This window comes from Citrobacter sp. Cb023 (assembly GCF_030336805.1).
Classification (GTDB): Bacteria; Pseudomonadota; Gammaproteobacteria; order Enterobacterales; family Enterobacteriaceae; genus Citrobacter; species Citrobacter braakii.
In genome coordinates this window covers 103,759-197,102 of the sequence record NZ_JAOWCV010000041.1, presented here as the reverse complement: position 1 = coordinate 197,102, position 93,344 = coordinate 103,759, and the positions used below count along the sequence as shown (strand labels likewise).

Annotated in this window: 86 protein-coding genes and 2 tRNA genes; 25 read left to right on the top strand and 63 right to left on the bottom strand. The window is 53.3% G+C overall.

Annotation, left to right across the window (positions count from 1 at the left end):
• The 3 genes from OGW44_RS25615 to mgtL form a co-directional block, all read right to left on the bottom strand.
• The coding region (locus OGW44_RS25615; protein WP_502874012.1) for a beta strand repeat-containing protein at positions 1-1,421 on the bottom strand (1,421 nt) is incomplete at its 3' end.
• Between the two features lie 559 nt (positions 1,422-1,980).
• On the bottom strand, positions 1,981-4,689 hold the full coding sequence (gene mgtA / locus OGW44_RS25610) for a magnesium-translocating P-type ATPase (protein WP_185654784.1): 2,709 nt from the start codon (positions 4,687-4,689) through the stop codon (positions 1,981-1,983).
• A gap of 144 nt (positions 4,690-4,833) precedes the next feature.
• Entirely contained in the window at positions 4,834-4,887 is a 54-nt protein-coding gene (gene mgtL, locus OGW44_RS25705; protein WP_223870169.1) for a mgtA regulatory leader peptide MgtL, read from the bottom strand.
• Positions 4,888-5,078: 191 nt separating this feature from the next.
• Between mgtL and treR the strand changes: the two genes are divergently transcribed.
• The 5 genes from treR to nrdG all read left to right on the top strand — a co-directional run bounded on the left by treR (position 5,079) and on the right by nrdG (position 12,492).
• Complete coding sequence (gene treR / locus OGW44_RS25605; protein WP_016155565.1) at positions 5,079-6,026, top strand: trehalose operon repressor TreR; 948 nt, start codon at positions 5,079-5,081, stop codon at positions 6,024-6,026.
• 157 nt (positions 6,027-6,183) lie between these two features.
• Positions 6,184-7,602, top strand: a complete 1,419-nt coding sequence (treB, locus tag OGW44_RS25600; RefSeq protein WP_016155564.1) for a PTS trehalose transporter subunit IIBC — start codon at positions 6,184-6,186, stop codon at positions 7,600-7,602.
• 49 nt (positions 7,603-7,651) lie between these two features.
• The gene (gene treC, locus OGW44_RS25595; RefSeq protein WP_185654785.1) at positions 7,652-9,304 is read left to right on the top strand and encodes an alpha,alpha-phosphotrehalase; all 1,653 of its coding nucleotides are present in this window, start codon (positions 7,652-7,654) and stop codon (positions 9,302-9,304) included.
• 409 nt (positions 9,305-9,713) lie between these two features.
• On the top strand, positions 9,714-11,852 hold the full coding sequence (gene nrdD / locus OGW44_RS25590) for an anaerobic ribonucleoside-triphosphate reductase (RefSeq protein ID WP_016151477.1): 2,139 nt from the start codon (positions 9,714-9,716) through the stop codon (positions 11,850-11,852).
• 175 nt (positions 11,853-12,027) lie between these two features.
• Complete coding sequence (gene nrdG, locus OGW44_RS25585) at positions 12,028-12,492, top strand: anaerobic ribonucleoside-triphosphate reductase-activating protein (RefSeq protein ID WP_016151476.1); 465 nt, start codon at positions 12,028-12,030, stop codon at positions 12,490-12,492.
• Between the two features lie 32 nt (positions 12,493-12,524).
• On the opposite strand, the gene OGW44_RS25580 is transcribed toward nrdG, so the two are convergent.
• The 11 genes from OGW44_RS25580 to pmbA form a co-directional block, all read right to left on the bottom strand.
• Entirely contained in the window at positions 12,525-14,438 is a 1,914-nt protein-coding gene (locus OGW44_RS25580; protein ID WP_049043244.1) for a BglG family transcription antiterminator, read from the bottom strand.
• A 21-nt stretch (positions 14,439-14,459) separates the two neighbouring features.
• Positions 14,460-15,200: a 2-dehydro-3-deoxy-phosphogluconate aldolase gene (gene dagF / locus OGW44_RS25575; protein WP_115191062.1), complete on the bottom strand. Its 741-nt coding sequence runs from the start codon at positions 15,198-15,200 to the stop codon at positions 14,460-14,462.
• Entirely contained in the window at positions 15,197-16,315 is a 1,119-nt protein-coding gene (locus OGW44_RS25570; RefSeq protein WP_115191063.1) for a DgaE family pyridoxal phosphate-dependent ammonia lyase, read from the bottom strand. Before OGW44_RS25570 ends, dagF begins: the two co-directional genes overlap by 4 nt.
• Positions 16,299-17,432, bottom strand: coding sequence for an amidohydrolase/deacetylase family metallohydrolase (locus OGW44_RS25565; RefSeq protein ID WP_185654786.1), 1,134 nt, complete (start codon positions 17,430-17,432; stop codon positions 16,299-16,301). Before OGW44_RS25565 ends, OGW44_RS25570 begins: the two co-directional genes overlap by 17 nt.
• Before the next feature lie 58 nt (positions 17,433-17,490).
• A complete protein-coding gene (locus OGW44_RS25560; protein ID WP_003830379.1) occupies positions 17,491-18,135 on the bottom strand; it encodes a DUF4310 family protein in 645 nt (214 codons plus the stop codon).
• Between the two features lie 11 nt (positions 18,136-18,146).
• Positions 18,147-18,923 (bottom strand): DUF4311 domain-containing protein, encoded by a 777-nt coding sequence (locus OGW44_RS25555; RefSeq protein WP_005134210.1) that lies wholly within the window; start codon positions 18,921-18,923, stop codon positions 18,147-18,149.
• 22 nt (positions 18,924-18,945) lie between these two features.
• Complete coding sequence (locus OGW44_RS25550) at positions 18,946-19,245, bottom strand: DUF4312 family protein (protein ID WP_016151468.1); 300 nt, start codon at positions 19,243-19,245, stop codon at positions 18,946-18,948.
• 2 nt (positions 19,246-19,247) lie between these two features.
• Entirely contained in the window at positions 19,248-19,610 is a 363-nt protein-coding gene (locus OGW44_RS25545; RefSeq protein ID WP_003830384.1) for an SFCGS family glycine-rich protein, read from the bottom strand.
• Between the two features lie 10 nt (positions 19,611-19,620).
• Positions 19,621-19,929 (bottom strand): PRD domain-containing protein, encoded by a 309-nt coding sequence (locus tag OGW44_RS25540; protein WP_016151467.1) that lies wholly within the window; start codon positions 19,927-19,929, stop codon positions 19,621-19,623.
• Between the two features lie 330 nt (positions 19,930-20,259).
• Positions 20,260-20,646: a cytochrome b562 gene (gene cybC / locus OGW44_RS25535; RefSeq protein WP_016155540.1), complete on the bottom strand. Its 387-nt coding sequence runs from the start codon at positions 20,644-20,646 to the stop codon at positions 20,260-20,262.
• 47 nt (positions 20,647-20,693) lie between these two features.
• Positions 20,694-22,046, bottom strand: coding sequence for a metalloprotease PmbA (pmbA, locus tag OGW44_RS25530; protein WP_047358563.1), 1,353 nt, complete (start codon positions 22,044-22,046; stop codon positions 20,694-20,696).
• Positions 22,047-22,141: 95 nt separating this feature from the next.
• Between pmbA and yjgA the strand changes: the two genes are divergently transcribed.
• Entirely contained in the window at positions 22,142-22,693 is a 552-nt protein-coding gene (yjgA, locus tag OGW44_RS25525; protein ID WP_016151465.1) for a ribosome biogenesis factor YjgA, read from the top strand.
• A gap of 63 nt (positions 22,694-22,756) precedes the next feature.
• On the opposite strand, the gene OGW44_RS25520 is transcribed toward yjgA, so the two are convergent.
• The 5 genes from OGW44_RS25520 to mpl form a co-directional block, all read right to left on the bottom strand.
• Entirely contained in the window at positions 22,757-24,073 is a 1,317-nt protein-coding gene (locus OGW44_RS25520) for a PTS sugar transporter subunit IIC (RefSeq protein ID WP_077249809.1), read from the bottom strand.
• Positions 24,074-24,079: 6 nt separating this feature from the next.
• Positions 24,080-24,769, bottom strand: coding sequence for a 6-phosphogluconolactonase (locus OGW44_RS25515; protein WP_075849093.1), 690 nt, complete (start codon positions 24,767-24,769; stop codon positions 24,080-24,082).
• A 16-nt stretch (positions 24,770-24,785) separates the two neighbouring features.
• A complete protein-coding gene (locus tag OGW44_RS25510) occupies positions 24,786-26,108 on the bottom strand; it encodes a 6-phospho-beta-glucosidase (RefSeq protein ID WP_080859623.1) in 1,323 nt (440 codons plus the stop codon).
• Entirely contained in the window at positions 26,108-26,860 is a 753-nt protein-coding gene (locus tag OGW44_RS25505) for a MurR/RpiR family transcriptional regulator (protein WP_185654787.1), read from the bottom strand. Before OGW44_RS25505 ends, OGW44_RS25510 begins: the two co-directional genes overlap by 1 nt.
• Before the next feature lie 286 nt (positions 26,861-27,146).
• A complete protein-coding gene (mpl, locus tag OGW44_RS25500) occupies positions 27,147-28,523 on the bottom strand; it encodes a UDP-N-acetylmuramate:L-alanyl-gamma-D-glutamyl-meso-diaminopimelate ligase (protein WP_047414759.1) in 1,377 nt (458 codons plus the stop codon).
• Positions 28,524-28,698: 175 nt separating this feature from the next.
• Between mpl and fbp the strand changes: the two genes are divergently transcribed.
• A complete protein-coding gene (gene fbp, locus OGW44_RS25495) occupies positions 28,699-29,697 on the top strand; it encodes a class 1 fructose-bisphosphatase (protein WP_016155536.1) in 999 nt (332 codons plus the stop codon).
• Between the two features lie 52 nt (positions 29,698-29,749).
• On the opposite strand, the gene OGW44_RS25490 is transcribed toward fbp, so the two are convergent.
• The 5 genes from OGW44_RS25490 to ytfQ all read right to left on the bottom strand — a co-directional run bounded on the left by OGW44_RS25490 (position 29,750) and on the right by ytfQ (position 35,534).
• Positions 29,750-30,862: a methyl-accepting chemotaxis protein gene (locus OGW44_RS25490; protein ID WP_016155535.1), complete on the bottom strand. Its 1,113-nt coding sequence runs from the start codon at positions 30,860-30,862 to the stop codon at positions 29,750-29,752.
• 103 nt (positions 30,863-30,965) lie between these two features.
• Positions 30,966-31,967, bottom strand: coding sequence for a galactofuranose ABC transporter, permease protein YjfF (gene yjfF, locus OGW44_RS25485; protein WP_016151457.1), 1,002 nt, complete (start codon positions 31,965-31,967; stop codon positions 30,966-30,968).
• Positions 31,954-32,976 (bottom strand): galactofuranose ABC transporter, ATP-binding protein YtfT, encoded by a 1,023-nt coding sequence (ytfT, locus tag OGW44_RS25480; protein ID WP_185654788.1) that lies wholly within the window; start codon positions 32,974-32,976, stop codon positions 31,954-31,956. The genes yjfF and ytfT overlap by 14 nt, the downstream gene beginning before the upstream one ends.
• Positions 32,977-32,989: 13 nt before the next feature.
• Entirely contained in the window at positions 32,990-34,492 is a 1,503-nt protein-coding gene (gene ytfR, locus OGW44_RS25475) for a galactofuranose ABC transporter, ATP-binding protein YtfR (protein WP_016155533.1), read from the bottom strand.
• An 85-nt stretch (positions 34,493-34,577) separates the two neighbouring features.
• On the bottom strand, positions 34,578-35,534 hold the full coding sequence (gene ytfQ, locus OGW44_RS25470; RefSeq protein ID WP_016151454.1) for a galactofuranose ABC transporter substrate-binding protein YtfQ: 957 nt from the start codon (positions 35,532-35,534) through the stop codon (positions 34,578-34,580).
• 309 nt (positions 35,535-35,843) lie between these two features.
• Here ytfQ and ppa point away from each other — a divergent pair, with 309 nt between their 5' ends.
• The 3 genes from ppa (at position 35,844) to OGW44_RS25455 (ending at position 39,734) form a co-directional block, all read left to right on the top strand.
• A complete protein-coding gene (ppa, locus tag OGW44_RS25465) occupies positions 35,844-36,371 on the top strand; it encodes an inorganic diphosphatase (protein ID WP_003025726.1) in 528 nt (175 codons plus the stop codon).
• Positions 36,372-36,570: 199 nt separating this feature from the next.
• Positions 36,571-37,641, top strand: coding sequence for a 7-bladed beta-propeller protein YncE (gene yncE / locus OGW44_RS25460; RefSeq protein WP_185654789.1), 1,071 nt, complete (start codon positions 36,571-36,573; stop codon positions 37,639-37,641).
• A gap of 83 nt (positions 37,642-37,724) precedes the next feature.
• Positions 37,725-39,734: a TonB-dependent receptor domain-containing protein gene (locus tag OGW44_RS25455; RefSeq protein ID WP_101700311.1), complete on the top strand. Its 2,010-nt coding sequence runs from the start codon at positions 37,725-37,727 to the stop codon at positions 39,732-39,734.
• 42 nt (positions 39,735-39,776) lie between these two features.
• Here the strand turns inward: OGW44_RS25455 and OGW44_RS25450 are convergent, their stop codons facing one another.
• From OGW44_RS25450 to tamA, 3 genes are read right to left on the bottom strand one after another with little or no spacing between them, the layout of a single operon-like run.
• Positions 39,777-40,121, bottom strand: a complete 345-nt coding sequence (locus OGW44_RS25450; RefSeq protein WP_029139743.1) for a gamma-glutamylcyclotransferase family protein — start codon at positions 40,119-40,121, stop codon at positions 39,777-39,779.
• Positions 40,122-40,123: 2 nt separating this feature from the next.
• Entirely contained in the window at positions 40,124-43,900 is a 3,777-nt protein-coding gene (gene tamB, locus OGW44_RS25445) for an autotransporter assembly complex protein TamB (RefSeq protein WP_185654790.1), read from the bottom strand.
• The gene (tamA, locus tag OGW44_RS25440) at positions 43,897-45,630 is read right to left on the bottom strand and encodes an autotransporter assembly complex protein TamA (RefSeq protein WP_016155528.1); all 1,734 of its coding nucleotides are present in this window, start codon (positions 45,628-45,630) and stop codon (positions 43,897-43,899) included. The genes tamB and tamA overlap by 4 nt, the downstream gene beginning before the upstream one ends.
• Before the next feature lie 212 nt (positions 45,631-45,842).
• On the opposite strand from tamA, the gene msrA reads away from it, so the two are divergent.
• Both msrA and paeA read left to right on the top strand, forming a co-directional pair.
• On the top strand, positions 45,843-46,481 hold the full coding sequence (gene msrA / locus OGW44_RS25435; RefSeq protein ID WP_016155527.1) for a peptide-methionine (S)-S-oxide reductase MsrA: 639 nt from the start codon (positions 45,843-45,845) through the stop codon (positions 46,479-46,481).
• Between the two features lie 152 nt (positions 46,482-46,633).
• Positions 46,634-47,974, top strand: coding sequence for a polyamine export protein PaeA (gene paeA, locus OGW44_RS25430; protein ID WP_003830418.1), 1,341 nt, complete (start codon positions 46,634-46,636; stop codon positions 47,972-47,974).
• A 67-nt stretch (positions 47,975-48,041) separates the two neighbouring features.
• On the opposite strand, the gene OGW44_RS25425 is transcribed toward paeA, so the two are convergent.
• A complete protein-coding gene (locus tag OGW44_RS25425) occupies positions 48,042-48,248 on the bottom strand; it encodes a DUF1107 domain-containing protein (protein WP_003025710.1) in 207 nt (68 codons plus the stop codon).
• Positions 48,249-48,575: 327 nt separating this feature from the next.
• Here OGW44_RS25425 and OGW44_RS25420 point away from each other — a divergent pair, with 327 nt between their 5' ends.
• Positions 48,576-49,133 carry a YtfJ family protein gene (locus tag OGW44_RS25420; RefSeq protein ID WP_016151446.1) on the top strand — a complete coding sequence of 186 codons (558 nt, stop codon included), beginning with the start codon at positions 48,576-48,578 and terminating at the stop codon, positions 49,131-49,133.
• On the opposite strand, the gene cysQ is transcribed toward OGW44_RS25420, so the two are convergent.
• Entirely contained in the window at positions 49,123-49,863 is a 741-nt protein-coding gene (gene cysQ / locus OGW44_RS25415; protein ID WP_016151445.1) for a 3'(2'),5'-bisphosphate nucleotidase CysQ, read from the bottom strand. The two genes, OGW44_RS25420 and cysQ, sit on opposite strands and share 11 nt — an antisense overlap.
• Positions 49,864-50,050: 187 nt before the next feature.
• On the opposite strand from cysQ, the gene cpdB reads away from it, so the two are divergent.
• On the top strand, positions 50,051-51,994 hold the full coding sequence (gene cpdB, locus OGW44_RS25410; protein ID WP_016155525.1) for a 2',3'-cyclic-nucleotide 2'-phosphodiesterase: 1,944 nt from the start codon (positions 50,051-50,053) through the stop codon (positions 51,992-51,994).
• A 48-nt stretch (positions 51,995-52,042) separates the two neighbouring features.
• On the opposite strand, the gene OGW44_RS25405 is transcribed toward cpdB, so the two are convergent.
• Positions 52,043-52,447 (bottom strand): winged helix-turn-helix transcriptional regulator, encoded by a 405-nt coding sequence (locus tag OGW44_RS25405; protein ID WP_016151443.1) that lies wholly within the window; start codon positions 52,445-52,447, stop codon positions 52,043-52,045.
• An 85-nt stretch (positions 52,448-52,532) separates the two neighbouring features.
• Here OGW44_RS25405 and OGW44_RS25400 point away from each other — a divergent pair, with 85 nt between their 5' ends.
• From OGW44_RS25400 to OGW44_RS25390, 3 genes are all read left to right on the top strand, one after another.
• Positions 52,533-53,381 (top strand): SDR family oxidoreductase, encoded by an 849-nt coding sequence (locus OGW44_RS25400; RefSeq protein ID WP_016155524.1) that lies wholly within the window; start codon positions 52,533-52,535, stop codon positions 53,379-53,381.
• Between the two features lie 81 nt (positions 53,382-53,462).
• Complete coding sequence (locus tag OGW44_RS25395; protein WP_016155523.1) at positions 53,463-54,287, top strand: AraC family transcriptional regulator; 825 nt, start codon at positions 53,463-53,465, stop codon at positions 54,285-54,287.
• A 76-nt stretch (positions 54,288-54,363) separates the two neighbouring features.
• Positions 54,364-55,329, top strand: coding sequence for a DMT family transporter (locus OGW44_RS25390; RefSeq protein ID WP_047358572.1), 966 nt, complete (start codon positions 54,364-54,366; stop codon positions 55,327-55,329).
• Between the two features lie 63 nt (positions 55,330-55,392).
• On the opposite strand, the gene OGW44_RS25385 is transcribed toward OGW44_RS25390, so the two are convergent.
• Positions 55,393-56,946: a methyl-accepting chemotaxis protein gene (locus OGW44_RS25385; protein WP_046275835.1), complete on the bottom strand. Its 1,554-nt coding sequence runs from the start codon at positions 56,944-56,946 to the stop codon at positions 55,393-55,395.
• A 244-nt stretch (positions 56,947-57,190) separates the two neighbouring features.
• Between OGW44_RS25385 and ytfE the strand changes: the two genes are divergently transcribed.
• On the top strand, positions 57,191-57,853 hold the full coding sequence (gene ytfE, locus OGW44_RS25380; protein ID WP_003025690.1) for an iron-sulfur cluster repair protein YtfE: 663 nt from the start codon (positions 57,191-57,193) through the stop codon (positions 57,851-57,853).
• Between the two features lie 80 nt (positions 57,854-57,933).
• Here the strand turns inward: ytfE and cycA are convergent, their stop codons facing one another.
• Together cycA and bamJ are read right to left on the bottom strand one after the other, a co-directional pair.
• Positions 57,934-59,343 carry a D-serine/D-alanine/glycine transporter gene (gene cycA / locus OGW44_RS25375; RefSeq protein WP_016151437.1) on the bottom strand — a complete coding sequence of 470 codons (1,410 nt, stop codon included), beginning with the start codon at positions 59,341-59,343 and terminating at the stop codon, positions 57,934-57,936.
• A gap of 309 nt (positions 59,344-59,652) precedes the next feature.
• Complete coding sequence (gene bamJ / locus OGW44_RS25370) at positions 59,653-60,273, bottom strand: BamJ family beta-barrel-assembly machinery protein (protein WP_029139741.1); 621 nt, start codon at positions 60,271-60,273, stop codon at positions 59,653-59,655.
• Between the two features lie 219 nt (positions 60,274-60,492).
• Between bamJ and OGW44_RS25365 the strand changes: the two genes are divergently transcribed.
• Positions 60,493-61,143, top strand: coding sequence for a LysM-like peptidoglycan-binding domain-containing protein (locus OGW44_RS25365; RefSeq protein ID WP_016151435.1), 651 nt, complete (start codon positions 60,493-60,495; stop codon positions 61,141-61,143).
• A gap of 54 nt (positions 61,144-61,197) precedes the next feature.
• On the opposite strand, the gene OGW44_RS25360 is transcribed toward OGW44_RS25365, so the two are convergent.
• The 6 genes from OGW44_RS25360 to OGW44_RS25335 form a co-directional block, all read right to left on the bottom strand.
• Positions 61,198-62,121 carry a DMT family transporter gene (locus tag OGW44_RS25360; protein ID WP_016151434.1) on the bottom strand — a complete coding sequence of 308 codons (924 nt, stop codon included), beginning with the start codon at positions 62,119-62,121 and terminating at the stop codon, positions 61,198-61,200.
• Positions 62,122-62,264: 143 nt separating this feature from the next.
• Positions 62,265-62,714 (bottom strand): 50S ribosomal protein L9, encoded by a 450-nt coding sequence (gene rplI / locus OGW44_RS25355; RefSeq protein ID WP_003025676.1) that lies wholly within the window; start codon positions 62,712-62,714, stop codon positions 62,265-62,267.
• A 41-nt stretch (positions 62,715-62,755) separates the two neighbouring features.
• Complete coding sequence (gene rpsR, locus OGW44_RS25350; protein WP_000135199.1) at positions 62,756-62,983, bottom strand: 30S ribosomal protein S18; 228 nt, start codon at positions 62,981-62,983, stop codon at positions 62,756-62,758.
• Positions 62,984-62,987: 4 nt separating this feature from the next.
• The gene (gene priB / locus OGW44_RS25345; RefSeq protein WP_003025674.1) at positions 62,988-63,302 is read right to left on the bottom strand and encodes a primosomal replication protein N; all 315 of its coding nucleotides are present in this window, start codon (positions 63,300-63,302) and stop codon (positions 62,988-62,990) included.
• 6 nt (positions 63,303-63,308) lie between these two features.
• On the bottom strand, positions 63,309-63,704 hold the full coding sequence (gene rpsF, locus OGW44_RS25340; RefSeq protein WP_016151433.1) for a 30S ribosomal protein S6: 396 nt from the start codon (positions 63,702-63,704) through the stop codon (positions 63,309-63,311).
• Between the two features lie 159 nt (positions 63,705-63,863).
• Positions 63,864-64,628 (bottom strand): TSUP family transporter, encoded by a 765-nt coding sequence (locus tag OGW44_RS25335; RefSeq protein WP_016151432.1) that lies wholly within the window; start codon positions 64,626-64,628, stop codon positions 63,864-63,866.
• A gap of 298 nt (positions 64,629-64,926) precedes the next feature.
• Between OGW44_RS25335 and yjfY the strand changes: the two genes are divergently transcribed.
• On the top strand, positions 64,927-65,202 hold the full coding sequence (yjfY, locus tag OGW44_RS25330) for a DUF1471 family protein YjfY (protein WP_016155520.1): 276 nt from the start codon (positions 64,927-64,929) through the stop codon (positions 65,200-65,202).
• A 130-nt stretch (positions 65,203-65,332) separates the two neighbouring features.
• Here the strand turns inward: yjfY and OGW44_RS25325 are convergent, their stop codons facing one another.
• The 6 genes from OGW44_RS25325 to ulaA are packed head-to-tail and all read right to left on the bottom strand — an operon-like array spanning position 65,333 to position 69,743.
• Positions 65,333-66,019 carry an L-ribulose-5-phosphate 4-epimerase gene (locus OGW44_RS25325; RefSeq protein WP_185654791.1) on the bottom strand — a complete coding sequence of 229 codons (687 nt, stop codon included), beginning with the start codon at positions 66,017-66,019 and terminating at the stop codon, positions 65,333-65,335.
• Positions 66,019-66,873: an L-ribulose-5-phosphate 3-epimerase gene (locus OGW44_RS25320; protein WP_016151429.1), complete on the bottom strand. Its 855-nt coding sequence runs from the start codon at positions 66,871-66,873 to the stop codon at positions 66,019-66,021. The genes OGW44_RS25325 and OGW44_RS25320 overlap by 1 nt, the downstream gene beginning before the upstream one ends.
• A 9-nt stretch (positions 66,874-66,882) precedes the next feature.
• Positions 66,883-67,533, bottom strand: coding sequence for a 3-keto-L-gulonate-6-phosphate decarboxylase UlaD (locus OGW44_RS25315; protein ID WP_185654792.1), 651 nt, complete (start codon positions 67,531-67,533; stop codon positions 66,883-66,885).
• 12 nt (positions 67,534-67,545) lie between these two features.
• Positions 67,546-68,013: a PTS ascorbate transporter subunit IIA gene (gene ulaC, locus OGW44_RS25310; protein WP_185654793.1), complete on the bottom strand. Its 468-nt coding sequence runs from the start codon at positions 68,011-68,013 to the stop codon at positions 67,546-67,548.
• Positions 68,014-68,024: 11 nt separating this feature from the next.
• On the bottom strand, positions 68,025-68,330 hold the full coding sequence (gene ulaB / locus OGW44_RS25305; protein WP_016151426.1) for a PTS ascorbate transporter subunit IIB: 306 nt from the start codon (positions 68,328-68,330) through the stop codon (positions 68,025-68,027).
• A 15-nt stretch (positions 68,331-68,345) separates the two neighbouring features.
• On the bottom strand, positions 68,346-69,743 hold the full coding sequence (gene ulaA, locus OGW44_RS25300) for a PTS ascorbate transporter subunit IIC (RefSeq protein WP_047358895.1): 1,398 nt from the start codon (positions 69,741-69,743) through the stop codon (positions 68,346-68,348).
• Positions 69,744-70,110: 367 nt separating this feature from the next.
• Here ulaA and ulaG point away from each other — a divergent pair, with 367 nt between their 5' ends.
• Together ulaG and ulaR are read left to right on the top strand one after the other, a co-directional pair.
• On the top strand, positions 70,111-71,175 hold the full coding sequence (gene ulaG, locus OGW44_RS25295) for an L-ascorbate 6-phosphate lactonase (protein ID WP_016151424.1): 1,065 nt from the start codon (positions 70,111-70,113) through the stop codon (positions 71,173-71,175).
• Positions 71,176-71,281: 106 nt separating this feature from the next.
• Complete coding sequence (gene ulaR / locus OGW44_RS25290; RefSeq protein ID WP_047414946.1) at positions 71,282-72,037, top strand: HTH-type transcriptional regulator UlaR; 756 nt, start codon at positions 71,282-71,284, stop codon at positions 72,035-72,037.
• On the opposite strand, the gene yjfP is transcribed toward ulaR, so the two are convergent.
• Positions 72,034-72,783, bottom strand: coding sequence for an esterase (gene yjfP / locus OGW44_RS25285; protein WP_016155514.1), 750 nt, complete (start codon positions 72,781-72,783; stop codon positions 72,034-72,036). The two genes, ulaR and yjfP, sit on opposite strands and share 4 nt — an antisense overlap.
• A 181-nt stretch (positions 72,784-72,964) precedes the next feature.
• Between yjfP and bsmA the strand changes: the two genes are divergently transcribed.
• Entirely contained in the window at positions 72,965-73,294 is a 330-nt protein-coding gene (gene bsmA, locus OGW44_RS25280) for a biofilm peroxide resistance protein BsmA (protein WP_185654794.1), read from the top strand.
• A 147-nt stretch (positions 73,295-73,441) separates the two neighbouring features.
• Entirely contained in the window at positions 73,442-73,717 is a 276-nt protein-coding gene (gene yjfN, locus OGW44_RS25275) for a DUF1471 family protease activator YjfN (RefSeq protein ID WP_185654795.1), read from the top strand.
• A gap of 85 nt (positions 73,718-73,802) precedes the next feature.
• On the opposite strand, the gene OGW44_RS25270 is transcribed toward yjfN, so the two are convergent.
• The 15 genes from OGW44_RS25270 to nnr form a co-directional block, all read right to left on the bottom strand.
• Complete coding sequence (locus OGW44_RS25270) at positions 73,803-75,425, bottom strand: isovaleryl-CoA dehydrogenase (protein WP_185654796.1); 1,623 nt, start codon at positions 75,423-75,425, stop codon at positions 73,803-73,805.
• Between the two features lie 129 nt (positions 75,426-75,554).
• A complete protein-coding gene (gene rlmB / locus OGW44_RS25265) occupies positions 75,555-76,286 on the bottom strand; it encodes a 23S rRNA (guanosine(2251)-2'-O)-methyltransferase RlmB (RefSeq protein WP_003830482.1) in 732 nt (243 codons plus the stop codon).
• A 70-nt stretch (positions 76,287-76,356) separates the two neighbouring features.
• Complete coding sequence (gene rnr, locus OGW44_RS25260) at positions 76,357-78,819, bottom strand: ribonuclease R (protein WP_185654797.1); 2,463 nt, start codon at positions 78,817-78,819, stop codon at positions 76,357-76,359.
• A gap of 38 nt (positions 78,820-78,857) precedes the next feature.
• The gene (gene nsrR, locus OGW44_RS25255) at positions 78,858-79,283 is read right to left on the bottom strand and encodes a nitric oxide-sensing transcriptional repressor NsrR (protein WP_185654798.1); all 426 of its coding nucleotides are present in this window, start codon (positions 79,281-79,283) and stop codon (positions 78,858-78,860) included.
• Positions 79,284-79,499: 216 nt separating this feature from the next.
• Complete coding sequence (gene purA / locus OGW44_RS25250) at positions 79,500-80,798, bottom strand: adenylosuccinate synthase (RefSeq protein WP_003025606.1); 1,299 nt, start codon at positions 80,796-80,798, stop codon at positions 79,500-79,502.
• A gap of 102 nt (positions 80,799-80,900) precedes the next feature.
• Positions 80,901-81,098 (bottom strand): DUF2065 domain-containing protein, encoded by a 198-nt coding sequence (locus OGW44_RS25245; RefSeq protein ID WP_019078201.1) that lies wholly within the window; start codon positions 81,096-81,098, stop codon positions 80,901-80,903.
• A gap of 82 nt (positions 81,099-81,180) precedes the next feature.
• Entirely contained in the window at positions 81,181-82,185 is a 1,005-nt protein-coding gene (gene hflC / locus OGW44_RS25240; protein ID WP_016155510.1) for a protease modulator HflC, read from the bottom strand.
• 2 nt (positions 82,186-82,187) lie between these two features.
• Positions 82,188-83,441: an FtsH protease activity modulator HflK gene (hflK, locus tag OGW44_RS25235; RefSeq protein ID WP_016151416.1), complete on the bottom strand. Its 1,254-nt coding sequence runs from the start codon at positions 83,439-83,441 to the stop codon at positions 82,188-82,190.
• Positions 83,442-83,630: 189 nt separating this feature from the next.
• Positions 83,631-84,911, bottom strand: coding sequence for a ribosome rescue GTPase HflX (hflX, locus tag OGW44_RS25230; RefSeq protein ID WP_016151415.1), 1,281 nt, complete (start codon positions 84,909-84,911; stop codon positions 83,631-83,633).
• A 74-nt stretch (positions 84,912-84,985) separates the two neighbouring features.
• Positions 84,986-85,294 (bottom strand): RNA chaperone Hfq, encoded by a 309-nt coding sequence (gene hfq, locus OGW44_RS25225; protein WP_003025584.1) that lies wholly within the window; start codon positions 85,292-85,294, stop codon positions 84,986-84,988.
• 84 nt (positions 85,295-85,378) lie between these two features.
• On the bottom strand, positions 85,379-86,329 hold the full coding sequence (miaA, locus tag OGW44_RS25220) for a tRNA (adenosine(37)-N6)-dimethylallyltransferase MiaA (RefSeq protein WP_185654799.1): 951 nt from the start codon (positions 86,327-86,329) through the stop codon (positions 85,379-85,381).
• A complete protein-coding gene (mutL, locus tag OGW44_RS25215) occupies positions 86,322-88,184 on the bottom strand; it encodes a DNA mismatch repair endonuclease MutL (protein ID WP_185654800.1) in 1,863 nt (620 codons plus the stop codon). The genes miaA and mutL overlap by 8 nt, the downstream gene beginning before the upstream one ends.
• 9 nt (positions 88,185-88,193) lie before the next feature.
• A complete protein-coding gene (gene amiB, locus OGW44_RS25210; protein WP_019078199.1) occupies positions 88,194-89,525 on the bottom strand; it encodes an N-acetylmuramoyl-L-alanine amidase AmiB in 1,332 nt (443 codons plus the stop codon).
• A gap of 16 nt (positions 89,526-89,541) precedes the next feature.
• Positions 89,542-90,003, bottom strand: a complete 462-nt coding sequence (gene tsaE, locus OGW44_RS25205) for a tRNA (adenosine(37)-N6)-threonylcarbamoyltransferase complex ATPase subunit type 1 TsaE (RefSeq protein WP_016151410.1) — start codon at positions 90,001-90,003, stop codon at positions 89,542-89,544.
• The gene (gene nnr / locus OGW44_RS25200; RefSeq protein WP_094761028.1) at positions 89,975-91,522 is read right to left on the bottom strand and encodes a bifunctional ADP-dependent NAD(P)H-hydrate dehydratase/NAD(P)H-hydrate epimerase; all 1,548 of its coding nucleotides are present in this window, start codon (positions 91,520-91,522) and stop codon (positions 89,975-89,977) included. Before nnr ends, tsaE begins: the two co-directional genes overlap by 29 nt.
• On the opposite strand from nnr, the gene queG reads away from it, so the two are divergent.
• Positions 91,521-92,660 carry a tRNA epoxyqueuosine(34) reductase QueG gene (gene queG, locus OGW44_RS25195; RefSeq protein ID WP_185654801.1) on the top strand — a complete coding sequence of 380 codons (1,140 nt, stop codon included), beginning with the start codon at positions 91,521-91,523 and terminating at the stop codon, positions 92,658-92,660. The two genes, nnr and queG, sit on opposite strands and share 2 nt — an antisense overlap.
• A gap of 269 nt (positions 92,661-92,929) precedes the next feature.
• On the opposite strand, the gene OGW44_RS25190 is transcribed toward queG, so the two are convergent.
• Together OGW44_RS25190 and OGW44_RS25185 are read right to left on the bottom strand one after the other, a co-directional pair.
• Positions 92,930-93,005, bottom strand: a tRNA-Gly gene (locus tag OGW44_RS25190).
• Positions 93,006-93,048: 43 nt separating this feature from the next.
• A tRNA-Gly gene (locus tag OGW44_RS25185) sits at positions 93,049-93,124 on the bottom strand.
• Positions 93,125-93,344: the final 220 nt, after the last annotated feature.

Sequence of the window (93,344 nt, the reverse complement as noted above, 5' to 3'; positions counted from 1 at the left end):
ACCGTGTTGCCGTCTCCGTCCACGCTGGTGCCGGTGCCGCCGTTGGTGGCGCCGTTGTCGCCGGTGTTGTTGATGTCGTTACCGTCGCCGGTCACGTCAGTACCGGTGGAGCCTTCACCGTCTGCGGTGTTTTTGCCGCCGTTGTTGATGGTGTTGTCGTTGCCGTCCACGCCGGTGCCGGTACCGCCGTTGGTGCCGCTGTTATCACCGGTGTTGTTGATGTCGTTGCCGTCGCCAGTCACGTCTGTACCGGTGGAGCCTGCACCGTCGGCGGTGTTGTTGCCACCGTTATCAACTGTGTTGCCGTTGCCGTCCACGTCTGTGCCGGTGCCGCCGTTGGTGGCGCCGTTGTCGCCGGTGTTGTTGATGTCGTTGCCGTCGCCGGTCACGTCTGTACCGGTGGAGCCTTCACCGTCTGCGGTATTTTTGCCGCCGTTGTTGATGGTGTTGTCGTTACCGTCCACGCCGGTGCCAGTGCCGCCGTTGGTGCCGCTGTTATCACCGGTGTTGTTGATGTCGTTGCCGTCGCCGGTCACGTCTGTACCGGCGGAGCCTTCACCGTCTGCGGTATTTTTACCGCCGTTGTTGATGGTGTTGTCGTTGCCGTTCACGTCGGTGCCGGTGCCGCCGCCAGTAGCGCCGGTGTCACCATTCACATTAATATCGTTACCATCGCCGTTGATAATCGTCCCGGTATCGCCCGGGCCGCCTGCGGTGGAGCCACCATCAACTGTTTTCTGCTGCCCGTCGCCGTCAATAACCGTGGTGTCTGGCCCCGCAAGAGTAAGCTTTCCTGCGCGGTTGTACGACCAGAACAGGTTGTTACTGCCGTACGTTCCCTGCATCACCAGCGCATTGCCCATCACGTTCAGGCTGGTCACGGTCAGGGTTTTGCCGTCCGGCGCGGTCAGCAGGTAGCCGTCGCCCTGCTTGGTAATGGCGAAGGTGGTATTGGTATAAGTGACGCCGTTCACCACCAGCGAGGCAAAGGTCAGGGTTTTCGCGCCCCGGTCAAGGGTAACGCCATTGTCATAAACGGAGGGGGGGGTATCAGGTGTAACGGGGTCCACCGGATCGACAGGTGTTACCGGGTCCACAGGTGTTACCGGGTCCACAGGCGTTACTGGATCAACAGGCAACCCGGAGGACGAATGGCTGCTGCCGCCGCCGCCGCTCGCCGCGATACCCACCGTGGCGGCCACAGCAGCGATACCGCCCACCGCCCATGCCCAGCCCTGCTCTAAAACGCTTTCCGTGGCTTTCTGGCACTCCGGCGACAGTTTGGCCAGCTCAGCCTGAGAAAGGCTGCTGATATTTTCGGGACACTGCTTTTTTTTGTCTTCGTTGTTGTTAAGATCGGCGGCAAATGTATTACCGCTTAATGCCAGGGCAATACAAAATGAAATAGCTTTCCTTTGCATAATGTGAGTCTCTCTGATGTGAGCGAAATGATATAGATAAAACGACATAGCGACGAAACACGCCGCCGCAGATTCTCCGAATCTGTAATACAGCGGCACCATATAAATAAATTTATATAGAAGCGAGTATATCCAAAGACATATTTCATAACAACGAATCACCGCCATGAATATATATCTCAACGCATTGTTTTTATTGGGATTGATAAAAATAAGAATAAAGGAATCATTAAAAAAAAACATAAAATACAACATGTTGCAATCATAGATTTTTATGTAAATTTTTTAATTCTCGATATTTTGCGGAATGAATGGAGGGGGAGTGCTAAGGCATATCTTATAAATTATAATTTTTAATGTATGAATATTAAAAAACAATATTCTACGTGAATTTATTCACTTATCATTCACATTTATCGAATTAATTATCTTTTAACAGAAATAATAATACGCATGAATTTTCTGCGGCACGAATCATCGGGCGATACCGATATTCCTCCTGCGCCAGGTTACAGCTGCGTTGGCTTTTTAAGGGGCCAACGCAGCCGATATCTTGTGCTTACTGCCAGCCGTAGCGGCGGCTATAAAAACCTTTCACGAGCTGGGTTAATGTCATGTAGCCCGCCAGAATCGCAATCAGCCACGGGAAGTAGCTCAGCGGCAGCGCCTGCAATTGCAGATAGTTGGCCAGCGGGGAGAACGGTAATGCAATGCCTACCACCATGACCACCAGCGTCATCAGCATCAGCGGCCATGCGGCGCGGCTTTGGATGAACGGCACGCGGCGGGTACGGATCATATGCACAATCAGCGTTTGCGACAGCAGGCCTACCACGAACCAGCCAGACTGGAACAACGTCTGATGTTCTGGCGTATTCGCATGGAAGACGAACCACATCAGGCAAAATGTCAGAATGTCGAAGATCGAGCTGATTGGTCCAAAGAAGATCATAAAGCGCCCCAACTCGCTGGGATTCCAGCGCTGCGGCTTTTTGATCTGCTCTTCGTCGACGTTATCAAACGGAATCGCCACCTGGGATACATCGTACAGCAGGTTCTGAATCAGTAAGTGCAGCGGCAACATCGGCAGGAACGGTAAGAAGGCGCTCGCCACCAGCACGCTAAACACATTACCGAAGTTAGAACTGGCCGTCATTTTGATATACTTCAGCATGTTAGAAAAAGTACGGCGTCCTTCGATCACCCCTTCTTCCAGCACCATCAGACTCTTTTCCAGCAGGATGATATCAGCCGCTTCACGCGCAATATCAACCGCGCCGTCAACGGAGATACCAATGTCCGCCGCACGCAGCGCCGGGGCATCGTTAATGCCATCCCCCATAAAGCCAACCACATGACCTTCGCGCTTGAGCAGCGTGACAATGCGCTCTTTGTGCATCGGCGTCAGACGAGCAAACAGCGTGGTGCGCTGGGCCAGCGTTGCCAGCTCATCGTCGCTTAACCCTTCAATGCTGCTGCCGATAACCACATCGCCCGCATCCAGCCCTACTTCATGACACACTTTCGCCGCCACCAGCTCGCTATCGCCAGTCAGGATTTTCACCGTAATACCGCTGGCTTTCAGCGCTTTGAGCGCTGGCGCGGTGGTCTCTTTCGGCGGATCGAGGAACGCAATATAGCCTTCGAGGATCAGATCTGATTCATCAATACGCTGGTAATCGCCCTCACGCGCTGGCAGGTATTTCGTCGCCACTGCTACCACGCGCAGCCCCTGGCGATTCAGCGTATCCGTGACGCGCTTCACCCGACGCAGCATGTTGTCATCTAACGGGACAACCTCACCGCTGTAGCGCACCTGGGTGCAGACGCTGAGGATCTCCTGCAGCGCGCCTTTGCACACCAGCTGATGCACATCGGTTTCTTCAGCGACCACCACCGACATGCGGCGGCGTTCGAAGTCAAACGGGATCTCATCAATTTTCTGCCAGCGGGTAGAGAGCTGGCGGGCTGATTCTTCGTCCACACCTTCCAGCACTGCCGTATCCAGCAGATTCTTCAACCCGGTCTGGTAATGGCTGTTCAGCCACGCAGAATGCAGGACGTGCTCGCTGGGTTTACCAGATATATCTGTATGATTCTCAAGTACAATTTTGTCTTGTGTCAGGGTACCCGTTTTATCAGTACACAGGATATCCATCGCGCCAAAGTTCTGAATGGCGTCGAGGTGTTTGACGATGACCTTTTGTTTTGACAGCTTCACCGCCCCACGCGCCAGCGTCGAGGTGACGATCATCGGCAGCATTTCCGGGGTCAGCCCCACCGCGACAGACAGGGCAAACAGCGCCGCTTCCCACCAGTCGCCTTTGGTATAGCCGTTGATGATGAGCACAATCGGCGCCATCACCAGCATAAAACGGATCAGCAGCATGCTGACGCGACTGATCCCTTTCTGGAAAGCATTCTGCTCGCTTTCCTGCTCGCTGACGCGGCCCGCCAGTTGCCCGAACCAGGTATTGGCTCCGGTCGCAATCACGATGGCCTGCGCCGTGCCGCTCACCACGTTGGTGCCCATAAAGCACAGGGTATCGCATTCGAGCGGGTTGCTTTGCTGCGGGTCGCGGCTGGTTGCGACTTTCTCCACCGGCAGCGATTCACCGGTCAGCGAAGCCTGGGCCACGAACAGGTCACGAGCCTGCACCACACGCAGATCGGCCGGGATCATATCCCCTGCCGCCAGCTTAATGATATCGCCGGGAACTAACTGGTCGATCGGCAGTTCAACCCAGCCGTTCTCTCCTTTCTCGTTGATAACGCGCAGCACCGTAGCGGTGTTACTGACCATCGCTTTCAGCGCATCTGCCGCTTTGGTGGAACGCGCCTCCTGCACAAAATTCAGTAACGTAGAGATGACGACCATCAGAGCAATGACGCCAGCGGCAAACAGATCTTCGGTGGCATAGGAAATCGCACCGAGGATGGTCAACAAAATATTAAACGGGTTGCGGTAGCAGACCCACAGATGCACCCACCACGGCGACGGCTTCTGCGCCGGCAGTTGGTTCTCGCCATGTAATTCGCGAGCGTTTTCCACTTCTGCGGCGTTTAATCCTTCCGGGTGCGCGCCAAACGTTTTCCACAGCGCGGCTTCGTCAATCAGCGCCATTTTCAGACAATGTTCGCTCAGCGATGGCGGGATCGGCGTGCTGGCAACGGTCTGGGCATTAGGCAACGGATCGCGATGCACCAGACGGTGTGGTAAATGGCGGTTTAGCCGGGCAAATAGCTGGCGAGTGATATTTTTGAACATAGGCAGTCCCTCTGCGCCAGTCTCAACAGGCGCAGTAAATCCTTCAGGCGTGGCAAAGCCTTACCTGATGGCAATATTAAAATCACAACAGGGACGTCAGAACGTCACTGTCTTACTGCTCCGGTAAGACAGTGAAAGACAGGCTTACCGGAAAGGGGAGTTTCTCCATCTCGGGAGAGGGGTGGGATCGGGATCCATATAGCCTCCGGTAAGTGAATGATTTGCGCTGCGGATTATACGCAGAAAACCATAAGGTTTGTGGCAATTATGGCAGTATGATAAACCATGGAAACTAAACCAAACGTATACCAGACTTTGCCCATTGCGCTGCGCTTGAGTAAAGTTATTCTCTATTTGGCATAACTTCACACGCAACACGGGAAAACAGGATGCAAAACCGGCTGACAATTAAAGACATCGCCCGCTTAAGCGGTGTGGGAAAATCAACCGTTTCCCGTGTGCTTAACAATGAAAGCGGCGTGAGCGAACGCACCCGCGAACGCGTTGAAGCGGTGATGAATCAGCACGGTTTTTCCCCTTCCCGCTCCGCACGCGCCATGCGCGGACAAAGTGACAAGGTGGTGGCGATCATCGTCACGCGTCTGGACTCGCTTTCGGAAAATCTCGCCGTACAAACCATGCTGCCCGCCTTTTATGAGCAGGGTTACGACCCGATCATGATGGAAAGCCAGTTCTCGCCCGAGCTGGTTGAAGAGCATCTCGGCATGCTCAGACGCCGCAATATTGACGGCGTGGTGCTGTTTGGTTTTACCGGCATAAGTGAATCCATGCTCGCCTCCTGGCAGGATTCGCTGGTGCTGCTGGCAAGAGATGCCAAAGGCTTTGCCTCCGTCTGCTATGACGATGAAGGCGCCATTCGCACCCTGATGCAGCGTTTATACGATCGCGAGCATCGCCATATCAGCTTTCTTGGCGTTCCCCATAGCGACGTGACCACCGGTAAGCGCCGCCATGAAGCCTACCTGGCGTTCTGTAAGAAACACAAACTGCATCCTGTAGCCGCGCTACCGGGGCTTGCCATGAAGCAGGGTTATGAGCAGGCCGCCAACGTCATCACCCCGGAAACCACTGCCTTAGTCTGCGCGACGGACACCCTCGCCCTTGGTGTCAGCAAATATCTGCAAGAGCAGCGAATTGAGAATCTACAGCTGGCGAGCGTGGGCAGTACGCCGCTGATGAAATTCCTCCATCCGGAAATTATCACCGTCGATCCAGGATATGCCGAAGCCGGACGACAAGCGGCCTCGCAGCTGATCGAGCAGATCAACGGCCGTAGCGAACTACGACAAATCGTTATTCCTTCCACCCTCTCCTGATCGCTTTCTGAGCGTTAATTTGTGATCTTCGCTACGTTTCGGGAACGTTCCCATTTTTAAAAAATCATCGACGATATACTCTGGCCACAGCAACGAGAGAGTTGCCAGATGGCGATGCTAAAACGTCTTATCCGGCCTACGGGGAACACACATCATCATGAGCAAAATAAAACAAGCAGACATCGACCGGCTGATTGAGCTGGTAGGCGGGCGCGACAATATCGCCACGGTAAGTCACTGCATTACTCGCCTGCGTTTTGTGCTGAATCAGCCTGCGAATGCCAGGCCAAAAGAGATCGAACAGTTGCCGATGGTCAAAGGCTGCTTCACCAACGCCGGGCAGTTTCAGGTAGTGATTGGCACCGAAGTGGGCGATTACTACAAAGCGCTGCTGGCGACAACCGGTCAGGCCAGCGCCGACAAAGAGCAGGCGAAAAAAGCCGCGCGGCAGAATATGAAATGGCACGAACAGCTGATTTCTCATTTTGCGGAGATCTTCTTCCCGCTGCTGCCAGCGCTGATTAGCGGCGGCTTGATCTTGGGGTTCCGTAATGTGATTGGCGATCTGCCCATGAGCAACGGGCAGACGCTGGCGCAGATGCACCCTTCGCTGAAAACCCTTTACGACTTCCTGTGGCTAATTGGCGAAGCGATCTTCTTCTATCTGCCGGTCGGGATCTGCTGGTCAGCAGTGAAGAAAATGGGCGGAACGCCGATCCTCGGTATTGTGCTGGGTGTGACCCTGGTTTCACCGCAGCTAATGAACGCCTATCTACTCGGTCAACAGGTACCGGAAGTGTGGAACTTCGGCCTGTTCAGCATTGAGAAAGTGGGCTATCAGGCACAGGTTATTCCGGCACTGCTGGCCGGTCTGGCGCTCGGGTTTATTGAAACACGCATGAAACGCATCGTCCCGGATTATCTGTATCTGGTGATCGTCCCGGTGTGCTCGTTGATCCTTGCGGTGTTCCTCGCGCACGCCTTTATCGGTCCGTTTGGCCGCATGATCGGCGACGGTGTCGCGTTTGCGGTCCGTCACCTGCTGACCGGCAGCTTTGCCCCGATTGGCGCGGCGCTGTTCGGCTTCCTGTATGCCCCGCTGGTGATAACCGGCGTGCATCAGACCACGCTGGCTATCGACATGCAGATGATTCAGAGCATGGGCGGTACGCCGGTATGGCCGCTGATCGCACTGTCGAATATCGCTCAGGCCTCTGCGGTAGTCGGGATCATCATCTCCAGTCGCAAACACAATGAACGTGAAATCTCCGTTCCTGCCGCGATCTCCGCCTATCTCGGGGTCACTGAACCGGCCATGTACGGGATCAACCTGAAATACCGCTTCCCGATGCTGTGCGCGATGATCGGTTCCGGTCTCGCCGGACTGCTGTGCGGCCTGAACGGTGTGTTGGCGAACGGAATTGGCGTCGGCGGTTTGCCGGGCATCCTCTCCATCCAGCCGACTTACTGGCAGGTATTTGGCATGGCAATGGTCATTGCGATTGTTATCCCCATGGTACTGACCTCATTCGTTTATCAGCGTAAACACCGTATGGGCACACTACAAATTGTCTAACTTTTCTTCGGGGCGCAGTTGCGCCCCATCGTATTTCCAGGAAACAACCATGAATATTCCCCACTGGTGGCAAAACGGCGTCATCTATCAGGTTTACCCCAAGAGTTTTCAGGACACCACCGGCAGCGGCACCGGCGATTTACGCGGCGTGACGCAGCGCCTCGACTATCTGCAAACGCTGGGGGTTGATGCCATCTGGCTAACGCCGTTCTATATTTCGCCGCAGGTTGATAACGGCTACGACGTCGCGGATTACATGTCTGTCGATCCGGCCTACGGAACGCTTGCAGACTTTGACGAACTGGTGGCGCAGGCGAAAGCGCGCGGTATCCGTATTATTCTCGATATGGTGTTTAACCACACTTCAACCCAGCACCCCTGGTTTCGCGAGGCGCTGGATAAAGACAGCCCGTATCGTCAGTTTTACCTCTGGCGCGACGGTACGCCAGACAGTCTCCCGAATAACTGGCGCTCCAAATTTGGCGGCAGCGCCTGGGGCTGGCACGCCGAAAGCGAGCAGTACTATCTGCACCTCTTTGCTCCGGAGCAGGCAGACCTGAACTGGGAGAACCCGGCGGTCCGCGCCGAGCTAAAAAAAGTGTGCGAGTTCTGGGCCGATCGCGGCGTGGACGGACTGCGTCTCGACGTGGTGAATCTTATCTCTAAAGATCAGGACTTCCCGAGCGATCCCGACGGCGATGGGCGGCGTTTTTATACCGACGGCCCGCGCGCGCATGCGTTTTTACGTAAAATGAATCGCGACGTCTTCACGCCCCGCGGCCTGATGACGGTCGGAGAAATGTCCTCCACCACGCTGGAAAACTGCCAGCAGTACGCCGCACTCGATGGCAGCGAACTGTCGATGACCTTCAACTTCCACCACCTGAAAGTGGATTACCCCAACGGTGAGAAGTGGACGTTAGCCAAACCCGACTATGTGGCGCTCAAAACCCTGTTCCGCCACTGGCAGCAAGGCATGCACAATCAGGCCTGGAACGCGCTGTTCTGGTGTAACCACGACCAGCCACGCATCGTGTCGCGTTTTGGCGATGAAGGTAAATACCGCGTTCCGGCCGCAAAAATGCTGGCGATGGTGCTGCACGGTATGCAGGGCACGCCCTACATCTACCAGGGTGAAGAGATCGGCATGACCAATCCGCACTTCCGCCAGATTACCGATTATCGCGATGTGGAAAGCCATAACATGTTTGCCGCCCTGAACGGCCAGGGGCGCGATGCGCAAGAGCTGCTGGCGATCCTCGCCAGTAAATCGCGCGATAACAGCCGCACGCCGATGCAGTGGGATGCCAGCAAACACGCGGGCTTCACCCAGGGTGAGCCGTGGATCAATCTGTGCGACAACGCAGCGGATATCAACGTGGCGGCAGCGCTGCGCGATACCGACTCGGTGTTCTATACCTATCAGAAGCTGATCGCATTGCGTAAAGCAGAGCCGGTTATTACCTGGGGCGACTATCAGGATCTGCTACCGGAAAGCCCGCATCTGTGGTGCTATCAACGTAAATGGCAAGGACAGCGGTTGCTGGTCATTGCTAATCTGAGCGATACCTTCCAGAGCTGGCAGCCGACCCAGACCGACGGCAACTGGCAGGTGCTGATGCACAACTATGCCGAGGTCGCCAGCCAACCCGCAGACATGACGCTGCGTCCTTTTGAAGCCGTCTGGTGGTTGCAAAAATAGCTTGCAATTATGTTCAGGCCCGGTACGCATAACGCTGCCGGGCTTTGATGCATACGCTCAGCTTACCTTTCTGTTTTTGTTGAATAATTAATCAGAATTTTCTGCCCACAATTTACAATCGGCTGTAGTGCCCGTCATCTGTACGCTCCGATTTTTACTTTGCGCTACATCAAATAAATCGTAAACATCCTTGATGCAAATCACTACATATAGAACTTAAAATGCACGCCGACCCAATATGTTGTATTAATCGACTACAATTGCTACAACTACAGTGCACCGCTTCACGGTGGAATTGTGGATAAAGTGGGTCAGGATTGCGGGAAGTCATTGGCAATAGAGATGAATAAAGCCCTGATGGCTTCCCCAACCTCTGTGGATAACCTGTTCTTATAAATATGGAGTGATCATGACACCGCATGTGATGAAACGAGATGGCTGTAAAGTGCCGTTTAAATCAGAGCGCATCAAAGAAGCCATTCTGCGTGCAGCTAAAGCAGCGGGAGTCGATGACGCAGATTACTGTGCCACCGTCGCAGAAGTCGTTAGTAGCCAGATGAATGAGCGCAGCAAGGTCGATATCAACGAGATCCAGACAGCGGTAGAAAACCAGCTAATGTCTGGCCCGTACAAACAACTCGCCCGTGCGTACATCGAATATCGCCACGACCGTGATATCCAGCGTGAAAAACGTGGCCGTCTGAACCAGGAAATTCGTGGTCTGGTTGAGCAAACCAACTCTGCTCTGCTGAATGAAAATGCCAACAAAGACAGCAAAGTGATCCCGACCCAGCGCGACCTGCTGGCCGGTATCGTTGCCAAACACTATGCGCGTCAGCACCTGCTGCCGCGTGATGTCGTCCAGGCGCACGAGCGTGGTGATATTCACTATCACGATCTCGACTACTCTCCGTTCTTCCCAATGTTTAACTGCATGCTGATCGACCTGAAAGGCATGCTGACGCAGGGCTTTAAGATGGGTAACGCGGAGATTGAACCGCCAAAATCCATCTCTACCGCGACCGCCGTCACCGCGCAAATTATCGCGCAGGTCGCCAGCCATATTTATGGCGGCACCACCATTAACCGTATTGATGAAGTTCTCGCGCCGTTCGTCACCGAGAGCTTTAATAAACATCGTAAAACCGCTGAAGAGTGGCAAATCCCGGACGCCGACGGTTATGCCCATTCCCGTACCGAGAAAGAGTGCTACGACGCATTCCAGTCTCTCGAGTATGAAGTGAACACCCTGCATACCGCCAACGGTCAGACGCCGTTCGTGACCTTTGGTTTTGGCCTGGGAACCAGCTGGGAATCGCGTTTGATCCAGCAGTCCATTCTGCGTAACCGTATTGCCGGCTTGGGTAAAAACCGTAAAACCGCAGTGTTCCCGAAACTGGTGTTCGCGATTCGTGACGGTCTGAACCACAAGTTTGGCGATCCGAACTACGACATCAAACAGCTGGCACTGGAGTGCGCGAGCAAGCGTATGTATCCGGACATCCTGAACTACGATCAGGTGGTCAAAGTGACCGGCTCGTTCAAAACGCCAATGGGCTGTCGCAGCTTCCTCGGCGTGTGGGAAAACGAGAACGGCGAACAGATTCACGACGGGCGTAACAACCTCGGCGTTATCAGCCTCAACCTGCCGCGTATCGCGCTGGAAGCGCATGGCGATGAAGCCACCTTCTGGAAGCTTCTCGACGATCGTCTGGTGCTGGCGCGTAAAGCGCTGATGACCCGCATTGCGCGCCTGGAAGGCGTGAAGGCCCGCGTGGCGCCAATTCTGTATATGGAAGGGGCCTGCGGCGTGCGTCTGAAAGCGGACGATGATGTGTCAGAAATCTTTAAAAATGGTCGTGCATCCATCTCTCTGGGCTACATCGGTATTCACGAAACCATCAATGCGCTGTTTGGCGACAAGCATGTGTATGACAGCGAGCAGCTGCGCGCCAAAGGTATCGCCATTGTGGAACGCCTGCGCCAAGCGGTCGATCAGTGGAAAGACGAGACTGGCTACGGCTTTAGCCTGTACAGCACGCCAAGTGAAAACCTGTGCGACCGTTTCTGCCGTCTGGATACCGCCGAATTTGGCGTGGTCCCGGGCGTGACCGACAAAGGCTACTACACCAACAGCTTCCACCTCGACGTGGAGAAGAAGGTTAACCCGTACGACAAGATCGATTTCGAAGCGCCGTACCCGCCGCTGGCAAGCGGGGGCTTCATTTGCTACGGCGAATACCCGAATATTCAGCACAACCTGAAAGCGCTGGAAGACGTCTGGGATTACAGCTATCAGCACGTGCCCTATTACGGGACCAACACGCCAATCGATGAATGCTACGAGTGCGGCTTTACCGGTGAGTTTGAGTGCACCAGCAAAGGCTTTACCTGCCCGAAATGTGGTAACCACGACGCCGCGCGCGTATCGGTCACCCGCCGCGTCTGCGGTTACTTAGGCAGCCCGGACGCTCGTCCGTTTAACGCCGGTAAGCAGGAAGAAGTGAAGCGCCGCGTTAAGCATTTAGGGAACGGGCAGATCGGTTAATTTAGACGATTTTATTGCCCGGCGATGCGACGCTTTTCGGGCCATTATTTCCGCAACGCAATTCACGTCATAGCAAGGCAGCAAATGAGTAAGTCCCGGGGAGCTTACATAAGTAAGTGACTCGGGCGCACGAACGCAGCTATGGCGCGAATTGATAAACGGATGAGAAGCGCAAATGAATTACCATCAGTATTACCCTGTCGACATCGTTAACGGTCCCGGCACTCGCTGTACCCTGTTTGTTTCAGGATGCGTGCATGAATGCCCCGGTTGCTATAACAAAAGCACCTGGCGGCTGAACTCCGGCCAGCCGTTTAGCAAAGAGATGGAAGACAAGATCATTGCCGATCTGAACGACACGCGTATTCACCGTCAGGGGATCTCGCTCTCCGGCGGCGATCCGCTGCATCCACAAAACGTGCCGGATATTCTGCAACTGGTGCAGCGCATTCGCGCTGAGTGTCCGGGAAAAGACATCTGGGTGTGGACCGGCTACAAGCTCGATGAACTCGATGCCGCGCAAATGCAGGTTGTCGATCTCATCAACGTGCTGGTCGATGGCAAATACGTGCAGGATCTTAAAGACCCGGCGCTAATCTGGCGCGGCAGCAGTAATCAGGTTGTACATCACTTGCGTTAATTTCCAGCAGTAGAGGTTCTGTTTTCCGCCCCTCAAAAACGGCTCACACACTCCATTGCAACCGTTTTGAACTCGCTGAAATTCCGGCATGCGCAGAGTCGCGTCATCGCGCGCTCGCGCAGGAAGGTGACGAAAATATCGTAGATCGCCATCGCTTCTTCGTATTCGCTTTTGCTGATGGCGAGCAGGAAGATCACATGCGCCGTTTCATCCCCCCAGGCGATACCCTGCGGGGCGAGGATGGTGTAGACCACCGTTTTCTTTGCCAGCAGACCGAGGGCGTGCGGCAGGGCAATGCTGTCACCCAGCATGGTGCTGACGATGGCCTCACGTTCAACCACCGAATCAAGAAACTCCGCATCGACAAAGCCTTCATCCTGCAACTGGCGACATAAAACGTTGAACAACGTTTGTTGATCCATTGGCTCGTCGATCACACGAAAATGGGCGGCATCGAAGAATTTGTTCAACATCCACGGACGGGTTCTGTCGACCAGCACCAGTTTGCCAATTTGCTCCAGTTGATAATCGGTAGGGAACGGTGCAATCATCACCACAGGCTTATCTTTTTCACCAACCCGCGCGGTAGAGATGACGAAATCTTCGCTGATGCTTTCCCGCTGTTCGTAGTCGCGTAGCGTCACGGTATCAACGATTTCTATCTGCGGATACTTACGCGCCAGCACCGCCTCAATCATCCGCAGCATCGCATTTCCAGCATCGCATACCAGCAGAACTTTCGGCTGCCTCTGGTAACCGATGTTGTAACTACGCTCCAGCCCGACGCCAATATGCAGCACAAGGAAGCCAATCTCATTTTCACTGATGGTGTACGGCGTATATTTTCCCCATCCCGAGACGGCGGCCAGCGTCATGTCCCAGGCCATCGGGTAGTGCTGTTTAATATTTTCCAGTAGCGGATTGGGGATCATTATCTGGTAACGCACCCGGGTGATCATCGTCTTAATATGCGTCAGCAGATCAGCATGTAACTGTTTGTCATTCAACAGGTTGTAGTTGTACTGGCTGTTGATAAAACGCAGGATGTAATTGACCAGCGCTTCGTCATCATCCGCATTGATGGCGCTGGGGGCGATCTCTTGTACCTGGCGGGCGGCGATATGCACCTGCAGCCAGTTCTCTTCGGAAACGGTAAGCGGTTTATCCGCCAGTCGGTGCAATACCGCTGCGATTTCCCGCGTGGCCAGGCACACTGATTGCTCGGCTTCTTCTGCGGCAAATTCCGGGAGGGGATACCCTTCGCTAATCCGCCGTACCGCCACCGCGCAGTACAACCGCAAAAACAGCTCACCCTCATCGGTCAGGCGAATGTGAAAACGGGCAAAAATATCCTGCAAAACAGGTTGTAGCTGTTCAGGGATCCCGGCATTTAGTGCCTCTTGCGTCACTAGCGGGTGCTGTGGATCCTGCTGCGCCAGCGTCCATAGCAGATCGGTCAAACAGGCGCGGATCGCCATCTCGCTGCCAAACAGCTTCATACCGTGACGGGGGCGCGTTTCCAGCGTCAGATGATAACGTTGCAGATGCTCGCGCACCTCAGCCATATCGTTTTGCAGCGTCGCGCGGCTGATAAACCATTCATCAGCCAAATCCTCCAGCTTCAGCGAAAAGGCCGACGTCAGAAAACGAACCACCAGCCAGTGCACCCGCTCCTGGCTGGTGCGAGGGATGCGCAGCAACGCGTCTGGTCGCTGCGTTTGCAGGGCATGATAACGTGCCGGGTCGTCAATTTTGAGTTGATAACCGTTACCCCGGCTGAGGACAAACTGCGCGCCGTACTGGGTGAGCAGCGCGTTTAGCGCAGTGATATCCGCCCGTACGGTGCGTGTGGAAACCGACAACCGCTGCGCCAGCTCGTCCTGTGGAAGCGCTTCGTTTTGCAGCATGCCAAACAGCTGCGCTAAACGTTGGTTGGGGAATCGCACGTCAGTTTCCTCATCAGTCAGTTAGCCTACGCAGGCCCGGGTCATCGCCATCAGTTGGCGCACGTCGTCCGGTCGGGTGTTACCACTCACCTTATCAATAATCGAACTATAGATGTGAGGAATGATTTTGCTCACTCCGGCATCCAGGGCGATCTGCAAAATTTCAGTGAAATTATCCAGATCGATACCGCCAGTTGGCTCCAGCCAGAAGTCATGACGGGCGCAGGCCTGGGCGACTGCAATGTACTCTTCACGGCACTTCAGGCCACCCATTGGGAAGTATTTAATCGAGCTCCCCCCCATGTCTTTGAGCAACGCAATCGCGGTTTCTACCGGCACAATGCCGTCCGGCGTCTGGCTGCTCAGCGGACCGGTGGAGATTTTCACCCTGCCCGGAGTGCCGGTTGGCGAGACCAGACCGTTGACCACCGTATCCTGCTGACCCAGCAGCGCGCGACTGGTCGCCACGCCGGTAAAGACCTGATTAACATGCTGTGGCTGCACCTGACGGGAGATTTCACTGACCATCGCCGACTGGTTTGGATCGCCCGCCCCCAGCCCCACGGAGAGGGCATTGTCGATAAGCGCTGCGTATTCACGCATATCCGCGACCGCGCTTGCGACATCCGGGTAATTTTTTGACAACACACCGACCAGCACGTGTCCTTCCGCCGCCGCGTAAATATCCCGGGCATTTTCTTTGGAGCCCGCCAGCACGTTCAGGCAGACGCGGTCGCGATAAAAGTTAGGGGTCAGTTTCATGCTTTTTTCTCCTGCGAAATCACTTCACCAATTCGACGGGCCACAATCTCCAGTTGCGCGCGATCCACGCTGCGCACATCGGCTTCGATAATGCCTTCGTTAGCTTTGTAACCACGGAAGTAAATCGCGTACTCTCCCTGCTTGAGCGCGTCGACCAGTTCACCTGTGGCGATCCCGGTTACCGCTTCGTCAAACTTAATTTCCGTGCGCGCGATGTCGCGCCCTGCGCTGTCCCACACCACGCGGGCACTTACGCCGTGAAGCTGGTTTAACGCATTAATGAACGGCGTCATTTTCTCGACCATCTCCGCGCCGCTCTCTTTCTGCGCGTTCAGATACAGTTCGATGGCGCAGGTCAGGCCAAGAATCCCCTCTTTACCCACCTTCATCGCCCGGCCAATCCCCGCGGTCTGGCGCTTCACCCACTCAACGTATTGGGTTTTGCCAATCACCAGGCCGCTGGTTGGCCCTTCAATCGCTTTCGCACCGCTATAAATCACCAGATCCGCACCAACCCGGTAGTAGCACTGCAAATCCTCTTCCGCCGCCGCATCCACGATTAGCGGCAGATTATGCGTACGCGCCACCACCGCAGCCTGTTCCACGCTGAGCATACTTTTCTGGACGCAGTGGTGAGATTTGATATACAGAATGGCCGCCGTGCGTGGCGTAATGGCCGCCGCCAGCTGAGCGGCGGAACATTCGTTGGCATAACCCGCTTCCACTAGCTTGCCGCCGCCGAGCGCCACCATGGTGCCAACCGGAGCGCCAAAGTTGACGTTGTGGCCTTTGGGCAGCACGATTTCGTTGTTCTCGATCGGCGCGGCGTGCAGGTTCTCCAGCAGCCAGTCGCTGTCCTTAACCAGCACTCCAGCCACTGACAGGGCGATTCCGGCCGAAGCGCAGGAGACGACGGTAGCCCCTTCCACCTCCAGCAATTTCGCAATGTAGTCACCGGTCTTATTGACCAGGTCTTTCATCTCAAAATATTGATTCATCCCCGCCATTGCGGCCTCAACCACTTCTGGTCGTGGCGTAGAAACGCCGAGCGCCGTCATGCGGCCTGAGGTGTTAATCACCTGTTTTAAATTGTATTTCTCAAAAATCGAAGGCATGTTCCGCGCTCCCTTGTTCGGTCATATAGCCCTTGCCCGCACGTATTGCGGCAAGCGGCACCAGCAGTTGTTCAGCCTGCAGGCTGTCGTTTTCTGCATCTACCAGCACGGTTGGCTGGCGCTTAAGCGTAAAGAGGGTTAAATCGGCATCCAGACCAACCTGCAGTCGCCCTTTCTGTTTCAGGCGCAGACCATCGGCGGCATTGGCAGTAACGCACTCAATGACCTGCGGTAGCGACATCCCAATGGCGAGAAATTTCGACATCACATTCGCCAGGGAATACACCGGGCCGCTGATACGGTTGCGACAATAAATATCGGAGCTGATGGTGTGCGGCAAAATGCCCAGACCAATAGCGCGTTTTGCCACCGCAAAGCTCAGGCTAGCGGTGCCATGCCCAACGTCCAGACGCACACCGCGTGAAATCGCCCGCGTCACTGACGCTCGCAGCTCGCCTTGCGGCGTCAGAATACGATTCGGCTTACCGTTGTAGCAGTGGGTAATGATGTCGCCCGCGGTCAGGCATTCGACGATCTCATCCAGATCCGGCGGATTGTTGCCGATGTGCACCATCAGCGGCAGGTCACCGTTCTGCGCTTGCATCGCTTTGGCGCGCTCCAGCGGCGTAATGCCGTTTTCACCGACCACGCTGCTGCTCATGCGCGCCTTCAGGCCGACGATAAAATCAGGATGGCGCTTCACCGCCTGTCGCACCGCATCGGCGTCAATGTTGGCCATATTAGCCAGCTCGTTCTGGGCGATAAGCCCAACGCGGGAAATATTCAGCAGCGCATACACTTCGGTGGTCGCTTCCCGGGTCAGGGTATAAAAATCATCGATATCATCCGCCCCGGTACTACCCGCATCCACCACCGTGGTAACGCCGGTAGCTATACCGACGCTGTCCGGCTGGTCGTGATAAATCGGGGATTTCGGATAGCAGTGAACATGGGAATCAATCCAACCTGCGCTGACGTAGTACTCGCCGCCCAGTTCGATGGTTTTCAGCGCCGGGCCATCAACGTCGCCCAACGCCGCAATTTTGCCGTCTTTGAGCGCAATATCGCTCACCGTATCGTCAACGAGGCGCGCACGGCGCAGGAGTAAATCAAACATCGCACTCTCCTTTGCCGGATGGCGGCGCAACCGCCTCATCCGGCCTACAAATCAACAGTTAGCTAATGGCAATCGGGAAGATGGACCCGAGGATCATCGCCCCAAGGATCGCCCCGCCGGTGATCGGTTTCTGCCACAGGTAAAACAGCAGCGCGCCCGCCAGTGAACCGATGCCGATAGGGATAGACGCCGTCATCGCGCTGAGGATAATCAATGGCCCGAGGAAGCGGCCGGAGGCATTACCGGCCCCCATCATGACATCCGCGCCGTAGGTCGAGTCGCTCTGATTGATGGTGAACTTACGCGCCAGAATAATGATGTAGCCAATCGCCAGACCAATCACCAGACCGGTAACCAGCGACGCTGCGAAGTTGGCAACCGGGAAGATAATACCTGCGCCCAGCAGCAGCGCCGGAACACCTAACCCGACCCCGGTCTGAATAGCCCCGCCAATATCCAGAATCCCCACCAGCGAACCTTCAATGATGCGGGCAAACAGGAAGCTTGCACCAAATGCCGCCACCGCCCCGTAGGAGCCGGTGTCCATTCCCGCCTTCAGCATCGCCACAAAAGCGACTTCGTTAAATGCGCCAATACCGTACAGGTAGTACATGTGCGTTCCGGCAAATACGCCAGAGGAGAGCAGGCCAACGAAGATCGGGAACGACCAGTCAGCGAACCAAAAACCTTTATTCTGTTCCATGATGGCCTCCGTTATTTACCGCTGAGCGAGTTGTGGATCAGTTCGAGCCAGTTAGGCACGGTCAGATGGAAGGATTCGATCATCTTCATGTCGAAGCCGCGGAAGAAGCCGCTCAGGACAAACAGCGCGACGATAGCCACCATCATCACTTTAGTGACGTGGTTCCAGCCGCTCTCTTCCACGCCTTTACCGATCAGAATGCCAAGGACCAGACCCGGAACGGCGTTGCCCATAATCAACTGCGCCGCGCCGCCAAAGACGGTGGCCCAGAAGCCTGATTTTTTACCGGCATCGATCGCCGCCAGCCAGAAGATCACTGGCATCACGGTGTTAACCAGCAGGTTAGCCGCAGGCACCAGCACCTTGACGGCAGTCACCTGCAACGCTTCCGGTACGGATGACGCCGTGAGGTTCAGGAAGGTCACGACGATCATCCCGATAACGCCGCAGGCAATCGCCATGCGCTTGGGATCGTGCAGCGTTTCACCGACGTTGCGGTTTTTAACCATCAGCGCAGCAGCGCCCCAGTTGGGGATGATGCGATGGTCGACGTCCTGAGTGAACGCCCCCGCCGCAACGGAGGAAGCCCAGGCGTTAAAGAAGAAGCCCAGGCCGAACGAGAAGTGAGAAGCCGGATCCCCTTCGCAGGAATTCAGTTCTCCCAGAGTACGAAACGCGCCCATCCCTTGAGTGGTAGGCGCATGAAACATGCGTGCAGCCCCAGCGCCGACACCGACGCCAACCAGGCCGCCGATGATGAGCGATTTTATTAATATTATCAGGAACATAATTATGCCTTTTAATAAAGAATCAGCGTTGCGTAACGAAATCCACCTTGTCGAGATTGATGGCAGTTACGTTGACGGTCACGTCCAGCTCCACGCTGAAGGTGCGTCTTTCCCGGCGCAAAAAGAGGAATAAAAATGCCTCTTTGCGCACCGATTCACGCGCTTGAACAACCTGCACATCCTGTGGCTCAATACGCAGTAAGATATGCGGCGACGCTTTCATCACCGCAGCCTGAACGTGGTTCAGGGCATCGGCAAAGGCGCGCGCTTTGGCCTCGCCCTTGCCAGTGACTCTCACCGTGGTGGTGAATTGTTCTTTCATGCTTAAGCGCCGTGTTTCTTTTGCCACGCCTGTACCAGGCGCTCACCGAGTTCTTCTTTGTCCATAAAACCGAACCCCAGCACGTTGCAACCTTCGTTGATGGCAGTGACCCCTTCATCAACCGAGCGCATGCCGTATTTCGCCTTGTAGCCGTATTTGGTCTGCGCGGTAATCGCACCCGCGCCGCCACTGCCGCAAAACGAGATGCCAAAGGTGGCGTTTTCCGCTTTCATCACGTCACCCAGCTTCATATCAGCCGCAACGCCCGGCACCACAACCGCACGGCCGCCCGCTTTCTCAACGCCTGCCGCCACTTTCTGGCCTTTACCCAGACGATCGCCAATCACTACGGTAATCTGTTCCATCTTTTGCTCCTTAAAGGTTGTCTTTCGCGACTTCGAAGTGCACCGACAGCAGCCAGGCCTCTTCCTCAGGAAGATTGCCAAACTCAGCGACCACGTCACGGGCAAGCGCCATTGATTCGGCAGAAATTTCATCAAACAAGCTGGCATCGACTTCTGGTAAGGGTTCACCCGTTACCGAGCGGTGCGCCATGGCGCGAACATGCGACGTCAGCATCTGTTCCTGTACAGCGTTGGGAATAATGTGGCGTTCACGCAGCAAGGCATACACCTGCGCCAGCATGCGGTCGGCCAGTTCCACCGATTCCCCCATGTCATTCATTACAGCTCCGTTATTCACTCGTCTTACCCCACTAGTGGCTCTGAGGGTAACTTAGCGGTGGGGGTTAAAAGTTTGTAGCGAGTTGTTTTCCACTTCGAAGTGGAAAGGGGCGCAGCGATAGTGATCTGTGCCGCAAAAAGGGCCGGGACCACGATTAATCACTGGAAGAATGTGATTGAGATCGCAAGAGTGAGCAGCAAAATGGAAGGAAATGCGAACAATGAATGGACGATAAAAATGAAAAAATGTGATGGGGATATCGTTTACTTATGGGATGCAGGGGGGCAGCGTCTTATCCGGCCTACGGTTATGCAGGCCGGATAGAGTAGATTAGCGGAACTTCTTGTGGTTTTCGTTGCGCGTTTTTTTCAGGTCTTCCGCAACGGCTTTCGCCTCTTTGACTTTACCTTCGTTCGCCAGTTTAAGCGCGCCGTCAATCTGACCGATCAGCGTGTCAAAGCCGTGGCGGAAATCTTTCATCTCCGCACTGTCCGGGGATTTGCTCTCCAGCTTCGGTGGCGTTCCCTTTTGAGCATCCAGCGCGGCTGCACGCATTTTGGTCAACGCGTCTTTCAGTTCAGTCGCATTGTCCGTTTTTTCGACGATCTTCAGGTTGTCGTTGAGGATCCCCATGTCATCTTCGAGATCGGCTGCAAACGCAGAAGAACCAAGAACCAGCGTTGAAGCCGCGACGATCGCTAACAGGTGTTTACGCATTGCTCACTTCCTTTTTTATTATTAAAAAATTAACGCCTTAACGAGTATCATTGCCCGGCGATTTTCATCTCCGGTAACAATACCGAACCACACTGTATATTACTGCGTGTTTCAATATCGTTGCCTACGGTCACAATATTGCGCCACATCTCTTTTAAGTTACCGGCGATGGTAATTTCACTCACCGGATACTGAATTTCGCCGTTTTCGACCCAAAAACCCGCCGCGCCGCGCGAGTAATCGCCGGTAATGCCGCTTACGCCCTGCCCCATCAGCTCGGTAACCACAAGACCTGTGCCCATCTCTTTGAGCAACTGCTCGAAGCTTAGACCCTGTCCTGGAATTCGCCAGTTGTGGATCCCGCCCGCATGACCGGTGCTCTTCAGTCCCAGCTTACGTGCGGAATAGTTGGTCAGCAGCCATTGGGTCAGCACACCGTCTTTAACAATGTCACGGCGTTCGGTCCGTACGCCTTCGCTGTCGAACGGCGACGACGCCAGCCCTTTCAGCAGGTGCGGATGTTCTTCAATAGTCAGCCATTCCGGCAGAATTTGTTTGCCCAGCGAGTCGAGCAGGAAGGTGGATTTACGGTACACCGAACCACCGGCAATCGCGCCGACCAGATGTCCGAACAGCCCAGTCGCCACTTCGTTGGCAAAAATCACCGGCGCTTTCATGGTGGAAAGTTTACGCGGAGAGAGGCGAGATAAGGTGCGGCGAGCACAGTCTGCCCCCACCCATTCCGGCGTTTGCAGATCGCCCATCGCCCGGCCAATGGTGTAGGCGTAATCACGCTCCATATCGCCATTTTCTTCCGCGATGACGCAGCTGGAAAGAGAGTGACGCGTGGAGCAGTAGCCCTGCAGCATCCCGTGACTGTTACCAAACACTTTGATGCCGTAGTGGCTGTTAAAACTGCCACCCTCGGTATTGGTGATACGCTTATCGGCCTGTAGCGCCGCCTGTTCAGCGCGGGCTGCCAGTTCGATAGCTTCGTCAGGGGAAACTTCCGCCGGGTGGAACAGATCCAAATCTGGCGCATCAAAGGCCAGCAGTTCTTTATCTGCCACGCCCGCGCACGGGTCCGGTGAGGTGTAACGTGCAATATCCAGCGCGGCCTGCACGGTACGTGCAATCGCCTGCGGGCTTAAATCGGTGGACGATGCGCTGCCCTTACGGTTTTGGTGATAAACCGTAATCCCCAGCGCGCCATCGCTATTGAATTCTACGTTCTCCACTTCACCATAACGGGTGCTGACGCTAATACCCGTGGTCTTGCTCACAGCGACTTCCGCGCCATCCGACTTACCTGACGCTAATTCCAGTGCCGTCGAGACCGCTTCTTCCAGAATCTTACGCTGCGCTTCAACTTGTGAGATTACTTTCATCGCAAATGCCATAATGTAGAGAGAGTTTCTCTGAAGTCTAACAGAGAACCGTTTTTCAGTGCGCATCTTAACTGGTAACATTAGCCTCTTTTTTTAAGGAGCCTGACATGACTAAGCAGCCCGAAGACTGGCTCGACGACGTTCCCGGTGATGACATCGAAGACGAAGACGATGAAATTATCTGGGTTAGTAAAAGTGAAATAAAACGTGACGCCGAGGAGTTAAAACACCTGGGTGTGGAACTGGTGAAACTGGGGAAAAACGCGCTGGATAAAATCCCGCTCGACGCGGATTTACGTGCCGCGATTGAGTTGGCCCAGCGTATTAAGATGGAAGGTCGCCGCCGCCAGCTGCAGCTGATTGGCAAAATGTTGCGCCAGCGCGATGTTGATCCTATCCGTCAGGCACTGGACAAGCTGAAAAACCGTCACAACCAACAGGTTGTACTGTTTCACAAGCTTGAGCAACTGCGCGATCGCCTGATCGCCGAAGGTGATGATGCGGTAGCGGAAGTGCTGAACCTGTGGCCAAACGCCGATCGCCAGCAGCTTCGTTCTCTGGTTCGCAATGCGAAGAAAGAGCAAGAAGGCAACAAGCCGCCGAAATCAGCACGTCAGATTTTCCAGTATCTGCGTGAACTGGCGGAAAACGAAATCTAATCTCTTCGTCTGCAGAAAGTGCCGGATGATGTAAATACTTCATCCGGCCTGGATTCTGTGCTCTTACTGCTGGGGCTGCATTTCGCCCATAGCGTTCTCTGACTGACTCTCTTCATGCAGATACTGCTTATCTAAAATCTTCACGAACGGTGTATAAATCGCGGTGGCGATAACCAGATTCGCGGCCTGTAAAACAATGCCTGAAATCCCGGTGGTGAGGAAACCAGAAATAAAGATCGGCGTTGTCCAAGGAATGGAGATACCAGAGGTGGGGGGAACCCAGCCGAATGCGATAACCACATAAGTAACCGTACACAGCACCATTGGGGTAATGATAAACGGGATAAGCATCAGCGGATTAAGCACGATTGGCAAACCAAAAATAACCGGCTCATTAATGTTAAAAATTGCCGCCGGTGCCGCCAGCCGTGAGAGCTGCTTTAATCGCGTACTTTTGGCAACCATAAAGATGCTAATCAACAGTGCCCCGGTAAAACCCGTACCGCCGGCAATCAAATAGACATCCCTGAACTGCTGAGTAATGATGTTGGTCGCTACCAGCCCGGCCTGAGTTTGCGCCAGGTTCTGCGCACTGAGCGTTTGCCAGATAGGCCCCATTACGGATGTCATGATAGAGTCGCCATGGATCCCAAAGAACCAGAAGAAACTGATCATCATCTCAGCAATCAGTTGCGATAAGAGGGAATTCCCCAGATACAGCAACGGCTGTTGCAGCATGACGCTGATAAATTTCCCCGGTGTACCAAAAGGCGTGTTCTCAAACAGCACCTTGACGATAATCCAGAACAGTAGCACCAAGAAGATAGGTACCAGCGATTTAAACGACCTGGCAATCTCTGGCGGGACACTCGCAGGCATCTTGATGGTAAAAGCCCTGTTTTCCAGAAACTGAACCACCTTGATGGTGACCACAGTGACGATAATCCCTAAGAACATCGATTCAGAGCTAAAGTCGAGCAACGCGTAAGCATCGGCGACGATTTCTCCCGATCCTGTCGTAATATGACCAGGCGACATTAAGAAAAAGATCGCCACCGGTAAAATAGCGGAACTTTGGCTGAGATTAAGCTTTTCAACTAACTCCTTTGAGAAGGTGATAATCACCAGCAGCGTCATTAATCCGTAGCTGGCGTTAATCCCGTAATTGAGCTTATCCAGCACGCCTTCCCCTAACAGCGAACTCATAAACTCGTGATAGCCGTTAACAGGAAAGTTGGTTAACAATACGAAAAATGAACCGACAATCAAAAAGGGAATCAGGGCAATAAACGCATTTTTTAGTGCGGTCAGGTAGATGTTTGACGAGATTTTCTCGGCCAGTGGCAACATCTTTTGTTCGAGTAGAGAGGTTATGCTCATGCCCGCTTACCCTATAAGGTTTTTTGTCACGTAATAATTAACCTGCGGGAACTGCTTGATATAGATGGCAGGAACCTGAGTGTGGTGCGCATCGCCGTTAACAATCTCCTGATAAATATCCTTTTTCGTATCGTGGTTGATGATGACAATCACTTTTCCAGCCTTGATGATTTTATTCAGCCCGACGGTAATACCTTCGGTGAGGGTGACATCTCCGGAGAAGTATTTATGGCTGGCGACGTTAATTGTTACGTCATCCAGTTCAGTTTGTAGATAATCCTCATCAAACGGCACGCCCGGCTCGTTTAAGCCGATATGGCCGTTCATTCCCACGCCCAGAATTACATAGTCAAACTCTTCACCGTTGAGCACGGTTTGGTAATGGGCAATATTTTGTGCCGTAGAGGCAAACGGATTGAAATGGACTAACCGCACCGGATAGGCACATTTGTGCACAAAGTCCTGATTAATCATGTTCAGGCAGCTGCCATCTGATTCGCTGGGCACGTTGACCCACTCATCCAGCGCAAAGAAGGTAAGGCGTTCGGCAAACGGTGTCGCTGCCAGTGCTTCGTAAATCCAGTGAGGCGTGCTACCGGAGGGGATCAGCACGCGAGAATGTGGTTTGAGCGCGGATAGCTCACTAACGACCTGTTCAGCCAGCGCGGCATTGGTATCAAACGTTGTACATTTCATCCGTTTCTTCTCGCTATTAAAGTGATTCAATCTTTTTGGCGAATAAAGGAAGATACTTTTTATTGGCCAGCAGCATCTCTTTGACTAACGCCACCCCCGAAGTGTCGCTTGAGCATAATGGGTTGAAAATAAAGCCTGAAATAAGCGCTTGATAATCGCCGGTGGCGGCGGCTTTGACGATCTGCGCTTCATAGTCTTTCATCATGGAAACAATCCCTTTCGCAGGAGATGGGATCTCGCCAGTACAAATTGGAATCGGACCATTACGGGTAAGCACACAGTTCACTTCAACTACCGCCTCTTCCGGTAAATTAGTGATAGCACCGCCGTTACGAACGTTGACGGTTTGAATGCTCTTATCGTCGAGGTAAATAGCGCGAATAACGTTCAGCGCGGCGGTGGAATAAAGCGCACCGCCGCGGGCTTCCAGCTCTTTAGGCTTATCCTGAAGCGTAACGTCGCTGTATTTTTTAAACAGTTCGGCTTCGATATTTTTGACGATCTCACCTCGTGATTGCTCGGCTGCTTCCTGCTCGGCCAGCATTTCAGTCGTCTTGAGGTAGTATTTTAAATAGGAAGAGGGGATCAGATTGGTGGCGGCCAGCAGCTCTTTATTAAACTGCTCATTGCTGATGTTTTTAAAGCTCAGTGCATCGACGTCGGCGGCGTTGATTATCTCGATGGTTTCGCGGGTACGGTCGACGCCGTTATGCAAAATTTTGGTAATAAAGTTCATATGATTGGAGCCTTTGAACTCGACGTATAAATCCTCTACGTTGGCATTCAGCAGCCCGGCCACCTGATGGGTCATATTGACAGGACCATTGCACAGGCCGATGACCCGATTGTTGTGGCTGTATTTGAGTACCGCTTCTGTCACCATGGAAGCTGGATTGGTGAAGTTAATCAGCCAGGCGTTTGGACAAATCGCCTTCATTTCATTCGCTATTTCAATGATGACCGGAATGGTGCGCAGAGCTTTGAACATCCCGCCCGCACCGTTGGTTTCCTGGCCAATAAAACCGTATGACTTCGGCAGTTTTTCATCAACGATTCGGGCATCAATACCACCGACGCGCAGTTGAGTCACCACGAAGTCGGCACCTAGCAGCGCTGTTTTGCGGTCAAAAGTTTGGATGACATCAATTGGTAAATTTGCTTTGGCAAGCATTCTTTTGGTGAGATCGAAAATGATGTTCATTTTCTCTTTACCCATTTCAACGTCGACAAAAGCGATGTGAGAGATGGGAAGCTGGTGGTAGTTTTTAATTACACCTTCAATCAGTTCTGGCGTATAGCTGCTACCCGCACCAATCACCACGAGTTTTAGTTTTTTCATTAGTCTTCTACTTTTGAATTAAATTTCAACGACACTTTTCTGACATTGGATAAATGGAAAAGCATAATATCTACGATGGCTATCTGGATCGGATAGCTTATATTTTCGAAAGCAGTATCTTTAATAATGGCGTTTTTGTAGATCAAGACCGCATCGGCCTTAAGCGCCAGCGTAGAGTTTTCCCGGCTGGTAATCGCGGCCACCTTGATGCCGTTTTTTCTGGCATTAAAAATTATCTCTTCCAGCATTTCTGACTCACCGCTGTTGGAAACAATCAGCATACAATCGTTAGCGGTCAGAAAGCGGCTGCGGACATTACAGTTGGTGTAGTCTGTTTCATTGAGGATATTAAAGCCCAGCACCATCAGATTATAGCTAACATAGTTCGCCACGCTATCTGATGTACCGTATCCCCAGGTGATAATCGTATTGCAGTCGGACAAAAAATCACAAAAGACTTTGACTTTATTCTCAGACACTCTGGTTAAAGCATCCTGCATTTCTTGTATATATTCGCTAACAAACACGTTATGGTGCTGCGAGTTTTGCGATCTGGAGAATACGTCCCGAATGTTGACCTTAAACTCCTGGAAATTATTAAAGCCTAATTTCTTTACCAACTTAGAAATAGATGGCGCGGTAGTATAAACGCGATCTGCCAGTTCATGAATTTTCATTTTATAAACATCAGCAGGATTCTCCTGACAGAATTTATAAACTCGCAGTTCATTATTGGTTAAATTTTTTCGCATGGAGCGCACCTTTTATTATGTGGCACTTACGCCACATTGGCTCTCGAGGGGATATTAGCAAGGGAAAAGCGGAAATAGATTTTATGATTTAGAAATTAATTTCTGCGATCTGAGTTATAAATTTCCATATGGAGGCTTCCCATTCCGTTGAGAAGTATGGCGTAACCAGAAGGCCGGATGGCAACGGAGATCGTGCTCCTGAGAAAGTGCCGGATAACGGTGTAAACACCTTATCCGGCCCACAACGGATCGTAAGCCCGGTAAGCGTAGCGCCACCGGGCATTTTTTACTCTTCTTCTGCCTGGGCTTTCTTCGCCAGGCCATCCAGCAGTTTTTGATGGATGCCACCAAACCCGCCGTTACTCATCACCAGGATGTGATCGCCAGGCTGTGCGGTTTTCACCACCATATCTGCCAGTGCATCCACATCGCCGCTCCAGTGCGCAGGCTGAATGCAGGCTTCAGCGACTTCTGCTACCTGCCACGGAATATGCGGGGGTTGCAGCAGGAACACTTCGTCCGCACGCCCTAACGACGGCGCCAGGTCATCTTTGCACAGGCCCATTTTCATGGTGTTCGAGCGTGGTTCCAGCACCGCGATGATGCGCGCCGTGCCACCCACTTTACCGCGCAGCGCCGCAAGCGTTGCCAGAATGGCCGTTGGGTGATGGGCGAAATCGTCATACACCGTCACGCCATTGGCTTCGCCGCGCAGCTCAAGACGACGACGGGCGTTGATGAACGAGCCCAGCGCATTGGCTGCATCCGCAGGCACGACGCCAACATGGCGCGCGGCAGCAATCGCCATCAGACCGTTGTGCATGTTGTGCTCGCCTACCAGGCCCCACTTCACCACGCCAACATTTTCACCGTCCAGCCACACTTCCCATTCGGATGCATCAGTGGTCAGCTTTTTCGCCTGCCAGTGACCTTGTTCACCAACCAGCTCTTGTTCGCTCCAGCAGCCCATCGCCATCGTCTGTTTCAGATTGATGTCGTTTTCCGGGTAGATAATGCGTCCCTGGCCCGGCACGATACGCACCAGGTGGTGGAACTGTTTCTGGATCGCTTTCAGATCGTCAAAGATATCAGCGTGATCGAACTCAAGGTTGTTGAGGATCAGCGTACGCGGGCAGTAATGTACGAATTTAGAACGCTTATCGAAGAAGGCGCAATCGTACTCATCCGCTTCAATCACGAAGAAGTCGCTCTCACCCAGGCGCGCGGAAACTTCAAAGTTCCCCGGTACGCCGCCGATCACAAAGCCAGGCTTATAGCCGCAGGCTTCAAGGATCCAGGTCGCCATTCCGGCGGTGGTGGTTTTGCCGTGCGTCCCCGCAACCGCCAGTACCCAACGATCGCGCAGCACAAAGTCATGCAGCCACTGCGGGCCGGACATGTACGGAATATTCTTTTCCAGCACTGCTTCCACACACGGATTACCGCGGGTCATGGCATTGCCAATGATCACCAGGTCCGGCTGCGGATCGAGCTGGCTGGCATCGTAACCCTGAATCAGATCAATGCCTTGCTTCTCAAGTAAGGTACTCATCGGCGGATACACATTGGCGTCCGAACCGGTTACTTCATGACCGAGCGAGCGCGCCAGCATCGCCAGACCGCCCATGAAAGTGCCACAAATTCCCAAAATATGAATGCGCATACGTCACTATCCTTTTTTAATCTGGGGGCCATTTTACGCACATGTCCGGCAAGTGAGAAACGCATTTCAGGATATTCCGTAGTTTGCTGGCGCGATTCACCTAAGCGCGACAATGGAAATATTTGTTAATATTGTTGCGGTCGCTTTACTCCACATAAATTGCAGGGAAAGTGTTATGAAAACGTTAGGTGAATTTATTGTCGAAAAGCAGCACGAGTTTTCTCATGCTACCGGTGAACTCACTGCTTTGTTGTCGGCAATAAAGCTGGGCGCCAAGATCATCCACCGCGATATCAACAAGGCCGGTCTGGTCGATATCCTGGGTGCCAGCGGTGCTGAGAACGTGCAGGGAGAGGTTCAGCAAAAACTCGATCTGTTCGCGAACGAAAAACTGAAAGCTGCACTGAAGGCGCGCGACATTGTGGCGGGCATTGCCTCGGAAGAAGAAGATGAAATCGTCGTCTTTGAAGGCTGTGAACACGCAAAATATGTTGTGCTGATGGATCCTCTGGATGGCTCATCCAACATCGATGTTAACGTCTCTGTCGGTACTATTTTCTCTATTTATCGCCGCGTAACCCCAGTCGGCACGCCGGTCACGGAAGAGGATTTCCTGCAACCAGGCAACAAGCAGGTTGCTGCGGGCTACGTTGTTTATGGTTCTTCCACCATGCTGGTGTATACCACCGGCTGTGGCGTACACGCCTTCACCTACGATCCATCTCTGGGCGTATTCTGCCTCAGCCAGGAACGTATGCGCTTCCCGGCGAAAGGCAGCACGTACTCCATTAACGAAGGCAACTACATTAAATTCCCGAACGGCGTGAAGAAGTACATTAAATTCTGCCAGGAAGAAGATAAGTCAACTCAGCGCCCGTACACCTCGCGCTACATTGGCTCTCTGGTTGCGGATTTCCATCGTAATCTGCTCAAAGGCGGGATCTACCTGTACCCAAGCACCGCCAGCCACCCGCAAGGGAAGCTGCGTCTGCTGTACGAATGCAATCCGATGGCCTTCCTGGCCGAGCAGGCGGGCGGCAAAGCGAGCGATGGTAAAGAACGCATTCTGGATATCACCCCGGAAAGCCTGCACCAGCGTCGCTCCTTCTTCGTAGGTAACGACCATATGGTTGAAGATGTAGAACGCTTTATCCGCGAATTCCCGGACGCGTAATACGCTTTGCCGGATGAGACGTGTTAACGCCATCATCCGGCAAATTTATCCCCTACGCCGTTTGTACTTTAAACGCCGCCATTGCTTCGAGCAGCGCATGTGACTGCTCTTCCAGTGAGCGGGTAGCCGCTGAAGATTGCTGTACCAGCGCCGCATTTTGCTGCGCCGTTTCATCCATCTGAATCACAGCGATATTCACCTGCTCGATGCCGCGACTCTGTTCCTGCGACGCGCTGGCAATTTCACGCATCAGTTTGGTCATGCGCATCACTTCATTGGCAATCTCATCCATGGTTTCGCCCGCCTGCTGCGCCAGCTCGCTGCCTTCTCCCACGTGGGTGTGTGAATCGCTGATTAACGTGCGGATCTCTTTTGCCGCCTCGGCGCTGCGGCTGGCCAGATTACGCACTTCACCTGCAACGACCGCAAAGCCCCGCCCTTGCTCACCGGCACGTGCCGCTTCAACAGAAGCATTGAGCGCCAGGATATTGGTCTGGAAAGCAATACCGTCGATTACGCTGAGGATGTCGGCGATTCGGCTGGAACTGCCGGAAATATCGCGCATTTTCTCAATCACATAGCACACCATCTCACTGCCGCGATCGGCGGTATCCGACACCGATTTTGCCAACTGGTGTGCCTGTTCCGCGTTCTGCGCATTCTGTTTCACGGTCGCCGTGAGTTCTTCCATACTGGCGGCGGTCTGCTCCAGCGAAGTGGCTGTCGATTCAGTACGTTGCGCCAGATGCTGGTTCCCGGCCGTCAGCTCACGGCTACCAATATCAATTTGCAAACTGGCATCACGGACACGCTGTACCGAGTCGCCCAACGCATGGCGCATTTCATCCATTGCCGCGTTCAGACGGTTGAATTCGGCGCTGGCCGACAGCGCGGTAACCGGCGACAAATCCCCCGTCGCCAGGCGTTCCAGTTGCTCAACCATATTATCCAGCGGCTTGAGAAACTTATTTCGCAGCATGAACCAAATCACCGCCAGCAATGCGAGGGCAGCCAACATCGAGGCACTCATAATACCGTGGTAAATCAACGAAGTAATGATACGGGTAGAGGCATATAGCCCCATACCGCCGGTCAGCAACAGAAGGAACGTCAGCAGAGACAATAACACCAACAAACTTGATCGAATTGAAAGGGATTTTGGCATCGTTATATTTCCGGTTGTAGGGTTAAAACAGACCTGTACAGAACCTATCGACTACAACCGGAAAAAGTTTAGGTATTTAAATGTTTAGTGAAAAATCAGGATGTTACTTTGGTGTTGCCGCCGTCCCCACTCTGGTTACTGGCGAGCTTTGACGATTTTCCCAAAGTACCGTCAGGCCGCGCTGTAAGGCAATAAAAATAAACAATAAAATGCCAATCGCGATCTTCGTCCACCAGGAACTTAATGTGCCATCAAAATTAATGTAGGTCTGGATCAACCCCTGAATGGCGACACCAAACAACGTTCCTAACACCGTACCGACCCCGCCGCTCAACAGGGTTCCGCCAATCACGACTGAGGCAATCGCATCCAGCTCAACGCCGACGCCCGCCAGCGCATAACCCGCCTGGGTGTAAATTGAAAAGACAATGCCAGCAAGCGTCGCAAGCCCGGTCGACAGCATATAGATACGGATGGTCGTGCTGCGGGTTGAGATCCCCATCAGGTTGGCAGAGGTGGCGTTGCCGCCAATCGCGTAAACCTGATTACCAAAGCGCGTACGGTGCGCCAGGAATATGCCAATGACGACTACCGCCAGCATCAGCAATCCCATTGCACTCAGGCGACCGCCGCCGGGAATTTTCCATGCCAGGCTTGAGAGCATGTCATAAACCGGATGGTTAATTGGGATCGACTCTTCAGACACCAGATAGCTGACGCCGCGCAGGAAGAACATTCCCGCCAGGGTAATAATGAATGCCGGGATCTTCAGCGCATCAATCAGTAACCCCATAAACGCGCCAAACGCGCAGCCCATCAGCAGAATCAGGGGAAACGCCAGCAGCGGAGATATACCCCAGTAGCCAATGGCCTTCGCCAGAAATACGCCGGTAAACGCGATCACCGAGCCAACGGACAGGTCGATCCCGCCAGAGAGAATCACGAAAGTCATGCCCACGGCGATGATGCCCAGAAAAGCGTTATCGGTCAGGATATTGCAGATAACTCTGGTTGAAGCAAAGGCCGGAAACTGTGTCAGGCAGTAGAGGTAACCCAGTACAAATACGCCGAGGGTGATCATCAGCGGTAAATTACGTTTTATCATGACCACGCACTCCTTTTATCAGGCTGATAAAGCGTTGTGATTGCACGACCAGCACACACAACACCACCACGGCTTTGACCACTTGATTTAGTTCTGGCGGGAAGCCCGACAGTAAAATCCCGGTGTTCATGCCCTGAATAATCAATGCCCCGACCACCGACAGCAGCAGATTAAAGCGCCCGCCCATCAGCGAGCCGCCGCCGATAACTACCGCCAGGATGGCATCCAGTTCCAGCCACAATCCGGCGTTATTGGCATCTGCCCCGCAGATATCCGCCGTGACGATAATGCCGGCGATAGCCGCACACAGACCGCTCAGCACATAGGTGAGCATCACGATAATGCGCGTGTTCACCCCGGCGTTTTTTGCCGCACGAATGTTGATGCCTACCGCTTCAATAAACATCCCCAGCGCCGTTTTACGCGTCAGTAGCCAGAACACCACCAGCGTTAGCAGGGCAATGATCACTGGCGTGGGGAACAGTAAGAGCGAGCCGCTGCCAAACCACGACAGTTCGGGCGAATTGAAGGTGACGATCTGCCCGGAGGTGATAAGCTGCGCCACTCCGCGTCCGGCCACCATCAGGATTAGCGTGGCAACGAACGGTTGGATCTTGAGGATTGCCACCAGAATCCCGTTCCATAACCCTGCCAGAATGCCGGAGCCTAAGGCGGCAAGCAGCACCACCGGCAAACTGTGCCCGGCCACCGTCATCGCCGCGGTGGTGGCACCGGCAATGGCCATGACGGCGCCTACGGAAAGGTCGATGCCGCCGGTGGCAATCACCAGCGTCATGCCAATCGCTAACAGCGCCACGGGGGCGGCACGGTTGAGAATATCAATCGGGCTACCGAACAGCCGACCATCTTGCAAAATCACCTGATAAAAGTGCGGTGCGACCAGGCTATCCACCAGCAGCACCAGCAGTAGCGCCACCAGTTGTGGCATGCCTTTTGGCCAGCGGAATCGCCGTTGCGGCGGAGTGGATTGAGGGAGAGATTGAGGCATCACCATAGTCTCCTTAGGCCGCAATGGCGTTCATGATCGCCGGTACGGACAGTTCAGCCAGCGGGATCTCGGCCACCTGTTTGCGATCGCGCATAATAATGACCCGATCGGCATAGCCCACTAACTCTTCCAGTTCGGATGAAATCACCAGCAGCGCCAGACCATCCGCGCACAGCGTTTCGATCAGGCGGATGATCTCGGCATGCGCGCCGACGTCGATCCCACGCGTAGGTTCATCGAGGATCAGGAACTGCGGTTTGGTCAGTAACCAGCGCGAGAGCAATACTTTTTGCTGATTGCCGCCGGAGAGGAATTCGATCGGCTGTTCAGCGTTGGGGGTGCGAATTCCGAGCTGGCGGATAAAACGCTCGGCAATCTCATTTTGTTCTTTCCGCGGAATAGGCCGCAGCCAGCCACGCTGCGCCTGTAATGCCAGAATGATGTTTTCCCGCACCGAGGCGGCGGCGATAATGCCATCCGTTTTGCGATCCTCCGGACAGAAGCCGATCCCCAGACACGAAGCCTGATGCGGCGATCGCAAGGTCTGCGCTTTGCCTTTGATCAGCGCACTGCCGCTGTCGGCGGGTTTAATACCGAAGATCACCTCCGCCGTTTCCGTTCGCCCGGATCCCAGCAGTCCTGCGAGACCGACGATCTCACCAGGGCGCACCTGTAGATCAAACGGCGCAATGGTGCCTTTCTTGCCAAAGTCGCTAAAGGCCGCCACTGGTTTATCACTCAGCAACGTACGGCCCGCACGCTGTAGCGCATGGGTATCCAGTTCGCGACCCAGCATCATTTTGACCAGTTCGATCTGTGGCAGGTCGCGGGTTTCACGGCAGCCAACGAAGCCGCCGTTACGCAGGACGGTAATGCGATCGCTGACCTGATAGACCTGATCGAGGAAATGGGTAACGAAGATCAGACTGACGCCCCGATCGCGCAAATGCCGCATCAGGCCGAACAGCATTTCTACTTCCTGGGTATCAAGACTGGCGGTGGGCTCATCGAGGATCAGCACTTTCGCGGAGAGATCGATCGCCCGACAGATGGCGACGATCTGCTGCATCGCCACGGAAAAGCGGTTCAGCGGCTCGCGCACGTCGAGGGAAAAACCGTATGACGCCATCAACTCCGTCGCGCGTTTTTCCATCTGCTTGCGCAGCAGCAGGCCAAAACGCCGCGGTTCACGGCCAATAAACAAGTTATCCGCTACCGACATATTGGGCAGCAGATTCACTTCCTGATACACGGTACCGATCCCCAACTGCTGGGCATGGGCGGTATTTTTGGGGGAGATAGGCTGGCCTTCGAGCCAGATCGTGCCGCGATCGGCATGGTAAACGCCGGTCAGCGCTTTGATCAGCGTCGATTTACCGGCTCCGTTTTCTCCCAGCAGCGCCATAATCTCACCGCGACGCAAGCTGAAATCCACGTTATCCAGCGCTTTGACGCCGGGAAAGAATTTGCTCAATCCTTCGGTGCGGAGGATTTCCTGATGGGGGTCGGTGGTCATGGCATTCCTCCGGTACGAAATCACGGCCTTTTCGTAGGCCTGATAAGCGCAACGCCATCAGGCCTACGGAAGACCGGCAGCAAAACTAGTAGCCCATGTTTTTCTTCTTCTCTAACTCTTCTTTCGCGGTATCCGGCAGATAGAGGATCGACTTGGTAATGGTCAGCTTTTCAGGCATCGTGCCGTCTTTTTTGAATTTCTCCAGCGCGTCGAATGCCGGGCCTGCCATATTCGGCGTCAGCTCGACGCTGGCGTTGGCTTCACCGTCAATCATTGCTTTGTAGATATCCGGTACACCGTCGATGGAACCGGTCAGAATATCTTTGCCGGGTTTCAGGCCTGCTTCTTTAATCGCCTGGATTGCCCCGATCACCATGTCATCGTTGTGGGCGTAAACCATGCAGATGTTCTTGCCATTGTTTTCCGCTTTGATAAAGCTCTCCATCACTTCTTTCCCTTTACTGCGGGTGAAGTCGCCGGACTGTGAGCGGATAATCTTAATGTTTGGCGCGTTGGCGATGGCTTCAGCAAACCCTTTTTTACGATCGATGGCCACGCTGGCCCCGACGGTCCCTTGCAGCTCAACGACGTTACACGGCTTGCCGTTCACCTGTTTAATCAACCAGTCGCCGATCAATTTACCTTCCAGCACGTTGTCGGCGGTGACCGTGGTCATATAGAGAGATTTGTCTTTTACATCGATGGAACGATCGAGCAAAAAGACCGGAATGTCGGCATCTTTAGCTTCTTTTAAAACCGGTTCCCAACCCGTTGCCACGACCGGCGCAATAAAGATGGCGTCAACGCCCTGCGCAACAAATGAGCGAACTGCTTTAATCTGGTTTTCCTGCTTTTGCTGGCCGTCAGCGATTTTCAGCGTAATACCACGCTTTTCAGCCTCGCTTTTCGCAACGTTGGTTTCTGCGGCGCGCCAGCCGGATTCAGAGCCAACTTGCGAAAATCCTACGGTTAAAGGGGCTGCCATTGCCATAGACGACATGGCTGCCGAAACTGCTGTGACTAAAAGTAAGCGCTTCCACATAAGTGCGTCCTCGTAGGGTGATTATTGTTGGTTAATAAACCGTCGCGAAAAAACTATAGACAATTGAGCATGTAACGAATTGCGTTACATCACACTTCAAAAAAGTAAATAAAACGTTAATCACAACTTTGTAATCGCTTTCATCCCGCTATGAAAAATGCGGCTGAAGATATGGATTTTTCTGTCACGATAGAGGGGTAAAAAGAAGAAAATGAGCGCAGAGAAAGCGAAAACAAGCGGAGACATTCAGCGCGAGTTGGCTATAATACCCGCCACTTGTTTGCCATAGCTTATTTAAAGGAAACAGACATGAGCTTACTCAACGTCCCTGCCGGTAAAGACCTGCCGGAAGATATCTACGTTGTTATCGAGATCCCTGCCAACGCAGATCCGATCAAATACGAAGTTGACAAAGAGAGCGGCGCCCTGTTCGTTGACCGCTTCATGTCCACCGCGATGTTCTATCCGTGCAACTACGGTTACATCAACCACACCCTGTCTCTGGACGGTGACCCGGTAGACGTTCTTGTCCCGACTCCGTACCCGCTGGAGCCAGGTTCAGTGATCCGCTGCCGTCCGGTTGGCGTACTGAAAATGACTGACGAATCCGGTGAAGATGCGAAACTGGTTGCGGTTCCGCACACTAAGCTGAGCAAAGAATACGATCACATCAAAGATGTGACCGACCTGCCGGAACTGCTGAAAGCACAGATCACCCACTTCTTCGAACACTACAAAGATCTCGAAGCGGGCAAATGGGTGAAAGTTGACGGTTGGGACAACGCTGAAGCCGCTAAAGCTGAAATCGTTGCTTCTTTCGAGCGCGCGAAGAAGTAAGTTCGCGTTAGCTTAAAACCCTGAACGCCAGTCTCTGGTTAGTAAGGGTTTTTAAATTTCTACGTTCTACCACCTCTCCCCTTCGCTGTTTTCTTTTTGACCTACCAGAATGGGTAGTCACATTTCATTTATCTTAATTGCGAATGAGATTAGATCTCATTATCATTCTCGGCATGTAAATAAATGTGAATAAAAGTCAATGAACCTCCACAATGTGAAGTCCCTGAAACGCTATTCCTGCGTGGCACTCGCCACAGCGCTGTTATTTACCAGCCTGTCCAGCGTGGCGCAGACGCTACCTGAGAAAGATTTTCTGACCCGCGATGTCGGTAACGGCGTGTATGAACTGGCGGTAGATAGCCAGCAGAATGCACTTTTTGTCGCCTCGTCGCCGTCGTTTGATAAAGATAAAACCAGCGGGCTTATCTATAAACTCGATCTAGAGAAACTCACGACGACTGAAGTCATCGACACCAGCCGTCGTGCCTTTGCCACCGTGCTGGATGAAGAAAACCAGGTGCTGTATGTCGGCAACACGCTGGAAGGTTCAGTAACGCTAGTCGATACCCGCAGCGGTAAAGAGCTGGCGATACTGCAACTGAGCGAAGCCAAAAACCCGAAAGATATTGTTCATACGCGTGAAATGGTGCTCGATAAACAGCACCACCGTCTGTACGTTTCCGGCGTGGCTGAAAAGGGCATAGTCTGGGTGGTGGACACACAAAAGCGCGAGAAAATCGCCACCCTCGAGAACATGGGCCAGTACCCGACCGGCATGGCCGTGGATGCAAATAAGAACCGCCTGTATGTTGTGAATGGCCGAAACGAGCTTATTACGCTGGATACCACCAACCATCAAATTATTAATCGCTTTACCATTGAGCCAGATAAAAAACATTTTTTCCTGAATATTGCCCTGGATGCAAAAAATAACCGCGCATTCCTGACCGATCCGGATTTAGCGGACGTACTGGTTGTTGATCTTAATACCGGTAAGGTTATTGCACCAATTAAGGTTATTAACTCGCTGGCAGTGATATATAACGAAAAACGCCAGGAAGTTTATATCACCCACCGTAATGCTAAACGCATTAGCATTGTGAACAGCAAGACCTACCAGGTAAAACAACGCATTGAAACCAATGCATTACCTAACAGTCTGGCGCTCTCGGCAGATGCTAACACCCTGTACGTCAGCGTCAAACAGTCGGAAAAAATGACAGGTGTGAAGCCCGACTACGTGCTGAAAATCGATCTCTCTAAATATTAATAATTAAAAAACTATCTGCACCTTGCAGCTTTTTTGAGCTGCAAGGTGATGTTTTTATTTTTTACTTTTCAGGTATCTATATTATGAAAACGCGTCAACTTATTACGCTGACAGGGATCGTTGCATTCTCAGGCGGTGTTATTTTCCCCACCCAGGCAGAAGAACTCACCGAGACCTCACGCACTAGCGAAGATGAAATGGTGATCACCGCATCCGGATTCTCGCAGCAAAAACGCGAAGCGCCGGCCACTATTTCAGTTATCGATCGTAACACGCTGGATATTCAGCCGGACCGTAGCATCGGTGAAGCCATTAAAAACCTTCCCGGCGTCTCGGTCACCAACAGCAGCGGTATGAACGCCGGCAGCATTATGATCCGCGGCATGGACCCGTCCTATACCGCTTTTATGGTCAACAGCGTCAAACAAAATACCGGTGAATCTCGCCCTTACGGACATGATATTGGTACTGAAGCCAACTTCTTACCGCCAATGGAGGCCATTGAGCGTATTGAAGTTATCCGTGGGCCGATGTCCTCGCTGTACGGTTCAGACGCCATCGGCGGTGTGGTTAACGTCATTACCAAAAAACCGTACGGCGCAAAAGAGTGGACCACGGCAATTGCTGCCAATACCTGGCTGCAGGAACACCAGTATTTAGGTAATACCAGCCAGATGAATTTGTTTACCATGGGGCCGATTGTGCCCGATGTTCTCGGCCTTAGCGTGGCGGCCGACTGGCTTGACCGTCGCGATGACGATCGCAATAACTATTTTGGCAAACACAATCGTAAATCCGTTGATATGACATTGGGCCTGGCCGCCAGCGAGAATAACCTGTTCGATCTCAACGTGGTCACCGGTGAGCAGGAAAAAAACCGTACCCAGAAACGCGGTGCGCCGTGGTCATGGCTGTTCGATCGTAACGCCGCCACCCTGACGCATACCGGCTGGTATGCAGACGACACCATCGCGACGACCAACTACATAAACTATGAAAAAGGCCGTTCGAAGTACGTTTATGACGGACAGTCCCCGCAGTATGTGCAGATGGAGAACTACGTCGCCAATTCGCAAACCACTTTCACGCTCGACACCCATAAACTGACCGTTGGGGCGAATTTCACGCGCGAAGAGCTGAATGACCGCTTTGATGTGGCCAACAAAACGCTGCCCGGATCTGACCCGGTGACCAAAATCAGCCGTAACGGTTGGGCATTGTTTGCTGAAGACGGTTGGAGCATTGGCGATTTCATCCTGACCACGTCAGCGAGGATGGACCAGGATGACAATTTTGGCACACATATTACGCCGAAAATGTACGGTAACTGGGCCTTTAGCAATGACTGGGCGCTGAAAGGCGGCGTTTCCGCAGGCTATAAAAAACCGGAGCTGCGTGCGACGTCCAGCAACTTCGTAACCCCTTACGGCTCAACCGTTCCTTATCCCTTCCTCACCGTTGGTAACGACGACCTGAAACCTGAACAAAGCGTTAACTCTGAACTGGGCCTCTACTGGACGGGAGATGCGCTATCGGTCGACAGCACCGTCTTCTATACGCAGTTCAAAGACAAAATTGCTGAACAAACTATTTGTGAAACCACGTCGACGAACCAGTGCTCCGTCAACGGCTACAACGCGGATTCCGTCAGTAAATACTTCAACGTCAGCGAGGCGGATGTATACGGTATAGAACTGAATGCCGACTGGCAGATTACCGCCGATGTAAAAGCCAACGCTAACTACACCTGGAACCACAGCGAACAAAAAAGCGGCGTTAACAAAGGCTACGCGCTAAACGATTATCCGCGCCATATGGCGAATCTGTCGCTGAACTGGGCGGCAACGCAAAGCCTGGACGTATGGAGTACGGTGAATTATCGCAGCAGTAACCGCAACAGCGGCAATAACTATAAATACGATGACTACACGATGGTGGACGTAGGCGTACGTTATCAGCTCAATAAGCACACGCAACTGATGGCTGGGGTCTACAACGTGTTGGATGAAGATCCGAAACTGACAACCGCGTGGAACGAATCCGCACAGGTGGAAGGACGCCGCTATAACCTCGGCGCGCGCGTGGAGTTTTAAATCCAGAATAAAACAACGCCACCCGAGGGTGGCGTGTTCATATCAGTACTGGTCTCGGTCTAACCAGTTACCGCTTTCAATCAGCGTTAAGCCATCAACCGGACGTTGGTACACGTACATCCATGCACTTCCGTACGGCGTTTGAATTAACTGGCGTGCGTATTCACCGCCGCGGGTACGCAGAGCATCAAGCTCTGCCAGCGTGGCGTTATCAATACGATAAACTTCCCCGTGTACTGTTCCTTTTCCCGGAACGGCGCCTGGATAGTGGCCCAGGCTATACAACTGGTAGTTGTCGATACTGAAATTTCCCAGCAACAGGGCATTGGTCATCCAGTGGCTGTTGCCTTGTTTGGTTCGTAAACTGCCGTAGACAAATATTCGCATTGCTAAAACTCGAACTGATAGAGCAAATCAAGTGCCTGATCTACGCCAGACACTGCTTCCAGATATAGCTTAGGCATCAGACGATAACGTAGCGTGAGTGTCGCTAAGGAGTCAAATATACCCACACCATATTTCACCTGCAGACCTGGCAGTACGTATCCGCTGACAACCACCTGAGATGAATCACCCACCCCTTGTGTGTCCAGTGCCAGATTGCTTACGCCAAATGTCTCCCCGATTTTACCCACAACCTGACCACTTTGTGCAACCCCCAGACCAATAAGCATTGAAGTCATTGCCGCACTGTCGCTCTGTTCGCTATCCAGCCCTTGTCCGCGTAGCAGGTAGGAAAGCGCCATTTGCTGCGACATCGCCGGGTCGGAGAAGATCTCCGCCTTCGGTTCATCGGCGGTGCCCGTGACGCGAACCCCGGCGATCACGTCGTCTTCGGTGGCTTCCGGGTTACGAATTGCTTCGATGTTGAGTAACGGCTGATCAGGCGGACCGGAGAACAACAGCTCGCCCTTACGCACAATCAGATCCTGACCATAGGCATGGAAACGCCCACTCGGAATATTAATTTGTCCGTTCAGCCCCAGCCCCTGCTTATCCTGCACCACTTTCAGATCGCCCGTCAGACGCGCTTTCAGACCAAAGGCGTCAATACGCACGTTGTTACCGACGTGGATGTTCAGATTGCTGTTGATCGGAATACCTGCTGTTTGCGGTTTCTCCGGTTGCAGATTGTTGTTAAGCATGACCATATCGCTGGAAACCCCTACCGCGCTCTCCGGCAGGTCGTGTACCACGATACGCGCCCACGGCACATCCACGTTGCCATCAAGGGTAAACAGGCTCGGCGTGGCTTCAAAGACCACGTCCGGCGATACGTCCAGGCGGACCATCGGCGGCACGGTAATACGAACCCTGCTGCCTTTAGCCGCAACGCGCGCCCGCCAGTTGTCTATCTGACTCCAGTCGGCATCGCCGCTCAGGTTAATTTCGCCCTGCTGCGTACGCACCACGCCCGCCAGCGTTGAGCGTGTTCCGGTGAAGTTAACGGCTAACTGGCTTGGCTGCATGTCAAACGGCATAAAGTTACCGTCGATATCCAGACCGCTCAGCTGCAGCTGTCCGAGCAGTTGCGGGCTTTGCACATCACCGCCCAGGCGTAGGTTGGCGTTGATCACCCCAGCCGCTTTTTCACCGCGCGAGAAAATGGGGTTCACCATCGCCAGATTGAAGTTGCGGATGTTGACGTTGCCGCCGAGACTGCGGCGTCCTTGCGGATCCGTTACCTGCACCTGGCCGTCAAACTGCCCGTTGTTGGTCAGGCGAATCAGCCAGCCCAGCTCGGCACGGTTATTGTGCAGGTCGGCGGTCAGATTCAGCGTTTCAAACGCCACAGGGAGCGGCGCATCGTTCACGCTTTGCGTGACCTTCACATTACGTCCGCTCAGCGTAACCTGCCCCTGCGGCAGCCCCTCTTTGGTGGTGTCCCAGCTCACATCTGCTTTGCCAGTGAAAACACCGCTGGCCTGGGTTGTATCCGGCATAAACGGTTTTAGCATCGCCAGGTCAAAGCGGTTAAGGTTCACCACCGCGCGTCCTTGTGCACCGGCATCAATGGTTTGCGGTACGCACAGTTCCGCATTCGGGTTGTTCCAGCAGTGCGGCCCAATGCTGATTTTCTGTTCCTGATTGCGATAATCCAGCGCGACAGGGCGGTTAAGGGACCACGGACCGACCGGCGTCTGGAAGCGGGTATCGCTTAACGCACCTTTCCAGCGCTGCTCTTTGCGATCAAAGCTACCTGCCAGGGAGAGCTGCCCGGAGACCGGTTCCCCCTGAATGCGCAGCTGCAGCTCATGCTGCTTTTCGCTACCTTTGGCATTGAGCGTCACCAGGCCAATATTCACGTCAGGCTGTACAATCCGCTCTACGCGAACGTTGAGATTACCAGCGATTTGCTCTGCCGATTTCACGTCGCCTTCGACGCGCACCTGAGCGACGGACAGCTCCTGCCAGCGCAGACCCCGGGCGGTGATATCCGCCAGCAGCTGTGGCGCTTCAACCGTACCGCGAACTTTTACCAGCCCTTTCGCCGTACCGCCCAGTCCCGGCAGCGCGTTATCCAGGCTCGGGGCATCAATCGTCGCGTCGAGATTGAGGTCTTTGACCCCCAGTTCCCCTTTCACATCCGCGCTGTTGCGTCCCAGTTCCAGATGCAGGCCCGGGATCGTCCACTGCAGGTAGCTGTTACCCTTCAGCGAACCGTGCACATTAACCTTGTTCTGCTTCACGTTGCCGGTCAGCTTCAGCTCGGGCACCTCCATCTGCCAGCTTCCGCCGTACAGACTGCCGCGAGTTTTCACCAGGCCATTCAGTTTTGATGGCCACTCCGGGATCGCTTTCGCCGTGTTGATGCCATCCAGCGTTAGCTCCCCGCGCCAGCTGATCGCCTGCTGCCAGTCCACCAGCGCTTTCAGCTCAGTTTTCCCTTCCAGCGCCGCAACGCTGAGTTTGTCGAGATTGATCTGCTGTTCGTTGCCTTTGGCGTCCAGCGTGATGGTAGCCGGAGGAATATCCTGCCCTTTCACAGCGGTACGCATCGACAGCGTATAGTCGGTCATCTTACCGGTCAGTTTGAGCTTGATGTCATCAGCCTGGAACTGCTTGTCGCCAGTAAACGGCCAGTAAACCTGCTTACTCACCACCTCAAGGTTGAGCGGCAATCCGGCTTCCGCCAGACGCGCCTGCGCCCGCAGGTCCATATCCACCGGACCAGACAGATTTACGCCGACTTCCAGCTGTTCACGCAGCGCGCCGCCGACCTTCAGCTTCACCTTTTCGCCTTTTAACGGGTCGACGTTGAGCGTGCTGTTTAACGTAATATCGACCGGCCACGTGTCGGTCAGTTGCGCCGTGCCGCTGGCTTTTACCGTCCCCTGATTCGAGTCGATATCCAGTGCATCGAGTTTCATGTTGCCGTCAATGCTGCTCACTTTCAGCAGCATGTTATGTACCGTTAAATCCGTATCCCCGGTCACGCGCAACTGCTCGCCGCGAAACGCTTCAATGTTGAGATTGAGCGGCAGATGGACATCGGTCATTTCCGGCAGCACCGGCTTTGAGAACAGATCTTTTAGCGTTTCGCCGAGCGGTTTTTCATCCGGTTGCGGATTTTGAATCTTTGGTTCGACAACCTCTTCCTGCGCCACTTCCGCCACTTTAGGCAGGGCAATCAGCAGCCCCTGTAATGACGTTGGCTTCAGGGTTAGCGTTTTTTCTTGCCAGTTCAGGCCGGAGGTAAATTCCAGCACCGAAACCGTGGTGTCATCGATTTTGATATTGATGTTGTTCAGCGCCACGCGCGAAAGCGTGATTGGGTAAGGTGTGGAAAGGTTAAGCGGACCGCTCTCTTCCTCTTCAACCGGCGCTGATGGCGGCATCTTTATGCTGTCGATCGCCACGTTGATATTTTTCAGCGACAGATCGTTGACGCACAGGCTGCTGTCCCACAGGCAGTTAAGCCCCACGGCCAGATGCACTTCGCCAGCATTCACCGCCACGCCAGGTTGGTCATAACGAATATTTTTGAGCGATAAATCCCGCCAGCCGCCGGTGACCTGACCAATCTCCAGCCCCGGAACCCAACGATTCGCCGCTTTGAAGATCAGATGCAGGCCCGAAGTGGTGCCGACGAGGAACGCCACCGTGCCTAACAACAGCAGGATAAAAATCAGCACGCCGAGGCTTATCTTCTTCCATAAACTCATAATTCAGGCCCCAGACCGATGTAAAACTGTAAACCATGTTCATCTTTGTCGCCCACAGGGACAGCAAAGTCGAGCTTGATGGGTCCCACTGGCGATTGCCAGCGTACGCCGACCCCGGCACCGGTTTTGAAATCGCTTCTGCGGATATCGCTGACCGCTTCGCCGCTATCGACAAACATCGCGCCCCACCATTTTCCGGTCACGTTGTACTGATATTCCAGCGAGCCGGTCGCCAGCTTCGAGGCCCCTTTCAGCTTGCCGTCGCTGCCTTCAGGCGAAATAGATTTGTATTTGTAGCCGCGAATGCTGCGATCGCCCCCGGCGAAGAAACGCAGATCCGGCGGTACTTTGTCGAAGTCCCCGGTTTCGATCCAGCCGAGGTTGCCGCGCATCACAAAGCGATGACGATCGTACAGCGTGCGGATCCAGACGTTTTGCGCCTGGAAGACGGAGAAATCAACGTCTGAACCCCAGGCCGTGTTGGAGTAATCGATAGAATAACGTTGGGAGTCGCCCCAGACTGGCATCAGACCGCCGCGCGAGCGCGTCCGGCTGATCATCACGCCCGGATAGAGCAGCATGGTGGTGTTAGTGACGTTACCCTGGGTAAAGTGGTCGAGGCTCCAGCGCAGGTTAATCGCGCGCTGCCAGCCGCTGGAGAGATCCCAGTAGCGGGAAACCGCAAGCGTAGTGGAGTCCTGCTCGGTATCGTTTAAATCGGTACGCTTAAAGCCCCCCTGCACCAGGTAATACTGCTCCAGCGGGTTCTTTAATAGCGGCATTTTATAACTGAAATCAAGAACCTGCTCTGGCGCAGAGATGCTGGCGCTGGTGGTCAGGCTGTGGCCATAGGAGTTCATCCACGGCTTTTTCCACGAGGTCTTCACCCGTGGACCGACGTCAGTTGAGTAACCGACCCCGGTTTCGATGGTATTTTCAGTTCGCGGCGACACCACGCCTTTCAGCGGCAGCACTTTGGTTTCACGGGCTTTATCAAATTCCGGTGCGACGACCACGGAATTAAACCATCCGGTCGCCGACAGACGACGGTTCAGTTCGCCCAGATCTTTCGACTCGTACTCTTCACCCTCTTTAAAGGGCACCAGATTTTGCAGGTACTCATCGCGAATTTGCGAGCCTTCAAAAGTGACATGGCCAAAGCGATAGCGTTCACCGCTGTTGTAATCGATATCCCAGAATGCCTGGCGGCGTTCGAGCGCTATCCCAAGCTGGCTTTTATTAAATTCACTGTCGAAATAGCCTTTGCGCAGCGCCACGCTGGTGAGTGACTTTTTGAAGTTATCATAGTCCCCCTGATTCAGCACGGTGCCGATTGCCGGTCGCGTTTTCAGCAGATCCAGGTAATCTTTATCCGTACGTGCGCCACCGCGCAGAATCACTTCGGTGCCGCCAATCAGCACCGGCTCACCAGGGGTCACTTTGGCAATCAACACCTGGCGTCCTTTCGCCGGCGGCGGACGCAGCTCAAAATCAATGGTGGGCTCAAAGTAGCCCAGCGCTTTTAGCCCTTCGCGGATGGCATCATCAACGCGCGCACGAAAGCGTCGGTCTGGAGTGACTTCATCACTTTGAATCGTGGATAGCTGCGCACGGACGTTTTTCTCCAGCGGTCCTGATAATCCCTCGACCTGTAAGCGAACATTCGCTGCGGCGGCGGAGCCACTTAAGCACAGTAATCCCACCCAACATAACTGACGGATATGTGGCACATTTTCTCCTGAATATCCTTTTTTCCCACCCCTGGAAAAAAATACTATGCCGTTCCTCGGCTTAACAAAAAATCAACAATAAGAGTTGAAAAACAGACGACAACCCAAATATTTCTTATGTTTAACTCTAGACGTATTCACGCCGTTTATTGTGGGCAAAGACGCGTCTCGTTACAACCTTAACCCAAATGACTGATTTCGGGAGAACGGCCATGAGTTTATTTGATAGAAAGCATCTTGTTACTCAAGCAGATGCCCTACCTGGACGCAACACCCCGATGCCAGTGGCAACGCTGCATGCGGTTAACCAACATTCGATGACCAACGTGCCCGACGGTATGGAGATAGCCTTTTTCGCCATGGGATGTTTCTGGGGCGTTGAACGTTTATTCTGGTCATTACCCGGGGTATACAGCACGGCGGCTGGATATACCGGCGGCTACACCCCTAACCCAACCTATCGGGAAGTGTGTTCCGGCGATACCGGACACGCCGAAGCGGTACGCGTCGTCTATGACCCGCATGTTATCAGCTACGAGCAACTGCTGCAGGTGTTCTGGGAAAATCACGACCCGGCGCAGGGCATGCGTCAGGGGAACGACCAGGGGACGCAGTATCGCTCCGCCATTTACCCGTTAACGCCGGAGCAAACCGTCGCGGCACGGGCAAGCCTTGAGCGTTTTCAGGCAGCAATGACCGCCGCTGGCGACGAGCGCACCATTACAACGGAAATCACTACCGCAACCCCGTTTTACTATGCCGAGGACGACCACCAGCAGTATCTGCATAAAAATCCTTATGGGTACTGTGGCATTGGCGGGATTGGCGTTTGTCTGCCGCCACAAGGATAATCGCCACCCTCTGGCGGCTTTACAGTACCTTACGCTATACTAGCTCCTGAAATTGCCGGTCCACTCCCTTCGGACCGGTTTTCAATGTGTATTTCACACGGATTTATCAATTTATCCCTTCCGAGGATCTGGCCTTAACGGTCGGATAAGATATGTTAAACAGTATTTTAGTCATTCTCTGCCTGATCGCCGTGAGTGCGTTTTTCTCGATATCCGAGATCTCGCTTGCTGCATCACGCAAAATAAAACTTAAACTGCTTGCCGATGAAGGCAACGTAAACGCACAACGTGTTTTGAAGATGCAGGAAAACCCCGGCATGTTTTTTACCGTCGTGCAAATTGGCCTTAACGCGGTCGCTATTCTCGGTGGTATTGTCGGTGATGCGGCATTCTCCCCGGCGTTTTACAGCCTTTTCTCGAAGTACTTCACTCCAGAGCTGTCCGAACAGTTAAGCTTTATTCTGTCGTTCTCGCTGGTTACTGGCCTGTTCATCCTGTTCGCGGATTTAACTCCGAAACGCATCGGTATGATTGCGCCAGAAGCTGTGGCTTTGCGTATCATCAACCCGATGCGCTTCTGCCTGCTCGTCTTCCGCCCACTGGTGTGGTTCTTTAACGGTCTGGCAAATAACATCTTCCGTCTGTTTAAGATCCCGATGGTGCGTAAAGACGACATCACCTCGGACGATATTTACGCCGTGGTCGAAGCGGGTGCGTTGGCAGGGGTTCTGCGTAAGCAGGAACATGAGCTGATTGAAAATGTGTTCGAACTGGAATCCCGTACCGTACCGTCTTCCATGACCTCGCGCGAGAATATTATCTGGTTCGATCTCCACGAAGATGAGCAAAGCCTGAAGAACAAGGTGGCGGAACATCCACACTCCAAATTCCTGGTGTGTAACGAAGATATCGACCACATCATTGGCTATGTCGATTCAAAGGATCTCCTCAACCGCGTACTGGCGAACCAAAGCATGGCGCTGAACAGTGGCGTACAGATCCGCAATACGCTGATTGTGCCGGATACGCTGACGCTCTCTGAAGCGCTGGAAAGCTTCAAAACCGCAGGCGAAGACTTTGCCGTCATCATGAACGAGTACGCGCTGGTGGTGGGGATTATCACGCTCAACGACGTTATGACTACGCTGATGGGCGATTTAGTCGGTCAGGGTCTGGAAGAGCAGATCGTGGCGCGCGATGAAAACTCATGGTTAGTCGATGGCGGTACGCCGATTGATGACGTTATGCGCGTCCTGGATATCGATGAGTTCCCGCAGTCCGGCAACTATGAAACCATCGGCGGCTTTATGATGTTCATGCTGCGTAAAATCCCGAAACGCACCGACTCGGTGAAGTATTCAGGCTACAAATTTGAAGTGGTGGATATCGATAACTACAAGATCGATCAGCTGCTGGTGACGCGTCTGGACAGTAAACCTACCGTACTGGTACCGAAACTGCCGGATGCAAAAGAAGAGGCAAAGGCGTCTTAACGTCCTGCAGAAACATCAACGGCTCCCATCCAGGAGCCGTTTTTTTAACTACCGCATAGCACTTTGATCAAGCCATCTCAGTTTGCAGACGCAAGACCTGACGGTTAACTTCGGACATCACGGAAAAATGCAGTTTGTCCTTCACTTTTGGGATAAGAATCTTACCCTTATCAAATTCAAAAGCGCCTACATCCTTGATATATAACCGTCCACGAAACAGGATCTTCACGTACTTCGCCACCTGCAGCGGGTTGTATCGTTGGAAAATTTTCATTGTTGTCTCCTGCTGAGCATTACGCCTTTGCGGTACCACAATCGGTCCGACAATCCTCAGGCGCAAATTTTAATGCCCTATGACTATAGACTATCTCGCTCATGTTTCCAGCGTGTATAAGTTTATTTACCTTCAGGTTACAAATATTCAGAATTATCTTTTCAACGCTTCGCTGTCTTCAGTATAAGCCTTCATTTTTCGCAGGATTTGTGCGCCCGTCCGCAAACTGGCATCGCGCTTGCGGGAAAAAGCATCAATCGCACATATGATTAAATTCCAGACCCAAGTGGTCGGATCACCTGCAAAATAAAGAAAGAAGGAAAACCTATGACCTTACAAAAACTGCTGGCGCTGTCGTGCCTGCTGCTGCCGATGATTGCCTGTGCGCATTCGTTTGAGACTAACCAGCGCGTACCGCCGGTGGGGATCGCCGATCGCGGCGAACTGATTCTCGATAACGATAAGTTTAGCTACAAAAGCTGGAATAGCGCGCAGCTGCCAGGGAAAGTGCGAATTGTGCAACACATTGCCGGACGCACCTCCGCCAAAGAGAAAAATGCTACGCTGATCGAGGCAATCAAGGCGGCCAACCTGCCGCACGACAAATACCAGACCACCACGATCGTCAACACCGATGACGCCATTCCTGGCTCCGGTATGTTTGTGCGCAGCAGTCTGGAGAGCAATAAGAAGCTCTACCCGTGGTCACAATTTATTGTCGACAGCAATGGCATTGCGCGTAAAGCCTGGCAACTGGATGAAGAGAGCTCCGCTATCGCCGTACTTGATAAGGACGGACGCGTTCAGTGGGCAAAAGATGGTGCGTTGACGCAGGAAGAGGTGCAGCAGGTTATTGCCCTGCTGCACAAATTACTCAGTAAATAGCAACGCGGAAGCCGGGGTTGAGGAATGATTCACGTGGGGTGTAATCCAGAGATTTCCCCTGCCAGTCGTGAACGTGCGCCCCGGCTGCGGCGGCAACGGCGTGGCCAGCGGCGGTGTCCCATACGTTAGTTGGCCCAAAACGTGGGTACAGTTGTGCCTGCCCTTCCGCCACCAGGCAGAACTTCAGCGATGAGCCAATCGACGTGGTCTGGTGCTCACCCAACTGTTGCAGATACTCTTTTAACTCATTGTCAGCATGCGAGCGGCTAATCACCACCAACGGCGGACGCGCGTCACGAACATGGATTTGTTTGCGCACGCCGCACTCTTCTTTCCACGCTTTACCTTCTGCCGCGCTGTACATCACTTTCATCACCGGCGCGTAAACCACGCCCAGTACCGGCTTTCCTTGCTCGATAAGCGCAATATTGACGGTGAATTCACCGTTACGCTTAATGAACTCTTTGGTACCGTCCAGCGGGTCTACCAGCCAGTAGCGCTGCCAGTGCTGGCGAACATCCCAGCCAGGAGGCGCTTCTTCAGACAGGACCGGAATATCCGGCGTCAGCGCCAGTAATCCTTCGAGGATCACCGTATGCGCGGCGATATCCGCCGCCGTGACCGGAGAATCGTCCTGCTTGCTGGTAATCTCCATCGGTTTGATTCCATCGTAGACCTGCATAATGGCATCGCCCGCATTCCGTGCAAGCTGGCATACATGTTCTAACATTCTCCACCTCGTTTCTGTCGTGGTGTTAACTCGTTGTTTTACTTATACCCGATCGCCAAAGGATCCGCCAACTGTGATAGCGTCTGCGGTTTTAAACGCTATATTCATGTCATGATTCACAGTTCTGTAAGCAAGAAGATTTATATACATTTTCTTTTGTGGCTTAGATCTTAAAAGGATGCCCCTGATGATTAAGTTTAGTGCAACGTTTCTGGCCACGCTGATTGCAGCCAGCGTCAATGCCGCGACCGTCGATCTGCGTATAATGGAAACCACTGATTTGCATAGCAATATGATGGATTTCGATTATTACAAAGATACGCCGACTGAAAAATTTGGCCTGGTTCGTACGGCAAGCCTGATCAACGCAGCACGTGGTGAAGTCAAAAACAGCGTGCTGGTTGATAACGGTGATCTGATTCAGGGCAGCCCGCTCGGGGATTATATGGCGGCCAAGGGGCTGAAAGCGGGCGAAACGCATCCGGTATATAAGGCACTGAATACGCTGGATTACGCCGTGGGTAACCTTGGCAACCATGAATTTAACTACGGTCTTGAGTATCTGCACAACGCGCTAGCCGGGGCGAAGTTCCCATACGTTAACGCCAATATCATCGACGTTAAGACCAAAAAGCCGCTGTTTACTCCTTATCTGATCAAAGAGACTGAGGTTGTCGATCAGGAAGGAAACAAGCAGACGCTGAAAATTGGCTATATTGGGTTTGTGCCGCCACAGATCATGACCTGGGATAAAGCCAACCTCAGCGGCAAAGTGACGGTGAATGACATTACGGAAACCGCACGTAAATACGTGCCGGAAATGCGAGCCAAAGGTGCCGATGTCGTGGTGGTGGTTGCTCACTCCGGGCTTTCTGCCGACCCATACCAGGCGATGGCGGAAAACTCCGTTTACTACCTCAGTGAAGTTCCGGGCGTGGATGCCATTATGTTTGGTCACGCTCACGCCGTTTTCCCGGGGAAAGACTTTGCCAACATCAAAGGCGCAGATATCACAACAGGCACGCTCAATGGCGTTCCTGCGGTGATGCCGGGCATGTGGGGCGATCACCTGGGGGTGGTGGATTTAGTGCTGAATAACGACAGCGGTAAATGGCAGGTTACGCAGGGGAAAGCGCAGGCGCGCCCGATTTATGACGCCGCGGCCAAAAAATCACTGGCTGGCGAAGACCAAAAAATCGTTGAGATCCTAAAAGCCGATCACGATGCCACGCGTGAATTTGTCAGCAAGCCAATCGGTAAATCTGCCGACAACATGTACAGCTATCTGGCGCTGGTTCAGGACGACCCGACCGTGCAGGTGGTGAATAATGCGCAGAAAGCCTATGTGGAACATTTTATCCAGGGCGATCCGGACCTGGCGAAACTACCGGTACTTTCCGCCGCTGCACCGTTTAAAGTCGGTGGACGCAAGAACGATCCGGCCAGCTTTGTCGAAGTCGAAAAAGGTCAGCTTACCTTCCGTAACGCCGCTGATTTGTATCTCTATCCCAATACCCTGGTCGTGGTGAAAGCCAGCGGTAAAGAGGTGAAAGAGTGGCTGGAATGTTCTGCCGGGCAGTTTAATCAGATTGATATCCACAGCAGCAAACCACAGTCGTTAATTAACTGGGATGGCTTCCGTACCTATAACTTCGACGTGATTGACGGCGTGAATTATCAGATTGATGTTTCACAACCCGCTCGCTATGACGGTGAATGCCAGACGATTAACCCGCAAGCGGAGCGTATTAAAAATCTGACCTTTAACGGCAAACCGATCGATCCGAACGCAACCTTCCTCGTCGCGACCAACAACTACCGCGCCTACGGCGGTAAGTTTGCCGGGACCGGCGACAGCCACATCGCGTTTGCATCACCAGATGAAAACCGCTCGGTGCTGGCAGCATGGATAGGTTCCCAGACAAAGAGCGCAGGCGAAATTCATCCAGCGGCAGATAACAACTGGCGTCTGGCGCCGATTCACAGCGAGACACAACTGGATATTCGCTTTGAAACATCACCGTCTGATAAAGCCGCTGCGTTTATCAAAGAGAAAGGCCAGTATCCACTGAAGAAAGTCGCTACCGATGACATCGGCTTCGCCATTTATCAGTTGGATTTGAGTAAGTAAGACCACGCCGGGTGGCGCTGCGCCATCCGGCAAGCCCGACCAGGTCGTTTACGCTGATGCCGGGACGTCTTCGTTCTTAACGGTATGATTTGCCAAAACCTGCGGCAAATTCACCTCTATCCAGTCCGCCAGCGCTGCGACTTTTTCGCTCACCTGCTCACCCAACGGTGTCAGGCTATACTCCACATGCGGCGGTACCACCGGATATGACACCCGATTGATAAACCCGTCCTGTTCTAACGCCTGCAGGGATTGCGCCAGCATTTTTTCACTGACGCCGCCCATCTTACGGCGCAAATCGCTGAAACGGTGCGTACCGTCGCGCAGCGCCACCAGAATCAATACACCCCAGCGGCTGGTGACGTGTTTTAACACCTCGCGGGAGGGACACTGCTCGGCAAACAAGTTGCCATCACGTAATTGCTGGGAGAGCGTCAAAGCTGTCATTTTCATACTAACCTTTTTGTACGTACTTACTAAAAGTAAGTTTAGGTGTTAATGTGATTAAACACAAGACCAATACCAAAGGAGTTATCCTATGATCGCGATTACTGGTGCCACTGGCCAACTGGGCCAACACGTTATTGAAACGCTACTGAAAACCGTTCCTGCCAGCCAGATTGTGGCTATTGTGCGTAATCCTGCTAAAGCGACGGCGCTTAGCCAGCAGGGCATTACCGTTCGGCAGGCGGATTACAGCGATGAAGCTGCCTTTACCACGGCCTTACAGGGGATAGACAAGTTACTGCTAATCTCCTCCAGCGAAGTGGGACAACGTGCCCCGCAGCATCGCAACGTGATTAACGCGGCGAAAGCGGCCCACGTGAAATTTATCGCCTACACCAGCCTGCTGCACGCCGATCGCTCCCCGCTGGGGCTGGCTGATGAGCATGTCGCAACCGAGAAGATGCTGGCTGAATCCGGTATCGCGTACGCGCTGCTGCGTAACGGTTGGTACACCGAAAACTATCTCGCCAGCGCACCAGCCGCGCTGGAACACGGCGTGTTTATTGGGGCGGCGGGAGAAGGCAAAATCGCCTCGGCGACCCGTGCCGACTATGCCGCTGCCGCTGCGCGCGTCATCAGTGAAGACGGTCATGCCGGTAAAATCTATGAACTGGCGGGCGACGCAGGCTGGACCCTGAGCCAGCTGGCGGCCGAACTGGCAAAACAGAGCGGTAAAAAAGTGGTGTATCAAAACCTGAGCGAAGCTGATTTTGCCGCCGCGCTGAAAAGTGTAGGTCTACCTGCCGGACTGGCGGACATGCTGGCTGACTCAGACGTTGGTGCCTCTAAAGGTGGCCTCTTCGACGACAGCCATACGCTGAGCAAACTGATTGGTCGCCCAACCACGTCGCTGGCAGACAGCGTCAAAGGCATCGTGTAAGTGTTAAAAATTAGTTAATTGTGGTGGCATCCCCGCGCATCCTCTCTGATAATGACATGATGATGCGTGGGGAGAGAAGACGTGCAAGGTGTACCTGAGCAGTTTATTGATGAGAAAGACAGCGCCCGCTTTCGCCATCTGGCACAGGTGCCGGGCGTTGAGCTGTATCATGCGCATATCTCGCGTTACGCCTTTGAACCCCACACCCATGAAGCGTTTGGTATTGGCGCGATAGAAGCCGGAGCCGAGCGTTTTCGCTATCGCGGCACGCAGTACGTGGCCCCCGCCCATTCTGTCGTCACCATGAATCCCGATGAGCTACATACCGGCGAAGCGGAAACCGCCGACGGCTGGCGCTATCGGATGATCTATCTTGAGCCCGATCTTCTGGAAGAAGTCACCGGGATCCGCCACTGGTGGTTTCATGACGTAACGCGTCACGATCCGCTACGCTCGCGCCAGATCTGCTCGCTGATCCATGGCCTGTGGAACACTGAGGATCCGCTGGCGCAAAAAGGGCTATTACTCGATCTGATCGACACGTTCCAGCCGCTGGCCCGCCATGCGCCGGTATTACCGGAGGGAGCGCATCGCTTTGAGCGGGTACGCGAGTATTTGCACGATAATTATATGCACCCGGTCACGCTCGACGAACTGGCGCGGGTTGCAGCGCTGAGTCCCTGGCATTTTCAGCGCCAGTTTAAATCTCATTTCCACGTCACGCCGCACCAGATGCTGATGGCGATCCGCCTGTGGCGAGCCAAAGGTTTTCTCACTCACGGAATGCCCGCCGCGGAGGTCGCTGCCGCAACCGGCCTCACCGACCAGTCGCATCTCACCCGCGCGTTTACCCATCGCTACGGTATTACGCCGGTACGTTATCAGAAACAAGTCGTCCGGCGTTGAACAGCAATCTCATACAATACGGCTGCATTTTTCCTGCCTACACTCGACTTATTGTTAAGCGATGTGGATGTCAAAAATGATTAGCGGCGTGTTGTATGCCCTGCTGGCTGGGCTGATGTGGGGATTAATTTTTGTTGGGCCGCTGATCGTACCGGAATATCCGGCGGTATTGCAGTCGATGGGGCGCTATCTGGCGCTGGGGCTAATAGCGTTGCCGATTGCCTGGCTGGGGCGTGTGCGCTTGCGTCAGTTGACGCGCAAAGACTGGGTCACTGCGCTGGCGCTAACGATGATGGGTAATCTGATTTATTACGTTTGCCTGGCAAGCGCCATCCAGCGCACTGGCGCGCCGGTTTCAACGATGATTATTGGTACATTGCCGGTTGTGATCCCGGTCTTCGCTAACCTGCTCTACAGCCAGCGCGACGGCAAATTATCATGGTGGCGTCTGTCGCCTGCGCTGGTGCTGATTGGTATCGGTCTGCTGTGCGTGAATATCTCGGAGCTGAATCAAGGCTTACCCGACTTTAGCGGCTGGCGTTATGGTTCTGGAATCGCGCTGGCGCTGATCTCGGTAGTGTGTTGGGCGTGGTATGCGCTGCGTAATGCCCGCTGGCTGCGCGAGAATCCAGATAAGCACCCGATGATGTGGGCGACGGCCCAGGCACTGGTAACGTTGCCTGTTTCTCTGCTCGGTTATATTGCAGCCTGCCTGTGGCTGAACGGGCAAACGCCGGACTTTGCCCTGCCCTTCGGCCCACGTCCGGGCGTGTTTATCGGCCTGATGATAGCGATTGCGGTATTGTGTTCGTGGGTTGGCGCACTGTGCTGGAACGTCGCCAGCCAAAAATTGCCGACGGTGATCCTCGGCCCGCTGATTGTCTTCGAAACGCTGGCTGGCCTGGTGTACACCTTTATCCTGCGCAAGGAATTTCCACCGCTGCTGACGGTAAGCGGCATTGCGCTGCTGATTGTTGGGGTGGTGATAGCCGTCAGAGCCAAACCACAGAAACCAAGCGTCGTCGTGGTTCCACAATCATAATGGCCCAGACGGCGCTGCGCTAATCCGACCTACAAGATATTATTTTGTAGGCCGGAGTAGACGTTAAACTTTAAACACCGCTACGGTCTGATTCAGTCGTGCTGCCTGCTCTTCGAGCGCGGCGGCGGCGGAAGCTGACTCCTCCACCAGCGAGGCGTTTTGCTGCGTCACGCGATCCATCTCGGCAACCGCCTGACCTACCTGATCGATACCCCGGCTCTGTTCATCAGAAGCCGAGGCTATCTCGCCCATGATGTCGGTCACACGGGTCACGGCGCTCACAATTTCCGCCATCGTTTCACCCGCTTCATGCACCAGCGCCGTACCGGCATTTACCCGATTCCCCGAGTCATCAATCAGCGCCTTAATCTCTTTCGCCGCCTGAGCGCTACGCTGTGCCAGTGTACGGACCTCGCCAGCGACCACGGCAAACCCACGCCCCTGCTCGCCCGCACGTGCCGCTTCTACTGCCGCGTTCAGCGCCAGAATATTAGTCTGGAAGGCAATGCCGTCGATAACATTGGTAATTTGCGCGATTTTGCTGGAACTGGTGGCAATTTCATCCATCGTACGCACTACGCCATCAACCACGGTTCCGCCTTTCTGCGCCGTCTGTGAGGCATTTTTTGCCAGACTGGTCGCCTGACGCGCGTTATCCGCGTTCTGCTTCACGGTAGCGGTGAGTTGTTCCATGCTGGCAGCAGTCTCTTCCAGAGAGGCGGCCTGCTGCTCGGTACGTGAAGAGAGATCGTTACTGCCGGCGGCAATTTCACCTGCGCCGGTATAGATGGTGTCAGCCCCGTCACGCACCACGCTGACTGTGTTCGCCAGCGCCTGCTGCATGTCGCGAACGTTGACTGCCAGCAGCGCCATCTCATTGCTGCCATCGGCGTTGATGCTGTGCGTCAAATCACCCGCAGCAATGTGGCGAATATGCCCCATCACTTCGTGGAGAGGCTTGAGCAGCACTCGCTGCATTGCCAGCCAGCTGGCGATAATCACGGTGACGACAATCAGCATCACGGCGGATAACAGCCAGATTATCTTCTGGTAATCACTCTCATTGTCCTGCACTCCGGCAGTGGCCAGCGCCGTTTGCGCGCTACGCCATTCCCGATAGACTTCCTGCATGGCCGTTTGCTTTTGCTCGGCATTCTGCTTGAACATCTCTTCCAGCTTACCTTCAGCCAGCAGCGCGTTCATTTTAGCCAGCGTCGCAGAATAGATGCCGTACTGCTCTTCCAGTCGATCGGCCAGATGTTCATCAAGCCCCGGCGTTTCCGGCAGGGCGTAGTATTTATCGTAATGCTCTTTCGATTCGGCCAACAGGCGATTTGCCGTGTTCACCAGTTCCTTCAACTGACCGCCGTTAATCTCGCTAGCCATCGTTCCCTGTAAACGCAACATGCCCCGGTTGAGCGTGACGCGAGCCTGGTTCAGGCTAATCCACGCATCGGTAAACTCGGCCACGTTCTGGCTGGAAAGCTGAGAGACGTTAAAGTTTTGCTTATCGTTATTGAGCGCGCCAATAAAGACGCCCGCGGAGATGAGCTGCATCGCGCCCAGGGCGAGTAACACGGTGATAAGTAAGGTTATCACTTTGATTCGTTTAAACATCTGTAGCCTTTTATTATGCAGGTATTGTCTGAGGTCTAACTATCGGCAGCGGCGTGCGCTTATTTAATCCTGTCGCGCGGCTTTTTTCGCCGCCCCTCTCCTTTCTAATAAGATTCAGCACCTTAACGAAACAAGAAATTTTCGTGACATTCCTTACAAAACACCCCACCCCGAAAGGGTTATATCCTTCGCTATAAGTTGCATTTAATATACATCTTATATTATTGAGAATGAGGTAACGGCAATGTCTTATCGCGATCAACCTTTAGGTGAACTGGCGCTCTCTATTCCTCGCGCTTCGGCCCTGTTTCGTAAATACGATATGGATTACTGCTGCGGCGGTAAGCAAACGCTGGCACGCGCTGCTGCGCGTAAAGAGCTGGATTTAGACGTTATTGAGGCACAGCTCGCGCAGTTGGCTGAACAGCCGCTGGAGAAAGACTGGCGTACCGTGGCACTGGCTGAAATCATCGATCATATCATCGTGCGTTATCACGACAGACACCGCGAACAGCTGCCGGAACTGATTCTGCAGGCCACGAAAGTTGAACGCGTTCACGCAGATAAACCGAACGTACCACGCGGTCTGGCGAAAAACCTGACCATGCTGCATGAAGAGCTGTCCAGCCACATGATGAAAGAAGAGCAGATCCTGTTCCCGATGATCAAACAGGGCATGGGTAGCCAGGCGATGGGACCAATCAGCGTGATGGAAAGCGAACATGACGATGCCGGTGAACTGGTCGAAGTGATCAAACACATCACCCATAACGTGACGCCGCCGCCAGAAGCCTGCACCACCTGGAAAGCCATGTATAACGGCATTAACGAGATGATCGACGACTTGATGGAACACATCAGTCTGGAAAATAATGTGTTGTTCCCGCGAGCTCTCGCCGGGGAGTAAAGATATCGCCGGATAGCGCTAACGCGAATCCGGCCTACGGAATTCAGGCCCGGTAAGCATCGCGCTACCGGGCACTAAAATTAACGCATACCAGCCATACGTTTCTTACCGATAAACAACCAACCCAGCCCCAGCGCGATGAACCACAGCGGCGTCACGATCAGCGCCTGGCGGGTATCATCTTCCAGCGTCAGCAATACCAGTACGAAGACGAAGAACGCCATACATACCCAGCACATCAGCTTGCCTAGCGGCATCTTGTAGATTGATTTTTCATGCAGGTGCGGACGCTGCTTGCGGTACACCAGGTACGAGCAAAGAATGATGGTCCAGACGAACATGAACAGAATCGCCGACACGGTGGTGATCATGGTGAACGCGCCAATCACGCTCGGGTTCACGTAAAGCATCACCACGCCGCCCAGCAGACAGATACAGGAGAAGGTTAAACCTTTCGCCGGAACTGCGCGTTTAGACAGTTTGGCAAATGCTTTAGGCGCTACGCCTTCCTGTGCCAGGCCGAACAGCATACGGCTGGTAGAGAACACGCCACTGTTTGCGGAAGAAGCAGCTGAAGTCAGCACCACAAAGTTGATCAGGCTCGCCGCGGCAGGCAGCCCGACCAGCACAAACAGTTCAACGAATGGGCTCTTGGTTGGCACTACCGAGCTCCACGGTGTTACAGACATAATCACGATCAGCGCAAAAACGTAGAACATGATGATACGGATCGGAATCGAGTTAATGGCGCGCGGCAGAGATTTCTCCGGGTCCTTGGTTTCCGCTGCGGTCGTTCCCACCAGCTCAATACCCACAAACGCGAACACGGCTATCTGGAAGCCAGCAAAGAAGCCGCTCAGACCTTTCGGGAACCAGCCACCGTCATTCCACAGATGCGTGAACGATGCCTGAACGCCGGTTGGCGACTGGAAGTGCGTCAACACCATCACCAGACCAACGACAATCAGGCCGATGATGGCGACGATTTTGATCATCGCAAACCAGAACTCCATCTCACCGAACATTTTTACAGTGGCAAGGTTGAGGCTCAGCAGCAGCACGATCACCGCCAGCGAGGCGACCCAGTCTGAAAGTTCGGGGAACCAGAATTGCGCATACGCCGTAATGGCGACAACGTCTGCCATCCCGGTAACAACCCAGCAGAACCAGTAAGTCCAGCCGGTAAAATACCCGGCCCATGGCCCGAGCAGATCAGAGGCGAAATCACTAAAAGATTTGTACTCCAGATTCGAGAGCAGCAATTCACCCATTGCACGCATCACGAAAAACAGCATAAAACCGATAATCATATACACAAAGATGATCGACGGTCCGGCGAGGCTGATGGTTTTACCAGAGCCCATAAACAGGCCGGTACCAATAGCACCACCAATGGCAATAAGTTGAATATGACGGTTTGTGAGATTGCGCCGTAGCGACTGTTCAGACGAAGCCTCTTCAGCGGCGTCGACTTTTACCTGATCTACCATGTTTTTTCTTCCTGTACCTGTCTGTGTTGTTCAGGCTCTACGGCCTTTAGTGTGTCTATGATACGACGTTCCTGATTATCAGGACTCATCGATATTAGGTAAGAATTGGCGGGATGAATACTAAGATTTAGATATAATGTTAATTTAATGTTTAAAGTGAGTGTCATATCACTCTGATAGCGCGAATCAGCTCACAAAAATACACGCTAACGAGGCATTTGCAAAATAAAATATCGACAACCACGTAACTATAGCTTTTCACGCTATTTTTTTGTTCCCCCCGGCCTCGGAGGGAACAGAAGTCACTGCTTACAGGATCTCAAGCAGCTCAACGTCGAACACCAGTGTGCTGAACGGAGGAATGGACGCGCCAGCGCCACGCTCGCCGTAAGCCAGTTCCTGAGGAATAGTCAGTTCCCATTTGGAACCTACCGGCATCAGGGTCAGCGCTTCAATCCAGCCAGGGATCACGCCGTTAACCGGGAATTCAGCCGGTTCGCCGCGTGCGACAGAGCTGTCAAACACGGTACCGTCGATCAGTTTACCGGTGTAGTGCACGCGAACGCGGTCAGTACGCGCTGGAATAGCACCTTCCCCCTGAGTCAGAACACGGAACTGCAAACCGGATTCAGTGCTGTTCACACCGTCTTTCTCACGGTTTTCTTCCAGATATTTGACGCCATCAGCCGCCATAGCCTGGAAACGCTCGCGACGTACTGCATCAGCGCGTTCGTGGATTTCACGCAGTGCGCGATGCACAACATCAACCGGCACTGCCGGGTGCTTACCTTCCAGCGCGTCAGCGATACCCGCTACCAGCGCTTCAGGCAACAGTCCTTCCAGTCCGGATTCACTCAGCTGTTGTCCTACCTGCAAACCAATGCCGTAGCTTGCTTGCGCTTCGATAGTGTCAAAAGTCGGGTTAGCCATCATATTTCCTTTCATCGGATGTAAAGTAGCGGGCAGCATATCAGCCATGCCGCATCCGGTAAAACTTTGTCTCGGGAACAGATGACAAATCGCGAGGAAACATAAACAATAGGAATACCCCGCGTTGACGTCACGAAAGCGGGTAATATGACGAACATCATAGCATTAGCCATCTATACTCTATGATCGAGGAACGAGACGCGGAGCAGGAGGAAAGCCATGCCCGGGCGCTTTGAATTAAAACCAACCCTGGCGAAAATCTGGCATGCACCGGACAATTTTCGCATTATGGATCCGCTACCGCCTATGCACCGACGCGGCATTATAATTGCTGCTATCGTGCTGGTGATAGGCTTCCTGCTGCCCTCCAGTGACACCAGCGATGCCCCTGTGGTTACGCGTACTGCCCAGCTGGATTTACAGTCACAGTCGCAGCCGCCGACCGAAGCTCAACTGCAGGCACAGTTGGTCGCCCCGCAAAACGATCCGGGCCAGGTCGCTCCGCTTGCGCCTGAGCCAATCCAGGAAGGAGAACCAGACGCGCAGCCGCAGGCTCAGCAATCTCAGCCGCAGACGCAACCTTTCCAACAGGATAGTGGAATTGAGCAGCAGTGGCGCTCCTATCGCGTAGACTCGGGCAAAACGCTGGCGCAGGTATTCCGTGACCATAACCTCCCGCCAACCGATGTATACGCAATGGCGCAGGTTGAAGGTGCCGGAAAACCGCTGAGCAACCTGAAAGACGGCCAGATGGTACAAATCAGGCAGAATGCCAACGGCGTGGTAACGGGATTAACCATTGATACCGGTAATGGTCAGCAGGTACTGTTTACTCGGCAACCTAACGGCAGTTTTATTCGCGCCCGTTAACCGGCACACCTGTAGGCCTGATAAACACAGCGCATCAGACATTAAGGTGAAGCGTCAGCGCTTCACCTTGTTCACCCACCAGATCCCGGAACAGACCAGCACCAGCGCCAGCGCATATTTCCATTCGAGAATGTTTTCGCCGAGGAATATCGCCGACAGAACCGCCCCCGAAACCGGGATCAGGAAGTTAAACGGCGCAATCATCCCCACGCGGTTATGCTTGAGCAGAATACTCCACAACGCAAAAGCGACCGAAGAGAGTAACGTCAGGTAGCCCAGAATCGCCACTGAAGACGCGCCGTGTACGGTCAGCGTGCCACCAAAAGCGTAGCCGCCGATAACCAGCGCCAGACCGCCGACACCCAACTGATATCCTGTCATTACCGTCGGGTCTACCGTCTGAGAAATGCGTTTACCGTATAACGTGGCGGCAGAAAGAATAAAGGCCGCCATCACCACTGAACCGTCCCCTAACAGGCTGAAGTTAAAATCCAGTCCGCTGCTAAAGTTCACCACCATTACGCCGGTAAAACCCAGGATACAGCCCAGCACTTTGTTGTAGCTCAGCTTGTCGTTCTGATAGATAAAATGGGCCAGCAGCACGCTGAAGAAGGTGCCGGTCGCGTTCATGATCGACCCTTTCACCCCCGTCGTGAACGCCAGGCCAATATAGAAGAAGATGTATTGCAGCGAGGTTTGCGTCAGTCCCAACAGCGTGAGCTGACCGTACTGACGCGGGCTTAACCGGCCAATCGGTTTACGCTGCGCCACCGCCAGCAATAGCAGCAATAATCCAGCAAACAGGAAGCGATAACCGGCAAAGACAATTTTTGAAGGAATGTCATCCGTGGCAATCTGGAAGATCTCATATCCGCTTTTGATCGCCGGATAGGCGCTCCCCCACAGCAGACAGCAGAACGCTGCGCTCAGGTAGACAACATTTTTACGCGCAAACAGAGGTTGGTGCGTTGGTTCCATTCCATCACCATTTTAAAATAATGTTTTATTTTTATGATTATCCCGAAAAGGATAAAGAATAGCCAGAGCGAAAAGCGGAGGGAACAGAAAAGCAAAACGCCGACACAAGGCCGGCGCTTTTACGCGGTAATCAGAATAAAAACTTATTCTGCAACTACGTTTACAGTCAGCTTAGCAAACACTTCGCTGTGAACCTGGAAGCTCACTTCGTGCTCACCAGTGGTACGCAGAACGCCGTTCGGCAGACGAACTTCGCTCTTAGCTACTTCAACGCCAGCTGCAGTTACAGCGTCAGCGATGTCGCGAGTACCGATGGAACCGAACAGTTTACCTTCGTCGCCAGCTTTAGACGCGATGGTTACGGTTTCCAGTGCGTTGATTTTCTCAGCACGAGCTTCAGCAGCGGACAGAACGTCAGCCAGTTTAGCTTCCAGCTCAGCGCGACGCGCTTCGAAAAATTCAACGTTTTTCTTGGTAGCAGGAACAGCTTTACCCTGTGGTACCAGGAAGTTACGAGCATAGCCCGCTTTAACGTTAACCTGATCACCCAGGCTACCCAGGTTTGCTACTTTATCAAGCAGAATAACTTGCATTACCTTATCCTCTCAAAGTCGTATTAATGGACCGTGACCGATTACTGATGACGATCAGTGTACGGCAGCAGGGACAGGTAGCGAGCGCGTTTGATAGCGCGAGCCAGCTGACGCTGGTATTTTGCACGGGTACCGGTGATACGGCTTGGGACAATCTTACCGCTTTCGGTGATGTAGTTTTTCAGCGTAGCGATATCTTTATAGTCGATCTCTTGAACGCCTTCCGCGGTGAAACGGCAGAACTTGCGACGACGGAAATAACGTGCCATATGGCTAGTCTCCAGAATCTATCAATTCAATCTGCTCGGCATGCAGAACCATTTTGCTCAGGCCGTTCTTTGCCTTGTGGCAAGAGATGAACCCCTGAACGGTCACTGCGCTACCGACCGTTATACTGTGAGTAATGGCCTGGTTTTCGTGTCCGCTAATAATAACGGGCATTTGGCACCACGCCTGCCGGTGAAACCCGGCTTCCTCCTGCACAGAACGATGCTCAAGCACGAACTGGCAATGAGGAATTCCTGATGGACTGACCTTTCGAAGGGGAGCCCTGCACACGGTGCCGGACAACGCCAGACGGTTGGTCATCAGAAATTACTCTTCAGAATCCCCAGCTTCAGCATCATCTGCGGTTTCGTTAGCGAAATCATCGCGACGTTCACGACGCTCGTCTTTCGCTTTAACCATCGGAGATGCTTCGGTAACAGCGTGTTTAGTACGCATAACCATGCTGCGGATAACGGCATCGTTGAAGCGGAAGGTAGTTTCCAGCTCATCGATCACTTCCTGCGGCGCTTCAACGTTCAGCAGAACGTAGTGAGCTTTGTGCAGTTTGTTGATCGGGTAAGCCAGCTGACGGCGGCCCCAGTCTTCCAGACGGTGGATCGTGCCTTCTGCACCAGTGATGGCAGCAGTGTAGCGTTCGATCATACCCGGAACCTGTTCGCTCTGGTCAGGATGGACCATAAAAACGATTTCGTAATGACGCATCGAATTGCTCCTTACGGATTATTCAGCCTCCTGTCTGGGTCAGCCGAGGCCCGGGGAGGCAAGGAACGTGTTAAAGGTCGGCTGAAAAATTGACGCGTCATAATACTGGCGCCTGCCACTAAACTCAAGGTAATTGTACGATTATTTATCATGTCGCCATTAATACATATCCAGCAGCATTTTGACGCTGATGCAAATGGAGACAATGACAATCATGGGTCGGATAACTTTCTTGCCGCGCGTTAGTACGACCGTCGCGCCAAGACGTGCGCCGAGGGACTGCCCGGCAAACATCACCAGCCCCAGTGACCAGATCATTTTACCGCCAAAAATGAAGAACAATATCGAGGCGATGTTGGATGCCAGGTTAATAAAATTCGAGTGAATTTGCGCCTTATCGATGCTGTATCCCCACAGCAGGATATAGCTGAGGGTATAAAAGGAGCCAGCCCCGGCACCGAGAAAGCCGTCATAAAAGCCAATGCATCCCCCGCCGATCAACGAGAAGAGAAACAGGGATACTTGCTGCTTTCTTTTCGGTTCGCTGAGATTTGGCGCAAAAATAAAGTAGATAGCGACCGCGATAATCAGGATCGGGAGCAGTTTCTTCAGCAGTTCCGGTTCAATGAACTGGATAAGCGTCGTTCCCATCGCAGAACCGATAAAGGCAGATAAAAACACATACTTGTGCTCCTGCACGTTGATATGCCCCCGGCGTAAAAAATAAATCCCGGAGGTCAGCGAGCTGCCCAGCGCCTGAATTTTATTGGTTGCCAGCGCATTCGCCGGGGGTAAACCAGAAATTAACAGTGCGCCAATCGAGAGAAAACCACCGCCTCCCGACACCACGTTAATAAAGCCTGCCACCAGCGCGACCATAAACATAATCACAAAGTAGCTGAAATCCATGAATGAAGTATCCATAAGTTTTTGCCTTATTATCATAAAGTTATATTAATTATCCGGCTCACTATAAACGGCGTACTCACCCGATTAAATTGACTATTTGGTAAGTGCTTATGCGCGAAAGACAGGTATTTTTCACCGCAGCGGTACACACCAGCGGCCTGTTAATAAAAGAAAAGATGGCTATGCGGTAATTTTTTGAACAACTGCATCAGAAATGGTCGCTATCGACTGCGCCGGTAGCGGTTAAAATTACATCAGAAGCTAATCACTCACAGGAGAGAGGCAACCAAAGACCGCAGTCGAGGAGGTACATATGCGAGCCCGTGTTTTGACCCTTCTGGCTATGCTTTTGCTTAGTGCAAATGCAACGGCAGCCATCAAAATTGACAATCATCAGGCCAGAAATATGGATGATGTGCAGAGCTTAGGCGTCATTTACATAAATCATAACTTCGCCACTGAAAGTGAAGCCACTCAGGCCCTGAATGAAGAGACCGATGCGCAAGGCGCAACCTACTACCACGTGATCCTCACCAGGGAACCCGGTAGTAACGGAAATATGCACGCCAGTGCAGATATTTACCGCTAGCACCAGAAATAACCAACGAGAACATTGCCGCAGTTTAATTTGCCCCCTTCACAGGGGGCTTTTTTTGCAAAAAAGTCCCGAAACCAGATCGATAACATCCCCTGAATGATTGGGCTCCAGGACTTAGTCGTTACTTCTGTCCGTAATAGGCGTTTGGGCCGTGCTTACGCATGAAATGCTTATTCATCAGATAGCTGTCGATGGGGCTAAGAGCCGGATTAATACCACGCGCAATCCATGCCATTTTTGCCACTTCCTCCATCACCACGGCGTTATGTACCGCATCGTGAGCATCCTTGCCCCAGGCAAACGGGCCATGCTGGTACACCACTACGCCAGGCGTATGCAAAGGTTCCACCTCCCCCAGCGTTTCGACAATCACCTTACCGGTATTTAGCTCATACTCGCCCTGAACTTCAGCTTCAGTTAACGCCCTGGTGCAGGGAATATCGCCAAAGAAGTAATCCGCATGCGTCGTGCCAAGCGAGGGAATTGCCAGACCCGCCTGCGCCCATGCCGTCGCGTGGGTTGAGTGGGTGTGCACCACGCCGCCGAGAGAAGAATAGCGGCGATACAGCTCCAGATGGGTGGCGGTATCAGAAGAAGGACGATAGCGCCCTTCCACTACGTTGCCGGCCAGATCCACAACCACCATGTCATCTACCTGCATCGTTTGATAGTCGACGCCGCTAGGCTTAATCACCACCAGACCGCGCTCGCGGTCAATGGCGCTGACGTTCCCCCAGGTGAACGTCACCAGCCCGTAGCGCGGCAAATCCATATTGGCCTCAAAAACCTGCTGTTTAAGTTTTTGCATTACACCGCCTCCACCAGACCTGCGCTGGCCATTCGCGCCTTCACCCAGTCGCGCGCCTTCGCGACTTCACGTGCCGGGTCGTCCGACGTTTCACTCCACATCTCAATCAGGTATGGTCCGCAGTACCCACTCTGTTTGAGCGTCGCAAAACAACGTTCGAACTCAACAACCCCTTCACCAAACGGCACATTTTTGAATACACCAGGTTTGGTATCCTTCACGTGTACGGCAACGATATGACCCATCCCAGCCTGCAGCTCCATCTGCACGTCGTTATCCCACGCCGACAAATTGCCAATATCGGGATACAACTGGAACCACGGATTGTTGAGATAGTGGGCATAACCCAGTGCCTTGCTGATCGAATTCATCAGCGGATAATCCATGATTTCCATCGCCAGCGTCACCTGCGCGCGGCTCGCCATCTCCACGCTCTCTTTCAGCCCATCGCGAAACCGACGACGCGTTTCGTTATTGGCCTGCTGGTAATAGACGTCGTAACCCGCCAGTTGAATAACGCGAATACCGATATCCTGCGCAAACTGAATGGCTTTACGCATGATCTCCAGCCCCTGTTCGCGCACCGCATCATCTTCACTGCCAAGCGGGAAACGACGATGAGCGCTCAGGCACATGGACGGTACGCGTATCCCTGTCTCAGCGATAGCGGCCACCAGCGCCAGTCGCTGCTCGCGGCGCCAGTCAAGACGCGCCAGGCGATCGTCGGTTTCATCAACCGATATTTCGACAAAATCAAAGCCCAGTTCCTTCGCCAGTTGCAAGCGTTCCAGCCAGCACTCCCCGCCGGGGAGCGCTTTTTCATAGATACCGAGCGGGACCTGTTTCGACAGCATAGTCGCTCCTTATCCCCACAGTTGGGCGATGGAACGTTTGAACTGACGCGCAGCGTCTACCGGAGAGGCGGCATCGCGAATACTACGTCCGGCAATAAAGACGTGGATAGGGATCCCCTGGAACAGCGGCAGATCCTCCAGCGCCAGGCCGCCGGTGACGGTGACCTTAAAGCCCATATCAGACAAGCGTTTGATGGCGCTGATATCTGCCTTTCCCCATGCCACACCCGCCGCCTGCGCGTCACGGCTGCGGTGATATACCACTTGCCCAATGCCCGCGTCACGCCACTCCTGCGCCTGCTCCCAGGTCCAGTAACCAGTCAGTTCAATCTGCACGTCGCCGTTAAATTCTTTCGCCACCTCCAGCGCCCCCCTGGTGGTGTTGATATCCGCACAGCAGATGACGGTAACCCAGTCAGCGTTGGCTTCGAAACACATGCGCGAGAGGATTTTACCCGCGTCGGCGATTTTGGCATCCGCCAGCACAATTTTATGCGGATAAAGCGCCTTCAGATCGCGTACGGCGCGCACCCCCTCTGCCACGCAAAGAATCGTGCCCACCTCAATGATATCGACCTCTTCGGCAATCAGACGCGTCGTTTCATAGGCGGAAGACATTGATTGGTTATCCAGCGCAACCTGCAACATAGGTAATGACATTTTGGTATCCTTTTAAACAGCCGCCGCAGTGGCGTTATCAATTAAATCCAGCACTTCCTGCGCGGTACGGCAGGCACGTAAACGGTCGAAATTGGCTTCGTCGTCAAAGAGATTCACGATCTGCATGATGCCGACTTCCTGATGTGTATTGGCGTCTACTGCCGCCATGGTGATCAGGATGTCGACCGGGTCGTTATCTTCGTGGTTAAACACCAGCGGTGTTTTCAGCGTCACCAGCGCAAAACCGGTTTTCTTGACCCCTTCCTCCGGACGGCCGTGCGGCATCGCCAGGCCGGGCGCAATCACAAAATACGGGCCGAACTGTTCGACTCCGTCGAGGATGGCCTGGTAGTAGCGTGGTTCAACCACATCAGCCTTAACCAGCAGATCCACGCTCAGCTTTACCGCTTCCTGCCAGGGGCTGGCCTCGGCCTGTAAAAGGATGGCGTTATTGTCTGCCAGCGAATCACGTAATTTCATAGGCCGCCTCCTTACTTCACGTCCTGAGGGAAATGCGCGTTGATCACTTCCAGCAGTTTTGGTCCAAAATCGGCGGGAGACAGCATGTTGCGTACGCCAACAACATATTTATTGCCCGATACGGTAATCTCACCGGCGATATGGGTAGAAGCGATGATGATATCCGCGCCGCTCAGTTCACTTTTGTATTCGCCTACTGCGCAACTGTTTACCGTATGGTCAATATTTGACTGGGTTAAAAACTGATCCACCTTCATCTTCATGATCATGGAACTCCCCTGCCCATTGCCACATACAGCCAAAATACGTACGGTCATAATCGGAACTCCTTATTAAGCAGAGTGTTCTGCCAGTTGTTTTTCTGCGTCTTCCTCAGCGCGCAAGGTGCGTCCTGCGAAAAACATATAAGCCAGTGCAATCAGAATAATGACGGCCATAAACACGATGCCGATGGAGGCAAAGCCCTGCATCATCGGCGGCGCCAGAATTGACCAGTCCGCCATGCCCATCCAGGCGCTCATCCCGGTGAGCTTCACCGCCCAGACGCAGCCGAAGATTTCGATCATCCCCATCACCAGGCAAATCTTGAGCGCCGCGCGCCAGCCGCCAAAGTGGTTAGCAAACACGCCGATAGTCGCGTTCGAGAAGAACATCGGAATAAAACCAGGGATAATCAGAATAGAAGAGCCGCAACCCACCAGGATGCCCACCGCAATCAGTTGGCCGATGGTGCCCCACATAAAGCCCCAGACCACCGCGTTGGGCGCAAAGCTATAAATCGCCGCGCAGTCGATAGCCAGCACTGCACCCGGGATCAGACGTTGAGAGATACCGTTGAACGCTTCTGAAAGCTCAGCAACGAACATACGTACGCCCTGAGTGATAATGAAAATAGCGACGGCAAACGAAAAACCGGTCTGCAGAATATAGACCGTCCAGTGGGTTTTACCCGCCATCGCCTGAACCACATCAATACCGAAAGAGAGCAGGATCGCGCCGAAGAAGAGGGTCATAACAATCGCGGTAGAAACGATGTTGTCATGGAAGATATTCAGCCAGCCCGGCAGCTTCAGATCTTCAACACTCTCCTCTTTCTTACCCAGATAAGGCGCGACTTTGTAGGCAATCCATGAAGCGAACTGCTGCTGGTGACCGATGGAGAAACCGCAGCCGTCGGTCACTTCCTGCGTCGGCTTGTACATCATATTGGAGGTAATGCCCCAGTAGAGGGACACCAGCACAGCGGTGCAGATGATGGTGGTCCACATCGGGTAACCGAAGATGAAGAGAGAGACGGCAATCAAGCCCGCCTGCTGGAACATAATGTGGCCGGTCAGCATGATGGTGCGAATGCCGGTAATACGCCGTAGCAGTACGTAACAAATATTCAGCGCCAGCGCCAACAGCACAGCATAACCCACCCAACTATAGGCATCGCCCATACGTTCGATGGTTGCCATCATGGAGGCATAGGTATCGGAAATCGCACCATTGATACCGTAAACTTCGGACATCTTCGCCACCACCGGTTTAAACGTGCTGGTCAGAATGCCCGATCCCGCTTGCAGCAACATAAAACCGATAATCGTTTTGATCGTGCCTTTGATAATAACGCTGACGCTTTTACGCAGCAGGATGTAACCAAGACAGGTCACAATACCCAACAGCAAGGGCGCGTTGGTCATAACCTGATTAAAAAAGACGGTAAAGATGTTGTAGAGGATCTCCATAACGATCTCCAGTAGACGAAGTTGCTGAACATTCATTACAGATGCCCAGGATGTTGTGCCCTCACTCTAATTTTCAAAAGTAATCACAACAAGATTGAATTTGATTAAATGTGATGCAGTACGCAAATAATTCACACACTTGCAGAGTGGCTTTACTTCTAATTCATCGCTTCCAAAATAAACTCTATTAAAACAATAAAATACAAAACCAACATTCAAGTAGACCATCCTGTCACGCTGTGATTTGATCACATTTCCCCGTTGAACAGCGAAAATCAACGCATTGCCTTCTTGAAAAAATGATGTCAATATCAATCAAAACAAATCATAAATTGACTTAATCTGAATAAATATGAAGGTAAATGCGATGAGTAAAGTAAAAAGCATCACGCGTGAATCATGGATCCTGAGTACATTCCCGGAGTGGGGAAGTTGGCTGAATGAAGAGATCGAACAGGAGCAGGTCGCCCCGGGCACATTCGCTATGTGGTGGCTTGGCTGTACCGGCATCTGGCTGAAGTCGGAAGGCGGGACGAACATCTGCGTCGATTTCTGGTGCGGAACGGGTAAACAGAGTCACGGTAACCCGCTAATGAAAACCGGCCACCAGATGCAACGCATGGCTGGGGTGAAGAAACTGCAGCCAAACCTGCGCACCACGCCGTTTGTTCTTGATCCGTTTGCAATTCGACAGATCGATGCGGTGCTGGCGACACACGATCATAACGATCACATCGACGTGAATGTCGCGGCCGCCGTCATGCAAAACTGCGCCGATGACGTGCCATTTATCGGGCCGCAAACCTGTGTGGATCTGTGGATCGGTTGGGGTGTGCCAAAAGAGCGCTGCATCGTGGTAAAACCAGGCGATGTGGTGAAAGTGAAAGATATTGAAATTCATGCGCTTGACGCGTTTGATCGTACGGCATTAATCACGCTACCTGCCGATCAAAAAGCGGCAGGTGTGCTGCCGGATGGTATGGATGCACGTGCGGTAAACTACCTGTTCAAAACACCGGGTGGAACGCTGTACCACAGCGGAGACTCGCACTACTCTAACTACTACGCAAAGCATGGCAACGAGCACCAGATCGACGTTGCGCTCGGCTCCTACGGTGAGAATCCGCGCGGGATTACGGACAAAATGACCAGCTCCGACATGCTGCGCATGGCGGAAGCGTTGAATACGAAAGTGGTGATCCCTTTCCATCATGACATCTGGTCAAACTTCCAGGCCGACCCTCAGGAGATCCGCGTACTGTGGGAGATGAAAAAAGATCGACTGAAGTATGGCTTTAAGCCGTTTATCTGGCAGGTGGGCGGTAAGTTCACCTGGCCGCTGGACAAAGACAACTTTGAATATCACTACCCGCGCGGCTTTGATGACTGCTTCACGATTGAACCGGATCTGCCGTTTAAATCCTTCTTGTGACCCCTACAAAATGCCGGGCTATTCCGGCATTTTTTCCCATTTACTTTAGTATTTCCAGGCTATTTCAAATATCATCTTTTCAAATCAATTTGTATCGGAATAGCTCATGACTGAAGCACAAAGACATCAAATATTGCTGGATATGCTGGCGCAGTTGGGCTTTGTTACCGTTGAGAACGTGATTGAGCGTCTGGGGATTTCACCAGCCACAGCACGCCGGGACATCAATAAACTCGACGAAAGCGGCAAACTCAAGAAAGTCCGCAATGGCGCAGAAGCCATCACCCAGCAACGTCCGCGCTGGACACCTATGAATCTGCATCAGGCGCAGAACCACGATGAAAAAGTTCGCATTGCCAAGGCCGCATCCCAACTTGTAAATGCGGGTGAAAGCGTGGTGATCAACTGTGGATCAACCGCCTTCCTGCTTGGTCGTGAAATGTGCGGCAAGCCGGTGCAGATCATCACCAATTATCTGCCGCTGGCGAACTATCTGATCGACCAGGAGCATGACAGCGTGATCATCATGGGAGGGCAATACAACAAAAGCCAGTCCATCACGCTTAGTCCGCAAGGCAGCGAAAATAGCCTGTATGCCGGACACTGGATGTTTACCAGCGGTAAAGGGTTGACCGCGGACGGACTGTATAAAACCGATATGCTAACCGCGATGGCTGAGCAGAAGATGCTTAACGTAGTGGGTAAACTGGTGGTGCTGGTCGATAGCAGTAAGGTCGGTGAACGCGCGGGGATGCTGTTCAGTCGCGCCGATCAAATCGATATGCTCATTACCGGCAAAAACGCTAACCCTGAGATTCTGCAACAACTTGAAGCTCAGGGCGTAAACATCGTGCGCGTTTAAAGGTGCTGGCGAAAAAACGTTACCGTCGCTGCCAGCGCCTCTGGCGTGATGCGGTGGCGTACGCCCGCTTCCCACAGGCAGGTTAAATTGTTATCCAGCCCTGCCTGAATCAGCGCCTGCTGTAAGCGGAAGGTTTCAACCGCGGGCACCACATCGTCCTCCTGTCCATGCCACAACAGCAACGGTCTGTCGGCCAGGCGTTGTAGCTGATGCGTAACGTCCCATTCGGCGAGCGGTGCGATAACGGCATCGAACTCTGCCTGCTGCTCTGGCGTCTGGACTCGTAAAGGGGGAAAAAGCGTCTGTGCAAGACGGGTAAAATAGCCCGAACCCATCAGGCTGGCTACACATTTAACCTCGGGATGGCGGGCCATAATGCCCAACGCCGTCATGCCTCCCATCGACGCCCCCGCAACAGCAAGTCTTTCATCTGATAGCCAATTTTCCGCCACCAGCGCCGCACGTAACGTCGTAAACTCCTGCATGTTTTGCTGCAATATATGCCAGAAGCGAAACATTCGCTCCTGAGCATCACCGTTGAAGCGGGCACCATGGTCGGGCGCATCTGGCATGACAACCCGGAATCCGGCCTGAGCCAGAGCAACGGCAAAATAGCTATAGACCAGGCTTGAAGATGTAAACCCGTGATAGAAAATAATGCAAGGGAGTGAACACTCGCGTTTGCCAGCCGGAACGGCGTGCAAGACAGGGATACCAGCCAACTGTCGTGTTTCAATTTCGATCATTTGTCGCCTCTTTTTTTCTGGTATGCCATGCAGCAATACTTAACGCAAGCGAATGTGTTCGGCAATGATTCATAATGTTGAGAACTGGGTTACGCTTTCGCAACATTTTCATTCGAAAATCGCGTGAGAGATAACACTTCGGGAACATTCCCCTAAAGGGAAATTGATAAGGCACTACACTATGGCTATCAGGAAACGAGATAGAGTTATGCGTCGGTTTGCCTCTTTATTGCTGGTGATGCTTTTAAGCGCCTGTAGCGTGCTACAGGGAACGCCCCAACCCGCACCGCCCGTTGCCGACTACCCGCAGGAGATCCGCCGTGACCAGAGTAATGGGTTACAGCGAATAGGAACGGTCAGCGCGCTGGTAAGAGGCTCTCCGGATGATGCGCTGGCAGAGATCCGTGACAAAGCCGTCGCGGCTAAAGCTGATTACTACGTGGTTTTATTAGTGGATGAAACCATCGTGACAGGCCAATGGTATTCACAAGCTATTTTGTATCGTAAATAACATTGGGTTGGAATTTAGTCAGCTTTACATTGCTTTGCGCCGCTATGCGTTTACCTGTGCACAATAAACCAACAGCAGGAAGCTTGAGGTTTATGATCGCGATGGAATGCCCTGCCGTGTGTAGGGGTACGAATAATGGAGCTGACGATGAAACAATCACTTTCCTTATCCTCACTGCTGCTTTCTGCCGGACTGGTAGGTACTACGGCGCAGTCTGCCGAGTTCGCCAGTGCTGACTGCGTTACAGGCCTGAACGAAATTGGCCTGATATCTGTCAGTAACATTGCAGGGAATCCGCAGGATGTAGAACGAGTAGTCGCGTTAAAAGCGGATGAACAGGGTGCCTCATGGTATCGGATCATTCAGATGTACGAAGACCAGCAGCCCGACAACTGGCGCGTACAGGCCATTCTCTATGCTTAACAGATTGCCGGATGGCGTAAACTTATCCGGCCTACATTGAATGTAGGCATGATAAGGCGCGCCAGCGTCGCCATCAGGCATATTATTACCGTAATCCCCCCGTTGCCCGCAGGAGCAAGTCGTTCAGCACCTGTTCGGACAATCGTAGTCCACCACGCGTATCGAGCATCATTTGACACCAGGCCTGCGCCACTGGCGGAGAGGCATAGCGCAACATCTGCGCCCCGCAACCGAGCAGGAAAAGCTGCTGTGTAATCTCCCGTCCCAACTCCTCGCTGGGTTTACGTAAACGCTGCTGTAGTTGACGTACCATTCGATCGTAATGTCGGTCTTGCCCTTTTACCTCAGCAAAGGCTTCGCTGAGCATATCGTATATGCCGGGTTGTTTTGTCAGCACCCGCAATACATCGAGGCACATAATGTTGCCAGAGCCCTCCCAGATACTGTTTACCGGCATCTCACGATACAGGCGCGGCAACTCACTCTCCTCGCAGTAGCCAATCCCGCCGAGCACTTCCATCGCCTCTGCAACAAACGGCATACCGGCCTTGCAAACAGAGAATTTCGCTGCTGGCGTGAACAACCTGGCCCACAGAGATTCTTTGGTATCAGCGCGACGGTCCCAGGCCCGCGCCAGTCGGAACAGTAACGCCGTCTGACCTTCCAGGTGGAGCGCCATCCGACCTAATACCTGGCGCATCATCGGCTGTTCGATCAATGGTTTGCCAAAAACCTGTCGCTGGTGCGCATGGTAAATCGCGACAGAAAAAGCACGTCGCATCATGCCATGACTGCCGAGCGCACAGTCAAAACGCGTCATCCCACCCATTTTCAGGATATGACGTATACCTTCCCCTTCTTCACCCAATAGCCAGCCAATCGCATCGTGGAATTCAACCTCGCAGCTGGCGTTGGAGCGATTGCCTAACTTATCTTTCAGCCGCTCCAGACGGATAGCATTACGCTGCCCGTCGGGTAAAAATCGCGGTACAAAAAAGCAGGATAAGCCTCCCTTTGCCTGGGCCAGCACCAGATGGGCATCGCTTTGCGGCACGGAGAAAAACCACTTATGTCCCACCAGCCGATACGAGCCGTCTGTAAGACGTTCTGCCTGAGTGGTATTGCTTAGCACATCTGACCCCCCCTGCTTCTCGGTCATTCCCATGCCGATCAATAACCCACGCTTTTGCCCTCCGGGCAGTAAATGCGAGTCATAACGGTCGCTTAGCAGCGGCGTAAACCAGTCGTGAAAGGGAGCAGGTAACATCTGAAGTAACAACGGCGTGGCGGCAAAAGTCATGGTAACCGGACACAACGTGCCCGCTTCCACCTGCGCATGCAGCATGAAACGGGCCGCCCGGGCAACAAATGTTCCCTGCCTCGCGTCTTCTTCCCAGGCCAGATTATGTACGCGATTGGCGCACAATCCCTGCATCAGTAAATGCCAGGCAGGATGAAAACGCACATCATCCAGCCGCTGCCCCTGCGAGTCGTAGCGCAACAACTCGGGTGGAAAAGCATTGGCCAGACGGCCAAGCTCGAGCGACTCGGCAGTCCCTAGCTGCTGACCAATACTGGCGAGAAGATCGCTATCCCAGCCAGCGCCTTCACGGATAACCGCTTCACATAGCGCGCCATCGGACAGATATAAGTTGCTGTTATTGAGCGGTACAGGTTGGTTAAAAACGGTATGCGTTTGCCAGTGCATTGTGTCTCCCTCCGTCAATGGCCGTCACCTTAAGTATGGTCAGGCAGAAGGCAGCACGCATGGGACAACGGTCACAAAAAAGCCATCCCGAGGGATGGCTTGAGAGAAGAGAGAAATGAGGGAGATAGTTTAGCCGCGCTGGCGTACAGCCTCAAACAGGCAGATGCCCGTCGCAACTGAAACATTCAGCGACGAAACGCTCCCAGCCATCGGGATGCTGATCAGTTCGTCACAGTGTTCGCGGGTCAAACGACGCATACCTTCACCCTCTGCGCCCATCACCAGCGCCAGACGTCCGGTCATTTTGCTCTGGTAGAGAGTATGGTCAGCTTCACCTGCGGTTCCGACGATCCAGATATTCTCTTCCTGCAGCATACGCATAGTGCGCGCCAGGTTGGTCACACGGATCAGCGGTACGCTTTCTGCCGCGCCGCAAGCCACTTTTTTCGCCGTTGCATTCAACTGCGCAGAACGATCCTTCGGTACGATAACAGCATGGACGCCAGCAGCATCGGCGCTACGCAGGCATGCCCCCAGGTTATGCGGATCGGTAACACCATCGAGGATCAAAAAGAACGGCTGATCGAGCGTAGCAATCAGATCCGGCAGATCGTTTTCCTGATACTGACGACCCGGCTTCACGCGAGCAATAATTCCCTGATGTACCGCACCCTCGCTTTTCTCATCCAGGAACTGGCGGTTAGCCAGCTGAATGACAACACCCTGTGCTTCCAGTGCGTGGATCAGCGGCAGCAGGCGTTTATCTTCACGACCTTTGAGAATAAAGACGTCCTGGAAGCGCTCAGGCGCACGTTCCAGCAGAGCCTGCACCGCATGGATGCCGTAAATCATTTCACTCATGAATGTACTCGTTAATAGTTTATGCGTAACGCGGGCAACGCGAGGTTGCCCGACTTACTGTTTATGGCTGTTATTGCGCGACTTTCTTTTTCGTCGCGCGTTTAGCTTTAGTGGCGGCAGCGATTTTAAGCGTTTTTGCCGATGGCTTTTTCGCTTTTTTATCGCCTTTCTTCTCAGCCGTTTTTTTATCCGCCTGAGGTTTGGCTCTGCCTTTCTTCTCGCCGCGGAAAGCGCTATCCGGCTCGAAATTTACTTTTTTGCCCATCTGACGACGCTTACCGGTATTTTTACCCGCATCGCCTTTTTTCGCTTTTTCACGCGCGGTTTTACCTTCATTGCGCGGTGCACGTTCGCTGGAGATCAAACTGAAGTCGATTTTACGCTCGTCCATGTTGACCGCTTCCACGCGAACTTCCACGCGATCGCCCAGGCGATACATTTGACCGCTGGATTCCCCCGTCAGACGCTGCCCAACCTGGTCAAAACGATAGTAGTCGTTATCCAGGGAGGAGACATGCACCAGACCGTCGATAAACAGCTCATCAAGACGGACGAAGAAACCAAACCCGGTAACGCTGGCGATCACGCCTTTGAAGATATTACCTACCTGATCCAGCATGAAGTCGCACTTCAGCCAGTCAGAGACGTCGCGTGTGGCTTCGTCAGCACGGCGCTCGGCCATCGAACAGTGTTGACCCAGCTGCAGCATCTCTTCCATCGAATAATGGTAGCCACCCGTTTCCGTGGTGTTGCCTTTATGGCCCTGCTCCTGCGCCAGCAGATACTTAATCGCCCGGTGCAAGGAGAGATCCGGGTAACGACGGATCGGCGAGGTAAAGTGAGCATAAGATTGCAACGCAAGACCAAAGTGACCGCGGTTTTCCGGATCGTAAATCGCCTGCTTCATTGAACGCAGCAGCATAGTTTGCAGCATTTCTGCGTCAGGACGGTCAGCAATCGACTCCAGCAGTTCAGCGTAATCACGCGGTTCGGGTTTATTACCGCCGGGCAGCTCCAGCCCCAGCTCCGCCAACACCGAACGGAACGAATTAATCGCTTCGGTCGTCGGCTTATCGTGAATACGGAACAGTGCCGGCTCTTTGGCTTTCTCAACGAATCGCGCCGCTGAGATGTTCGCCATGATCATGCACTCTTCAATCAGTTTGTGCGCGTCATTACGCTGCGTCTGCTCAATACGCTCAATACGGCGTTCAGCATTGAAGATAAACTTCGCTTCTTCACTTTCAAACGAGATACCGCCACGCTCTTCACGCGCTTTATCCAGCACTTTGTAGAGGTTATGCAGCTCTTCAATGTGTTTAACCAACGGCGCGTACTGCTCACGCAGTTCCTGATCGCCCTGCAGCATGTGCCAGACCTTGGTGTAGGTCAGACGCGCATGGGAGCTCATAACCGCTTCGTAGAATTTAAAGCCTGTTAAGCGGCCTTTCGACGAAATGGTCATTTCACAGACCATACACAGCCTGTCCACCTGCGGGTTGAGCGAACACAATCCGTTAGACAGCACTTCCGGTAGCATCGGAACAACCTGCGATGGGAAGTAGACGGATGTGCCACGGCTGCGCGCTTCCTGGTCCAGCGGAGTCGGCGGGCGAACGTAATAGCTTACGTCAGCAATCGCCACCCATAAACGCCAGCCGCCGCCGCGCTTCTTCTCGCAGTAAACCGCATCGTCGAAGTCACGCGCATCTTCGCCATCGATAGTGACCAGCGGCAGGGAGCGCAGATCGACACGTCCGGCTTTCGCTTCCTCCGGCACTTCTTCTTTCAGGCCAGCGACCTGTTTTTCGACCGCCTGAGGCCAGATATACGGGATTTCATGAGTACGCAGCGCCATATCAACGGCCATGCTGGTTCCCATGTTGTCGCCCAGGACTTCAACAATTTTACCCACCGCTTTAGTGCGACGCGTCGGACGCTGGGTCAGCTCAACCACGACCACAAAGCCCATACGAGCACCCATCACCTCTTCCGGCGGGATCAGGATATCAAAGCTCAGGCGGCTGTCGTCAGGGACGACAAACCCAACGCCAGCGTCGGTGAAGTAGCGACCGACAATCTGGCTGGTTTTCGGTACCAGTACGCGCACAATACGCGCTTCGCGACGACCTTTACGGTCCGCGCCCAGCGGCTGTGCCAACACCTGATCGCCATGAATACAGGTTTTCATCTGCTCGCTGGACAGGTACAGGTCATCTTTGCGGCCTTCAACGCGCAGAAAGCCGTAGCCATCACGGTGGCCAATAACGGTACCTTTCAGCAGGTCAAGACGCTCCGGCAGCGCATAGCACTGACGACGAGTGAAGACCAGTTGCCCGTCACGCTCCATGGCGCGCAGGCGGCGACGCAGCGCTTCTTGCTGCTCTTCACCTTCAATGTTGAGTTCAGCGGCCAGCTCATCGCGGTTGGCCGGTTTTTCACGTTTAGTTAAATGTTCGAGGATAAATTCCCGGCTCGGGATAGGATTCGCGTATTTTTCTGCTTCGCGTTCCTGGAAAGGATCTTGTGACATCGAGGTTCCTCCATTGTCAGCTCTGATGAAGATTTTCGTCACTCCACCAGCAATAATTTATAAAGCGGTTGATTCTCTTCAACCAAATCAGCAAGTGTGTAGTTGTCCAGTTCCGTGAGAAAACTTTGCACTGCCTTAGAAAGCGCCTGTTTAAGTCGACAGGCTGCGGTAATGTGGCAAAACTCGCTGCTACAATTGACCAACGATAGTGGTTCCAGCTCGCGAACCACATCACCAATACCAATATCCTTAGCTGGTTTACCCAGGCGGATACCGCCATTTTTTCCTCGAATAGCAGTAACGAAGCCCGCACGGCTAAGTTGATTGATTATTTTGACCATATGATTACGGGACACGCCGTAGACTTCTGTCACCTCAGAAATACTGGTCATACGTCCTTCGGGAAGTGACGCCATGTAGATTAGCGCACGTAATCCGTAATCGGTGAAACTTGTTAACTGCACATCAACCTCAGGAAAAGGGATAAAACGGATAAACCTGGTGGTATTAATTACATTGATGATAAACCAGCCACCAGCCAGGTCGCTAATTTATTTCAGTTCAGGAAGGAAAAAAGCGAGGAACTTACGTGATTTTAAGCCGGATTATGATGCAAAGCGCCTCATCCGGCCTAAGATAGTGCAAGCGCAGCGCCATTCGACGCCACGCTATAACCAGAATTATGCGTCGAACGGGTCGCGCAGGATCATGGTTTCAGTACGGTCTGGGCCAGTTGAGATAATATCAATCGGCACACCGGTCAGTTCTTCAATACGCTTGATGTAGTTCAGTGCTGCCTGCGGCAGACCGCTACGTTCCTTCACACCGAAGGTGGATTCAGACCAGCCCGGCATGGTTTCGTAGATCGGCTCGATACCTTTCCAGTCGTCTGCAGCCAGCGGGGTAGTCGTTACTTCACGGCCATCCGGCATACGATAAGCGACACAGATTTTCACCTCTTTCAAACCGTCCAGTACGTCCAGTTTGGTCAGGCAGAAGCCAGACAGGGAGTTAATCTGTACTGCACGGCGTACCGCAACGGAGTCCAGCCAACCGGTGCGACGACGACGACCGGTGGTCGCGCCATACTCGTTACCTTGTTTGCACAGGAACTCGCCAACGTCATCAAACAGCTCAGTCGGGAACGGACCCGCGCCTACACGTGTAGAGTAAGCTTTGATGATACCCAGAACGTAATCCACATAACGTGGACCCAGGCCGGAACCAGTCGCCACGCCACCTGCGGTGGTGTTGGAAGACGTTACGTACGGATAGGTACCGTGGTCGATATCCAGCAGGGTACCCTGTGCGCCTTCGAACATGACGAAATCGCCACGCTTACGCGCCTGGTCCAGCAGATCGGAAACATCAACAACCATAGAGGTCAGGATGTCGGCAATCGCCATCACATCATCCAGCACTTTCTGGTAATCAACTGCTTCAACTTTATAGAAATTCACCAGTTGGAAGTTGTGATATTCCATCACTTCTTTCAGTTTTTCAGCGAAGGTTGCTTTATCAAACAGATCGCCAACGCGCAGACCGCGACGAGCTACTTTGTCTTCATAAGCCGGACCGATGCCACGACCGGTAGTACCGATCGCTTTCTCGCCACGCGCTTTCTCACGAGCATTATCCAACGCAACGTGATAATCAAGGATCAGCGGACAAGCTTCAGACAACAGCAGGCGCTCGCGAACCGGGATGCCACGATCTTCCAGTCCTTTCATTTCTTTCATCAGCGCGGACGGAGACAGTACAACACCGTTACCGATGATGCTGATGACATTCTCGCGAAGAATACCTGATGGAATAAGATGGAGGACGGTTTTTTCACCGTTGATTACGAGAGTATGGCCTGCGTTGTGACCACCCTGGTAGCGCACAACATATTTAGCCCGTTCAGTCAGAAGATCGACGATCTTCCCTTTACCTTCGTCACCCCATTGGGTGCCCAGTACGACGACGTTGTTACCCATTTTTCAAAATCACCGTTTGCTTAAAAATGGATTCTACCACCGCTTTTTCAGATATACAGCACTTTTTGCATGCGAAAATCCGCAAAATAGGCTACTTATTGATCAGCCAATCGTTTTCCTCAACATGTAGTAGACCACAACGCCCGCAACCACAAGACCTCCACCAAAACGACGCAAAGTATTTTCGGGAAGTTGCGCCATTGCGGAAATCATTTTCTTCCACGCGCGGGGATAAAGCATAGGGCCCAGGCCTTCCAGCACCAAAACCAGCGCGAGCGCCAGCAAAATTGTTGAATTCATCCATCGTCCTTTTATAAAAAGAAAACCACCGCATCCCTGGGGATGCCGGTGGTTTTGCTGGTTTAAAACCGCTGGAACTTTATTAGCGTGTCGTAGTGCTCGGTGTCTTCATGTAGCGGAAGAAATCGCTGTCCGGGCTCATGACCATCACGTCCTGGTTGCCTTCGAAGCTCTTCTCGTAAGCACGCAGGCTACGGATGAAGGCGTAGAAGTCAGGATCCTGGCTGAACGCATCGGCAAACAGTTTAGCGGCTTCTGCATCGCCTTCACCGCGCATGATGCGGCCTTGACGCTCAGATTCTGCCAGCGTTTTAGTCACTTCATAATCCGCCGTGGCACGCAGTTTTTCCGCTTCTTCCTGACCTTGTGAACGATGGCGACGCGCTACCGCTTCACGCTCAGCGCGCATACGGTTGTAGATAGCCTCAGACACTTCAGCAGGCAGGTTGATTTGCTTGATACGCACGTCAACCACTTCGATGCCCAATGCCGCCATACTGTTCGGGTTGATGACCGGTACTTTACCGTTTGTTTCAGCCTGAACACGCTCAGCAGCTTCGGCAATCGCGCTATCTGCCGCCGGAGTCGCGACTTCATCTTCCGTGCCAGCAGAACCGGAGTTCAGCGCATCACGAACTTCCAGCGTCAGACGACCGCGGGAATCGGTAACGATGTCTTTCACGTCCAGACGACCAATTTCAGAACGCAGACGGTCAGAGAACTTACGTTTCAGCAGGACTTCTGCCTGAGAAACATCGCCACCGCCCGTTGCCAGGTAGTAACGGCTAAAGTCACTGATGCGCCACTTAATGTAGGAGTCAACGATCAGGTCTTTCTTCTCTTTGGTAACAAAGCGATCGGCCTGGTTGTCCATGGTCTGAATACGCGCATCCAGCATCTTCACAGATTCAATAAACGGAATCTTGAAGTGCAGGCCTGGTGCAACAACCAGCGGCTTGTTTTCATCGTCACGCAGAACTTTACCAAAGCGCAGAGTAATCCCGCGCTCGCCTTCTTTGACCACAAAGACAGACATGAACAGAACTACCAGAACGATGATGATAATCGCAATAACTGACTTACGCATCGTTATTCCCCCTGACGCTGGTAGTCGTTACGCTGCGCGTTCGCGCGGCGTTGGTCCATAATATCGCCCTGACTGGTGGACGAGGTATTGCTTGCTCCAGTGCCGGACGTCGTTGCTGGCGGCAGACGCAGCAGGTTTGAACTGCTGTCACTCTTTGCTGCTGGCGCACTACCGCCTTTCAGCATTTGATCCAGCGGCAGAACCATCAGATTGCTGCCCTTATCGTTAACCAGGACTTTGCGGGTATTGCTCAGCACTTTTTCCATGGTTTCGATATACAGACGCTCGCGAGTAATTTGCGGTGCGGCTTTATATTCCGGCAGAATTTTTGCGAAACGAGCCACTTCACCCTGTGCTTCCAGGATGGTTCGCGTTTTGTAAGCACGCGCTTCTTCCAGAATACGCTGCGCCTGACCGTTAGCACGTGGCTGAACTTCGTTGGTGTACGCTTCTGCTTCACGGATGTACTGCTGCTCGTTTTCACGTGCTGCAATGGCATCGTCAAACGCGGCTTTTACTTCTTCCGGCGGACGTGCTGCCTGGAAGTTGACGTCCAGCAGGGTGATACCCATGTTGTACGGACGGATCGTTTCTTCCAGTTCACGCTGGGTATCGCTACGAATAACGGTACGCCCTTCGGTCAGGATACGGTCCATGGTGTATTTACCGATAACCCCACGCAGGGCGCTGTCGGTTGCCTGACGCAGACTGTCATCCGCGCTGGTTACGCTAAACAGGTAACGCTGCGGATCGGTCACGCGGTACTGCACGTTCATTTCAACGCGTACGACGTTTTCGTCAGAGGTCAGCATCACGCCGGATGCGGCAAGTTCACGCACGGCTTCCACGTTGACCGGGGTCACTTCGTCGACAAAGGTCGGTTTCCAGTTCAGACCCGGTTCAACCAAATGGCTGAATTTACCGAAGCGTGTCACCACGCCGCGTTCCGCTTCTTTAATGGTGTAGAAACCGCTGGCCGCCCAGATAATGACGATAGCTGCCGCTGCGATAGTAAAAACTCGACCACCCAATTGCGGACGCGGGCCTTGCGATGAGCTACCGCCGCCAGAACCAGCACCTTTACCGCCACCCAGACCACCGAGCTTTTTACTCAGTTTGCGGAAGATATCATCCAGATCGGGAGGTCCCTGATCGCGACCACCTTTGTTTCCATTTCCCTCAGGGTTGCCGCCAGGTTTGCTGCTTCCCCACGGGTCGCGGTCTTGTCCGTTATTACCGGGCTGATTCCACGCCATTTTTGTGCTCCATATTTGTTATGCGATGCTATACCTGCGTATTTTGCGCTGCCGATGCGTTGGCTACGCCCCTTAATCTCAGTCACATAGTTGACTATGCTCCTGAAGATTTCAGGACTTGCCACCTTCATGCTGCACAAAACCCACAAGGTATAGAGGCGAAAAAATCTTCAGGCCATATCCGTCAGGTCAGACAATATAGTCTTCCAGTGCCGGTTCTTGTTTACAGAGGCGACGCCAGTCTACGATCGGCATACGAACCTGCAGACCTACGCTGCCGTCCTCCTCCATCCACTCTCTTTCTATTGCCTGAAGTTGGTAAAACCGGCTTCTCAGACGCCCTTCCTGCGGCGGCAAACGCAACGTATGCTGCGCCACCTCACCGGAAAGTCGCTCAGTCAAAGCCTGAAAAAGCTGTGGTATACCTATTCCCGTTTGCGCTGAAACCCAAACGCGAATGGGTTTATTCTCTTCATCTCTGTCGATACGTGGTTCAAAATCATCCAGCATATCGATTTTATTCATCACCAGCAGAGTCGGGATCTCATGCGCATCGATCTCTTCGAGCACCGTGTCGACGGCCTCGATGTTTTCCTGCACACGAAAATCTGCAGCATCAATAACATGCAGCAGCAATGTCGCCTGACGCGTTTCCTGCAGGGTGGCTTTAAACGCCGCCACCAGGTCGTGCGGCAAATGACGGATAAACCCTACGGTATCCGCCAGCACGGTTTCACCGACGTCCGCTACGTCTATACGGCGCAGCGTTGGGTCCAGGGTCGCAAACAGCTGATCCGCTGCGTAAACCCGGGCTTCGGTGATCTGGTTGAACAGGGTGGATTTTCCGGCGTTGGTATATCCCACCAGTGATACGGTTGGGACATCCGCTTTCTTGCGCGACTGTCGCCCCTGCTCACGTTGCTTTTCAACTTTTTCCAGGCGCGACTGTATTTGCAAAATGCGATTACGCAGCAAACGACGGTCGGTTTCGAGCTGGGTTTCACCCGGACCGCGCAAACCTATCCCGCCCTTTTGCCTTTCAAGGTGGGTCCAGCCACGGACCAGACGAGTAGCCATATGGCGCAACTGCGCCAGCTCAACCTGCAACTTACCCTCATGGGTGCGCGCACGCTGGGCAAAAATATCTAAAATAAGACCTGTCCTGTCGATAACAAGACACTGGCACAACTGTTCCAGGTTACGTTCCTGGGCGGGGCTTAGAGCATGATCAAAAATCACCACCGCAGCGCCAGTCGCTTTTACGGCTTCCGCAATTTCGATTGCCTTACCTTCACCAACAAAATACTTCGGGTGCGGTGCTTTACGGCTCCCGGTAATCACCTGCATTGCTTCGACACCGGCGGAAGAAACCAGAGATTCAAACTCCTGGAGGTCTTCCATATCTTTGTCTTGCGAAAAATAGATGTGTACCAGTACCGCCTGCTCACCGGCATCATAACGGTCAAACAAGCGTCAACCCCTTAATATATATCAACGGGGAACGCAGGATCGCTGGCTCCCCGTGTGTAAAACAGCTAACAACCTTATTCGGTTTCTTCGCTGTCCTGTTGCGCAGATGAACCTTGCGCGTTGCTACCGTGATGGTAGTTGCTGCCAGTGCCGCCGGTGGCATTATTGCTGTGATGAGAAACCGGGCGAGACGGGACAACAGTAGAAATCGCGTGCTTATAAACCATCTGGCTGACCGTGTTTTTCAACAGGATCACGAACTGATCAAAAGACTCGATTTGACCTTGCAGCTTAATACCATTCACCAAATAAATAGAAACTGGAACACGTTCCCGACGCAGTGCGTTCAGGAACGGATCTTGTAAAGATTGCCCCTTAGCCATTCTCTCTTTTCCTTATATGCTTATTTGTACTTTGAACCTTTCGATTCTGAAAAATTGCGCACGATACGTTTCAATTGTACACATTCAGTTCGCGATAGCACCAACAACCTGTAATACTTCGTTTCGCGCCTGGTCAGGCTTTTCACTGTCAAGCCAGTGCACCCCTTCCCAACCACGCAACCAGGTTACCTGTCGTTTCGCCAACTGCCTCGTGGCGCAAACACCTCTATAAACCATTTCATCGTATGAAATTTCGCCTTCAATGTATGACCACATCTGGCGATACCCTACACAACGAATGGAAGGCAAATCCGTATGCAAATCTCCACGGGCAAATAGCGCCCGGACTTCTGCTTCAAAACCTGAAGCCAACATCTGATGAAAACGCTGCTCAATTCGCTGATGGAGCAGTTCACGGCTCGCCGGGGCGATAGCAAACTGATGCACCTGATACGGCAAAGCATCTCCTGACGTTTGCGTCAGCTCCGTTAAAGTTTTACCCGAAATGAAAAAAACTTCCAGTGCCCGGGAAAGTCTTTGCGGATCATTTGGATGAATACGCGCCGCAGCCACCGGATCTATTTCCTGAAGCTGTCGGTGTAACGCGTCCCACCCATGCTCTGCCGCCTGCTGCTCAATTCTGGCCCTGACTTCCGGATCTGCCGACGGTAACGGCGACAGCCCTTCAAGCAAGGCTTTGAAATATAACATTGTGCCGCCCACCAGCAGCGGAATACGCCCCGCGGCGGTGATATCGCCCATCTCGGCTAACGCATCGCGGCGAAAATCCGCAGCAGAGTACGCCTGGGACGGATCGCGGATATCCAGCAACCGGTGCGGCGCGGCCTGTAATTCATCTGCATCAGGCTTGGCTGTACCGATATCCATCCCCTTGTAAATAAGGGCGGAATCAACGCTTATCAACTCTACAGGCAAAACTTTACGCAATTCAATTGCCAGTGCCGTTTTACCGGAGGCCGTCGGCCCCATCAAAAAAATCGCCTTTGGCAGGCTCGCCTTACGGGTATCACTCATGTTTCAGGGCATTCATTACCGAATGTAAATCAACAGGTTGTAACAAACCACCCGGCGGCGCCTTCACGAGTTGTGGGCAAAGCCGCTCAACATCCGCTAACAGCGTAATCGCCTGAGCCATGCTCCACTGCGGATGCTCGCTAATCAGATTACGTGCAATCCACTGTGCAATATTGCCCGGTTCGAATTCGGACTGCTGCGCCAGGTAGCCTATCAGTTCAGGAATCAAGATTTGTAAATTTTGTTGGCGTAAGGGTAAAGGCACCGCCCGGATGGTCACATGCTGTGCATCCAGTTGAAATTCAATACCCAACTCAGCCAGTTGGCTCTGCCCTTTTTGCAGCGCCGCTTTTTCATCAGCGGTCACTTTTAGACGTAAAGGGATCAGTAACGGCTGAGCGCAAACGACGCCCTGGTCCGGCGTTAACTGCGCCTGACGTAGCCAACGTTCCGCCACCGGCAATGCCAGCAACCGAATATGACCATTGCATTCGAGTAATGCGCAGTCCGTACCGACAATGGTTAGCACCCGCCCAAAGCCCTGGCTGTTGCCGGTCAGAGGTGCTGATGGCGTTTCAGAAACCGGCGTTTTACGCGGCGGAACCGGCGTCTGTAGCAGTTGCTGATAAATCTCACCCTGCTGCTTTTGATATCCAGGCTGGGCATGAGGCCAACTGGCCCCCATCTGACGGCCACCACTGCTGCCAGCGCCAGCAGATGCTGAGTAACGCGGTGTCGCAGGTTCACGCGCCGGGGCCGGTTCGGCAAAATGGTTACGCCCGGCCGCGACGCGGTTTTCTGGGATGTGCCTTGGCGCGGGCTCGTCGTCATCAGCCAACGGCAGCGGCGTTTCAAGCTGCTGTTGCAGGACGCTCAACACGCCCTGGTAAATAAAATCATGCACCAGGCGTGATTGATGAAAACGGACCTCATGTTTGGCGGGATGTACGTTAACATCCACCTGATGCGGGTCGATTTCCAGATACAGCACAAAAGCGGGCTGCTGATCGGCTCCCAGCTTATCTTCACAGGCCTGGCGGATAGCATGGTTGATCAACCGGTCGCGCATCATCCGGCCATTCACATAGCAGTACTGGATTTCCGCCAGCGCCGTCGTCGTGTGGTTAGGATCGGCCACCCAGCCGCGCAGCGTTAAATCGCCATGCTGCCATTCAATCGCCAGCGCATGTTCCAGAAACGGCGTGCCGCAAATCGCGCCCAGTCGGCGCTCCTGCTGCCCATCCGCGGCCACTGCCCGGTACTGACGCACCACTTTGCCGTTGTGCGACAAATTAATCGTCACATCAAAACGTGCCAGCGCAATGCGGCGGATTATTTCGTCGATATGATTAAATTCCGTTTTCTCGGTGCGCATAAACTTGCGCCGCGCCGGGGTGTTGTAGAACAGATCTAACACCTCCAGCGTGGTTCCCACCGGATGCGCAGCGGGTTTAACCGTCACATCCATGTCGCGCCCTTCGGCATAGGCTTGCCAGGCTTCAGGTTGTTCTTGCGTACGCGACGTCAGGGTTAAACGAGAAACGGAGCTGATACTGGCCAGCGCTTCGCCGCGAAACCCGAGGCTCACGATGGCTTCGAGATCGTCAAGCGAGGAAATTTTACTGGTGGCATGACGCGCCAGCGCCAGCGCCAGCTCGTCTTTTTTAATCCCGCAGCCGTTGTCACGAATACGGATAAGCTTCGCGCCGCCGCGCTCAACATCAATATCAATGCGCGTCGCACCAGCATCAATACTGTTTTCCACCAGCTCCTTCACCACTGACGCAGGCCGTTCTACCACCTCGCCTGCGGCAATCTGGTTCGCCAGCTGTGGCGGTAGAACCTGAATCGGCATGGCTAATCCTTAATTTGTTAACGTGTTGCCAGGCGATACCGCACTCGCGGTTTGCGCCGGTGTGCCTTGAGGCCCGGTTTGCATCGGGTGCGCCTGGAAATAGTTACGCAATCCTTTGTAAATTGCCTCGGCCAGCTGCTGCTGGTAGTCATCACTCGCCAACAGACGTTCTTCGCTGTTGTTACTGATAAAGCCGGTTTCAACCAGCACTGACGGGATATCAGGCGAACGTAATACCCCAAGGCTGGCGTGTTCCGGACGACGCTTATGCATCGAGCCAATACGTTCTAACTGGCCGATCATGCTGGTCGCTACATCATACCCAACGCGTTGCGAATGACCGAACTGCAGATCCAACACGGCCTGGCTGAGATAAGGATCGGACTGGCTGTTTGCCAGAACATCGCCCGCCCCACCCAACAGTTCCGATTGCTTTTCGTGCTGTTCCAGCCAGCCGGCCATCTCACTGTTTGCCCGACGGTTTGACAGTACCCAGACGGAAGCACCAGTGGCATCCCGGTTTGGCGCAGCATCCGCATGAATAGAGACCAGGAAGTTGGCGTTTTGTTTACGCGCAACGTCTGAACGCCCCATCACCGAGATAAAGTAATCGCCATCACGGGTGAGTACGCCTTTAAACATCGGGTCATCATTGAGCAAACTGCGCAGTTTGCGCGCTACGGCAATAGTGACGTTTTTCTCACGTGTGCCACCGGGACCAATAGCGCCAGGATCCTGCCCGCCGTGTCCGGCATCAATGGCGATAACTACTTTTTCGCCGTTACTGGTACTGGCGCGCGCCGCAGGTCGTGTGGAGGTATTACTGTTGGTTACCATCGTGGTGCGATCGTTTTCCGCTTTAAACGGATTACGCGCAGGCTCGGCAGGGCGCGGGGCGATAACCGGCGCTTCAACACGCTTCGCAACCACTGGAGGTGGTGGAGGCGGCGGTGGCGCATCAGCTTTGATGGTAAACACGACGGTATAATTGCCGCCGTTCTGGCGTTTTACGGCTTCGGCTTTGCCGTTCTCGGTTAAATCCACAACCAGGCGCAGAGACTGCGCATCTTTTGGCGTGCCGGAACGGATAGATTTCACCAGATTATTGCCGCTAAACAGCAGCGGTAACCCCTGAATCACACCGGTTTGTTTAATATCCAACGCGACGGTTCGTTTCCCGTCCTGCGAAACTGCGTATTCAGGATCGCCAATAAAGCTCAGCGTAATCCGCGCTTGTTGATCGCCATTGGACACCTGAAGATCGGAGAGGCTGGCGGCCCCTGCCTGCGCGCACAGCAGGACCAGTGTTGCCATCAGCCAGTTTCTGATGCGATAAATCATCCCGCCACCCTTAAGGTTAATCGGCTAAACGCGCCAGCAATAAATCACCCGATGAGGAGACTGCGCTTATGCGCGCCTCTCGACCTTGCGCCTGATATTCAATGTGTATTTCGACGTCCGGGTCTGGCAGTACACCTTTACCTTGTTGCGGCCATTCCACCAGGCAGATGGCGTCATTGGCAAAATAATCGCGGATCCCCATAAATTCCAGCTCCTCTGGGTCCGCAAGTCGGTACAGATCGAAGTGATATACCATCAAATTATCGAGCGAATAGGGTTCAACCAGCGTATAGGTAGGGCTTTTTACATTTCCTTTGTGACCTAACGCCTGCAGGAATCCCCGGCTGAAAGTGGTTTTACCCGCCCCCAGGTCGCCGTACAAATAAATTACCGTCGCGCCATCACAGGCTTTGGCTACCCGCAGTCCCAGGTCTAAAGTCGCCTGCTCATCAGGTAGTGGAATTACTCGATTCATCATGATAAACGTCAATCACATCAGGGTTAACAATACGCTGTAGCGTGGTAAAGAGATCTGTCGCCAGCATGCCGCGCGTACCAAAACGCGCCGCCAGCACATCCGCCGCCGCACCGTGTGCGACACATCCCGCACATGCCGCATCATACGGGGTAAGCTTCTGTCCGAGCAATGCGCCAATAATACCGGAAAGCACATCACCCATTCCGCCGCTGGCCATTCCAGCATTGCCGGTATCAATAATACCCAATTCGGCCTGTTCGGCAGCAACAACCGTACCCGCGCCTTTCAGCACGACGACGCCTCCGTACCGTTTTACCAGACGTTGTGCGCAAAGTAATCGATCGTCTTCAATTTCTGCAATGGAACAGCCCAGAAGTCGCGCGGCTTCACCAGGATGCGGCGTGATCACGCGATTGTGACGTTTATCAGGGTTGATTGCCAGCAGGTTCAGCGCATCCGCATCCCAGAGCATCGGTTTGCGAAAATTCTCTACCTTTTGCAGCGCTTTTTTACCCCATTCCTGCTGACCAAGCCCTGGTCCTATCACCACAACATCCGCCCACGCCAGGCTCTCTTCCAGAGTCTGCGGCGTCAGCGCATCGACCATCAGTTCCGGTCTGGCAGTCAGAATAGGCGCAATATTTTCACTTCGGGTTAGCACTTTGACCAACCCGGCTCCTGCACGCAGCGCCGCTTCACCGGCCATGCGTATTGCGCCAGCCGTGCCGTGGTCACCACCGATGATCACCAGCCGACCGTGGGAGCCTTTGTGCGAGGTGGGTCGACGCGGCGTTAACCAGTGTACAAGCTGTTGAGCATCAAACCGTTGCAGCGGCGCGTTCTGTCCCGCCAGCCAGTCGTCCAGTCCGAGTGCGTTAACATGCAGGCGTCCGGTGACATCGCGCGCTTTACCGGTTAGCAGACCAGGCTTTAACGCAATAAAGGTCACGGTGTGCGCAGCATTGATAACCGCACCCGGCGCCGCGCCCGTCTGCGCCAGCAGGCCGGATGGAATGTCTATCGCCACGACAGGGGCAGGATGGTGATTGGCACGTTCGATCAATGCCGAGAGAGGCTCACGCGGCGCGTGTTTTAAGCCCGTGCCTGACAGCGCATCAATAATGACGTCCACGCGATCTGGCCAATTGATATCCGCAGCATGAATGACGCCACCGGCGTTAAGCCAGGCGTCGCGCGCCTGCTGTGCTTCCTCGGGGAGCGCTTTATCACTCTCCTGCGCCAGCAACGTAATATCAAGCCCCTGAGCTTTGGCAAGCCTTGCCACCACGTAACCATCACCACCGTTGTTGCCATGACCACATAGCACCAGCCAGTGCTGAGCGTTTGGATATGTCTCGCGGGTGACCTGAAACGCCGCCTCTCCCGCCCGTTGCATCAGCTCGTACAACGTCAGTCCTAAACTGTCTGCCGCCTCTCGCTCCATCCGCCTGATGTCATCGGCGTGCCAAATGGAGTGTGGTATACTTGCGGGGTTTTTCTTCATTGTATGGTCCGTCATGTCAGAGCCCCTCGATCTCAATCAGTTAGCGCAAAATATTAAGCAGTGGGGGCTGGAGCTTGGCTTTCAGCAGGTCGGTATTGCCGATACCGACCTCAGCGAAGCGGAGCCCAAACTGCAGGCCTGGCTGGATAAACACTATCACGGCGAGATGGACTGGATGGCCCGTCACGGCATGATGCGCGCCCGACCTCACGAATTATTACCCGGTACGTTACGTGTCATCAGCGTACGTATGAACTATCTTCCTGCCAATGCGGCCTTTGCCAGCACGTTGAAAAACCCCACTCTGGGTTACGTCAGCCGTTACGCGCTTGGGCGCGACTACCATAAACTGCTGCGTAACCGCTTAAAAAAGCTGGGAGAGAGGATTCAACAGCACTGCGTTTCGCTGAATTTTAGACCTTTTGTCGATTCTGCGCCCATTCTTGAGCGTCCATTAGCGGAAAAAGCCGGGCTTGGCTGGACAGGTAAGCACTCACTTATCCTCAATCGCGAAGCTGGTTCATTTTTCTTTCTCGGGGAATTACTGATCGATTTGCCCCTGCCGGTCGACAACCCAGTAGAAGAAGGATGCGGGAAATGCGTCGCCTGTATGACCATCTGTCCCACCGGGGCCATCGTTGAACCCTACACGGTAGATGCGCGCCGCTGTATCTCTTATCTCACTATCGAACTGGAAGGCGCGATCCCGGAAGAATTTCGTCCCCTGTTGGGGAATCGAATTTACGGCTGCGATGATTGCCAGCTCATTTGCCCGTGGAACCGATACTCGCAGTTGACGACAGAGGATGACTTCAACCCACGCAAACAACTTCATGCTCCAGAGTTAATAGAGCTGTTTAGCTGGAGCGAAGCGTGGTTTTTAAAAGTCACGGAGGGGTCTGCTATTCGTCGTATTGGCCACCTGCGCTGGCTGCGAAATATCGCCGTTGCGCTGGGTAATGCCCCATGGGATGAAGCCATTATTCACGCGCTGGAAAGTCGCAGAGGTGAGCACCCACTTCTCGACGAACACATAGAATGGGCGGTTGCTCAGCAAATCGAGAAGCGAAATGCCTGCGTAGTTGAAGTGCAGTTACCGAAGAAACAACGTTTGGTCAGGGTCATTGAAAAGGGTCTGCCGCGTGACGCTTAAGTCATCCACAGCTTGTGTATAAAAATAAAAACACATTGATATTCAAGAGGGAAAAAATCGTCAAGTGATCGCATTAACAATTTGAAATGATAATTAATTCAATATTTTCAAAGAGTTAAAATGATACTATTCACCCGACTAAGTTTTTTGCAATCCAGGAATAATACCCGAACCTGTGGATAAGTCTGTTTACAAGAGTATGTCAATGACGAAACAAAACGTCCCCAACGTATTTATTCGCTGTGGATATTTTTATTGGGGTAAGAATTTGGAGCGGGAAACGAGACTCGAACTCGCGACCCCGACCTTGGCAAGGTCGTGCTCTACCAACTGAGCTATTCCCGCTTGGGTGTGTCTGTGCTTTGTAGACATAAGCACTTTCAAATTTTGGAGCGGGAAACGAGACTCGAACTCGCGACCCCGACCTTGGCAAGGTCGTGCTCTACCAACTGAGCTATTCCCGCTTAATCTTCGTCTTTCGAACCACTACTGCGTTGGCTGCCTTCATTCGCCTAAGTCACTTACTTCGGTAAGCTTCTAAGGACTCATTCAGTTGCCGCCTTGTCGCAATTCGAAATTCTGCGATTGGTGGTCTGTGCTTTACAAGCACTTTCAAATTTTGGAGCGGGAAACGAGACTCGAACTCGCGACCCCGACCTTGGCAAGGTCGTGCTCTACCAACTG

Coding starts and splice junctions, on each gene's coding strand:
- mgtA (WP_185654784.1), bottom strand. CDS start 4,689: ATGTTCAAAAATATCACTCGCCAGCTATTTGCCCGGCTAAACCGCCAT.
- treR (WP_016155565.1), top strand. CDS start 5,079: ATGCAAAACCGGCTGACAATTAAAGACATCGCCCGCTTAAGCGGTGTG.
- treB (WP_016155564.1), top strand. CDS start 6,184: ATGAGCAAAATAAAACAAGCAGACATCGACCGGCTGATTGAGCTGGTA.
- treC (WP_185654785.1), top strand. CDS start 7,652: ATGAATATTCCCCACTGGTGGCAAAACGGCGTCATCTATCAGGTTTAC.
- nrdD (WP_016151477.1), top strand. CDS start 9,714: ATGACACCGCATGTGATGAAACGAGATGGCTGTAAAGTGCCGTTTAAA.
- nrdG (WP_016151476.1), top strand. CDS start 12,028: ATGAATTACCATCAGTATTACCCTGTCGACATCGTTAACGGTCCCGGC.
- dagF (WP_115191062.1), bottom strand. CDS start 15,200: ATGAAACTGACCCCTAACTTTTATCGCGACCGCGTCTGCCTGAACGTG.
- OGW44_RS25570 (WP_115191063.1), bottom strand. CDS start 16,315: ATGCCTTCGATTTTTGAGAAATACAATTTAAAACAGGTGATTAACACC.
- OGW44_RS25565 (WP_185654786.1), bottom strand. CDS start 17,432: ATGTTTGATTTACTCCTGCGCCGTGCGCGCCTCGTTGACGATACGGTG.
- OGW44_RS25560 (WP_003830379.1), bottom strand. CDS start 18,135: ATGGAACAGAATAAAGGTTTTTGGTTCGCTGACTGGTCGTTCCCGATC.
- OGW44_RS25555 (WP_005134210.1), bottom strand. CDS start 18,923: ATGTTCCTGATAATATTAATAAAATCGCTCATCATCGGCGGCCTGGTT.
- OGW44_RS25550 (WP_016151468.1), bottom strand. CDS start 19,245: ATGAAAGAACAATTCACCACCACGGTGAGAGTCACTGGCAAGGGCGAG.
- OGW44_RS25545 (WP_003830384.1), bottom strand. CDS start 19,610: ATGGAACAGATTACCGTAGTGATTGGCGATCGTCTGGGTAAAGGCCAG.
- OGW44_RS25540 (WP_016151467.1), bottom strand. CDS start 19,929: ATGAATGACATGGGGGAATCGGTGGAACTGGCCGACCGCATGCTGGCG.
- cybC (WP_016155540.1), bottom strand. CDS start 20,646: ATGCGTAAACACCTGTTAGCGATCGTCGCGGCTTCAACGCTGGTTCTT.
- pmbA (WP_047358563.1), bottom strand. CDS start 22,046: ATGGCATTTGCGATGAAAGTAATCTCACAAGTTGAAGCGCAGCGTAAG.
- yjgA (WP_016151465.1), top strand. CDS start 22,142: ATGACTAAGCAGCCCGAAGACTGGCTCGACGACGTTCCCGGTGATGAC.
- OGW44_RS25520 (WP_077249809.1), bottom strand. CDS start 24,073: ATGAGCATAACCTCTCTACTCGAACAAAAGATGTTGCCACTGGCCGAG.
- OGW44_RS25515 (WP_075849093.1), bottom strand. CDS start 24,769: ATGAAATGTACAACGTTTGATACCAATGCCGCGCTGGCTGAACAGGTC.
- OGW44_RS25510 (WP_080859623.1), bottom strand. CDS start 26,108: ATGAAAAAACTAAAACTCGTGGTGATTGGTGCGGGTAGCAGCTATACG.
- OGW44_RS25505 (WP_185654787.1), bottom strand. CDS start 26,860: ATGCGAAAAAATTTAACCAATAATGAACTGCGAGTTTATAAATTCTGT.
- mpl (WP_047414759.1), bottom strand. CDS start 28,523: ATGCGCATTCATATTTTGGGAATTTGTGGCACTTTCATGGGCGGTCTG.
- fbp (WP_016155536.1), top strand. CDS start 28,699: ATGAAAACGTTAGGTGAATTTATTGTCGAAAAGCAGCACGAGTTTTCT.
- OGW44_RS25490 (WP_016155535.1), bottom strand. CDS start 30,862: ATGCCAAAATCCCTTTCAATTCGATCAAGTTTGTTGGTGTTATTGTCT.
- yjfF (WP_016151457.1), bottom strand. CDS start 31,967: ATGATAAAACGTAATTTACCGCTGATGATCACCCTCGGCGTATTTGTA.
- ytfT (WP_185654788.1), bottom strand. CDS start 32,976: ATGCCTCAATCTCTCCCTCAATCCACTCCGCCGCAACGGCGATTCCGC.
- ytfR (WP_016155533.1), bottom strand. CDS start 34,492: ATGACCACCGACCCCCATCAGGAAATCCTCCGCACCGAAGGATTGAGC.
- ytfQ (WP_016151454.1), bottom strand. CDS start 35,534: ATGTGGAAGCGCTTACTTTTAGTCACAGCAGTTTCGGCAGCCATGTCG.
- ppa (WP_003025726.1), top strand. CDS start 35,844: ATGAGCTTACTCAACGTCCCTGCCGGTAAAGACCTGCCGGAAGATATC.
- yncE (WP_185654789.1), top strand. CDS start 36,571: ATGAACCTCCACAATGTGAAGTCCCTGAAACGCTATTCCTGCGTGGCA.
- OGW44_RS25455 (WP_101700311.1), top strand. CDS start 37,725: ATGAAAACGCGTCAACTTATTACGCTGACAGGGATCGTTGCATTCTCA.
- OGW44_RS25450 (WP_029139743.1), bottom strand. CDS start 40,121: ATGCGAATATTTGTCTACGGCAGTTTACGAACCAAACAAGGCAACAGC.
- tamB (WP_185654790.1), bottom strand. CDS start 43,900: ATGAGTTTATGGAAGAAGATAAGCCTCGGCGTGCTGATTTTTATCCTG.
- msrA (WP_016155527.1), top strand. CDS start 45,843: ATGAGTTTATTTGATAGAAAGCATCTTGTTACTCAAGCAGATGCCCTA.
- paeA (WP_003830418.1), top strand. CDS start 46,634: ATGTTAAACAGTATTTTAGTCATTCTCTGCCTGATCGCCGTGAGTGCG.
- OGW44_RS25425 (WP_003025710.1), bottom strand. CDS start 48,248: ATGAAAATTTTCCAACGATACAACCCGCTGCAGGTGGCGAAGTACGTG.
- OGW44_RS25420 (WP_016151446.1), top strand. CDS start 48,576: ATGACCTTACAAAAACTGCTGGCGCTGTCGTGCCTGCTGCTGCCGATG.
- cysQ (WP_016151445.1), bottom strand. CDS start 49,863: ATGTTAGAACATGTATGCCAGCTTGCACGGAATGCGGGCGATGCCATT.
- cpdB (WP_016155525.1), top strand. CDS start 50,051: ATGATTAAGTTTAGTGCAACGTTTCTGGCCACGCTGATTGCAGCCAGC.
- OGW44_RS25405 (WP_016151443.1), bottom strand. CDS start 52,447: ATGAAAATGACAGCTTTGACGCTCTCCCAGCAATTACGTGATGGCAAC.
- OGW44_RS25400 (WP_016155524.1), top strand. CDS start 52,533: ATGATCGCGATTACTGGTGCCACTGGCCAACTGGGCCAACACGTTATT.
- OGW44_RS25390 (WP_047358572.1), top strand. CDS start 54,364: ATGATTAGCGGCGTGTTGTATGCCCTGCTGGCTGGGCTGATGTGGGGA.
- OGW44_RS25385 (WP_046275835.1), bottom strand. CDS start 56,946: ATGTTTAAACGAATCAAAGTGATAACCTTACTTATCACCGTGTTACTC.
- ytfE (WP_003025690.1), top strand. CDS start 57,191: ATGTCTTATCGCGATCAACCTTTAGGTGAACTGGCGCTCTCTATTCCT.
- cycA (WP_016151437.1), bottom strand. CDS start 59,343: ATGGTAGATCAGGTAAAAGTCGACGCCGCTGAAGAGGCTTCGTCTGAA.
- bamJ (WP_029139741.1), bottom strand. CDS start 60,273: ATGGCTAACCCGACTTTTGACACTATCGAAGCGCAAGCAAGCTACGGC.
- OGW44_RS25365 (WP_016151435.1), top strand. CDS start 60,493: ATGCCCGGGCGCTTTGAATTAAAACCAACCCTGGCGAAAATCTGGCAT.
- OGW44_RS25360 (WP_016151434.1), bottom strand. CDS start 62,121: ATGGAACCAACGCACCAACCTCTGTTTGCGCGTAAAAATGTTGTCTAC.
- rplI (WP_003025676.1), bottom strand. CDS start 62,714: ATGCAAGTTATTCTGCTTGATAAAGTAGCAAACCTGGGTAGCCTGGGT.
- rpsR (WP_000135199.1), bottom strand. CDS start 62,983: ATGGCACGTTATTTCCGTCGTCGCAAGTTCTGCCGTTTCACCGCGGAA.
- priB (WP_003025674.1), bottom strand. CDS start 63,302: ATGACCAACCGTCTGGCGTTGTCCGGCACCGTGTGCAGGGCTCCCCTT.
- rpsF (WP_016151433.1), bottom strand. CDS start 63,704: ATGCGTCATTACGAAATCGTTTTTATGGTCCATCCTGACCAGAGCGAA.
- OGW44_RS25335 (WP_016151432.1), bottom strand. CDS start 64,628: ATGGATACTTCATTCATGGATTTCAGCTACTTTGTGATTATGTTTATG.
- yjfY (WP_016155520.1), top strand. CDS start 64,927: ATGCGAGCCCGTGTTTTGACCCTTCTGGCTATGCTTTTGCTTAGTGCA.
- OGW44_RS25325 (WP_185654791.1), bottom strand. CDS start 66,019: ATGCAAAAACTTAAACAGCAGGTTTTTGAGGCCAATATGGATTTGCCG.
- OGW44_RS25320 (WP_016151429.1), bottom strand. CDS start 66,873: ATGCTGTCGAAACAGGTCCCGCTCGGTATCTATGAAAAAGCGCTCCCC.
- OGW44_RS25315 (WP_185654792.1), bottom strand. CDS start 67,533: ATGTCATTACCTATGTTGCAGGTTGCGCTGGATAACCAATCAATGTCT.
- ulaC (WP_185654793.1), bottom strand. CDS start 68,013: ATGAAATTACGTGATTCGCTGGCAGACAATAACGCCATCCTTTTACAG.
- ulaB (WP_016151426.1), bottom strand. CDS start 68,330: ATGACCGTACGTATTTTGGCTGTATGTGGCAATGGGCAGGGGAGTTCC.
- ulaA (WP_047358895.1), bottom strand. CDS start 69,743: ATGGAGATCCTCTACAACATCTTTACCGTCTTTTTTAATCAGGTTATG.
- ulaG (WP_016151424.1), top strand. CDS start 70,111: ATGAGTAAAGTAAAAAGCATCACGCGTGAATCATGGATCCTGAGTACA.
- ulaR (WP_047414946.1), top strand. CDS start 71,282: ATGACTGAAGCACAAAGACATCAAATATTGCTGGATATGCTGGCGCAG.
- yjfP (WP_016155514.1), bottom strand. CDS start 72,783: ATGATCGAAATTGAAACACGACAGTTGGCTGGTATCCCTGTCTTGCAC.
- bsmA (WP_185654794.1), top strand. CDS start 72,965: ATGGCTATCAGGAAACGAGATAGAGTTATGCGTCGGTTTGCCTCTTTA.
- yjfN (WP_185654795.1), top strand. CDS start 73,442: ATGAAACAATCACTTTCCTTATCCTCACTGCTGCTTTCTGCCGGACTG.
- OGW44_RS25270 (WP_185654796.1), bottom strand. CDS start 75,425: ATGCACTGGCAAACGCATACCGTTTTTAACCAACCTGTACCGCTCAAT.
- rlmB (WP_003830482.1), bottom strand. CDS start 76,286: ATGAGTGAAATGATTTACGGCATCCATGCGGTGCAGGCTCTGCTGGAA.
- rnr (WP_185654797.1), bottom strand. CDS start 78,819: ATGTCACAAGATCCTTTCCAGGAACGCGAAGCAGAAAAATACGCGAAT.
- purA (WP_003025606.1), bottom strand. CDS start 80,798: ATGGGTAACAACGTCGTCGTACTGGGCACCCAATGGGGTGACGAAGGT.
- OGW44_RS25245 (WP_019078201.1), bottom strand. CDS start 81,098: ATGAATTCAACAATTTTGCTGGCGCTCGCGCTGGTTTTGGTGCTGGAA.
- hflC (WP_016155510.1), bottom strand. CDS start 82,185: ATGCGTAAGTCAGTTATTGCGATTATCATCATCGTTCTGGTAGTTCTG.
- hflK (WP_016151416.1), bottom strand. CDS start 83,441: ATGGCGTGGAATCAGCCCGGTAATAACGGACAAGACCGCGACCCGTGG.
- hfq (WP_003025584.1), bottom strand. CDS start 85,294: ATGGCTAAGGGGCAATCTTTACAAGATCCGTTCCTGAACGCACTGCGT.
- miaA (WP_185654799.1), bottom strand. CDS start 86,329: ATGAGTGATACCCGTAAGGCGAGCCTGCCAAAGGCGATTTTTTTGATG.
- mutL (WP_185654800.1), bottom strand. CDS start 88,184: ATGCCGATTCAGGTTCTACCGCCACAGCTGGCGAACCAGATTGCCGCA.
- amiB (WP_019078199.1), bottom strand. CDS start 89,525: ATGATTTATCGCATCAGAAACTGGCTGATGGCAACACTGGTCCTGCTG.
- tsaE (WP_016151410.1), bottom strand. CDS start 90,003: ATGATGAATCGAGTAATTCCACTACCTGATGAGCAGGCGACTTTAGAC.
- queG (WP_185654801.1), top strand. CDS start 91,521: ATGTCAGAGCCCCTCGATCTCAATCAGTTAGCGCAAAATATTAAGCAG.
- nnr (WP_094761028.1), bottom strand. CDS start 91,522: ATGACGGACCATACAATGAAGAAAAACCCCGCAAGTATACCACACTCC.